At 50.3% G+C, this 115,343-nt stretch carries 96 protein-coding genes, 11 tRNA genes and 1 rRNA gene (1 of these 108 running past the window's edge); 13 read left to right on the top strand and 95 right to left on the bottom strand.

Annotation, left to right across the window (positions count from 1 at the left end; genetic code table 11):
- On the top strand, positions 1 to 487 hold the end of the coding sequence (locus ACLB09_RS23260) for a carbohydrate binding domain-containing protein (protein WP_410772215.1). The gene continues 4,280 nt to the left of window position 1, outside the view; the window shows 487 of its 4,767 coding nt (coding positions 4,281–4,767); the start codon falls outside the window, past its left edge; the stop codon is at positions 485 to 487.
- Positions 488 to 688: 201 nt separating this feature from the next.
- Here the strand turns inward: ACLB09_RS23260 and ACLB09_RS23255 are convergent, their stop codons facing one another.
- From ACLB09_RS23255 to ACLB09_RS23235, 5 genes are read right to left on the bottom strand one after another with little or no spacing between them, the layout of a single operon-like run.
- Positions 689 to 2,458, bottom strand: coding sequence for a glycoside hydrolase family 2 protein (locus ACLB09_RS23255; protein WP_410772214.1), 1,770 nt, complete (start codon positions 2,456 to 2,458; stop codon positions 689 to 691).
- A complete protein-coding gene (locus tag ACLB09_RS23250) occupies positions 2,455 to 4,236 on the bottom strand; it encodes a glycoside hydrolase family 2 protein (RefSeq protein WP_410772213.1) in 1,782 nt (593 codons plus the stop codon). Before ACLB09_RS23250 ends, ACLB09_RS23255 begins: the two co-directional genes overlap by 4 nt.
- Before the next feature lie 26 nt (positions 4,237 to 4,262).
- A complete protein-coding gene (locus ACLB09_RS23245; RefSeq protein WP_410772212.1) occupies positions 4,263 to 5,693 on the bottom strand; it encodes an ABC transporter substrate-binding protein in 1,431 nt (476 codons plus the stop codon).
- 53 nt (positions 5,694 to 5,746) lie between these two features.
- Complete coding sequence (locus tag ACLB09_RS23240; protein WP_410772211.1) at positions 5,747 to 6,580, bottom strand: carbohydrate ABC transporter permease; 834 nt, start codon at positions 6,578 to 6,580, stop codon at positions 5,747 to 5,749.
- A gap of 15 nt (positions 6,581 to 6,595) precedes the next feature.
- On the bottom strand, positions 6,596 to 7,498 hold the full coding sequence (locus tag ACLB09_RS23235) for a carbohydrate ABC transporter permease (protein WP_410772210.1): 903 nt from the start codon (positions 7,496 to 7,498) through the stop codon (positions 6,596 to 6,598).
- Between the two features lie 349 nt (positions 7,499 to 7,847).
- On the opposite strand from ACLB09_RS23235, the gene ACLB09_RS23230 reads away from it, so the two are divergent.
- Complete coding sequence (locus tag ACLB09_RS23230; protein ID WP_410772209.1) at positions 7,848 to 8,888, top strand: GntR family transcriptional regulator; 1,041 nt, start codon at positions 7,848 to 7,850, stop codon at positions 8,886 to 8,888.
- A gap of 101 nt (positions 8,889 to 8,989) precedes the next feature.
- Here the strand turns inward: ACLB09_RS23230 and ACLB09_RS23225 are convergent, their stop codons facing one another.
- The 11 genes from ACLB09_RS23225 to ACLB09_RS23175 form a co-directional block, all read right to left on the bottom strand.
- The gene (locus ACLB09_RS23225) at positions 8,990 to 9,991 is read right to left on the bottom strand and encodes an aldose 1-epimerase (protein WP_410772208.1); all 1,002 of its coding nucleotides are present in this window, start codon (positions 9,989 to 9,991) and stop codon (positions 8,990 to 8,992) included.
- Between the two features lie 56 nt (positions 9,992 to 10,047).
- Positions 10,048 to 10,914: an MBL fold metallo-hydrolase gene (locus ACLB09_RS23220; RefSeq protein ID WP_410772207.1), complete on the bottom strand. Its 867-nt coding sequence runs from the start codon at positions 10,912 to 10,914 to the stop codon at positions 10,048 to 10,050.
- Positions 10,915 to 10,951: 37 nt separating this feature from the next.
- The gene (locus ACLB09_RS23215; RefSeq protein WP_410772206.1) at positions 10,952 to 13,405 is read right to left on the bottom strand and encodes a family 43 glycosylhydrolase; all 2,454 of its coding nucleotides are present in this window, start codon (positions 13,403 to 13,405) and stop codon (positions 10,952 to 10,954) included.
- 69 nt (positions 13,406 to 13,474) lie between these two features.
- A complete protein-coding gene (locus ACLB09_RS23210) occupies positions 13,475 to 15,235 on the bottom strand; it encodes a glycoside hydrolase family 2 protein (RefSeq protein ID WP_410772205.1) in 1,761 nt (586 codons plus the stop codon).
- Between the two features lie 27 nt (positions 15,236 to 15,262).
- Positions 15,263 to 16,294 (bottom strand): acyltransferase family protein, encoded by a 1,032-nt coding sequence (locus ACLB09_RS23205; RefSeq protein ID WP_410772204.1) that lies wholly within the window; start codon positions 16,292 to 16,294, stop codon positions 15,263 to 15,265.
- 18 nt (positions 16,295 to 16,312) lie between these two features.
- Positions 16,313 to 17,119 (bottom strand): carbohydrate ABC transporter permease, encoded by an 807-nt coding sequence (locus tag ACLB09_RS23200; RefSeq protein ID WP_410772203.1) that lies wholly within the window; start codon positions 17,117 to 17,119, stop codon positions 16,313 to 16,315.
- A gap of 2 nt (positions 17,120 to 17,121) precedes the next feature.
- Positions 17,122 to 18,009 (bottom strand): carbohydrate ABC transporter permease, encoded by an 888-nt coding sequence (locus tag ACLB09_RS23195; protein ID WP_410772202.1) that lies wholly within the window; start codon positions 18,007 to 18,009, stop codon positions 17,122 to 17,124.
- Positions 18,010 to 18,087: 78 nt separating this feature from the next.
- Complete coding sequence (locus ACLB09_RS23190; RefSeq protein ID WP_410772201.1) at positions 18,088 to 19,437, bottom strand: ABC transporter substrate-binding protein; 1,350 nt, start codon at positions 19,435 to 19,437, stop codon at positions 18,088 to 18,090.
- A 286-nt stretch (positions 19,438 to 19,723) separates the two neighbouring features.
- The gene (locus ACLB09_RS23185; RefSeq protein ID WP_410772200.1) at positions 19,724 to 20,662 is read right to left on the bottom strand and encodes an ArsR/SmtB family transcription factor; all 939 of its coding nucleotides are present in this window, start codon (positions 20,660 to 20,662) and stop codon (positions 19,724 to 19,726) included.
- Between the two features lie 219 nt (positions 20,663 to 20,881).
- Positions 20,882 to 21,847, bottom strand: coding sequence for a glycoside hydrolase family 43 protein (locus ACLB09_RS23180; protein WP_410772199.1), 966 nt, complete (start codon positions 21,845 to 21,847; stop codon positions 20,882 to 20,884).
- 42 nt (positions 21,848 to 21,889) lie between these two features.
- Positions 21,890 to 24,643 (bottom strand): glycoside hydrolase family 2 protein, encoded by a 2,754-nt coding sequence (locus ACLB09_RS23175; protein ID WP_410772198.1) that lies wholly within the window; start codon positions 24,641 to 24,643, stop codon positions 21,890 to 21,892.
- A gap of 146 nt (positions 24,644 to 24,789) precedes the next feature.
- Here ACLB09_RS23175 and ACLB09_RS23170 point away from each other — a divergent pair, with 146 nt between their 5' ends.
- The gene (locus ACLB09_RS23170) at positions 24,790 to 25,725 is read left to right on the top strand and encodes an ArsR/SmtB family transcription factor (RefSeq protein WP_410772197.1); all 936 of its coding nucleotides are present in this window, start codon (positions 24,790 to 24,792) and stop codon (positions 25,723 to 25,725) included.
- A 96-nt stretch (positions 25,726 to 25,821) separates the two neighbouring features.
- Positions 25,822 to 26,259, top strand: coding sequence for a DUF2500 domain-containing protein (locus tag ACLB09_RS23165; RefSeq protein ID WP_410772196.1), 438 nt, complete (start codon positions 25,822 to 25,824; stop codon positions 26,257 to 26,259).
- 112 nt (positions 26,260 to 26,371) lie between these two features.
- Here ACLB09_RS23165 and ACLB09_RS23160 read toward each other — a convergent pair whose 3' ends face one another.
- A complete protein-coding gene (locus tag ACLB09_RS23160) occupies positions 26,372 to 27,274 on the bottom strand; it encodes an SDR family oxidoreductase (protein WP_410772309.1) in 903 nt (300 codons plus the stop codon).
- A gap of 121 nt (positions 27,275 to 27,395) precedes the next feature.
- Between ACLB09_RS23160 and ACLB09_RS23155 the strand changes: the two genes are divergently transcribed.
- A complete protein-coding gene (locus ACLB09_RS23155) occupies positions 27,396 to 28,373 on the top strand; it encodes a helix-turn-helix transcriptional regulator (protein WP_410772195.1) in 978 nt (325 codons plus the stop codon).
- 28 nt (positions 28,374 to 28,401) lie between these two features.
- Here the strand turns inward: ACLB09_RS23155 and ACLB09_RS23150 are convergent, their stop codons facing one another.
- The 20 genes from ACLB09_RS23150 to ACLB09_RS23055 all read right to left on the bottom strand — a co-directional run bounded on the left by ACLB09_RS23150 (position 28,402) and on the right by ACLB09_RS23055 (position 44,806).
- Positions 28,402 to 29,028, bottom strand: a complete 627-nt coding sequence (locus ACLB09_RS23150; RefSeq protein ID WP_410772194.1) for a TVP38/TMEM64 family protein — start codon at positions 29,026 to 29,028, stop codon at positions 28,402 to 28,404.
- 117 nt (positions 29,029 to 29,145) lie between these two features.
- A complete protein-coding gene (locus ACLB09_RS23145) occupies positions 29,146 to 29,751 on the bottom strand; it encodes a response regulator (RefSeq protein ID WP_410772193.1) in 606 nt (201 codons plus the stop codon).
- Between the two features lie 14 nt (positions 29,752 to 29,765).
- Positions 29,766 to 30,896: a sensor histidine kinase gene (locus ACLB09_RS23140; RefSeq protein ID WP_410772192.1), complete on the bottom strand. Its 1,131-nt coding sequence runs from the start codon at positions 30,894 to 30,896 to the stop codon at positions 29,766 to 29,768.
- An 88-nt stretch (positions 30,897 to 30,984) separates the two neighbouring features.
- On the bottom strand, positions 30,985 to 32,028 hold the full coding sequence (gene desA, locus ACLB09_RS23135; RefSeq protein WP_410772191.1) for a Delta(5) desaturase DesA: 1,044 nt from the start codon (positions 32,026 to 32,028) through the stop codon (positions 30,985 to 30,987).
- A gap of 162 nt (positions 32,029 to 32,190) precedes the next feature.
- Positions 32,191 to 33,162, bottom strand: a complete 972-nt coding sequence (locus ACLB09_RS23130; protein ID WP_410772308.1) for a ring-cleaving dioxygenase — start codon at positions 33,160 to 33,162, stop codon at positions 32,191 to 32,193.
- 26 nt (positions 33,163 to 33,188) lie between these two features.
- On the bottom strand, positions 33,189 to 33,647 hold the full coding sequence (locus ACLB09_RS23125; protein WP_410772190.1) for a MarR family winged helix-turn-helix transcriptional regulator: 459 nt from the start codon (positions 33,645 to 33,647) through the stop codon (positions 33,189 to 33,191).
- 164 nt (positions 33,648 to 33,811) lie between these two features.
- Positions 33,812 to 34,054, bottom strand: a complete 243-nt coding sequence (locus tag ACLB09_RS23120) for a hypothetical protein (RefSeq protein ID WP_410772189.1) — start codon at positions 34,052 to 34,054, stop codon at positions 33,812 to 33,814.
- The gene (locus ACLB09_RS23115) at positions 34,044 to 34,484 is read right to left on the bottom strand and encodes a hypothetical protein (RefSeq protein WP_410772188.1); all 441 of its coding nucleotides are present in this window, start codon (positions 34,482 to 34,484) and stop codon (positions 34,044 to 34,046) included. The genes ACLB09_RS23120 and ACLB09_RS23115 overlap by 11 nt, the downstream gene beginning before the upstream one ends.
- Positions 34,477 to 35,856, bottom strand: coding sequence for a hypothetical protein (locus tag ACLB09_RS23110; RefSeq protein ID WP_410772187.1), 1,380 nt, complete (start codon positions 35,854 to 35,856; stop codon positions 34,477 to 34,479). The genes ACLB09_RS23115 and ACLB09_RS23110 overlap by 8 nt, the downstream gene beginning before the upstream one ends.
- 1 nt (position 35,857) lies before the next feature.
- Positions 35,858 to 36,484, bottom strand: coding sequence for a putative phage tail protein (locus ACLB09_RS23105; RefSeq protein ID WP_410772186.1), 627 nt, complete (start codon positions 36,482 to 36,484; stop codon positions 35,858 to 35,860).
- Positions 36,477 to 37,535, bottom strand: coding sequence for a baseplate J/gp47 family protein (locus tag ACLB09_RS23100; protein ID WP_410772185.1), 1,059 nt, complete (start codon positions 37,533 to 37,535; stop codon positions 36,477 to 36,479). Before ACLB09_RS23100 ends, ACLB09_RS23105 begins: the two co-directional genes overlap by 8 nt.
- A gap of 1 nt (position 37,536) precedes the next feature.
- Positions 37,537 to 37,950, bottom strand: a complete 414-nt coding sequence (locus ACLB09_RS23095; protein WP_410772184.1) for a DUF2634 domain-containing protein — start codon at positions 37,948 to 37,950, stop codon at positions 37,537 to 37,539.
- On the bottom strand, positions 37,950 to 38,405 hold the full coding sequence (locus ACLB09_RS23090; protein WP_410772183.1) for a DUF2577 family protein: 456 nt from the start codon (positions 38,403 to 38,405) through the stop codon (positions 37,950 to 37,952). The genes ACLB09_RS23095 and ACLB09_RS23090 overlap by 1 nt, the downstream gene beginning before the upstream one ends.
- The gene (locus ACLB09_RS23085; protein WP_410772182.1) at positions 38,405 to 39,418 is read right to left on the bottom strand and encodes an XkdQ/YqbQ family protein; all 1,014 of its coding nucleotides are present in this window, start codon (positions 39,416 to 39,418) and stop codon (positions 38,405 to 38,407) included. The genes ACLB09_RS23090 and ACLB09_RS23085 overlap by 1 nt, the downstream gene beginning before the upstream one ends.
- A complete protein-coding gene (locus ACLB09_RS23080; RefSeq protein ID WP_410772181.1) occupies positions 39,415 to 40,074 on the bottom strand; it encodes a LysM peptidoglycan-binding domain-containing protein in 660 nt (219 codons plus the stop codon). The genes ACLB09_RS23085 and ACLB09_RS23080 overlap by 4 nt, the downstream gene beginning before the upstream one ends.
- Positions 40,074 to 41,990: a phage tail tape measure protein gene (locus ACLB09_RS23075; protein WP_410772180.1), complete on the bottom strand. Its 1,917-nt coding sequence runs from the start codon at positions 41,988 to 41,990 to the stop codon at positions 40,074 to 40,076. The genes ACLB09_RS23080 and ACLB09_RS23075 overlap by 1 nt, the downstream gene beginning before the upstream one ends.
- A 299-nt stretch (positions 41,991 to 42,289) precedes the next feature.
- Positions 42,290 to 42,688 carry a phage tail assembly chaperone gene (locus ACLB09_RS23070; RefSeq protein ID WP_410772179.1) on the bottom strand — a complete coding sequence of 133 codons (399 nt, stop codon included), beginning with the start codon at positions 42,686 to 42,688 and terminating at the stop codon, positions 42,290 to 42,292.
- Between the two features lie 118 nt (positions 42,689 to 42,806).
- Positions 42,807 to 43,241 carry a phage tail tube protein gene (locus ACLB09_RS23065; protein ID WP_114498406.1) on the bottom strand — a complete coding sequence of 145 codons (435 nt, stop codon included), beginning with the start codon at positions 43,239 to 43,241 and terminating at the stop codon, positions 42,807 to 42,809.
- Positions 43,242 to 43,283: 42 nt separating this feature from the next.
- Positions 43,284 to 44,339: a phage tail sheath subtilisin-like domain-containing protein gene (locus tag ACLB09_RS23060; protein WP_410772178.1), complete on the bottom strand. Its 1,056-nt coding sequence runs from the start codon at positions 44,337 to 44,339 to the stop codon at positions 43,284 to 43,286.
- Positions 44,339 to 44,806 (bottom strand): hypothetical protein, encoded by a 468-nt coding sequence (locus ACLB09_RS23055; RefSeq protein WP_410772177.1) that lies wholly within the window; start codon positions 44,804 to 44,806, stop codon positions 44,339 to 44,341. The genes ACLB09_RS23060 and ACLB09_RS23055 overlap by 1 nt, the downstream gene beginning before the upstream one ends.
- Positions 44,807 to 45,071: 265 nt before the next feature.
- Here ACLB09_RS23055 and ACLB09_RS23050 point away from each other — a divergent pair, with 265 nt between their 5' ends.
- Entirely contained in the window at positions 45,072 to 45,659 is a 588-nt protein-coding gene (locus tag ACLB09_RS23050; RefSeq protein WP_410772176.1) for a response regulator, read from the top strand.
- A gap of 6 nt (positions 45,660 to 45,665) precedes the next feature.
- On the opposite strand, the gene ACLB09_RS23045 is transcribed toward ACLB09_RS23050, so the two are convergent.
- The 10 genes from ACLB09_RS23045 to ACLB09_RS23000 form a co-directional block, all read right to left on the bottom strand.
- Positions 45,666 to 47,138 (bottom strand): sensor histidine kinase, encoded by a 1,473-nt coding sequence (locus tag ACLB09_RS23045; protein ID WP_410772175.1) that lies wholly within the window; start codon positions 47,136 to 47,138, stop codon positions 45,666 to 45,668.
- Between the two features lie 91 nt (positions 47,139 to 47,229).
- Entirely contained in the window at positions 47,230 to 48,537 is a 1,308-nt protein-coding gene (locus tag ACLB09_RS23040; protein ID WP_410772174.1) for an MFS transporter, read from the bottom strand.
- 86 nt (positions 48,538 to 48,623) lie between these two features.
- Positions 48,624 to 49,778 (bottom strand): winged helix-turn-helix domain-containing protein, encoded by a 1,155-nt coding sequence (locus ACLB09_RS23035; RefSeq protein ID WP_410772173.1) that lies wholly within the window; start codon positions 49,776 to 49,778, stop codon positions 48,624 to 48,626.
- A gap of 395 nt (positions 49,779 to 50,173) precedes the next feature.
- Positions 50,174 to 51,406, bottom strand: a complete 1,233-nt coding sequence (locus ACLB09_RS23030; RefSeq protein ID WP_410772172.1) for an MFS transporter — start codon at positions 51,404 to 51,406, stop codon at positions 50,174 to 50,176.
- Positions 51,407 to 51,549: 143 nt separating this feature from the next.
- On the bottom strand, positions 51,550 to 52,143 hold the full coding sequence (locus tag ACLB09_RS23025; RefSeq protein ID WP_410772171.1) for a TetR/AcrR family transcriptional regulator: 594 nt from the start codon (positions 52,141 to 52,143) through the stop codon (positions 51,550 to 51,552).
- A gap of 165 nt (positions 52,144 to 52,308) precedes the next feature.
- Positions 52,309 to 53,043 carry a ThuA domain-containing protein gene (locus ACLB09_RS23020; RefSeq protein ID WP_410772170.1) on the bottom strand — a complete coding sequence of 245 codons (735 nt, stop codon included), beginning with the start codon at positions 53,041 to 53,043 and terminating at the stop codon, positions 52,309 to 52,311.
- A gap of 320 nt (positions 53,044 to 53,363) precedes the next feature.
- Positions 53,364 to 54,329 carry a LacI family DNA-binding transcriptional regulator gene (locus ACLB09_RS23015; protein WP_410772169.1) on the bottom strand — a complete coding sequence of 322 codons (966 nt, stop codon included), beginning with the start codon at positions 54,327 to 54,329 and terminating at the stop codon, positions 53,364 to 53,366.
- Positions 54,330 to 54,522: 193 nt separating this feature from the next.
- A complete protein-coding gene (locus ACLB09_RS23010; RefSeq protein WP_410772168.1) occupies positions 54,523 to 55,878 on the bottom strand; it encodes an alpha/beta hydrolase in 1,356 nt (451 codons plus the stop codon).
- Positions 55,856 to 57,199, bottom strand: coding sequence for an alpha/beta hydrolase (locus tag ACLB09_RS23005; protein ID WP_410772167.1), 1,344 nt, complete (start codon positions 57,197 to 57,199; stop codon positions 55,856 to 55,858). Before ACLB09_RS23005 ends, ACLB09_RS23010 begins: the two co-directional genes overlap by 23 nt.
- Positions 57,200 to 57,397: 198 nt before the next feature.
- Entirely contained in the window at positions 57,398 to 59,122 is a 1,725-nt protein-coding gene (locus tag ACLB09_RS23000) for an ABC transporter ATP-binding protein (RefSeq protein WP_410772166.1), read from the bottom strand.
- A 210-nt stretch (positions 59,123 to 59,332) separates the two neighbouring features.
- On the opposite strand from ACLB09_RS23000, the gene ACLB09_RS22995 reads away from it, so the two are divergent.
- Positions 59,333 to 59,725 (top strand): CopG family transcriptional regulator, encoded by a 393-nt coding sequence (locus ACLB09_RS22995; RefSeq protein ID WP_410772165.1) that lies wholly within the window; start codon positions 59,333 to 59,335, stop codon positions 59,723 to 59,725.
- Positions 59,726 to 60,155: 430 nt separating this feature from the next.
- Here the strand turns inward: ACLB09_RS22995 and ACLB09_RS22990 are convergent, their stop codons facing one another.
- The 14 genes from ACLB09_RS22990 to ACLB09_RS22925 all read right to left on the bottom strand — a co-directional run bounded on the left by ACLB09_RS22990 (position 60,156) and on the right by ACLB09_RS22925 (position 76,528).
- Entirely contained in the window at positions 60,156 to 61,916 is a 1,761-nt protein-coding gene (locus tag ACLB09_RS22990; RefSeq protein ID WP_410772164.1) for a glycoside hydrolase family 13 protein, read from the bottom strand.
- Between the two features lie 273 nt (positions 61,917 to 62,189).
- A complete protein-coding gene (locus tag ACLB09_RS22985; RefSeq protein WP_410772163.1) occupies positions 62,190 to 64,349 on the bottom strand; it encodes an ATP-dependent helicase in 2,160 nt (719 codons plus the stop codon).
- Positions 64,350 to 64,414: 65 nt separating this feature from the next.
- On the bottom strand, positions 64,415 to 64,744 hold the full coding sequence (locus tag ACLB09_RS22980) for a YnfA family protein (protein WP_410772162.1): 330 nt from the start codon (positions 64,742 to 64,744) through the stop codon (positions 64,415 to 64,417).
- A 129-nt stretch (positions 64,745 to 64,873) separates the two neighbouring features.
- Entirely contained in the window at positions 64,874 to 65,047 is a 174-nt protein-coding gene (locus ACLB09_RS22975; RefSeq protein ID WP_410772161.1) for a hypothetical protein, read from the bottom strand.
- Between the two features lie 79 nt (positions 65,048 to 65,126).
- Positions 65,127 to 65,948: a class I SAM-dependent methyltransferase gene (locus ACLB09_RS22970; RefSeq protein ID WP_410772160.1), complete on the bottom strand. Its 822-nt coding sequence runs from the start codon at positions 65,946 to 65,948 to the stop codon at positions 65,127 to 65,129.
- A 16-nt stretch (positions 65,949 to 65,964) separates the two neighbouring features.
- Complete coding sequence (panE, locus tag ACLB09_RS22965; RefSeq protein WP_410772159.1) at positions 65,965 to 66,888, bottom strand: 2-dehydropantoate 2-reductase; 924 nt, start codon at positions 66,886 to 66,888, stop codon at positions 65,965 to 65,967.
- 204 nt (positions 66,889 to 67,092) lie between these two features.
- Positions 67,093 to 69,006, bottom strand: coding sequence for a threonine--tRNA ligase (gene thrS, locus ACLB09_RS22960; protein WP_410772158.1), 1,914 nt, complete (start codon positions 69,004 to 69,006; stop codon positions 67,093 to 67,095).
- Positions 69,007 to 69,552: 546 nt separating this feature from the next.
- Positions 69,553 to 70,503, bottom strand: a complete 951-nt coding sequence (locus ACLB09_RS22955; RefSeq protein ID WP_410772157.1) for an alpha/beta hydrolase — start codon at positions 70,501 to 70,503, stop codon at positions 69,553 to 69,555.
- Positions 70,504 to 70,869: 366 nt separating this feature from the next.
- Positions 70,870 to 71,787: a ribose ABC transporter substrate-binding protein RbsB gene (gene rbsB / locus ACLB09_RS22950; RefSeq protein ID WP_410772156.1), complete on the bottom strand. Its 918-nt coding sequence runs from the start codon at positions 71,785 to 71,787 to the stop codon at positions 70,870 to 70,872.
- Positions 71,788 to 71,800: 13 nt separating this feature from the next.
- Positions 71,801 to 72,769, bottom strand: coding sequence for a ribose ABC transporter permease RbsC (rbsC, locus tag ACLB09_RS22945; protein WP_410772155.1), 969 nt, complete (start codon positions 72,767 to 72,769; stop codon positions 71,801 to 71,803).
- A 1-nt stretch (position 72,770) separates the two neighbouring features.
- The gene (locus ACLB09_RS22940; protein WP_410772154.1) at positions 72,771 to 74,252 is read right to left on the bottom strand and encodes a sugar ABC transporter ATP-binding protein; all 1,482 of its coding nucleotides are present in this window, start codon (positions 74,250 to 74,252) and stop codon (positions 72,771 to 72,773) included.
- A gap of 18 nt (positions 74,253 to 74,270) precedes the next feature.
- Entirely contained in the window at positions 74,271 to 74,666 is a 396-nt protein-coding gene (gene rbsD / locus ACLB09_RS22935) for a D-ribose pyranase (protein WP_410772153.1), read from the bottom strand.
- Position 74,667: 1 nt separating this feature from the next.
- Positions 74,668 to 75,546 (bottom strand): ribokinase, encoded by an 879-nt coding sequence (rbsK, locus tag ACLB09_RS22930; protein WP_410772152.1) that lies wholly within the window; start codon positions 75,544 to 75,546, stop codon positions 74,668 to 74,670.
- Positions 75,539 to 76,528 carry a LacI family DNA-binding transcriptional regulator gene (locus ACLB09_RS22925; RefSeq protein WP_410772151.1) on the bottom strand — a complete coding sequence of 330 codons (990 nt, stop codon included), beginning with the start codon at positions 76,526 to 76,528 and terminating at the stop codon, positions 75,539 to 75,541. The genes rbsK and ACLB09_RS22925 overlap by 8 nt, the downstream gene beginning before the upstream one ends.
- A gap of 182 nt (positions 76,529 to 76,710) precedes the next feature.
- Between ACLB09_RS22925 and ACLB09_RS22920 the strand changes: the two genes are divergently transcribed.
- A complete protein-coding gene (locus ACLB09_RS22920; RefSeq protein ID WP_410772150.1) occupies positions 76,711 to 77,121 on the top strand; it encodes a bacteriohemerythrin in 411 nt (136 codons plus the stop codon).
- A 67-nt stretch (positions 77,122 to 77,188) separates the two neighbouring features.
- On the opposite strand, the gene ACLB09_RS22915 is transcribed toward ACLB09_RS22920, so the two are convergent.
- Positions 77,189 to 77,467: a DUF6171 family protein gene (locus ACLB09_RS22915; protein ID WP_410772149.1), complete on the bottom strand. Its 279-nt coding sequence runs from the start codon at positions 77,465 to 77,467 to the stop codon at positions 77,189 to 77,191.
- A gap of 8 nt (positions 77,468 to 77,475) precedes the next feature.
- Positions 77,476 to 78,972, bottom strand: coding sequence for an alpha-N-arabinofuranosidase (locus tag ACLB09_RS22910; protein ID WP_410772148.1), 1,497 nt, complete (start codon positions 78,970 to 78,972; stop codon positions 77,476 to 77,478).
- A gap of 188 nt (positions 78,973 to 79,160) precedes the next feature.
- On the opposite strand from ACLB09_RS22910, the gene ACLB09_RS22905 reads away from it, so the two are divergent.
- Positions 79,161 to 80,084 (top strand): ArsR/SmtB family transcription factor, encoded by a 924-nt coding sequence (locus tag ACLB09_RS22905; RefSeq protein WP_410772147.1) that lies wholly within the window; start codon positions 79,161 to 79,163, stop codon positions 80,082 to 80,084.
- 37 nt (positions 80,085 to 80,121) lie between these two features.
- Here ACLB09_RS22905 and ACLB09_RS22900 read toward each other — a convergent pair whose 3' ends face one another.
- A complete protein-coding gene (locus tag ACLB09_RS22900; RefSeq protein ID WP_410772146.1) occupies positions 80,122 to 80,946 on the bottom strand; it encodes an AraC family ligand binding domain-containing protein in 825 nt (274 codons plus the stop codon).
- Between the two features lie 120 nt (positions 80,947 to 81,066).
- Between ACLB09_RS22900 and lacZ the strand changes: the two genes are divergently transcribed.
- Positions 81,067 to 84,174 carry a beta-galactosidase, LacZ type gene (lacZ, locus tag ACLB09_RS22895; protein ID WP_410772145.1) on the top strand — a complete coding sequence of 1,036 codons (3,108 nt, stop codon included), beginning with the start codon at positions 81,067 to 81,069 and terminating at the stop codon, positions 84,172 to 84,174.
- A gap of 75 nt (positions 84,175 to 84,249) precedes the next feature.
- Here the strand turns inward: lacZ and ACLB09_RS22890 are convergent, their stop codons facing one another.
- From ACLB09_RS22890 to ACLB09_RS22880, 3 genes are all read right to left on the bottom strand, one after another.
- Positions 84,250 to 86,262: a methyl-accepting chemotaxis protein gene (locus tag ACLB09_RS22890; protein WP_410772144.1), complete on the bottom strand. Its 2,013-nt coding sequence runs from the start codon at positions 86,260 to 86,262 to the stop codon at positions 84,250 to 84,252.
- Positions 86,263 to 86,421: 159 nt separating this feature from the next.
- Entirely contained in the window at positions 86,422 to 86,937 is a 516-nt protein-coding gene (locus ACLB09_RS22885; protein ID WP_410772143.1) for an STM3941 family protein, read from the bottom strand.
- Between the two features lie 106 nt (positions 86,938 to 87,043).
- Positions 87,044 to 87,421, bottom strand: a complete 378-nt coding sequence (locus tag ACLB09_RS22880) for an MmcQ/YjbR family DNA-binding protein (RefSeq protein WP_410772142.1) — start codon at positions 87,419 to 87,421, stop codon at positions 87,044 to 87,046.
- Between the two features lie 159 nt (positions 87,422 to 87,580).
- On the opposite strand from ACLB09_RS22880, the gene ACLB09_RS22875 reads away from it, so the two are divergent.
- A complete protein-coding gene (locus ACLB09_RS22875; protein ID WP_410772141.1) occupies positions 87,581 to 89,647 on the top strand; it encodes a WD40/YVTN/BNR-like repeat-containing protein in 2,067 nt (688 codons plus the stop codon).
- A 94-nt stretch (positions 89,648 to 89,741) separates the two neighbouring features.
- On the opposite strand, the gene ACLB09_RS22870 is transcribed toward ACLB09_RS22875, so the two are convergent.
- The gene (locus tag ACLB09_RS22870) at positions 89,742 to 93,710 is read right to left on the bottom strand and encodes a fibronectin type III domain-containing protein (RefSeq protein WP_410772140.1); all 3,969 of its coding nucleotides are present in this window, start codon (positions 93,708 to 93,710) and stop codon (positions 89,742 to 89,744) included.
- A gap of 494 nt (positions 93,711 to 94,204) precedes the next feature.
- Positions 94,205 to 94,699 carry a glutathione peroxidase gene (locus ACLB09_RS22865; RefSeq protein WP_410772139.1) on the bottom strand — a complete coding sequence of 165 codons (495 nt, stop codon included), beginning with the start codon at positions 94,697 to 94,699 and terminating at the stop codon, positions 94,205 to 94,207.
- 113 nt (positions 94,700 to 94,812) lie between these two features.
- On the opposite strand from ACLB09_RS22865, the gene ACLB09_RS22860 reads away from it, so the two are divergent.
- On the top strand, positions 94,813 to 95,262 hold the full coding sequence (locus ACLB09_RS22860) for a MarR family winged helix-turn-helix transcriptional regulator (protein WP_410772138.1): 450 nt from the start codon (positions 94,813 to 94,815) through the stop codon (positions 95,260 to 95,262).
- A gap of 95 nt (positions 95,263 to 95,357) precedes the next feature.
- On the opposite strand, the gene ACLB09_RS22855 is transcribed toward ACLB09_RS22860, so the two are convergent.
- The 4 genes from ACLB09_RS22855 to ACLB09_RS22840 all read right to left on the bottom strand — a co-directional run bounded on the left by ACLB09_RS22855 (position 95,358) and on the right by ACLB09_RS22840 (position 99,695).
- The gene (locus ACLB09_RS22855) at positions 95,358 to 96,161 is read right to left on the bottom strand and encodes a nucleotidyltransferase (protein ID WP_410772137.1); all 804 of its coding nucleotides are present in this window, start codon (positions 96,159 to 96,161) and stop codon (positions 95,358 to 95,360) included.
- 226 nt (positions 96,162 to 96,387) lie between these two features.
- Positions 96,388 to 97,242 carry a carbohydrate ABC transporter permease gene (locus ACLB09_RS22850; protein WP_410772136.1) on the bottom strand — a complete coding sequence of 285 codons (855 nt, stop codon included), beginning with the start codon at positions 97,240 to 97,242 and terminating at the stop codon, positions 96,388 to 96,390.
- A complete protein-coding gene (locus tag ACLB09_RS22845; RefSeq protein WP_410772135.1) occupies positions 97,235 to 98,218 on the bottom strand; it encodes a carbohydrate ABC transporter permease in 984 nt (327 codons plus the stop codon). The genes ACLB09_RS22850 and ACLB09_RS22845 overlap by 8 nt, the downstream gene beginning before the upstream one ends.
- A 61-nt stretch (positions 98,219 to 98,279) precedes the next feature.
- Complete coding sequence (locus ACLB09_RS22840) at positions 98,280 to 99,695, bottom strand: ABC transporter substrate-binding protein (RefSeq protein WP_410772134.1); 1,416 nt, start codon at positions 99,693 to 99,695, stop codon at positions 98,280 to 98,282.
- Between the two features lie 525 nt (positions 99,696 to 100,220).
- On the opposite strand from ACLB09_RS22840, the gene ACLB09_RS22835 reads away from it, so the two are divergent.
- On the top strand, positions 100,221 to 101,261 hold the full coding sequence (locus ACLB09_RS22835) for an NAD(P)-dependent alcohol dehydrogenase (protein ID WP_410772133.1): 1,041 nt from the start codon (positions 100,221 to 100,223) through the stop codon (positions 101,259 to 101,261).
- Positions 101,262 to 101,334: 73 nt separating this feature from the next.
- Here ACLB09_RS22835 and ACLB09_RS22830 read toward each other — a convergent pair whose 3' ends face one another.
- From ACLB09_RS22830 to rrf, 22 genes are all read right to left on the bottom strand, one after another.
- Positions 101,335 to 101,907, bottom strand: coding sequence for a sugar O-acetyltransferase (locus ACLB09_RS22830; protein ID WP_410772132.1), 573 nt, complete (start codon positions 101,905 to 101,907; stop codon positions 101,335 to 101,337).
- 359 nt (positions 101,908 to 102,266) lie between these two features.
- The gene (locus ACLB09_RS22825; protein WP_410772131.1) at positions 102,267 to 102,710 is read right to left on the bottom strand and encodes a GNAT family N-acetyltransferase; all 444 of its coding nucleotides are present in this window, start codon (positions 102,708 to 102,710) and stop codon (positions 102,267 to 102,269) included.
- Between the two features lie 311 nt (positions 102,711 to 103,021).
- Positions 103,022 to 104,854 carry a glutamine--fructose-6-phosphate transaminase (isomerizing) gene (gene glmS / locus ACLB09_RS22820; RefSeq protein ID WP_410772130.1) on the bottom strand — a complete coding sequence of 611 codons (1,833 nt, stop codon included), beginning with the start codon at positions 104,852 to 104,854 and terminating at the stop codon, positions 103,022 to 103,024.
- Between the two features lie 199 nt (positions 104,855 to 105,053).
- Positions 105,054 to 105,320, bottom strand: coding sequence for a hypothetical protein (locus tag ACLB09_RS22815; RefSeq protein WP_410772129.1), 267 nt, complete (start codon positions 105,318 to 105,320; stop codon positions 105,054 to 105,056).
- Between the two features lie 276 nt (positions 105,321 to 105,596).
- A complete protein-coding gene (gene glmM, locus ACLB09_RS22810) occupies positions 105,597 to 106,937 on the bottom strand; it encodes a phosphoglucosamine mutase (RefSeq protein WP_410772128.1) in 1,341 nt (446 codons plus the stop codon).
- A gap of 108 nt (positions 106,938 to 107,045) precedes the next feature.
- Positions 107,046 to 108,449: a CdaR family protein gene (locus ACLB09_RS22805; protein WP_410772127.1), complete on the bottom strand. Its 1,404-nt coding sequence runs from the start codon at positions 108,447 to 108,449 to the stop codon at positions 107,046 to 107,048.
- Positions 108,442 to 109,272, bottom strand: a complete 831-nt coding sequence (gene cdaA / locus ACLB09_RS22800; RefSeq protein WP_410772126.1) for a diadenylate cyclase CdaA — start codon at positions 109,270 to 109,272, stop codon at positions 108,442 to 108,444. The genes ACLB09_RS22805 and cdaA overlap by 8 nt, the downstream gene beginning before the upstream one ends.
- A 248-nt stretch (positions 109,273 to 109,520) precedes the next feature.
- On the bottom strand, positions 109,521 to 110,135 hold the full coding sequence (locus tag ACLB09_RS22795; RefSeq protein ID WP_410772125.1) for a zf-HC2 domain-containing protein: 615 nt from the start codon (positions 110,133 to 110,135) through the stop codon (positions 109,521 to 109,523).
- Between the two features lie 129 nt (positions 110,136 to 110,264).
- A complete protein-coding gene (sigW, locus tag ACLB09_RS22790; RefSeq protein ID WP_410772306.1) occupies positions 110,265 to 110,858 on the bottom strand; it encodes an RNA polymerase sigma factor SigW in 594 nt (197 codons plus the stop codon).
- 228 nt (positions 110,859 to 111,086) lie between these two features.
- Positions 111,087 to 113,882, bottom strand: coding sequence for a phosphoenolpyruvate carboxylase (gene ppc / locus ACLB09_RS22785; protein ID WP_410772305.1), 2,796 nt, complete (start codon positions 113,880 to 113,882; stop codon positions 111,087 to 111,089).
- A 328-nt stretch (positions 113,883 to 114,210) separates the two neighbouring features.
- Positions 114,211 to 114,284: transfer RNA gene (locus ACLB09_RS22780), tRNA-Gly, on the bottom strand.
- Between the two features lie 9 nt (positions 114,285 to 114,293).
- Positions 114,294 to 114,370, bottom strand: a tRNA-Pro gene (locus ACLB09_RS22775).
- A 34-nt stretch (positions 114,371 to 114,404) separates the two neighbouring features.
- A tRNA-Arg gene (locus ACLB09_RS22770) sits at positions 114,405 to 114,481 on the bottom strand.
- Between the two features lie 6 nt (positions 114,482 to 114,487).
- A tRNA-Gly gene (locus ACLB09_RS22765) sits at positions 114,488 to 114,562 on the bottom strand.
- Positions 114,563 to 114,567: 5 nt separating this feature from the next.
- Positions 114,568 to 114,651, bottom strand: a tRNA-Leu gene (locus tag ACLB09_RS22760).
- 13 nt (positions 114,652 to 114,664) lie between these two features.
- Positions 114,665 to 114,737, bottom strand: a tRNA-Lys gene (locus ACLB09_RS22755).
- Positions 114,738 to 114,746: 9 nt separating this feature from the next.
- Positions 114,747 to 114,821 (bottom strand) — tRNA-Gln (locus ACLB09_RS22750).
- 12 nt (positions 114,822 to 114,833) lie between these two features.
- Positions 114,834 to 114,909: transfer RNA gene (locus tag ACLB09_RS22745), tRNA-Val, on the bottom strand.
- Positions 114,910 to 114,930: 21 nt separating this feature from the next.
- Positions 114,931 to 115,005 (bottom strand) — tRNA-Glu (locus ACLB09_RS22740).
- 14 nt (positions 115,006 to 115,019) lie between these two features.
- Positions 115,020 to 115,095, bottom strand: a tRNA-Thr gene (locus ACLB09_RS22735).
- A 3-nt stretch (positions 115,096 to 115,098) separates the two neighbouring features.
- Positions 115,099 to 115,174, bottom strand: a tRNA-Asn gene (locus ACLB09_RS22730).
- A 7-nt stretch (positions 115,175 to 115,181) separates the two neighbouring features.
- A 5S ribosomal RNA gene (gene rrf, locus ACLB09_RS22725) occupies positions 115,182 to 115,298 on the bottom strand.
- Between the last annotated feature and the right edge of the window lie 45 nt (positions 115,299 to 115,343).

Here is a 115,343-nt window from a genome sequence, read left to right as displayed (position 1 = left end):
GCCGGAAACTCCGGTTTCTCATGAATTCGTAAACGGAGGATTTGAGGATGGCTTGAACGGTTGGCTGATCCATCAGCAGGGCGTTTATGAGCCTTTTGCAGGTAACGCTGCTATTTCCATAATGGATGGCAAAGCAAAAGCGGAAATTACGGAGGTAGGCTGGTTCTGGTGGCATATTCAACTGCATCAAGACAACATTGCATTGAAGCAAGGCACCTACAAGCTGTCCCTGGATTTAAGCTCGGAGCAGGCCCGCAATATTTATATTCAGCTCAAAGACTCTGACGATGACCCAATTCAAACATTTTCGGTGGATGAAAATACAAAGACCTATGAAGCCATCATCGAAATCCCAAGTGACGGGCTATACCAACTTATCATTGGTCTCGGCAGAGATGATGAAGCTGGAGATCCGATCTTGAATACCCCTTACATTGTCTGGATTGATAACATTTCGTTGGAGCCGTACACGAACCCCATCGACTGAAGCTAGAGATGCAGTTGCTGAATCGTAATAAAGAATCACATAAACGCAAACGCACTTGTCCCTTTTGGGGCGAGTGCGTTTATACGTCACATCTAAGTATAGGACAGTGCCGCCTAATTGACGCACAAAGATTTGATACACGGTAGTACATCCCCAAAAAAAACACATCCGGTCCATTTGTTCCGGATGTGCTTTTTACATTTAGAAATCAGTCTGTCCTTCATTAATCCTCTTGATGATGTCCAGCGGCACCTTCGGTTCCCGGTTCCAGGTCAGCAGGCCGCAGATTTCCGTTTCCGTGTCGGTCAACTGCGTATAGCAGTACCCTTGCACCAGCTTGGATACAAGGAACGGATTTATGACGTCCACCAGCTGCTGCACAAACTGATCCCCATTCTCCGCCTTGGGTTCTACAACGGGAGCGGCAGGTTCAGAGTGGTAGTTCACGCCTCCGAACTCGGTACACAGCACCGGCTCTCCTCCGTAGGAAAATCCGGGATTGTATATAAACTTACGGCCTTCGAGCCCCGGCATATCCGTCAGGATATTTTCAATATTGGAGTAACGTTTATGCAGAACTTCCGGGTCTTTGCCATAGTCGTGCACGGTGCATAAATCCGACTTGCAGTGCTCCCAGCCGTCGTTGGAAATCACCAGTCTGGTCGAGTCCACCGATTTGGTAAAATGGTACAGGGATTGGGCATGATGCTGCTGCTTCTCGTTGTAGTAAATATCGGCGACGCCCCAGCTCTCGTTTAAAGGTACCCAGACGACGATGGAAGGATGATTATAATCCCGCTCGATGACTTCCTTCCACTCATCCATCATCCGATGGGCGTACTGTTCGCTATAAACGTAAGCGGCCGCCATTTCGCCCCAAACTAAAGCCCCCAGTTTATCGCACCAATACAGATATCGCGGATCAGCCACCATCATATGCTTCCGCAGGCCGTTAAAGCCCATCGCCTTGCACAGTTCCACATCCCTGCGTATGGCTTCATCACTCGGCCCGGTGAGCAAGCTTTGCGGGAAATATCCCTGATCCAGCACAAGCTTCATCTGATAAGGGCGATTATTGAGACACAGCTTTCCATTATCGACGGAAATTTTCCGCATTCCGAAATAGCTTTCGATCCGGTCGACAACGACTCCATCCGCTTTCAACTCAAAGGTCACGTCATACAGATTGGGCTTCTCGGGCGACCACCAGCGGCCCATTCCATGATCGTTAAAATCCCGCAAGTTTACGCGCCAGGACTCCACGCCCGCAAAAATTCCTCTGCACTCTTCCGCAATTTTCTCACCGTTGAAATCGATTGAAGTCACCAGTTCAAGCTTGGCCCGCTCGTTCCAGCCTTCCACGAAAGACTGGATCTCGATTTCGTTGGTATCCAGATGCGGGGTGAAACGCACCTTCTCCAGGTGAACTTCTTCAATAAACTCCACCCAGACGGATTGCCAGATGCCCGTCATGTTCGTAAACCACATGACCTCGCCTTTTTCTTTCCAGTATTGCTTGCCTCTCGGGATCGTCAGATCCGTCAAGTAATCTTGCGCCATCACGGTAATCACGTTTTGGTGGCTGTCGATCAGCTCGGTAATATCCAGTGAAAAGGAAGAAAATCCGCCGCGATGGTTACCGGCCCGCTGGCCGTTTACCCAAACCCGGCATTCGTAATCGACCGCCCCAAAATGCAGAATTACGCGTTTTCCGGCGTACGCTTCGGGAATGTCGAACATTCTTTGATACCAGACCCGATCATGATTGCTTTTATCTTCTACTCCGCTTAATTCGCTCTGGTAACTGAACGGAACCGTAATTTCAAGCGGGAGCTTGCCGGTGCTTTGAAACCACTTTTCTTTTAAACCAAGATTATGGTCATCGAACGCAAAGGACCACGTCCCGTTCAAGCTCTGCCACGAATCCCTTACGAATTGGGGGCGGGGATAATCCGGTCTCACGGTTGTCATACGTCCTCGTCCTCCTCCCATTCAAACTTGCCTTCATTCATCGCCCGAATCGTCTCCAGCGGAATCTTTGGTTCGCGGTTAAAATCCAGCAACCCGTTGATTTCCTGTTCCACATCGGTTAATTGAGTATAGCAGTATCCCTGGATTAGCGACGAATCCTGCATGGCTTTGATTACGGCATGTACCCGCTTCTTGAAGTCCTCCTCATCGCTGGCCCCCGAGTAGCCCCAACCGCTCGTTTCGCCTTTCTGGAAAGAGATTCCTCCAAACTCCGTCATCAGGACCGGCTGACCCTCGTATTGATAGCCTTTGACATAGACGTCCCGGTTTTGCGGAGCATCCAGCGCTGAATCAATGTGACTGTATTTCTCCACCAGCTTGTCGTAATCCCATTGATAATCATGAATCGTGCATAGATCCGATTGAACATGCTCCCAGCCGTCATTGGAAATGACCAGCCGGGTCGTATCCAGCGATTTCGTCAAGTGGTACATGGCCATTGCGTGCTGCCGCTGCTGATCGTCCACCTTGATATTCGGAATGCCCCAGCTTTCGTTTAAAGGAACCCATACGATAATCGAAGGACTGTTAAAATCACGGTTTACCGCTTCGATCCATTCCAAAGTAAATTTCTGCACGTACGCCTCGCTAAAGGCAAACGCATTTGCAGCTTCACCCCAAACCACAAGTCCCAGTTTGTCGCACCAGTATAAGAAACGAGGATCTTCAATCTTCTGATGCTTTCTCACACCGTTAAAGCCCATCAGCTTGGTTAGCTCTACATCCCTTTTCAATACGTCATCCGTAGGTGCGGTAAGAATGCCTCCCGGAAAATATCCCTGGTCCAGCACCGCCTTCATATAGAACGGCCGGTTATTCAGGCACAGCTTTCCGCTGTCCACCGAAACTTTACGCATTCCAAAATAACTGCGTACTGCATCGGTCTCAATTCCGTCGACGTAAATCCGGTATTCCACATCATATAAATTCGGTTGTTCGGGGCTCCACCAACGTCCCATGCCATGATCGTTAAAATCATGCAGCTCGATTCGGCGTTTTTGTTTGGCGGCGATAATTTTGCACTCTTCATCCGCAACGACTTCGCCTTCAAACGAAATGCGGGTCCTAACCTTGATATCCGCTTCTTCGGTCCAGCCGGCGATCGCATATTGAATGCCGATCTCATTGCAATCGATATCCGGATAGTAAAACACGCCGCTCAAATGAACCGGTTCCACCGCTTCGATCCATACCGACTGCCAGATCCCTGTCGTCGAGGTGTAAAAGATCAATTCTGATTTTTCTTTCCAGAATTGCTTGCCGCGCGGTAAAGTGACGTCTTTGCTGTAATCTCTCGCCTGCAGCGTAATTTCGTTGGAACCATCCTGACGAAGAAGGCTTGTAATATCCGCCGAAAAAGGAGTATGCCCTCCTTCGTGGACAACCGCCAGTTGCCCGTTTACCCAAACCCGTGCGGAATAATCAACGGCTCCAAAATGCAGGATGATCCGCTTCCCTTTCATTTCCCAGGGAATTTCGACTTTCCTTTTATACCAGACGGTATCATGAAACTCCGGTGTTCCTATTCCGCTTAGTTCGCTTTGGTAACAGAACGGAACTTGAATCCGCTGTGCCAAAGTTTTTTCCCCATACCATTGTTCGTCAAGTCCAATTTGTTCATCGTCGAATTGAAATTCCCATTCGCCATTGAGGCTCACCCATGGTGATCGTTCAAATTGGGGACGGGGGTAATCCCCCCGCGAAGATATGCTGCTCATGGTGTTCTCTCTCCTCACTCACTCATTCAAAGACTCAAACCGACGGCTTTGATTTCTTTTATAAAGTTTTGCTCCATGTCATCGAGCGCGGCTTGCGGATCCAGTTCTCCTCTCAATACGCCCTGGATCGCGTTCTCCATAATATCGTTCAGCTTGGCCGAGACGAACGGAACGTCCGGATCAACCAAAATTTGAGCTGCCGACAAGGATTCGAGCAACGCCGGATACATTGGATTGGATGCCAGTACTTCAGGACGGTTGTAGTTGGAAGTCCGGGTAGGATCCATCGTGTTGTTGATTTTCAACAATTCCCCATCTTTGGACGTTACGTATTCAAGGAATTTGTAAGTGGCTTCCGGGTTTTTCGCCGTGTTCGTCATCGCAATCGCCCAGCCGCCCATCGTAGGGGCTCCGCCCGGGGTCACGCCAAATCCCACCTTGCCTTTAACCTTCGACTGATCGCCTTCAATCGTGCTATACAATCCAGGCCATTGCTCCATCATGGCAACCTCGCCGCTTGCGAACAAAGCGTTCGCTTCATCCCAGCCCAATTGCAGCCATTCGTCCGGCGCGAATTTCTTCAGCTCAAGCATGGTTTGCATCGCTTTCAGCCCCGCTTCATTATTGAAGGCAGGCTTAAAGTTTTCATCCACATCCTTCCCGCCGAAAGCGGCCAAACGATTCTGCCAAATCAAGCGGCTGTTCGTTTTGGAGGCCATGGAGCTGTAACCGTATTTGGTCGGAGAATCGGGATTGGTTTTTTTCGTGAAAAACTCGGCTACCGACAGGAAATCCTCCACCGTGGTTGGAACCGCCAAATCTTTTCCCGTTCTATCCTTATATTGCTTCTGAATTTCCGGATCTTCGAACAAATCCTTGCGGTAGAAAAACAATTGCGAGTCCGGTTTGTAAGGGAAGGCTACCATTCTTCCTTTATAGAGACCGTAGCTCTTCCATAAACTCGGAATAAAATCATCGAGATCCAGATTCGGGCTGGCGACGGAATTGATGAACGGCTGCAGGTCCTGGATAAGACCGCCTTCCGCATAGCCGTGAACGTTCGCGACCGGCATCAGCACCGCATCGAAATGGTGGCCGGTATTCAAATCCAATTGGATTTTCTCAATATCGTTTCCGGCAGGGAAGCTTTGAATTTCAACGGTTGCCCCCGAGGCCTCTTCGAAATATTTCGCGGCATTTTTCAAGGCGTCCGCAAAATCGCCGGTCCGCGTGGCCACCACGATCTTCTGCCCTTTATACTGGCCGCCGAGCGTTCCGCCGCCGTTCAAGTCGGTCAATTTGATCCCGAGGACATCCGGAGCCTCCACTTTCACTTCCTTGAATTCGCCTTGCGGCTCGGCAGGTTTGCCGGATTCCGCATTTTTGGAGCCGCATGCGCTAAGCACGAAGGTTAGCGTCAAAACACATAAGAGCATGATGTTGAATTTTTTCTTCATGATATATACCTCCGAAATTCATTAATTGGAAAGGGTCGATCCGACCCGGTTTATTAGCCCTTTACCGCGCCTGCCGTTATGCCCGCCTGCACGTATTTTTGAGTCGTCAGCGCGAGAATAAGCGCCGGGATGAAGGCGATCGTTCCGGCCGCGGCCAGCGTTCCGAACGGCGTATCCTTTTGCAGTTGAATCATGCCGCTAATCCCGAGCGGAAGCGTTTTGTTTTGATCGGTAAAGATCAGAACGAGCGACAGGCTGAATTCGTTGTACGCGGCCAGGAATACGAGGATAGCCGCCACGACGATCCCGGGAACGATAAGCGGCAACGCGATTCTCCAGTAGGTCCCGAACTCGCTGCAGCCGTCGATCTTGGCCGCTTCGAACATCTCGGTCGGCAATTCGTCAAAGAATCCCATAAACAGCCAGATCGCCAGCGGAAGCGCCGCGGTGATGTACACGATGATGAGCCCGAACAAGGTGTCCAGGATTCCCAGTTTCTGAAAAATAATATAGTACGGAATGATGAATACCAGCCCGGGGACCATTCGAATCACAATAATGGCGTACTGCCAAAAGGCGCGGCCCCGGAACTTAAAGCGCGAAAATCCGTATCCGGCAAAGGTTGCGACGATAATGGCGCACAAAGTGGTGGTGACGGCCACGATCAGGCTGTTGATAAAATACGTACCGATCTGGTGCTTCGTAAAAACCTCGACATAATTCTGCAGATTCCAGTTGGAAGGAAAGAACTCGGGCGGTACCTTCATGATTTGTCCTGGCGTTTTGAACGATGTCGTAACGGCCCAATAAATCGGGAACAAAAATACGATGACGAACAAAGCAAGCAGCAAGTAGAGCGCGAATTTTTCGGCATTATGTTTTTTCATCTGTTCTCCCCCTTGCTACTGCCGATCATTTCGGATTAATTTCAGGAATATTAGCGTAACCACAATAATGATGACGAAGAAAATCATCGCTCCCGCCGAACCGGCGCCCACATTCATGTACCGGAAAGCGGTCTTGTAGATCATCGTTCCCATCGTCTCTGTCGAGTCCCCGGGGCCGCCATCGGTCAAAATCATGATGGAATCGAATATTTTCAATGCATCCATGACTCTTAAGGAAACAACCAGCGCGATGAAATTCCGGATCAGGGGAAGGGTTATCTTGAAAAAGACTTTAAAGCGATTGGCCCCGTCCATGAACGCACTTTCATAAATATCCCGCGGTACAGTCTGCAAAGCGGCGATCAAGATTAACATGCAGAAGGGCGTCGCCCCCCAGACGTCGATAATGATGACCGCGATTTTTGCCGGCAGCGTTTCCCCCGTCCAGGCAACCGCCTGCAGCCCCAACGTTTCCATAAGGTAATTAATAGGCCCGTAGATGGCACCAAACATGATTTTCCACATGGTGGTGGAAACGACGGGAGCCAGCATCATAGGCAAAATAAACAAGCTCTTGAAAATCTTTGTCCGTTTGCTTACTTTCTCATTGTTTAGCATAAGCGCCAGGATCATCCCCAGCGTCACATTCAGCAATACGGTAAAAAAGGTAAACACCAGCGTCCAACCGATGGATTTCATAAAAGGACCGTTAGTCAACATATATTTGTAGTTGTCCAGCCCGGTCATTTTGATCATCGTATTGGGCAAAGATAAGTTATAATTCAACAGACTTATATAAAGGGAGTAAAACAACGGCACAATGGCCAGTAACGTGATGAGTATGACGGCAGGTCCTATAAATATATAGGGTAATGCTCTGTCAGATAGTCTTTTGACAACCACCGTGTCTCGCTTCATGAAAAATCCACCTTCATTCCTCTTTGGATAACGCTTTCACTTTCCGCAATCATGTTGTCTCGTCAGTTTTGCTATCGATGAATTTCCACTCCTCCTTTCATTCAAAATGTTTTAAGACCCACTTCATTTAGTTGAATTATATTAGATATACTAATATACTTTTGTCGAATTATATATACTAAATAAAGTATAAAGTTTCTATGACATCCCTATAGTTGACTTATTTAATCCTACTTATTCTTCTATATATCAATATACCAACGTCACCAATTAGCTGGTAGACTTTACATGACACAAACTATATAATTTAGTTAGTATAAAAAATATATTTCGGGTGTGATCATTCCATATGAAAGAGCAGCCTTTGTATAAGCAAATCCAGGAAAAAATTAAGGAACAAATCAAACTGGGCATACTTCGGCCCGGGGATCGGGTGGGTTCCGAAAAAGAGCTGTCGAAGCTATATTGCGTCAGTCAAATTACAACCAAAAACGCTCTTATCGGCCTTGCGGAAGAAGGATGGATTGAGCGCATTCAGGGAAAGGGTTCCTTTGTAACCGATCTCTCGACTCAATTGCGCCCCGCTATGGCTAAACCTGTTCTGATCGGGGTTGTCTTTCCGAGCATGAAAACCATGATTGACCAGCAATTGCTAAACTATATCGAGCAATATGCCTACGAGGAAGGCTTTCAAATTCTGTTGCGCATTACAAGGGAATCCGCGGAAAGGGAAACGCAGTCCATCAGGGAATTAATGGAGTTAGGCATTCAAGGCTTAATCGTATTTCCGACGGAAGCGGAAAACTACAATGAATCTATTATCCAACTGTCGTTCGACAAGTTTCCGGTGGTGCTGGTTGACCGTTTCTTTAAAAATATCCGGGTCGCCCACGTAGTTTCCGATAATATAGCGGGTACTTATGATGCCATACATTATTTATTGAAAAAGGGGCATCGCCATATCGCCTATATCTCTCCCGAAATCACGAATTCGGTTACGGAGGACCGGGCAACCGGCTATGAGAAAGCTTTTATGGAACACCAATTGCCTATAGACAAAAATTTGTGGTGCATGCTGAGGTTAAATACGATCCAGGAAAACGGGGCCGAAGAGGAAATTGCAGCCTTTCTTAAAGACAAGGATAATGTTACCGCCATTTTTACGGTCAACGTTAAACTGGCCCATATCGTCCATGCTTACTTAAGAAATCATAATCTATTAGGGAAGATTGAACTCGTAACTTTCGACCGTCCCGATTTGCCCGAAGTGCCCTATGTCGCCCAAGACATCGAAGCCATTAGCAGAAGAAGCATTGAAATCTTGAAGGAGCAATTCGCCGGAGAGTATGCGCCTCATCAACATCTGGAACGCGTAACCCTATGTTTGTAAGCTGATGAATAGCTCGCCCCTTATATATTTCCTTCATTAAGCAAAAAAACCGTCAGAGAGCTCCAGTAGCTCTCTGACGGTTTTTTTTGAATCGTAACGCTTTATCCCCGCACGTACCAGCGGCTGCTTTCCTCCCAAATTTCGCCCGGTTCCAGACCGAAGAGTCCGATATCGTCCGCGGGCAAATCCACATGAGGAGCGTTTACCAGGTTGATCTGCGGCTCGGGGCAGAAAAATCCTTCCTGTGCCCCATTGTTCCAAATCATCCACTGCTTGTAGGACGTCCCCGCATCATAGACGAGCGTAATCCGCCGGCTCAGATCGGTCAGCTCCATCCGGTTCCGGCCGTTTTGGGCCGCGGCGGTGTAATGATTGTCCATGCTTTCAAAGAAAGGATAGACGCCTTCGCCTTGCATCAGCAACTCCTGGTCGGTCAACGGCTGAAACTTGCCGGTAGGGAGCATGCGCTCATTCAGCTCCCAGCGCTCTCCCACCGTCAGCTTCAAGCGGTAATCCTTCCCCTGGCTCCCGGACGCGAACGGGGCATTGACCGAGGTGTGGAAGGCCAACAAGCACGGCATCTTCTCTCTGCCTTCATTCACCACCATAACCTGCTGGGAAAGACCGTGCGCACTCAGGCCATACCGAAGCCGAACCTTATATTTATACGGAAAATAGCGATACGATTCATGCCGTTCGTCTACAGAAACGGCGACGGATACGAAACTCTCCGTGTCGGTATGTCCGAATTCCTCCACCTGCCAGGGAATGTTGTACAGGAACCCGTGCAGATGGTTGCCGGTCGCACTTTCATTGACGGGGAACTCATGAAGCTTGCCATCCCACGGAAAGCGCCCGTCCTCATACCGGTTCGGCGGAAACAGCACGGGAATTCCGTGAATCATCGGCCGGTTCTTGAAGGACTCCATTTCCTCCGGAGCAGGCTCATGCAAAAACTTCAATTCGCGTTCCGCATCCCTAAACGCGATCAAATTCCCGCCGATAGCGGGAAGCAGAGCCGCTTCATAACGGCCCGCTTTCAGCCAAATCGCTTTTTCGCCCTGAAACTCGCCTTCATATGCTTCCAACTTTAATGTATTCATCGATTTCGTCTCCTCTTGCTCTCTCTTGTTCTCTCATGTTTTGTCTAACGCCCGCCTTAAGGCCGGTTCATGAACGCCTGCCCGGAAACGTACACGAACCGTTCTCCCCGGGCCATGACATGGACTTTCTGCTCCGGGAAATGCTCGTACATATAATCCACGAAGTAACCCGGCTTCTCCGCATTGCCCGCAAACACGTCATAATGCAGCGGAATCGCGGTCTCCGCGCCGATGCTAACGGCAAGCTCGGCGGCTTCCCGGTAATTCATATTGCCGACGATGCCGCGCTCCCGGCGGAAGAAATCCCGGCCGTTGATGGGCAGCATCGCCACATCGGGCTTGAACGCCCGGAGGCGTTCTATCAATCCGGGATAAACGACCGTATCCCCGGCATGGTATAACGTCACGCCGTTTAACTTAAGCACATAACCCACGCTGCGGTAGTGTCCCTCCGCATCTTGCTCCAATTGTTCATGGGCTGAGGGAATCACCGATATTTGCAGCTTGGAGAACAGCTCGGTTTCCCGGCTATCATCCGCCGTCAGGATTAGCGCCTCCTTCACTCCCATCGCGATCAACGGCTCCTTGCAGCAGGCCGGGGCCATGATCGGCGCCCTGCCGTTTTGCTCATGAAAGGCCGGCAAGGTTCCGGCGTCCATGTGATCTTCATGCTCATGCGTTATCAGACAGAGATCCGCCCCTACGATATCTTCCGGAACGATCGGCGCCGGATAGGAACGCACCGGTCCGTTTTTGTCCAAATAATCCGACACATAAGGGTCGATATAGACGGTTACTCCGTCCCCTTTGATAATGACGCTCTCCTGACCGAGAAACCAAATTGCCAAAGTTCCGTAAGGTACTTCGGTTTGATTCACTTCGTTGATAAGGGCGGCCCCTCTTCTTCTTTCATGTTCTTTCATCTGTATCCTCCCAGTTTCCGACAAAGTTTCTCCGCCTTTAATGTAACGGTTCCACTCCGATCCGGTCAATGCGGACCGCGACATCCGCGCTCTGCAGTCCGATTCGTCCCTGAAGGAACGGTGTAGCGCTGCGATCGGTATAAGACAGAACGGGATCGCTTGAATCCCCGGTATAAACCTCGATGGTCGCACCTTGCGCGATCACCTTTAGATGCAGCTTGCCATCGGCTCCGGGAGCGTTATTTCCCCAAGGCACGCTTTTTAGCGAGGTGGTGCCGTAGTTGATTTTATCGAGATGCAAGCCTTCGGCATCGGCATAAATGTAATACCCGCGGACGAAATCGGACCGGTTCTGGTTCTGATCCAGCCCATTGGCCGGCTCCGAAGCCCGAATGAGCAACCCGGCGCGGCCTGCATTCTCCATCCGCCGCAGATCGACCTGAACGCTGTAATCGGACCAGCCGGGTTCGCCGGTCAAAGATTTGGCGGGCGATACCGAAGAGGCGCGAAGTTCTCCTTCTTTCACGGACCACATGCCTTCAAACCGGGTCCAGCCAAAATCATTGCCGTCGTCAAAGAAATCTTCCCATTTCTCGACGGACTGGTAACGCCCAACCCGGAACCAATCCAGATCGAGGGTTCCCTCTGTAATCTCCAGCTTCCACCGTTGCCGCCCCGCCGGCAAATCCATTCCCGGTGCGGATACGGTCTGCCACTCTTCCGCCTTCTCCCGGGCCGCCGAGAACGCCGCAATCTCCTCTCCGTCCTGGCCAACCAGCCTGAATGCCGCGTTCGCCGATAAAGGCCGGATCCGGAAGTGGATCGAATAGGACCCGGATTCATCGCTGTTTACCAAATAGTTCGCCCAGTCCCCCGCTTGGAGTCCGGACAGGACATACCCGCCGTCCGCTTGCTTGGCAACCCGATGAGCCTTGCCTTCCTTACCTTCCTCAAAATGGACCGCCTGCACTTGACCCGGCAGGGGCTGATAGGCGCGTCCATCGCTGCTGCCGTTCACTTCGTTGCTGAAAGCAATGTAGCCGAATCTCCCATCCAGTCCTGCTGCGGCATAACCGACGGCGCCTCCGCTTGTCGCCGACGATCCTGCGAATTTCTGCATCTCGTCAATATAAACCCGCAGTTCGGCATCTCCGGAGTTTCCGGCACGATCATGCTCGATCCGGATTTTATGCCACTGGCTGTAATCGAAATCCGAAGGCAGTTCGGCTTCGGCAAGAACACGCTCTTTTCCGCCGGACCGTTCGGTCAATTCCATCACTCCCGCCCCGGGAAGCAGCCATACCGTCCCGTAGTTTTGTTCATCCCGATACGAGAACACGGCCCCAACCCGGGACTCCGCTTTCGCTTCGCTCTCCGAGCGGACATGGAACTCCGCCGTATACCCCGGCTCCGTCTCGGACTTCGTCCGCAGCATAGCTATGCCGGCAGCATTCGCCGCCCGCACGCCGGCGCCCTTTCCGGCATCGACCGACCAGTCTCCTTTCCCGGATTTAAGCCAGGACTTGCCTAGCTTATCCCGCTCGAACCGGTCGGCAAAAGCGGGCAAAGCCGGAGCAGGCTGCGGCGTGTCCGTGGGACCGGCCACGGCGAATCGGTCCCCGTTCCAGAAGAGCCGGTCCATGTTCATATGGCGCAGCGGCCCCACAATCCCCGGGCCCTCAAGATTATGATAAATCATGTACAAGGAATCGAGATCCGGGCCGGTGACGAGCGAATTATGTCCCAGGCCGACCGTTTTCCCTTCCGTCCGGATCAGGACCGGATTTCCTTCAAACGGCTTGAACGGCCCCAAGGGCGATTCGCTGACCGCCGCATCGATCCGGTAACCGTTGCTGAAGACATGATTCCCGGTATAGGTCATGTAGTACAAGCCGTTTCTTTTGAATACCGTCGGCCCTTCGGTCCAGCCGTCCATATAAGCTCCGGTGGGCGAGCCGGGAGCCGTTACGGACAGCGGGGAATCCATCGGAGCGGCATCAATGCCGCCGGTTCCGGCGTAATAGAAGTACCAGGTCCCGTCGTCGTCCACAAAGGTCGAGGCATCGATCGTTCTGCCGAAATTGTCCGTCGCCACCCGGAAAGGTCCGACAGGCGAGTCGCTTTCGAGCACGTAATGTCCGTTTCCGGCCGGCGAAGTATACATATAAAATTTGCCGTTCCAGTACCGGACCTCGGGCGCATACGCGCCCTTTGTCAGGGGATCCTCCGTACATAATCCCCGGTACGTCCAATCCTCCAGATCCGGCGAACTCCACACCTTGACTCCCGCATCGGTATCCCGCGTACTTACGTACAAGTAATAATACCCGTTGAACGAAAAAATAAAGGGATCTCCAAGCCCGTACTCTTCCCATTCATCCGGTAATGACACGGGATTGCTCCAGGTCCGGACGGGTTCTTTTTCCACGGGCGAACAAGCCCCCGCTACCAACAGCAGCAACATGATCGCCAGCCACTTTCCAAAGCGCACGGCATATCTCTCCTTCCTCTCAAGAAAAAACGGCAGAGTCGTCGGGTAACGGAATCTGCCGTTTTGTAATTATCTGCGGGTTCCCTCCACGATCGCGCGGATCGTCTCCAGGGGAAGCTTAGGCTTCCGGTCATAGGTCAACAATCCGTTGATCTCCTGCTCCACATCGCTGAATTGCGTGTAGCAGAATCCTTGAATGACCGGCGATTGCAGCATCGGCTCCACGACATTGCTCAGCCGCTCCACAAAATCCTCCTCATTGGCCGCCCCGGAATATCCCCATCCCTCCCACTCGTTCTTCTTGAAGGAAATACCTCCAAACTCCGTGGCGAGGATCGGCTGGCCCGCATAAGGGAAGCCGGGAACCAGAATCCACCGGTTGCCGGGCTGGGCGCTCAGCGCCGCATCCTTGGTCGCATAGCGCTCCGTCAACACCTCGCGGCGCCATTCATAATCATGAACGGTCACCAAATCCGTGCTGACCATCTCCCAGCCGTCATTCGAAATGACGGGGCGCGTCGGATCGAGCGATTTGGTCAGATGATAAACCGACAAGGCGTGCTGCTGTTGCTGCTTGTCGACCAGGATATTGGGCACGCCCCAGCTCTCATTGAGCGGCACCCAGGCAACGATGCACGGATGGTTGTAATCCCGCTCCACGGCCTGGATCCACTCCTGCGTCATCCGTGCCACATAGGGCTCGGAGAACTGGTACGCGTTCGCCATTTCTCCCCAAACCAGCAGGCCCAATCGATCCGCCCAATACAAATAACGGGGGTCTTCGATTTTTTGATGCTTACGCGCGCCGTTGAAGCCCATTTCCTTCGTCAGTTCCACGTCCCTGCGCAGATCTTCGTCGCTCGGAGCGGTCAATATGCCCTCCGGGAAATACCCTTGGTCCAGCACCATTCTCATGAAATAGGAACGGTTATTCAGCAACAGCTTCCCGTCCTCCACGGAAATTTTCCGCATGCCGAAATAGCTTTTCACACTATCAGCCACCACACCGTCCACGCTCAAGGTCAATTCCAAATCGTACAAATTCGGCTTTTCCGGCGTCCACCAGCGTCCCAAGCCGTGGTCGTTGAAATCCTCGAGATGAATATGACGGCCGGCCGAATCATGTCTCAACGAGAAAGTATCCTCCGCTACGAACTCACCGTTAAAAGTAACGGCCGCCTTAATGCTGACCGGAACTCCCGGGCGATAGCCGGACAAAAAAACGTCCAGCCCTATGTCGTTCTTGTCTATATCGGGAGTCAGGCGGATTCGCCGGATATACGTTTCGGGAACCGGTTCTAGCCATACGCTCTGCCAGATGCCGGTAGTGCGCGTATAGAAAATCCCCGCGGATTTTTCTTCCCAGTACTGTTTGCCCCGCGGCAGCGTCACATCCCGGCTGTAATCGGTCGCCTTCACGACGACGGTATTGTCGCCTTCGGCAAGGAGATCCGTAATGTCGGCATGAAACGGGGTATGCCCCCCCTCATGCAACGCTGCCAGTTTTCCGTTCACCCACACCTTCGCCTCATAATCGACGGCGCCGAAATGAAGCAGCAGCCTGCCTTTTCTATGCGCGTCGGGTACGGAGAACACTTTCCGGTACCAGACCGTATCATGAAATCCCGTATCGCCTATCCCGCTTAACCGGCTTTGGTGACAGAACGGTACGATAATCTTGCTCGCGAAATCATGGTTCTCGTACCAAGCTTCCCGCTCGCCCGCTCCGTTATCGTCGTAATCGAAATCCCATTCTCCGTTCAGGCTCATCCATGCATCCCGGACAAATTGCGGCCGGGGATATTCATTGCGTACTAGTTGATCAGCCATTGTTTCTACTCCTTCTTTATCCAGTAGTCACATCTTAGTGTCATTGCTCAAAGCCGCGCGGCGCGCAGGTTTCGTAATAATCCATATGCTGAACCCAATGACGGCAAGCAGCCCCAGCTCCATCCAAAACGCGTCAAGCAATCCCAGCAGCAACAACGGCTGATTGGACTTCAGCGCAAAGATCAGCACGTTGCTCATCAACAGAAACCAAAGCACATTCCGTCCCAGGGCCTCCAGCGGAAGAAACGGCAGAGGATATTTTTCCATCCACCGGGACAGAAGATAATATCCGTACAACAACAAAGCCGGACCCGCGACCCACCAAACCGACGGCGGAAAACGTTCGGGCAGCGACGCGTCGGCCCCCGAAAGCCACTTCCAGGCAAAGGCTCCCGTGGCGATTGCCGCTCCCGCCAGCACCCGCCAATCAAAGCCGGTACGATAGCGGGCAAACAGCATACCGAGCAGATAATACGGGAAGTATTGCACTACCGGGAATGAAGCGAAATCCCGGGTCCCCACCAACGGAGCCCAAGGAACCGCGTGAATGGCCCCGTAGGGCATGAAAGTCGTGAGCAGCAAGAGTCCCGCCGCCGTGAGTCCGGCCCATTTTCGCCTGCCCAACCACTTTAACGGGACAAACAATAACAAACCAAGCAGAATCAAATAAGTAAACGAAGCCAGAAATTCAGACCAGCCCGGCATATCGTTCAGCAGCAATATCGGTTTGATCGTTGTCCATTCCAACGGTCGTTGATCGATAAACAACCGATAGGCCGTCCCGGAAATATAAAAGGCAAGCAAGGTTTTGAACGCCGTAGCGAGCATGCGGTGCCAGACCTCGGCGAACGGCTTGCTGTAGTACGCCAACTGGCACACATACCCGAAGCTGAACACAAATCCCGAGAACGTGATCAAGTTGATGGGGTCAATCCACTTTTGCCCTTGCGGGAAAATCACCGGGTCGCTGAAAAATTGCAGGCAATGGCAATACACCATCCCGAGCACCAGCAAGCCCTTAAATATATCAATCGCTCTTTCGCGTTGACGCACAGCCACCAGCGCTGCTCCCTTCGCTTATCCTTTAATCCCCGACAGGCTGACTCCCTTGATGATCTGGCGTTCGAAAATCAGGAACAGAAGCATGATCGGCAGCGAAGCTACGGTATTGATAACCATCGGCTTCACGTAATCTTCCGTGTACTGATTCATTAAGGTAGGAATCCCCATCGGCAGCGTGAACAGGTTGTCGTCGGTCACGGACAGGAACGGCCAGAGGAAATTGTTCCACGAGCCGATAAATGTCAGAATGGCAATTGAAACAAGCGCGGGACGGGTAAGCGGAAGCATAATACTCACGAAAATCCGCCAGATTCCGCCACCGTCGATCTGCACGCTTTCAAGCAGGTCGTTCGGAATTCCGTCAAAGAAGCTTTTGAGCACGATAATCGCAAAAGGCGAAGCCAGAACCGGGAAAATCAGCCCCATGTAAGAGTTCAAAATCCCCAAATCTTTGGCGACCTGGTACAGAGGAATAAGGATCGCTTCACCCGGAATCAGCAGGCCGGCCAATATGAAGAAAAACATGAACATTCTATACCTGAACGGAACCTTGGACATCGCAAACCCGGCCATCGCAGCGATCACAAGCGTCAGCAGAGTCACGCATACGGCAATAAGGAAGCTGTTCCAGGACCACTGGATCAGTTTGGTGCCGGTGATGATTTCATGATAGACCGCGAAGGAATAAGGCGGCGTAAACCAGTCCACGACGGACGTGATTTTCATGCCTTCCTTTTTCACGGAAACCACGAGCATCCAGACGAGCGGAAAAGCAAACAACAAGGCCATGAACATGGAAAAAATCCGATAAAACCATTTCATCACTAGTTCGCCTCCTTCCGGTTATTGACCCAGTATTGTATCCCGGACAGAACTAAAAGAATGGCGAACAGCATATAGGACATGGCTGACGCGTACCCCAGATCGTTTTTGCGGAAGCCCGTTTGCCAAATCAGCTGGATAACGGGACGCGTCTGATCCAGAGGTCCTCCGCCGGTCATGACATAGATTTGCATGAACACTTTAAATGAAGCTATGATTTGCAGCATCGTTATCGTTTTCGTAATCGGGCTAAGCAACGGCAGCGTGATTCTCCAGAATATCTGGGCATCGGTCGCTCCGTCCAAACGCGCCGCTTCATAGACTTCGTCCGGCACATCCTGCATCGCCGATAAATACAAAATAAAGTTAAAGCCGACCGTCCACCATAGCGTTAATAACGAGATGGCGATCCACGCCAAATTCGTTTCCGACAGCCAAAAGATTTCCGAACCTTCCGGAAGCAGCTTTACCAAATGGAGCAAAGAGTTTACAAGCCCGGTATAAGGCTGAAATACAAACAATCCCAGAAAAGAGGCCACCGCCACGGAGAGAATGCTCGGAATAAAGAACACGCTCCGGTAAAACCTTTGCAGCCTGGAATTGCGGTTGGCGATGAGCGCCAGAATAATGGCCAGAACGATCATTAACGGCGTTGTGATGATTACAAAAATCGTGGAATGCCAGATGGATGCCCAAAACTCGTGGTCTTGAAACATTCGCTCATAATTGCCGAGTCCAACGTACTTCATCTTCTTGATAAGCGTCCATTTATAGAAGCTCATCTCTACGCCCTTGATCATCGGCCAGATGGTAAACATGAAATAAACGACCAAGAAGGGGAGCAGGAACAGGAGCGCCTGCACGTCTGCTCTCAATTTGTTCATTTTCATAAGCACCATACCTCCCCATATGACCGGCAGACTTTACGACCCATGCCGCAAAGTCTGCCGAATTCATTTCCCGATCCGTTATTCGCTGAGTACCTTTTGCACTTCGGCCGACATTTTGGCAATTCCGTCAGCCGGGGTCATTTTGTTCGCCCATATCTCGTTCAAGTATTTAAACATGGCCAAATCGCGAATTTGCCAGTTCTTTGTCGAAGGCTTGCTGAATTTAACGGTGGAAGCCACGGATACGTAATCACTGCGGTACGGCAAATCTTTAAACTCCTGTTTTTCAAATACGGACGGCTTGGAAGGAATGTGACCGGCCTTGGCCCAAACCTGACCGTTGTCCGCAAGCCAGTTGGCGAAAGTAATTGCCGCTTTCCGCTTGGCCGGATCTTCTTTCTTTGTGACCGGAAGAATTACCGTATGCGAGTCGCCCCAGGTAGCTTCCTGGTCAAACACCTTCGGAATCGGCATCGCTCCGAATTCAAGATCCTTCGTGGATTCCCAGGTTCCTGTTGCCCAAACGCCGGTCATCATGATCGCCGCTGTGCCGCTTTGGAAATTTTTATAGAAATCGGGGTCGTTCAATTTAATCACTTTATGTTTATGAAATAAGTCCTGGATATACTGGGCGGCTTGAACCGCTTTGTCCGTGTCGACCTGCGCCGAGCCCAAATCGTCGGATACCACGTCATTGCCGCCCAACTGGGAGTAGAGCGCCCACCATAGACGGAAAGGGTCATCATTGGTGTTCGAAAGAGCGAACGGCGTTACTTTCTGCGGCAATTTCTCTTTAAGCGTAGTCAGGAAAGTAATGAACCCGTCGGCCGACTGCTCCAGAATAGGCTTGCCTTCATCATCGAGCAGTCCGGCTTCCTTAAGCAGTTTCTTGTTGTAGTACATAATGAATGGATGCGTATCGATCGGCACCGCGTAGTGCGCTCCGTCCACGACGGAAGCATCCAGAATATTCTGATTAAAGGTGGACCAGTCCACGTCGGCCTCGGTAGCCACATCGTCCAATTCGGACACAACCCCTTGGTCGATCAAGTCGGGCAGGCGGGAGATGTGCGAGATGCCGATGTCCGGACCGTTGCCGTTACCGACCGCGGTAATCAGCTTCGTGTAATACTCTCCCCATTCCAGCTTCGTATTCTTGACTTGAATGTTCGGATGCTCCTTGTTAAAAGCGTCGATCATCGCCTGCATATTATCGCCGTCCCCGCCCGAGAAAAGCGTCCAGAACGACAGCGTAACTTTCTCTCCGTCATTTGAAGCGCTTCCATTTCCTTGATCGGCGGTTCCCTCATTCGTAGTTGCCGTTCCATCGTTGTTTCCCGATTTTCCGTTGTTGCTGCCGCCACATGCGCTTAGCACCAAGGACAACGAGAGCATTAAGGCGAGCACAATCCCAAAACTTTTTTTCATGTTGACCTCCCCTTTAACTTTTGATGAGGTACAAAACATCATTATTGTTTTATTACATATTTTTTGTACCTTTGAAGCTAATATAATGCCCGTTTTTTAAAATGTCAACGGTTTCAAACTATTTTATTGTAATATTTTATGGTATAGGTCTTTTGTTACAATTTTATTGTAATAATCAACTTGTCTCTTTAGTCCGGCATATAATAATGGGACAAACCTTGCCCCTGCCTTCCTTGGGCGTTGCAAAATAAAAAACCATCATTTCTTGGGGAAATGATGGTTCCTTCTATTCCGTTTCTTCCTGGGTATAAGCTACCCGCATGACAATATCCTGTTCGTAATCCCCGAATTGTTTGCCGAAGAGATTAACGCCGCCCTTATGTACCGCTTCCGAATCGACCCCGATACGTAACCGCAGGCTGGGGCGCTGATTCAGGTGCAGGTCTTTTATCGTAACTTCGGACACTTTTTGCATATCGAGAGTCGTCCGTTCATGATCGATGCGCCATGTTTTCAGCAAACCGTATTGCGTCGTCCAATCCAGCCACCACGAAGGATTCAGCACTCCCCGCCGGTCGCCGAAATCACCGGGACTGGTCCACATTCCGATCTCGACTCCGTTCACCCATACCGAAATGTCCGAAGGCCAGTCATTGTCGTAATTCGGTGCTTCGGAGCACATTTCCATGGAAAGTTCGATCGATTGGATGCTCGCATTCAAGGGAATCTCCAGGGGAAGCAAGTATTCCACATAACCTTTGCGAAACCAGATAATTTGTGCGCCTACATGCTTCGGGTGATAAAAACTGGCCGGTTCGTCCTCCCTTACCAGCATTCCTTCGTGAGTAGCCATGCCGCATGTCGGGTGGACTTCGCAATCGCTGTAATGTCCGATCGGCATCTCGACCTCGTAAAACTTCATCCCGTCTTTGGTGGAACGTACGGTGGAATTTAAAGAAATAAGAATATCGTCATAATTGCGGCTGCACACCTTCATCGCCCCGCGTACCGCCGGAAGCAACTCCGTATTGATGAGTTTGGCCGCTTCGAGTACTTTAACGTTGTTGGCGACAGTGGAAACCGGAAGCTGCAGCGCCTCGGCAAGTTCAATAACGTTCATGCTCCTCGTATTCAGCAGGCGAAGAATATCGACCCGGGAGCGGGTAGATAGGGCATGAGCCACTTGAACCAATCTATCGGCTTCATGGATACCGACTTCCAACATAAGAATCCTCCTACAGCTTTTTACAAGAATTTTACATAAGCAATCTCTAATGTACTTTACTACACTAAGCTGTATTAAAGCAATAATATTAATTATATTGAAAGATTCGCTATTCGTATGCTTTTTTTACTACTGAAAAGCAAAAAACCGGCATATCTTCATGCCGGTTTTTGAGTATTTATGCCTATTCGATAACGATCCAACCGTTCCTCCTGATCCTTACTCTCCCGACGGAGGAGGAATGATCATATCCGTTGCCGACGGAATGCCGAAATCCGGCATCCCGTCTTCTTTCCAGTCAAACTTTTGGATCCGCGTGCTTCGCGGACTTCCCGCCGAACGATCCTGTTCGGCCTCCGAGTAGGAATAAGCATGGTAAACCAGCCAGTCCTCCGAATCATCCGCCGAAATTGTAAAACTGTTGTGCCCGGGTGCATAAACCCCGTACTCCGGGTTCTTGGCGAAGACCGGACCGTTATGCTTGATCCATGCCCGGGGATTCAAGAGATCCTCGGATTCCGAAATCATCGTCATTCCCAGACAGTAATCGTCGGACCAGGTCGCGCTTGCCGAAAAAACGAGATAGATTCTTCCGTTTCTCCGCAAAAAGGACGGTCCTTCGTTAATGGCCATGCCGCCATGTTTCTCCCAGGGTTCCGTCGGTGCCGTAATAAGCGCTTCAGGTCCCGTTAATGTCCAGGGATTGAGCATGCGGGCGGCATAAATGCCTGATCCGTAATCGGGAAAATGACCGTAGCCGGAATAAAAGAAATACAACTCCCCCCGGTGCGGCAATACCGTTCCATCCAAGCCGGGGTGCCACGTATTGACCGCTCCTTTAAATGTCCACTCGCCGTTCATGGGGTCATCGCCCACTAGCCTAAGCACGCATACCCTCCGGGTATCGTCTCCCCCGCCGTCGTTCGCCGTATAGTAGATATACCAACGATCTTCGATAGAATGAAGCTCCGGCGCCCATAGGTGATAAGAATAAGGTCCGGGAGTATCGGGCATCCAGATGGTTTTGGGGGGAGCGCTCCCCAGTTCCATCATGGTTTTGCTATGCCGAATCGCAATTCGGTCCCCCATCGTAACCAACATATAATAGCTGCCGTCTTTCCCTTTTAAGATCCAAGGATCGGCACCGTTCTCCAAGATCGGATTGCTGAGTGTATTCCCCGTCATGGTATGGTTTCCTCCCTTACGCCTGCACTATAAAGCCAGTCCTCAGCCGTTGTAACGGATTAACAGATCCAGCGGATACCTTCCGGCATTGCGGCCGTACAAGGCCACGCCGCCTTCCTCTGCCTGCAGTTCCAAGCGGAAAGTACGGCTGCGGTTCAGCCTGGCCGTCAATGGTACCGGAACGCTCATTTTGCAAAGATAACCGTACGAGCCGGCTTCATCCAGTTTGTTCGCGACCGGCTGGTAATGCCAAGACAATACGCCGCGGCTGTCCGCCGGATCGTCCGGCAAAACGAACGAGCCGATTCTTTCTCCGTCGACCAGCACGTTTAGGCGGGAAGGATGCTTTTCCTCATCAGTCATGTAATAGGTGTTAGGGTTATATTCTACCTTCGCGTCGGCGCCATGCATCGCGCCGATTCCCATATCGGTATCTATCGAGCCTTCGATATTCCGGGCCAAAAGCCGCTTCGCACCGGCTTCGAATAGAATTTCAATATCGTGAATGGCGGTCTTCTCCGTTACGCCCGGCAGCGTTACGTCATAGCTAAAGCTACCCTTCTCCGCACCGCTTACTTTCGCGCCTTGAAGCGAGGCCCACTGATGTTCAAACGTCTGCTCCGCGTAAGAGCCTACCGGGATTTGAATCGTCCCGCATTCCGCTGCCTTTCCGTCATCGTTGCCGCTTCTTACATCAAAAGTAGTGAAGTTCCGCGTAACCGCCTTCCCCGCTTCGTTCTCCAGGGTTACCGCCAGCACGGCTACCGCATCCCGATTCGGCATCGTAAGGGTCAGCGAAGAAAGCGGCGCAACGCCGTAGCCTTCCCAATCCAGCTGCATGACCCCGCTATCTTCCACTGTGCGAACGCCCAGTTGATCATGCCACAGCTCCCATTTCACCCACAATTTCTGTTCATGATACCGGTCACTGAAGCTGGACCGCAGCAAGGGAACAACGACCTGATCGCGGGCGGAAACAGTCTGGCATGGAGGGACATCCAGCACGATGAAATCCGGGGAATGCAGATCGGCAATACTCATGCCGGGTACGAAAGCTTCGTATCCGAAATCTTTGCCCTTTCCATCCAGGCGGTAATAACCGTTGAACTCGTTTGTCACGTCGCGGAACTCCGTGAACACGAACCCGCACAGCTTGTCGTGCTTGCGGAACTCGTTCATCATGTAGCGGTAATGCCAGGCGAGGTCGCTGTCACCCGCACCGTTTTCGATGCCCCACACATTGCCGCATTCGCTGTTCATCAGAGGAGCATCGGATTGTACGTTACCGCCGATGCAGTTGAAGGGCGAGCCCGGGTACGTTTTGCTGACGATATCCTCCAAATGGGATCGGACCTGTTCGTATCCATTGATATAAAAATGCCATGTATTGATGTCGGACTCGACGTGGTCATAATTGCAAGGCGAGTTGTCTTCGACGATCCGGGTCAGATCAAGCCGTTTCGCCCAACGGTATTTTTCCCGCACCCATTCCTGGGTTTCCGGCAAATAGTTGCTCTGCCGCTGTATATCCCCCGTAACTCCCGCTTCCTTGGGATCTGTCTTGAGCCCCCACGTCTCATTAAACATCACCCAGGAGAAAATCGACGGATGATTGTAATCCCGCTCGATGACCTCCAGCGCTTCCTGCTCGTAAGCGAGGCGGGCCCGTTCATCCGGGTTGCCCCAGAAGCAAGGCATATCCTCCATGACGAGAATGCCCAGTTTATCCGCCCAGTACAGCTTGCGCGGCTCTTCCGGTTTGATATGGATGCGGACAAAATTGAGTCCCAGGCGCTTCATCAGGTAAATCTCATCATGCATTTCCTCATCGGACGGATAGGTAAAATAACCGGTCTTGTGATACGACTGGTCCAGCGTTCCGTTCAAATAAACCGGCTTGCCGTTCAGCGTAATCCAGCGGTAACCCCGGTCGCCGAAAGCGGCCGTCCCGATCTCCCGGATGCCGAAATAGGTGTTGACCCGATCCATGCCGAAGGAACCGCCCAGCTTTAATGCCCCCTCATACAAATGCGGGGTTTCCGGACTCCATAACCGGGGCTCGTTCACGATAAACGAGGTATTCACTTCATTTTCGCCGGCAAGAAGCTCCACGGATACGACATGCTTAATGGAAGCGCCTACAAATTCAGCCGTAAGCTCGGCCTTTCCGGCTTGTTCCGCCTTGATGGTTGCCGTAACCTCAATCCGGCCGTCAATATAGGTTCTGAACTTGGCGTCTTTAAAATAAGTTTGCGGTCGGGCTTCCAGCCAAACCGGCTGCCAGATGCCGCGGATTTCGCCATACCCCTGCTTTCCGCGCGCTTGGTAATTATGGTCCTGATCTTCCGCTCTGACGACGATCGTGTTGTTGCCTTCCATTTGCCAGACGTCCGTTACATCAAACTCAAACGAGCCGTAACCGCCTTGATGACTTCCTACGTGACAGCCGTTAATCCAGACTTCGCATAAATAATCCACCGCTCCAAAACGTATAAACAACTTCGAGCCGGAAGCCGCCGGATGCCACGCCACCGTTCGCCGGTACCATCCGATCCCCTTGATGTCCTTACCGATGCCGGACAGCGGGCTGGCCCATGAAAACGGGACCTGGATGTCCGAGTCGAACGGAACTTCACCGTTTACGCTCCAGTCGTTTTGGATGCCTTCATTTTCAGGGTCGAAGCGGAATGACCATGAACCGTTTAAATTCCACCACTCCTCTCGTTGCCAGTGCGGATGGGGGAATTCCGGACGGGGCACTCCCAACGTTTCCTGATTTAACATAGTGATGTTCATGCGATACACACCCTTTCAAGCAGATTATGTGCCCATATTAACACCTATATAGTATTTTTACAATGTTTATTATAGTTTTACAATATTAATTCCGCATTGTACAATAATCTCAATATGATCTCTGTAGAAGAAAAGGAATTTTGACGATGAGCGAACCGTTGCAAGAAATTATCCGCTACCCGGCTTCAAGAATCCTTGACGTAGCCAAGGCGTTGTCGGGAGACCTTCGCGTCCGCATATTGGAGGCGCTTGGGGAGAAGCCGATGAGCGTCAGCCAACTGGCCGAAACGCTGGGCGTAGCCCAACCGACCATCTCCATCAACGTTCAGACGCTCGAGCAGGCCGAACTGCTCGTCTCCACCCAGGGAGCCAACCGGGAAAAAATCTGCTCCGTGACCTGCCGCTCCATCCAGTTGGAGCTTCCGTCCAAACCCGGGGACGGCCTTCATCCCGTGGAGAGTATTCACATGCCGATCGGGATGTTCTCGCATTGCTCCGTGAAGCCCTCCTGCGGCATGGCCGGCAAGGACGGGGCCTTGATCGGATCGCAGGATGATCCCCGGGTATTCTATATGCCGGAACGGATCGACGCCGCGCTTCTCTGGTTTGCCGAGGCCGGTTATATCGAATATTATTTCGCCAACCCCCTGCCTCCCGGCGTCGAGCTCGATGAATTGCGCATTCGTGCCGAGCTGTGTTCCGAAGCGCCTTCCTTCCGCGCGGACTGGGCTTCCGACATTACGGTCACGGTAAACGGCCTGAATGCCGGCACCTGGACTTGTCCGTCCGATTTCGGGGACCGGAAAGGCAAGCTGACTCCCGAACGTTGGAAAAGCGGCACGGAGTACGGCATGCTGACGGAATGGCGCATCAGCAATCAGGGAAGTTCCGTCAACGGTGTCTCTGCCACCGATACCTCAATCGGTATGCTTCATTTGGCGTATAACCAACCCATTTCCATCCGGTTCGAAGTAAAGGAGGATGCAGCCAACAAGCGGGGGCTTAATCTGTTCGGGAGCCAATTCGGGGACCATCCGCAGGATATCGTTCTGGAGTTCATACGACGTGACGAAAAATCATAAATGAAACAAAATTGCCTGCATCCGCGTAAAACATAGAGACAGGACGCTAGTTCGGAACACGGTTGTCCTGAATGCACATAGAAGGAGGCACCGGGAATGAACTTCGGACCTGATCCCTTCCCGTTTGGGGGAGGCGGAACTACAGCTTCTGGCTTTAATTTTATGTTTACGCTTGTCCCCATTCTAATTGTCATTATCTTTGCCGCTGTAATCATCAGCCTGATCGTGAGGGGCGTTCGCTATACCAAAAATGCCAGCTCGCCGCGGGATTCCCGCTATGCGCGGATCGTATCCAAACGGATGGACGTGAGGAGTCACTCGCACAATATGAATGACTCCATGCATAACTCCTCTCGCACCTACTACTACATCACGCTGGAGTTCGATAACGGGCAGCGCCAGGAATATCTCGACGTAAAAAACCTGTATGGACTTGTCGTTGAAGGAGACGTCGGGTACGCTGCAATTCAAGGGGATTGGATCGTAGCTTTTGAGCGGAATGCGGGCCAAGGGCAAAGCGAGAGCCGGTTTTAGGGAATCCGAAGATCACTGGGGTATCGGACTGAAACTATGGAGGATCACTCTATTCAACAAAAGACCCTGACGGTTCTTGACCAGTCAGGGTCTTTCGGTATCTCATACTGTGTCAGTTAATCGGCAAACCCTGCTTTTCCGCATAATTTCCCCAATGGGGCCGGCGGCCGTCCACGTCGCTGAAGCCGTATTCGTCGGACAAATCCCAGCTTGTCAGCGCGCGGCCGGATTTTTCGTGGACATTAGGATCACCGGCAAGGGCGGCTACGGCTTGGCCGACAAAGTAAGGAGTTTCCGATTCAATATAATGTGGTTCCTGGGCAACCGCGTCACGCCAGTTGTCCTCTCCCACTCCAAAATGATCCAGCATCTGTTCGGACCGCAGAAATCCCGGCGTGACCGCCAGTGCGGTAATATTGTGGGAGCGCAGTTCCTCCGCCATGGCCGCCGCCAGGTGAATCGGCGCAATTTTGGCGAGACTGTAATACAAATTCCCCCGGTAGTTATAGGTGGAGCCGTCGGTAATTTCAATGATCAGTCCCCCTCCCCGTTTGATCATCAGCGGAGCCCCGTAATAGCTTGTGATCAGATGGGTTTTCACCGCCCGCTCCTGCATCAGCAGCGCATCGCCTAAAGGCTGTTCCCAAAAAGGAGTCCCCCAATGCGTCAATTGCTCTCCGCCCCAAATATCATTGACGAGAAGGTCCAAGCGTCCCTGTTGTTCCTCCGCAATCCGGTCGAACAGCGCTTTGACCTCCTCTTCCTGCGTATGGTCACAGCGGACCGGAATGCCGATTCCGCCGCGAGCGGTAACCATCTCCGCCGTATCGTCGATCGTTTCGGACCGGTTGATGTCCGAGGCGCCACCCCGGACGCTGCGTCCCGTGCAATAAACGGTGGCCCCCGCCGCCCCCAGCATGACGGCGATTCCTCGGCCCGCTCCCCGCGTGGCACCGGCTACCACGGCTATTTTTCCACTCAATGGCTTCAAGTTCGCCTTGTTTTCCATAATCATCAACCTCCCGATATTCTACTTTCAAAGACATTCCCAGTTTATCAGTCAAATATGACATCCACTGTCTTATATAAATGCTACAATTCAAAGCAGGAAGAAAAAAAAGGAAGGATGGATGAACATGAGGGCGGATCGGCTGTTATCCATTTTGCTGCTGCTGCAAAACGGCGGCAAATTAAACTCGCGCCAGCTTGCTGAAAAACTGGAGGTCTCGGAGAGGACGATCGTGAGGGATATGGACGCTTTGAGCTCCGCCGGAATTCCGGTATATGCGGAACGCGGTCCCCTTGGCGGATGGATGCTAGCGGAGAATTATCGGACAAGTCTGACCGGGATGAATCAGGATGAAATCCTGTCTTTGCTCATGACCAGTCACAGTCATTTGCTGGGGGATTTAGGGATTCCGAGGCGGAACTTTGAAGCGGCTTACCAGAAACTGATCGCTTCCTCCCCTGCGCCTGTCCGGCAGGATGCCGAGATGATCAGGGAACGCATTCACATCGACGGGGCCGGCTGGCATGTTTCGGACGAAAGCTTTCCGCTGCTTAACGTCGTGCAGGAGGCGGTTTGGGGACAGCGCAAGCTGGAGATGTCCTACCGCAAATCGGATAGCGACACAGAGTACAGCGGGAATAACGCCAGACGGAGGGTTCACCCGTTAGGGCTGGTGGCCAAACGGAACGTCTGGTACCTGGTGGCGGAGGAAAACGGCGAGTTCAAGACCTTCCGCATCTCCCGGATCACGGAAGCCGCTGTGCGGGAAGAATCCTTTCAGCGTCCTAACGACTTCTCACTGAGCGGGTACTGGGAGCAATCGACCGCGGATTTCAAATCCGCCTTGCCGCGCTACCCGGCAACGATCTCCATCTCGGCGCAGCGGCTGGCCCGGCTAAAGCGGGAGCGCTACGCCAAGGTGCTTCGCGCCGAGCCCGAGGACGGCCAAGCCGGCTGGATGTCCGTGGATATCGAGTTTAATACGCTGGAATCGGCGTGCGAAATCCTGCTCGCCTGCGGCCGGGAAGCCGAAGCGCTGAACCCGCCGGAGCTGCGGGAGTTGATAGGCGCCGAAGCGGCGGCAATATCGGCGCTTTACCGGTGACAGCCGGCAAGCGCCGGCAACGCCTGCCTTATTCCGCCGGCCCGGCCGCAGGAGCGGCAACCGCCGTAAAATAAGCCTGCAGCTTCCGGTTCAGCCACAGCGACGCTGCAATAAACAGGGCGACGCCAAGAAACTTGGCCGGCTGGTCTACGAAATCGGACAGATGGGTCCCGATGTAGGACACGCAAAAGACCATGACCGCCTTGCCCAAAGCCACCGCCGTCGCGAAAGTACTTACCTGCATCCGCGTCAATCCCGCGGCCATATTGATGACAACAAAAGGCCCGACCGGGAGCATACTGAGCAGGAAAACAAAGCTGAACCCGTTCTTCCGGGCCCATACCATCGCTTTTTGCACCTTCGGTTTCTCGGCCCAACGCCGGATGAGGGAGGCGCCTGCCGCTTTGCGGATGAGCAGAAAAGTCAGCAGACTTCCCGCAACGAGACCGATCCAGGAATATAGAAATCCCTGCCACATGCCATAGATCGCAGCATTAGCTCCGACGATAACAATCGTAGGCAGCGGCGGAACGAATGATTTCATAAACGTGAGCAAAATTCCGGGCAGCGGCCCAAGCGACCTGAACCTGTCCAGAAACAGCTGAATATTTTGTTCCGTAAAATAATCCATGATACTGAGCTCTGCATCAAGCATTTGTTCACCTCTTTTAATCGGGGTCACTATATTATACTATGAGCGAACCGGAAACCTTAAAGTAATATTCGACAATCCTATTATGAATGAGGATGACCCCCGACCCCGTGACTTCGATTACTTATTCCATCCCTTTTCCTTAAATCGCGCAATGGCTTCGATCCGGTTCCCTACCTTCAGCTTTTCTAAGATCGTTGAAATATAGTTGCGTACGGTTCCCTGGGAGAGGTATAGTTCCTCCGCAACCTCCTTTGTCTTCTTCCCCTCGGCAACAAGCCCCAGCACCTCGATTTCGCGGTTCGTCAACGGATTCTCGCTATCATCCTCATAGACAAAATCCACAAGTTCCGGGGCATAAATACGGCGGCCTTCCATAATAATGCGGATCGAAGCTATTAATTCCTCAATGGGACTGTCCTTCAGTAAATAACCGCGGACCCCCGCTTTACGCGCACGTTCAAAATAACCGGGACGCGCAAACGTGGTTAAGATAATGATTTTGCAGTCGTTATCCAGAAGCGCCTCCGCGGCGTCCAAACCGGTCTGGATCGGCATCTCGATATCCATAATGCAAATATCCGGCTGCAATTCAATCACCAGCTTAACGGCTTCCTCGCCGTTTCTGGCAATGCCGACTACTTCAAAATCTTCCTCCATGTTTAACAAGGATTGCATGGCACCGAGCAGCATCCCCTGATCTTCCGCTATCACAATACGAATCATATTGTCTTCCCCCCTTATTGGTTTGTAATCGTAACCGGGACAGAAATAATCATGGTCGTACCTTTGTCGGTCTTCATATGAAAGGAACCGTTTATAAAATCAATCCGTTCCTGGATTCCTTTCAAGCCGTTCCCGCCTTCAAATCGTTTGGCATTCGGAAAACCGATTCCGTTATCATGAATCGTCAGCTTAAACATTTCATCACTTTGATAGAAACTGATGCGACAAATCGTTGCCTGGCTATGCTTCACGATATTGGTTACCGCTTCTTTCAAGCACATACTTACGATATTTTCCGCAAAAACCGGCATATGAATCTCACTTGTATCCCCGTTCAAACGAAATTTAATCTGCGCTGCCTTTAAAATCTGTTCGACACGAACCAATTCATCCGCCAGATGTATCGCGCGTATATCGGCCACCAACTCACGAACTTCTTTTAGCGCAATGCTCGCCGTTTGGCGAATATCCCTGATTTCTTGGATGGCCTGTTGTGGATTTTTTTCTACTAAGCGTGTCGCCAAATCACTTTTCAATCCGATCATGGATAGCTTCTGACCCAGCGTGTCATGCAAATCGCGCGCAATACGTTGGCGTTCCTCATGCACCGTCAGCTCGGAAATGCGCTCGTTTGCCGTTACGAGCTCCCCCTCCAGATTCTCGCGTTTCGACTTGGAATATAGAGCAAAGGGCACTAACACTACCCCTAGAGCAGTAACGATAATGAAAGGCGTTTGGGATATAAACAAATCCTGAAAGAAAAAATACCCCACTTCGATGGTGACTATCGTAAACAGAATATTCAAACCATACATGACATAAAAGCCAACGGCCTTCTTAAAATTAAAACCGATCAAAATCGCCGTAAAGAGGACAAAATAAGCATAACCAAACGACAGTGTCATTAGGATATTCAGCACCATTTGGAGGCCGATCCACATGTACTTCAGGCCCGTCCGTGCACTGAAAGAGAAAAAGTAGCTTAAAAAATACAGGATAATCAATAACACCGCTACGCTAATGAGCCACAATGAAAACGAATGGATAATATGGATAATAAAGTAGAAGGGCATAATGCAGACGATGATCCACAGATAGATACTTAACATCGGACTTTTAGGAATGATACTGTACCACTTTTGCATAACAGCCTCGCTTCTTATGTTCGCTTTATCAATCATTATAACTCAAAAAGGGCACCTCTTACCTATGTAGAGGCACCCTTCCAATAAGCTAGCTATATTTTTTAGTCAATACCACTTTATTGCGCGTCACTTCTAACTTTGCAGCCTCTTTAAACGTTACGAATTTATGCCGCTCAGGGTCATAGAGCTTATAACGAATCGACTCTAAACTCGTCTTTAGCGTGATCGTGGTTGCCTGTTGTAATGGCGGAATCGATTCATGAGCATCCTCCAGCTTATAGTTCGGTACGCGAGGCGCCAAATGGTGAACATGGTGGAAGCCAATATTCCCCGTTACCCATTGCAGCAATTTTGGCAGCTTATAGTAAGAACTGCCTTCAACAGCCGCTTTGACATAATCCCACTTCGAATTATGTTCAAAATAAGAATCCTCGTACGTGTGCTGAATATAGAATAACCAAATCCCCATCGACCCTGCGATCAATAACGTTAGACCATGCACAAGTAAGAATGCAGGCCAGCCAAATGCCAGAATAAGAGCTGTACAGACCGCCAACAACATGATATTTGAAAAATAAGTATTCAACCGCTCTTTGGTACGTACCCCACTACGGTTAAATCGATTTAAGACAAGCACCATGTACAGAGGGCCTAATCCAAACATCACTATAGGATTGCGGTATAAACGGTACCCTAGACGACCAAGCTTCGATTTAGCCAAATACTCATCCACAGTCAGCATATCGATATCGCCGATCCCGCGCTTATCTAAGTTCGAGCTTGTTGCGTGATGAAGCGTATGCTCGCGTTTCCACTTTTCGTAGGGGAAGGAAGTCAGGATCCCCGTAATGTTTCCGACAATATCATTGGCTCTTTTGCTCTTGAAGAATGACCCGTGTGTACAATCATGGAAAATAATGAACGTACGCACAACGAAGCCTGAGGCAATAACGCTACATAATACGGTGTACCATGGTGAATACGGCAATACCGCATAGCCGGCTCCCCAAATGAGGAATAACGGGAGAATGGTATTGATGATTTGTTTAATACTGATTCGCGTATCAGATTTGGCAAACGGTGCAACATCATTATGCAACTGCTTCGTCTTGTTTGCATCTGTGTTAATCAATATGAATTCCCACTTTCTCTGAGCTTCTATATTCATCATATAGAAGCTCAGAAATCAGGGGTACTCTCAAACATCATTATTTTCATATGACACTTGTCATATAGTTAGCGTTACGGGGAGTTCAATAGCTAATCTTTTCCATTCCTCCGCCCGGATTTCCTTTTATTGCACGGTGTCGAGCGGCTTCAAGTAAGCTTCGATCTGCGCGCGTTTAGGCTCCAGGAAAGGCGGGAGCGCCAGCGACTCGCCGAGATGGGCGGGGTCTTCGTCCGTGGCAAATCCCGGTCCGTCCGTCGCAACCTCGAACAGGATTCCTTTCGGCTCGCGGAAATAGAGCGACCGGAAATAGAAGCGGTCCACGAAGCCCGAATTCGGGAAGCGGGCACCCCGTATGCGCTCGATCCAGGCCCGCAGTTCCTCCTCGTCCTCCACGCGGAACGCCACGTGATGCACCCCGCCGCGCCCCAGCCGTTCCGGCGACAGGTCGGTTCTTTCCTCAACATGAATCTCGGCACCGCTGCCGCCTTCACCCGTCTCGAATACGATAATGTCGGGTTGTCCTTCCACGAAAGAAGGATACTGCCCTTTCCGGCGGAAACCCATCAGCTCCGTCAGTACCGAGATCGTAAGTTCTGGCTGGGCAACCGTCAGTTGGACCGGCCCTAATCCCAGGATGGCGAATTCGGCCGGAACCGGACTTCGGTCCCACGGCTTGCCGCCGGGAACGCCGGTATTGTTTTCATCCGATACGAGAACCAACCGCTGTCCTTCATAATCCTTGAAAGCCAGTGTGGCCCGCCCCGCCCGCTGTTTCACTTCTTCATGTTCGACCTCAAATTCGGTTAAACGCTGCGACCAGTATTCCAAAGCCCGGTCGCTCGGCACGCGAAGCGAAAGCGCGGAGATACTGTTATTCCCATCGACATTCCGCCCCGCGTTCGGAATTTCGAAGAAGGTCAGTTCGGTTCCCGGATTGCCTACCTCGTCTCCGTAAAACAAATGATACACGGAGATATCATCCTGATTGACCGTCTTTTTGATCAGCCGGAGGCCCAATATTTTCGTGTAGAATTTAAAATTTTCCGAAGCCGTCTTGGTAAGTGCCGATACATGATGAATGCCTTTAAATTCCATACTCATAGCGAAATCCCTCCGTGATATTATTGGTTTTTTTGTATTTTTCGAAGCAGCCCGAGAAGCTGATGCTTCTCCTCCCGGCTGAGCCCGGCAAACTGCGAAGCCTGATATTGCTCCTGTACGGGAACTGCTTCATGATAGAGTTCCCATCCCTGTTCCGTCAGCGACAGCCATTTTTTCTTCCATTCCTGCTCCCGCTTAATCCAGCCCAGCTCCTCCATCTTCGTCAGCAGTTGGGTGATGTTCCCTTTCGACACCAGCAGCTTGTCGGCCAGATCTTGCTGCGTTAGCCGCCGGTGGCTGCCGATCTGAACCAGCGCATCGAATTGGGCTACCGACAGATTCCATTGCTTCAGATGCTGGTTGGAAGACCGAAGGCTGCGGTTATAAATCCGTGATATTCGGAACCATATCAGTAAGCCAAGCTTTCCCTCGTGTTTTTCCTCAAAGCGGCTAAGACCGCGAGTTTCGTTGTTGTTCATTTCAATTCCCCTATAAGGTGGATTTTTATCAGTTTAGTTATAAACTGATAATTTGTCAATCCCTTTGAATGCATCATCTTCTCCAATATAAAAGTAAAGGCTCCCGCTCTTGTTCAAAGGAACAAGTTGAGAGCCTGTAATTGAGCTTATAGATTCGTTGCTGATTAACGACGCGGCATTGATTTAAGCAATTGTCCCAGCCTGCTTTCGAGCAAATCATGACGTTCATGCAGATCTAAAAGCATGTCATAAAGCATTTCATTCGTTACATCCGAAGCTTTGAATCCTTCCAGACTCTGTTCTTTCCTGTCGTTATGTCGTGCCCGTAATTCCTCCGATTTGATCCGGAGCGGATCCGCCGGGATATGAAAATGCACGGCTTTCGGGAGCGGTTTTTTACTTGCCATCAGTTACCACCACCTTTAACTCGGCATTGCGATCCAACCCCAAAGTTCTCAGCCGGAATTCTCCCGGTTCCTCACTACTGATCGTAAAAGCAGCTTGGCCCTTGGAAACGCTGATCGACTGCTGAAGGTCGTTCATTTCCAGTTGTACTTCTTCGCTGAAATCCTCCTGAATTTCCCCCCGCCAATCCGTTACTGTAAGCTCGACAGTTAGTATCTCAGCCCCGTCCGACACGATGCTGTCTTTGTTCGCTTTTAAATTCGATACCGTTCCCGTGAAAGTTCCGTCCATATAGCGCATCCGCAAAAGTAAAGGAATGTTGAAGTGCGCCTCTTCAATAGGGATCATATTGTCGGCTTCAGTTGGTTCGGAAAGATCACTCAATCCTATAACTCTGCCTTCCTCGTTTAATTGTGCATAATAATTAGACATATTCGATGACCTCCCAAGCGATCATTCTACTGTCAGAGGCGTTTCCTATCGTAATTTCTATCTCGTTATTACTAACGAATCGTCCTTTAAGAGAACCGTCGTAAATGTATCCGTCATAATTCGGATCTATTGGAATGACGCTCAAATACGCCTTATCGGTTTGTACAGGTGAAATTGGCAAGTTCATCTTGGTCGAAGTGAATTTATCGAAACTGGCGGGGAATTCCGTTAACCCGCGTTGTACCTTTTTACCGATTCCCTTACCCATTAATTCCCCTACCGTTTCAATTCCCAAGGTCTCCTCATTAGACTGCTTTAAGGCTTGGGCAAACGCTCGCTTCTCTACGAGTGGATTAATTAACGGACTAAAGTAAAGTTTTCCGCTGGAACGAATCATCAGAATCAACCTATCGGGATATTCATAGGGAGTAAGCGGCGCCAAAAAATCTTTTCTCTTCCCTGCGGCCGGGTACATTCCTCCATCCTGATTTGAAGAAAAATACTTGAAATCAATATAAAGATAATCCCCGTTTGCTAACGGATATTTTTTATTCGCATCCCCGTATATACATATAGATGCATTAGTAACCGGATTGATAATAAACCAATGTCCGGTTAGCGCTACAGAGTCCCCAAAATCATATAAGGGATAGTCCGTAACTCCAATCATTCCTTGCAGCCTGGCGGTTAACCCCCAGGTTCTGCGATCTTCTAAAGGATCATTTTCGTTTCCGACTGTATCTTGACTATAAACTGCCAGCTTAGTAATTTTTAAGCTGAATTTTTCCCATGTCGGTTTATTTATGGTAATACGGACATGACTGTATTGATCGCTATCCGTAACAGGTAGGAACAGGTTGTCGTAAGGGTCAAAATCACGCTCTGCAACGACTTTCCAGTCTGCCATGTTATAACCAATTTCCACTTTTATATTTACCGGGTTTGGTCCATCAATCAAGTCAAAAGATATCGCATCAATTTTATAGAGTCCCTTCAGCTCTAACGTCATTTGGGCTGGATAATTATGGGCTTCCGCAAGATACCAACAGTGTTTATCATCCTGGGATTGATTATTTTTTGTATAATAAGATACTGTCGGCAGTCCCATAACTACTCCACTTGTCACCGAAACTGGTTTGTAAAGGGCAACATTCTCGCTTAATTTACCGTTTCTAAAATGATGCCGTTCAATAGCTCCGCTCGCTATTCCTTCTTTACCAATTTGCGGAGCGTCTCCCGGCTTCCCCGTGTGCCGGTGACCGTTGCTGTTGTCAAACAGCTTATCAATGGTTTCGATATTCGCATTTTGCGCTTCTCTCCTGACTGGATCCAAGGGCTCGAAAGCTGTTAGCCCGCTAGGCAGTTTCCGCATCTTAATCTCTCCTCTCTTTACGCTTGTTAGGTTTCCATATTTCCAATTCATCCCAAGTCATGTTCAGCGCCTCAAGCTCATCCCAGGTCAAATCTGCCGCATCCAGTTCATCCCAAATCAAATATGTGTAATGAAACGCCAGTTCAAGATGAGCCGGGATAATTTCACGCAAAGCGGTGCGCATATCCGGTTCATTCGCGGGCTTTCCCCGTGTGTCGATAAATGTAATGACAACCTGGTATTTGGAGAAAATCTCCTCTACTTTGATCTCTCCGTTCTCGAACGAATCCGCCACATTCTTGATGACCTCAAGCGTTACTGTGCCCGCTCCTCGCAGCTTCGACTTTATGACCGAGCGTCTTTGATCATAAGGCTTACTCTCATCAACCGGAATTCCGCAGAGATTTTCCCAACGAGCAAGTCCCCAGCTTGCATGTTCAATAAAAAACTGCCGAAGAACATCCAAAATTAGATGGTTAAACCCGATTATTTCGTTCGTTTCCTGACGAATCAAATTTCCGGCGATCCCAGGCTTATCGTCATTATCGTGAAGCGCATAGTAGTGGGGTAAATAATCAAGCATATCTCTTGAGATATCCCGTTTCAACTCAAATAAATCATTAGACAACGAAATCCACCGCCCCGACGATCGCTACCTGATCTTCTTCTATGGCATAGTTTCCTTTTACCTCGTTAATCGTCAAATCCTGAAAATCGTCCACTTTATCAATATCCAGCAGCAGACCAAATATACGATTGTAAGAAACGGTTTTCGTTTTAAAGGCGATATCCGCTAAAAACTGTTCCAGATTATTTTCGAATAACGTTTTGACCGCTGCCAAATCCGCCCCCGGGACCAAGCTTAAGCGAGCCGATACGTTGATTTTCACTTCCTCCGCTCCGCTAACCGTAACCTCCGCTCCCACCGGGCGGCGTTCGTTTACCGCATTCATAACTTTTCTGATAATTTCATCATTAGGCTTCCTTTTATCTTCCGCCAAGATTGACAGTTTTACAGTGCCCCCACCCTTCCATGTAGGAAAGATCTTAACGTCGCCCACTCCCGCAACCTCAAGAGCCCACTGGCGATAATGCCAGGCATTTCCGCTCGTCGCCGGTCTTCGGACCCGGTCAAAATATCTGCCCAAGAGCGATTCGTCGGACTCCGTTTCGGCTCCATTAATAAATTCTTCAGGATTGGTCACGGACACAACACCTGTCAAATTTCCCAGCATCAGCTTGATTCGGCCGGTATCGACATTTCCTCGTACGCCGCCAACCGTCGCTTCAGCCTTTACTTTAGCGGTCCCTTGCTTTATAACGCCTTCTTCGGTAGTTACAAAAACAACCGCTTCCTCTTCGTCGGTGGAAACGAAGGTCCGCTGGGGAATAACGGTATTTTCTTCTCCCGTAAAAACTACTTCCCCTGTTGCCTTCTCGCTTGGGCGGCGGATGACCCCAAACTCTGCCGCTCTTAAATCCAAAAACTCGGACGGCTGCTCCGGGCTGGCAAAGCCGAATTTCAGCACATTCCCCAATGCTATATAAGCATGAGCCAATTCGATCGCAGCGGGCGATAACAGATCATAAGTTATAGAACCCTGCCGCGTATCGATACCTTCCGGGGAGGCGTTTCGCATCCGATCCAGAATCGCTTCCTTTGTCTGACTCTCAAACATTTTAAATGCTCACCTCCTGCTCAAAAGCTCCTTCGGCAGTTATTACCGTAAATGTGACAAACAGCTTATCGCTTTCCCTTTCGATCTGTAATGGCTCGACAGCCTGGATTCGATCATCCTCCTTAAGCGCTTCGGTTATCACTCGGGTGATTTCGCTGTTCAGCAATTGAGGAGAAATGTCCTGTCCCAGTAAAGTTTCAATTTCACAGCCATATTGGCTGTTATAAATTAGATAGCGATAGCGAGCCGTTAATATGGTCTTCTGGATGAATTGCTTGATCGCTTCCTGGCCGTCAATGATTTTCTCCGTGACCTGGCCTGATTCAAAATCCAGCATATAAGTTTGTGAAGGGAACGGGGCGGGCTCCAGTTCCACAAATCGCTCTTCACTGCTATGAAGCGGTGACAATGCCATTAATATCTCACCACCCGATCCAAAATAATATAGGTTTGCCCCTGGTTGATGCCCGCGACGACGATGCGGTCGTCTTTTTTGAGTTCGTCTGTGAACTCCAGCTCGGCTCCTTGAACCGTTTGGTCGGCGGAGGCAAGCTTGACAGATGAAAAACTCAATTCATGGGTTTGCGCATTGCCGTCCTGGAGCAAAGTAAATCCGATTGTAGGAGATGATGAACTTACTTCCGTTTTCCCTACACTCTTCAGATTCACAATCCGAGTATGCTTCGCCAGCGACTGAACCACGATCAAATCATCCTTCTCCAGCTCCACGTTCATATGATCCACCTTGATTTTCAACCGAGGTGGTGCAGACGTGACCGTGGCCAATTCAAAGGTAATTTCGGTATTGTATCCGATGGTCCGGATCAACTGAACCAACTGACTTGCACCAGAGCCCTCTATGCGTTCCATCACTTGGCCCCTTTCTCTTCCTTATATTCCATCTTTGGAATGTCATCGGTTGCCGACAACGTTAGGGACATGGTGTGACTCCCGTTTTCAAACCGGTGTTCATCGGCCGAAATATAATAACCGCCGATAATCCCCGTCACCGATTCCTTAACATATACGCAAGAGCCGGAAACCACTTCCGGAATACCAAGACATTCAATTCGGGCCTGATCGTCAATAGTCGCCAAATCCTTCAACAATTGCTTGGCCCGCTGCTCTATTTGAGATTTGGTCATATCCTTTTCAGGCTTCTCCAAATGCTGCATAACTCCAAATCGCTTAATGAGCTCCCCGTTCTTCGCGCTCGCTGAGATCTCTTTTTTCTCCACATCTCCTCCTATTACTTTGATCTGGGTACGAGTTTCCTCAATGGATTGCGAGTAGTTGGCATCAAGCAAATTCACCCCGTTTTCCAGGACCCATTTCCCTTCCTGCTCTTTCCTGGATAGCAACTGTAATTTGCCTTTCTTCGAGGTGATCAAAAAATGTTGTCCGTTTTGTTTCTGGGTTTCGGTGAGGGCGGTCACCATCATCTCAAAGAGCGTTTTTTCACGAAAAACCAGCTTCGGAATAACATAACCCGTATCGTGAATTTCTCCCGTCGGAATAGAAAACTCATTACACAGCCGTTTGATGATGACCGAAGCGGATTGTCCGCGAAAAATTTTCGTATCCTTGCTTTTGGTCAGGTAAATATTCTCATCGTAAGCCGTTAATGTCATTTGCCCCTTTGTGTTGATTTGATCCGCAAACAAAACGCCGCGAAACAACTCCTGCTTCCCATTCAAGATCAGCCGCAGCTCTGCGCCCTTCTCAAGCGTCATGAATAATTCCCGAAGATCTCCCGTATTGGATATCTCCACGACGAGTTTCCGGGCCGCCTGCTTGATATCGCCGGACCAATTAACCGACTTGACGATCGGATCCAAATAGACGTTTTGCTTCTGATCCTTGTAAGTGACGCTCCAGTTCATGACGGAATCACCAGCTTCTGTCCGGGATAGAGTTTATCCGGGTTTTTGCCGATTATCTTTTCATTAGCCGTATAGACTTCCTTCCACCGATCTCCGTTTCCTAACGTTCGCTGAGCGATTTTCCATAACGTATCTCGTGGAACCACGGTATAAAATGCCGGGGGAATCTTGGTATCTGGACGATGTTCCCCCGTGATGACCATGGCCTTTCCCGAGCCGGAGGTTTCCACCTGGCGGAACTTTACTTCCTTATATTCCTTGAATTCCATTTCAAAAAATACATCGCCAGGATTCCCGGCACGCTCGCTGTATTGAAAAGACCGTAGGGTCACCGGACACTCAATTGGCGTACCGGTAACCACCAGACGAAGAGGTTTGCGCAATTTCCGCCAGTTTTCAATCTTCGCCACAATGTCCCAAGGTTTGAGGAAGCCTTCATACTCACAATACCCTGGGTGATAGTCCCGCGGAAAAAAAGACCCGAAGGAAAACTCACGCAGCACCGCCTCACCAATCACCGTATACTCACCAAGCTGGGTGACCTGAACATCTTCGTAGCCATATGAACTTTTTATCGAGATCTGTTCGGGATTGACGGGCAACCGCAACCAATCCTTTTCATCCATGGTCTTCAGCCAAAATTGTAAAGACACCATTACGCCATCAATCCTCCCGCCGCTTTGATCTCGCGGGCCAGCGCTCGGGCAATCGTATCAATGTCCGATTCCTGACGTACGTTAAATGTGTTCCCCGAAATCGAAATCGATGCGCCCCCGCCTCCGGAATACTCCCTGTTCTCACTCGCCGTCATCACGCGTTCGCCCTTATGCAGCCGGGCCATCATCCCGTCATAAGGGACGTAGTCGAGGCCGTGGTAGTGGCTGGATGGCGGGCCGCTGTTCGAAGTTTCGGTATTTAGGTTTACGGAGGCCTGACCGCCATCCCCAAAGAAGCTGTCCCAAAGGGCTTGGGCTTGGTTGATTTTACCGAATACATACTCCAGTGAACTGCTAATCGCGCTTTTAATACTCTCTGCGGCCGTATTAAAAGCCGTCATAATCCCCTCTGTGATAACATGGATAATATTCTTGATGTCCTCCATATGATACTTAATAAGGTAGGCAATCGCACCGAACGCGGCTCCTACTGCCAAGCATGCAAGAATAAGAGGCGCAAATGGTACCGCAAGGGCTATCGCAGCAAGGGCATTAGCCCATAAAGCCGCTGCCGAAGCAACTAAAGCAGGTGCAAATACAGCCAGCAACACAGTGCTTACCCCCAAAAGAACGGCACCCATAATATCCGCATACTCCATAAAAAACTCAAGTGCCCCAACCATCGCTGCCATAAATGGGAGTAGAAGATCTCCAAGTGGAGCGAGTGCTATGGTCAGCCGATTTTGTAAAGCTCCGAAGCGATCCCCAAAAGTTTCAAGAGTCTGTCCCTGACTTAACATTCCATCCTTGCACTGATTCATGGAGGCAAGAATACCATTAAACTCTACCTTCCCTCCCTTTAATGCCGTTACTAGATCTTCACTGACTTTTTTCCCGAAGATTCCTGTTGCATATTGCATTGCTTCTGTAGCTGTCTTGGCATCCCGGATTTTTGTGGCAATTTCAGCGAACCCGCCAGCGGGAAGCTTTTTAGGATCCTTAAGCACGTCTCCAATCGGGTTCAATCCGTCTTTTTGCCACTTTGCCATGAGGGCCATCGACTGATTAAAACCGACCCCCATATCTTTTAGAGGTTCGCCAAACTGTCCCATCTGCTTCATTAATTCGATCATGTCCACTTTTCCTGCCCGGCTTGCGGCGAAAAATTGCTCTAGCATCACCTCGCCTTGCTTGGCCGTGTACCCCCATGCAGACATGGCTGAAGTTGCCGATTCAGCTGCTTGGGCGCTATCGCCACCGGTTAATCTTGAAGCATCCAAGAGCATCTTGGTTAAACCCTCCAGATCTTTTCCGGTTAGCGAAGTCTCCCGGCTCAATATCCCCATAGCTTTGCCGACTTCACTTAGGCTTTGAGGCACCTGTCCCCCTACTGTCTGAAAAGACTGGGCAAGTTTGACCAGTTCCTGTCTGGAAGCCCCGGAGGTTGATCTAAGTACACCATAAGCATCGCTGTAGGATTGGGCCGCCTCTATAATTTTGTCTTTAGCCGTAGTGAGCAAATCCATGGCGCCGCCACCGCCACCGCTTTCTTGAGCTGCGTTTTGTGCACCTGCAGACTCCTGATTTTTATTACCAAATGAAATCGGATCGGTTGCCAATTTCCCCAAAGGCTCTCTCAACTTGGTTATATAACCGTAAAGTTTAGATGTGCCCTTCCACTTTGCAAACTTGTCGCCAATCACCTTGAGCGCACTGCCGGCACTTTGTTTGGCCGAACTCCAAGCCTTCTTAAACCCGCCGCTGACCGTTGAAAGTGCAGAACCGGCCATAGTCTCCAGCTTGGATAAGCCGGTCATCATACTGCCCAAACTGCCTGCTTTCCACATCTGTTCGCTTGCCTTCGCCATACTGCTTAAATCATGGATGGCTTTGGTGCGAGTCTGAAGTTCGCTCATCGCTTTATTGTATCTCTTCAAGTTGTTTATGCTTTTACTCGTAACATAGTCATTTGCATTGTTTTTATTGTGAAAGTTGCTCAGCGTCCTCACCTCCTGACTAAAACGAATCTACGGCCTCGTTCTGCGGGCAGCCCGCTCTTGCTCCTTACGCATCTTTTCTTCTTCTTCCAGTTGCAGCATCATCGAAGCGTACATGAATCGCTTCACGTTCTCGTCTTTGTTGTACATCTCGTCCGGTGAAATATGATGACGCTGAAAAATGAGATGCAGCAGAAAGGCCTCACCGCCCGCTTTGATCAGTTTTTTATTTCGTCTTCATCGCTGTCGAAACCGCTGATTTCCAAGATTTCCGCAGACAGCTTCGCAATTTCGCCCGCGAGCAGCAAGCCCAGGATCGCTTCCGTCGGCGTTCCGTATTTTTCGATCAACTCCTTAGCCGACCAATCCGGGATTAGGCAGGCTTTTTGAATAACGAGCGCCCCGAATTGCTCTTCGTCCATCACCTTTTCCCGTTTTTGGCCTTTGCCTACATAATGCGTGCACTGCTCCTGAATTTTGTTGATCGTCTTTCCGTCCAAGGCCTGGATTTGGAAATCAACCCCCAGCCGTTTCATCGGAATGTCCTTCGTCGGTTTGCTGTCCGCGCTTAAAAGCGCCTGTAGTACGCTGCTTTGTCTGTTATCCGTAATCGCCATCGTGATCGGTCTCCTTTTTTTTGGTTATTCGTGTCTCCCCATGATGAGAAATGGCGAAGAACCCGGACGGGAAAATCAGGTACAAGCCGGGTTCCTGCCGATTCCGGACTTCTATGATTTATTCGGCCACGAGCTTATCCATGAGCTCATAACCGGTGAAATTGAACGGAAGCTCCTCCTCCACGATGGAGCCGACCTCGAAGTGCATAAGCGGAATTTTATCGAATGTGACGCCTTTCAGCCGCACCCGATACGCTCCATACGATTCCGGATCCTCCAGCTTCAGAATCAGCTCCGTGGCGAACGTCCCCTTGCTGTCGTCGGCGATCTGACCGATCAGTTCGACGAACTCGGAGGTCACCTTGTAGCCGGTGATCGTGCCCGATCCGCTGAGCCCGGTCACTTTATGCGCGGTCCAGCGCGTGCCGGAACGTTTGATTTCCTCCTTGGTGATCTCCACGTTCGCCTCCGCCGACTTGATGTTGGTCAGCCATCTTCCATCGTAATACACGTATCCGTAAGTCCCATTAATTACACGGGTTGAATCCAGCACATAAACCCCTCCTAATTAAATAAAAGTAACAAAAATCCAAAATTAAACTTTGACCGTAAGCAAAATCCGTTCCATGCTGTCGATCTCCGTGAAGCCGATCAGCAGGTAAACCGTGTCCCTTTCGGACTTCCGGTCCGGGTCGAGAGCAACGACGATATCCGTCAGCACATTGTTCAGCTCCAGACGCTCCAGATAGGCTTTGACGGCAGAAATCAGTGCGGCCTGCCCGTCGGCGTTATTGTCGAGCTTCCCTATGTAAGCTTCGCCTGCCGCTTTGGGAATATCGGTCGCGATGGCTTGACGCGCCCGCATGGCCCGGATTTTTTTCTTGCTCGTTACAAGCCCCTGCTCCACTTTCACTTTCTCTCCGTCATGCACCAGCACCAGCGAACCTTTCTGCAGCGACTCGTTGACTTCGCTATTCTTGAGCCGCTTGGTAACGTCATTAGCTCGCACAGGTGCATAAGTGATGGACTTATTGATTCCGGTTCCGGCAATCAGCCCGGCGATGTAAGGCGCGTACCGGGATGAACTGTATACGTTTCCGCCGATATCCGCGCCGGAAATCAAATTGACGACATAATCGTCGGCCAGATCGACGGAACGTTGATTGCCGATGGCCGGATCCAGGTCATCATCAGCAGAACCGCCGAACACGGCAACGAAATGCTTGCCTTCATCCTCGCGGTTGTCTTTGCACCAAATCTGAGTCGCCTTCTGTTCTTCCGCCGGAATATGATCCGGAAAAACAAACACATTGAACTGCCGCGAACTGAATACGTCCCGGATAGACGTATACGTAGCCGACGTAACAGCACCGCCTGCTTCAGCCGGAACCGTATACACAAGCACTTCCTTCGCACCGCCTTGAAGAACCAGACGAATCGGATCGACCGCGGCGGCACCGAACAGCTCTACCGCTTCCGCTTCCTTCTCGATCGTGTAAAACTTGCCCGCTTCCGCTCCTCCGTATTGGAATAACGGCAGGCCTACCGTCCCCCGCGTACCGCCCTTGATTTGCGCCGCGGCCGCCTCCACAAAATTAATATACAGACCCGGACGTACCGGTAAACTGATCGGATCCCATGTTCCACCCATTATTTCATGCCACCTTTCAAATTAATTGTCGTCAAGCGCATTTCTACCTTGCCTATTTTTTCGTGATTCCCGAATGTTACGGATTCTCTCGCACGAACCAGAATCGTGCCGCTGCACTTCTGCAGCCCGCCGTCCAGTTTCTCCGGGGCATCGATGGTGAACGACTCCGCCCGGACAGGTACCAAGGGTGCGTCCCCGGCATTCGCGCCTTCGTTCATGATGCTGCGGCTAAGCGCCTCCAGAGTAAGAACCGCCGTTTCCGCATCCTGGGCATAGCAAATTATCGTATACTGCCGTTCGACCAGCGTGTGGCTTCGCGTCTCGCTCCGCCGGGTCTCCTGTTTCACGGTGACCGCAAACTCTCCCGCCGCCGGCATAGCCGGCTCCTGGAAGCGGTGAACGGCGGCTTCCGGGTACTTTGCGGCGATCACTTCCGCGAGCCCGCCAACTTCTTCGGCCAAAGACATATCGCATCGCTCTCCTTTCGGCCGGTGTTTCGGATAAAGCAACCTTTCAAGTTAAGCTTTGAATTTAATCACTCGCCTTCCGTCTCATTGTTCAGCCCATTCACTGGCAGGCTGCATTTCGGATTATAGGCCGGGCGTGAAACGGCGAATAGGATGAACTTTCTTCACCTGGGGGTGAAAGAGGTTCATCCTACCTTTTTGTCGCAGTCGCTGATATACTAGTTTTAATTGTAAACATCTGTAAGATGCGGAGGGGTTTATATTCATGGAGCGAATTCGGGTCATGCTGGTGGAGGACGATTCCTTTTGGCGGGAACATATTAGTGGAGATTTGGCAGACGAGCCTGACATCATGGTGGCCGGGGTCGCCGCAACCAAGGAGGAAGCCATTGAGCTGGCTTCGCGCCAGGATCTGGACATAATTCTGATGGATATTAACCTGACGGGCAACAATCTGGACGGGCTGGACGCCGCCGAACAAATTTTGCACCAGGAACGAAACCGTTCCGTAAAAATTATCATGCTGACTTCCATCACCGAAGCCGAAGTGATTATGAAGTCCTTCCGGCTAGGCGCCATGAATTACATAAACAAGTCGAGTTACCGGGATATCCTGCATGCGATCCGCGAGGCCAATAGCGGCCGGGCTTCCATTCATCCCGATGCCGCCCGGGCGATGCGGAGCGAAGTTCAACTGATGGAACTGTCGCCGACAGAACGCGAGGTGTTCGAGCTGCGCCGGAGCGGGCTGAGCAAACGGGAAATATCCGAGCGTCTGCACAAGTCGACCAACACGATTAAAACCCAACTGCGCAGCATCAAGAACAAACTCACCCATTTCAAGATGGATTAAGACTTTTTACGAAGGATTCAGGTGATCCAGCCGGCGGTGCTCTCTGGGAAACTTGAGGCTTTGCGCCGGGGACTCCGGTTTGAACTTGTATTTGGGGAAATGAAGCATGATCGTCGTCCCTTTGCCGGGTTCGCTCTCGGCCACGGAAAGCCTGCCTCCGTGTTTGGACATCACGCTGCTGCAATAGGAGAGTCCGAGCCCGTAATTGAGCGCGTTTTTCTTGGTGGTAAAGAACGGTTCGAAGATTTTCGCCAGGTGTTCCGGGGGAATGCCCGCACCATTGTCTCTGACCTCGATCCTGAATTCCTTGCGGGTAGCCGAAGTGTGCAGTTCTACCGCTCCGCCGCCGGGCGGCATCGCATCAATGGCATTGCGGATCAGATTCGAGAGCGTCTCTCGGATATGCACCGCATCGCAGGTTAATATTCCTTCGGCTCCATAGGAAACGGACAGGCTGACCGCGCCATTCTCCGTAAGCGTTCCGCTGGAGGTCAAAGCTTCGTCCAGCAGCTTACGGACCTCATGCTGGTTCTCATCCAGCACCACATCCTCCGCTTTTTCCTTGATCCGGTTTACCATATGAAGCAAATGCGCTGTCAGCCCATGGACTTGACCGATCGTTTGAACGGCCTTTTCCGACTGCCCCGCCGAGAGCAGAGTCCTGCTTTTCTCGGCCAGATAGTCGATTTTTTGAATCTCGTTCTTGATGGAATGATTCAGAATGGACACGCCCATCGTAAGGGTGCGAATGGAGTAATCGATCCTTTCCCGCTCGATCCGCAGCTTGATGCCGAGAAATCCGTAACGGACCGTAAAGAAGAGAACAACGGCGACGGTAGCAAGGATCACGATGAAGTTGGCCTGCCACATTCCATTGCTTCGCAGATCAAAAGACCACCAACCAAGCTCCAAATAGTCGAAGCCTACGTAATCGGACATAAAAGCCCAGATCATCACGAGCGGAAACAACAGCGTTCGCCGTTGGCTGCGCCTTCTTAATTCATTTTTTTCGCGGAAGTAAGCCAGCAAATAAAAAAGGCAGCCGACCGCGACGAACATTCCGTCCCACCAGCGGAAGCGGCCGATTTCAAAGATGTTCCAGGGACCGCTCCGCAAATGGGTTCCCAGCAGCAGCACCATCCCCGAAAAGAGCAACCCCGTCAAACCCCATTTCCAACGGGAAGACATTTTCTCGTTGAGCCATAATCCGCCCATGCTAAACACATAAGGCAATACAAAGAAATAGATGTTCATCCCGATCACCGTTGAAAGGTACAGTAACCGGCTAATAAACGGGGGCAGCCACGCGGCGTCAGCAAACACGGGCATAATCGACAGATGCATGCTGAACGCGTAACTGGCCGAACCTCCAAGCAAGATCGTTAATCCGATCCAAATGTTGGACCTTGTTCTGTGCAGTAAAATAAACAGCCCCAGGGACCAAAGCGACAGGAACATCAGAATATAAATAATCCGCACTTCACTTACTCCTTCAAATCGCAGATTTAGCTTTATTTTCTAATTATTCCCTGTAACTTTCATAAATTCCTGCTTGGAATTGGTAAAAAGATCATGAATTCCCGAGTTGACTCTGGTTTAGGGTACCGGGTTCGGATCCGGAGGAGCCTGATGCTGTTACTTCCGTTTGAGGCCACAGCAGACGGCGCAATAATCCCCCGAGCAGGCCAATAAAGATCATTGCCACGCCAATTGACATGAAGGCCGTTCCGACGGAAACCGCACCGATTAACAGGCCCCCAACCAGGGGTGCAGTCAGCATCACGATGCTGTTCATCGTATTCTGAATGCCGAACACGCGTCCGACGACCTCCGGCGAGGTTTCCTTTTGCAATATATAATTCTGGGTCAGAATATACATCCCGTTGCCGACTCCGATCAACAATCCAAACCCCAGCAGCCAAAGAAGACGGCTCCCCGGAGGGCATAAGCCCAGCAATGCGACGCCAAGGCCGATCAATCCGCAGCCCCCGCCGAGCCCCCAGCCATAATTAATCTTGCCTAGCCGGTTCAACAAAATAATCACGCCTACGGCGCCAGCCCCGATCGCGGCAACCACCTGGCCGGTCAACGCTTCATTGTCGGGTGAAATAGACTTAAACAGGGTCGGGAACTGATAATCCACCATCAAAATCGCCGCCAACCCTATGAAACCGAAGATCACGGTATGAAACACTACTTTACGGTGCCAAAGAAATGCCCAGCCTTCTTTCCATTCGCTCCAGAAACTTTGTTTCGGAGTCTGTCCTTTTTCGGTCTGCTCCTCTTGTACCGCGGAATTTCGAGGTACGCGCCATAATCCCAGCAGCAACAGGGCGGACAACAGTCTCGCTCCCATATTGATCACGATACAGGCCTGCGGAGATAACGCGGCAAGCGTTACCGCGCCCAGCAAGGGCCCGGCCACCTTCGAACCTTGACCTACCAAGCCGTTATAGGAGGTCGCCTGCAGCAACAAATCCGCAGGAACAACCCGGCGGGTCAGCGCCTGCTGGGCCGGCACATGAAATACGCCGGCCATGGCCCGCAAGGCCAGCAGCGGCAGCAGCCACGCAAAATTCGGAGCGAACAACACGCCGACCGTCAAGAGTACGGTCAGCAGATCGCAGAACATCATCAGCTTGGCCTGTTGTACCCGGTCTGCCAGCGTACCCGCAAAGGAGCTGAACAAAACGGACGGCAGCGCCATGCATACCGGAATAAGCGCGATCAAAAACGGGTCGATGCCCCAGCGGTAAACGACCAATACCTGGATCGCCAGCGCGTCGAACCAGTCGCCGAACGAGGCGAGCGCGTAGGCGGAAAACATGCTCCGGTAGTTGCGGATCGACCACAACCCGGAGCGGGACGACGATGCCATTTACCAATCCCTCCATCCTTCATCAATCGGTATCTTGTTTCACCTAGCAGATTAACCGCCGAATGTCAGAGGATTATCAGATGAGATTATGAAATCGGGCCTAGAAGTTCCACAATGGATCGTTCCATGGCAGGGCGAAGCGTATACAGATGAAATTCCTTCTCGACGGACTCAAATAAGTAGGCATACTTACGCACCAATGGAGACTCCGGACAGCGGCGCCGCAAAAACAGATTTATCTGGTTGATCGCGCCTAGATAAAGCGGCATATGCTGAGACATGCCCAGCACTTCCAGCCCCTCATCCAGGCACTTTTCAGCTTCCCGTTCCCGGCCGTCCGAAACAAGCCGCAGCCCCTTAAACACGCTATGCCTGCCTATCTCTCTAATGTAAGGCTCTTTTTCAAGCAAACGCTCCAGTCTGGCCGAGGTCTGGTCGGCCTCGTTCCAGTTTCCGGCAACCAGGTGGACGTACATTTCCATCAGCGCGACGGGCATGACGAAGCCGGTCAAACCGTCATGCTCCACCACACGGCGGGTACGTTCAAAACGTTCGATAGCCTTCTCGGGCTGTCCCGCGTCGGCATATACCTCCAAAATATTCAGGATTTCCATTTCCCTGTGCTGTTCGGGGGTCATCAAGCCCTTTTTTAGCGCCGCCTCACAATAACTGAGCACTCGGGCGGAATCGGGCGAGGTAGATCCGAGAAGAAGGAGCAATCCGTATAACCGTTCCCCCGGGCTGAGCTCGCCGGTCTCCAAAAACCATGTGATGTCGGCTTGAATAAACCGGATATACCTCCGGTAATAAGCATCGATTTCAAATCCCAGAACCTCATGCTGAGCCGCCAGTGCCATGATCGACTTTCCCTGACCGAGCAAATGGTACTTTTCAAATAGCCCCCGCACGGCGGTCTGAATCTCTTCGTCGTGCATGGATGGATTGTCCACACCTTTAGGCTCGGCGATGACGAGGCTGTAACCGTACCCCCGAATCGTGTTGATTTGGATATGCTCCCAGCGATGGAGCTTTTTTCTTAGCCGGTAAATATGATCGTCCACCGTGCGCTCTACCGGATATTCCAGCACCCACACCCGGTCCAGCAATTGCTCGCGCGAAAACGCTTGGCCCCGATGTTCATACAGAAACTGCAGCAAGGCGAATTCCTTGGCCAGCAATTCCACGGCCTCCGTCCCTTCGGTCACCGTGTAGCCTGCCGGATCAAAAATAAGTTGAGCCATGATGTTTCTCCCTTTCCAAAATCATGAAGCAGATTCAGTTGTTATCCATTTTAATACATAACAAAACAATTAGTTATACCGATGTTTACATGAAATGCCGAAAATGCCCGCTTATCTACAAAAATGAAACGAGCCTGGGCCTTACCCGTATCTGCTATGCCGGAATAGCGGCCTTTTTGATCGCTATTTTGCGCTTTTTGGTTAGTTTGCAAGAAATAGTGAACTTCCGGGCCTTTATTTATGAGGAACCGGCCATTGAGCGGTCATTTGACCGATTTGTAGAGAAATAGCGCCCCAAAAGGACGCTATTTTCTATTGCCTCACCTATTGGAGAGAATAAGGTCCTGAAAGGGCGCTATTTGTATGCTTAGGATCTATTTCCGTCGCAGGCGAACTTATTTCATGGACATATTCACCTTGTTATCGGCTTCCATGGGCGTTGACATCCCCCGATCCTTGCCGGCTTTAAGAGAAAGCACGAAGCAAAGAAGGAGAACAAGAGCAGCTGCCACATATGGAAAATTGACATCGAAATCAAACAGAAAACCCGCGACAATCGGTCCGGCGATATTGCCCAAGCTGGTATATGCCGAGTTCAACCCCGCAACATACCCCTGCTGTTCCCCGGCCATCTTGGACAACTGCGTGCCCACCGCCGGACGCAAAATATCGATCGACAAAAATACAATAAATGTAACCGCGACGATCAACCAGTAGCTGGACACAAACAGAGTCAGGGTAACGAACAATCCGGCCAGAAGCAGGCAAAGCGATATCACGCGCTTCTCCCCGAAGCGGTTCAAAATCCAGCCGAATACCGTGACCTGCACGACAGCACCGGAAATGGAGCCGAATGTAATGATAAAAGCGATGTCCTTGGGGGTAAATCCGAATTTATGATCCACGAACAGGCCGAATACCGTCTCGTAATTGGCTAGCCCGAAAGCCAGCACGAACACGATAATTAAATTGAAAAAGTAGACTTCCCGTCCCGAATTCAATAATTGGGTTATCAGGCTCTGCTTCGGTCCGGCATCGGAACGGGCTTCCGCCCGCTGCTCGGCCGTCAACGATTCAGGCAAAATAAACAGCGTGATGACAGCCGCAACCGCACCGGCTACCGCCGCCGAATAGAACGGGACACGAATGCCGAATTCCGCGATATATCCCCCGATCCCCGGTCCGATAATAAAGCCGGTGGTAATCGCGGCATTGATGAATCCCATTCCTTTGGCTCTTTCCTCATTCGATGTTACGTCCGCAGCATAAGCCATGACAGCCGGCATGATCAGCGCAGCACCGATTCCTCCCAGCATTCTAGCCGCAAACAGCAGCACGGGTGCACTAACGGCTCCGAACAGCCATTCGGAAAGTGCAAAAACAATCATCCCCGCAACGATGATTTTCTTCCGGCCCAAGGTGTCGGACAACCTGCCCGCAAAGGGGGAGAATAACAGTTGGGTCAGGGAAAACGCCGCAACGAGCATCCCTACCATGCTCCCGCTAATATGAAGCTCCGTCATATAAGTGGGCATAATCGGCACAACGAGACCTATTCCCGTGAAAACGAGAAATATGTTCAACATGAGCAGGAGCATGGCTCCCCTGTTTCTTAAAATAAGCGACATAAAAATTCCTCCTGGATTCTGCAAATGGATCAGCCTGACGTAATGGAGGTTGATCATCCTTTTCTTTGATTTATACTGAACGTTCGTTTTGTATTGCATCAAAACAACGGTTTTTTCTTCGAAATCTTAGCAGAAACTGCTATTTACCTGTCCGCAATCCCGTATAAGAACACCTTCATCGCGTGCTTATACAACTTGAGCGCCGCTTCAGGGTCTTTCTTTCGCGCCATCTGGCTCAGACCGATCAATAAACTTTCAAGAATGACAGCCTGTTCCCCCGCACTTTCCAACCGGAATTCTCCAGAATCTATGCCTTGCTGAATCAAGCGTTGGTTCCACTGAAGATGTCTTTCGACCATTTCGGCCATCCGCTCTTCGATTTCGCTCGTTTTCTCTTCACTCTTGAAAAATTCATCCGCAGCCTTGGTAAGAGGGTGATTCAGATCATCATGCACGAGCAATTCAGCAAAACCGTACAGCTTCTCCGTCGTCGTTTTGTATTGCGGTTCCTTTTCCTGCCACTTCTCTTCCCACTCCCGGTCCCATTCGTCAATCAAGTAGAGAAAGAGACCCTCTTTGCTTTTAAAATGATAATAGAGGTTTCCCTTGCTGCTCCCCGTTGCGGCGACTATGTCTTCGATGGAAGTGGCTTTGTAGCCCTTTTGGGCAAACAGATTTCTGGCTGCGTCGACAACCCGCTTTTTGGTCTGTTCGCTTTGCAGTTGCTTTTTATTCACTTCAGCTCCACTCCATTCGCTAAAAATAAGACCACCGATGTATACTGAACATTCGTTCTGTATCTTAACAAAAAGTACAGCCGCACGCAAGTGCCGCTGTACTTCCATTTTTACTATATTGACGCTTTTGTTCGGCATTTCACCCGTTTAATCTTGATTATTTGCTTAATTTTGACGCACACTCTCCAAAGGTGCCACGCGTCCATACGACACTTTGGCCCCTTCCGATTTTGCCGCCCAATGTACCCCGTTTGCGATGACCTGCAACACTTCAGGCTGGTGATAAATCGGGAATGTTTCATGGCCCGGTCTGAAATAGAACACTTTCCCCTGCCCTCTCCGGTAGCAGCATCCGCTGCGGAACACTTCGCCGCCTTCAAACCAGGAGATGAAAATGAGCTCATCCGGCGCAGGAATTTCAAAACGTTCCCCGTACATTTCTTCCTTCGGGATTTCGATATATTCCCCCAGTCCCTTTGCGATCGGATGACCCGGCTCGATGACCCAGATTCTCTCCTTTTCGCCGTCATCGCGCCATTTCAACGACCCGGTATTCGTGCCCATCAAAGCAGAGAAAATTTTGGAGGCGTGACCGGAGTGAAGGACGATCAGTCCCATCCCGTCCAGCACCTTTTGGCGCACCTTCTCTACGATCTCATCGCTGACTTCGTCATGGGCCAAGTGCCCCCACCAGAGCAATACATCGGTCTGATTCAGCACCTCATCCGTGAGTCCGTGTTCCGGATCATCGAGCACTGCGGTTCTTACCTCCAAACCTTCCTCCGCATTCAAATGGTTGGCAATCGCCATATGAATGCCTTCCGGATAAATGGCTTTAACCTGTTCATTATGTCTTTCGTGCCGGAATTCATTCCACACGGTGACTTTAATTTTGGACATGATAAAAATCCTCCCTTTTCATAGAAGCCTTTCATATCGGCGCATCATTCCCCCAGCTCGCTGAGATGGACGGTATACATGTATAATATCGCCCATTTTCCATTGCTGCATTAGCTATTTTGCATATCTTGTCAGCGGAATTTCCTCCGCACCACAGCATTGCCGTGCCCTGCATTGTATCTTCTGTACCCAAGCCTTCCCGCTAAAACGATCAATACGGCGGAAATGATAGATGTTCAGCCATCCATCTCAATTCCCGTCACTCGCCAACCATTCAGCGTCTGCCCCTCTTAGTCCCGACGCCCATTCATTCTGTCGGCTCACAGCAGCGGAATATGGACATACTGATCAAATTCGGCTTTGCTATATTGATTTTTACGATCCTTTGAACGCGAATCAATATAAAATTGGATGATCTGAAAGGCAATATCAACCTGATTCCTGTCTATTTCCATTCTCAGCGTGCTTATGTCCGCCGGCAGTAGCTCCGGGAGGCCGCTCGTGCAAAAAACAGTCAATTGAAGCGCTATTCCCTGCGCAGCATTCACAACATGCATGCCGACAAATTCATTGATTACGGCACCGCTGTTCCCTTCCTGCTTCGCCAAAAAGCCGGGCAAATCAGAAGCGTTGTCTGCGCTCAGGATGAAGATAGAATCGGAATCCAGATTCGCGGCTTCCATAATTTCCTTCATCAGAGTATCGTTATTGAAAGACTCCATAACAAGGAAATAGTGTCCCGAGTTTCTTCCCGTCCGCTCCTTCCAAAGAGCAAATGCCTTTCGGTAATCGAATACGACCTTGTGAAAAAGCGGGTCTTCGATATAACTGTCGAGCAGCACTAGCGGCACTCCGATATTGAAATGAACAGATATATCCCGGAAGACCTCCTTCTTGACATCGACCAGAATAACCCCGTCCACCTCCCGCTGCTGCACAATATCGAGTTTCGGCTGTTCCGCGTCCATCCCTAATACAATCAGATGATAACCTTCCCGCTTGCAGATGGCTTCCGTTCGTTCGGTCAGCATTCCGTAGTAAAGCTGTCTCCAATAGCCGTCCTGCTTGCTGCGGTTAAAGAGCAGGGCCAGCATGCCCGATTTCCCTTTGACCAGCGAACGCGCCGTCAAGCTCGGAATGTAGTTCAGCTTGTTTGCTGCATCAAGCACTCTGCAGCGCGTTTCGTCCGTTATCGTCTGATTATTCACTTTGTTAAGAATATAGCTGACCGTTGCCACCGAAACGTTAGCTTCGCGGGCAACATCCTTCATCGTCGCTTTTTTCACAGTCGCACCTCATTGGATTTCATCTCTTTCGTTGATTAACCTTTGGACGTTTCTGATGTCAATCCCACGACCAGATACGTTCTGGTAGGATGATACCATATCCCATGATCCAACCTCTACTATCCCTTGTTCCTTGGAACGAAAAATCTGCTTCGGAAAGATGAATTCAACCCAAGCGCTAACGACCTCCGATTCATAGGGATCCATTCTGTTTCTCCCACGCCTCTACCCGGTACTCCAGTTTCGTATCCTCATTCAATCTCTGGATGCGATAAGGAATAAATTCTCCATTCGGCCCTGCTTCATGTACTCCGCTGTCAGTCACAACTTTGTAGCGGACAGCCATATCACGAGGGAGATGGAACACGCCTCCGAAAAGCTGTTCAGAAATTCGTGGAACAGCCAATTTCCCGATTAGGATCGCTTCCTTCGCCGGTGTCTCAACCGGCACACGTATGCGGATGGACACCTTCACCATTTCGGACAGATGCTCAACGACCGAAGTCTCAGCCTGAGCATTCACCACCTTGCCTCTGTAAGTGATTTGCGCGTTTCCCTTTCTGAAAGGCCTTACGACGCCATCCTTATTCACTTCAAGAAGTGATGGATCACTCGTCTCGAAGACGCCATTCAAATCGGTCATTCTAAAGCCGCTGTCGAAGGAAACGACCGGGTTCAGCCAAGAAGACATGCCCGTCAGCCCGAATTCAGTTCTCCCATACAGCTTGGCGGCAACCGGCTTGCCCGGATTACCGAAAAAGTACAGCAGCGGCATATGGACCCGATCCGCCCAATCCTTCTCCGTATGCGCTGCTCCCGGCACCTCATAAAACATCAGGTTGTCGCTGGGAACATAACCTTGATCCATCAGTTCTCCAATGACACCTCTTACATGCCGGACCAGAATATTCGCTTCGACCTCCCCGACATCAACCCACAAGTTCATATTATTAATACCGGTATAACGATTGTAAAAGCGGGTTTCTTCAAGCGTGTTCGGATTCAATCGAATGAAATAAGGCGACAGGATGCCTAATTTCGAGAAGATATGACCATTGCGAAAGCCAATATGATAAGTGGCAAGTCCGCCCATTGACGAGCCCATCAGCGCCGTATGCTCCCGTCCCGGCAATGTACGAAGCGACCGATCGATATATGGCTTAAGCTCTTCAATCAAAAAACGCTCATACGCTTCCCCTTTGCACACTATATCCGGGGCATCCGGAATACATCCGTCTTCAACAGCAAAGGCGTACTCATTTATCCGTTCTTCGCCGCGGTTGTCGATGCCGACTATGATGATTTCTTCCATAAGTCCTTCAGCGATTAACCGGTCCGCTGTCCGATGAATATTCCAGGAGTTATTGGAAAACGGATTCGGATGGAATATTCCCTGACCGTCATGCATGTAAAGAACCGGATAACGCCGGCCCGGCTCTTCATAATAACCTGGCGGCAGGTAAATACGCATCCCCCGTTTCTGCTCCATCGCTGCGGAGACGAAGGAGGGAATATGCAGCAATCGCTCATTCCAAGTATTCGGATCCATCCAGCTCCCACTCCTCTACAATGAAATGAAAGCTGGCGGATTCCGAAGTGTTGAACCTCCTGCTTGTTTCCCTTTTCTCATGAAATCCGAATCCCCGGGATATTTTGATATCAAAGGCCAAGTCCCGCGGCAAAAGAAAATGCCCTTGATAAAATCCGTCCCGTTTCTTCGGTATTTCCAACCCTGCATGTATTTGGGCATCGGCAGGCGTGGACGCAGGAACGGATACGCAAATTCCGATCTCCACCAAGTCCGACAATTCCGGGAATACCTCGATTTTGGCCGAGGAGCTTACACCTTCATACCGGACAAATACTTCAGCCGTTCCTACGGCGAGAGGAACCAAAGCTCCATCCTCTTCTATCCCCAATACTTTAGGATGATCGACTGCATATTCGGCTGCGAGCAGGCTCATCTGGAAGCCTGTACTATACGTTACCTTCGGATAAAGATGAGTCCTCTGTCCGCTTAAGCCGATTCTCCTTCTGCCTTCAATATTCACGCTTTGGGGACGACCGATATGACCGAACAGATAAAGCAGCGGGCTAGCCAGTCGTTTCGCCCAATCCGCCTGGGAATGCCCTGCATCGGCATCCAGCAGAAACATCAGATCGTCCCCGGGCTTGAAGCCTTGCCCAATGAGCTCATCGGCAAATTCCCGAACATGCCGCGGCATAATCGTGCCTTCCATCCCGCCGATATCCAGCCACACCCGAACAGATGGCTTGCCCGAAAATAGACGGTAAATTTTCATCTCGCTGATCGGGTCTTGATTACCCGTTTCGCCCCCTTGTTCTTTAACGACCGCATGCACGAAGAAAGGAGACAATATCGCGACCTGACCGAATATGTCCGGTCTCCGGAAAGCGATATGATAAGAGATGAGAGCTCCTGCTGACGAGCCGATCAATGCCGTATGCTCCCGATCCGGCATAGTGCGGAACAGGCCGTCGATCATCGGCTTTAGCTCCTCGATTACGAATTGCTCGTATACCTCCCCCTTGCATTTAGCATGAAATGCTTCCCCTACTCCTGGATTATCGTGAAAATATTCAGATACTCGCTGATCGGATATAGAGGATATGGCGACGATAATAATTTCCTTCATATGACCCTCACGACTTAGCCGCTCCGCTGTATGGTGCATCTCCCACGAGCCGCCCTTCTCATCGGCGGCGAACATATGCTGTCCATCATGGGCGTACAGGACGGGATAACGCTGCAAAGCCGCCTCGTCATATGAAGGGGGCAAATAAACATAAATATCTCGAGAGTTGTCCAGATACCTTGAATAAACATTAGATAATTTGACGATTTTCATTTCCTCAACCACCCTGCCTCTCCAATAATCATATTAACTTAAACGTTTAATGCATGTCGCTTATACGTTTAAGTTAATCGTTAAATGGATTCTACTCCCTAGCCGTTATTTTTGTCAAACAGGACAATTTCGGCGGGTTGGTTTGCAGAAAAGCGGCGTTTATTTTTGGAAAGGAAATTCGGTTATTCGTAGGCCGAATTACACGGCAAGACCGTGGTGCAGCTTTTCATATAATCCTCCCGAAGCTATAAGCTCCTCATGGGTTCCCTGATCGATAACCCTGCCTTGGTCCATTACATAGATATGATCCGCCTGGCGGATGGTGGACAAACGATGGGCGATCACGATCACGGTACGTTCGGATTTCAGGCGTGACAAAGCCTCCTGCACCAATCGTTCGGATTCGTTGTCAAGCGAGGAAGTAGCCTCATCCAGCAGAAGGACCGGCGCATTTCTTAGCAAAGCCCTGGCAATGGCTATCCGCTGCCGCTGTCCCACGGATAGATTGGAGCCCCCCTCTCCCACTTCCGTCTCTAAACCCTCCGGCAACTGGCGTATAAAATCTATCGCATTGGCATCACGTACCGCCTTAATAACCTCTTCCTCCGTCGCATCCCTTTTGCCATCCATGATATTGTCCCGGATCGTTCCCGAATATAGGCAGTTCTCTTGAGGTACCACGGAAAAATAGTTGCGCAGCTCGTTTAATTCCATGTCCCGCGCCCCTTTCCCGTTCATGAATATCTCCCCTTGCTGCGGCCGGGAAAGGCCGAGCAGCAGACCGAACAAGGTGCTTTTCCCCCCACCGCTCGGCCCTACTATGGCTATCGTCTTACCAACTCCCACGGTCATCGATATTTCGTGCAATACCGGGCGGTCCATGTCATAACCGAAGGTGATTTGACGAAGCTCCATGCTTTGGAAACCTGGCTTGGAGTCAAGAGGCTCGGGGATGGAGCGATACTCGGCTTGCTCATCCATGACCTTAAAAATCCGGTCCGCCGCGCCGATGGCCTGCTGAAGATCCCCCCAAAGCGACGCCAATCCAGTAAACGGCCAGGTCAGATGGTTCATCAATTGAATAAAGGCAATCAGCCCGCCTACTGCCATATCACCCCGGGATACAAAATATCCTCCGATAATAAAAGTAACTATAAATGCCGAAATGCCGATCCCGGTTGCCGCCCCGGTGACGGTCGCAACCATTTTCCCGCCCTGAATTTCAATTTGGCTCACCGTATCGCTTTTCGTTCGAAAACGTTGAAGCAGCTGTTTCTCCAGTCCAAATGATTTAAATACAAAGCTGGAACCGATAATTTCTTGAATCCGGGAAGTCATTTCAGCAATCCCGTTTTGCAGCTCATTTGAGTTTCGGCGAAGCATTTTGCCGAACAATCCGCCGATCAGCATAGTCACCGGCCCGATAAAGATGCAAATCAGCGCTAATTTCCAATTCAGCGTCAGCAAATAAAAGAAGGACAGCAGCGCAAGCAGGGGGTTACGAATCAGCGTAATCAGCGTCTCGCTGCAAGCTTGGCCGATGGCCTGATTGTCGCTGGTCAACCGGGACAACAACTCGCCTGAATGATTTTTGCGGTAATACTCTGCGGGAAGACACAGCAGTTTTTCCAGCGTGCCAAGCCGGATATCGTTGCGGATTTTCGAGGATACGCGGGTTTTAAAATAAATGTCCACATAGCTGTTAATGACTGTAAATACTAAAATTGCAGCACCGGTCCCGATAAGAAAAGGCCATGCCGAGGGATTCGCTCCCACCGCGGCATTCGTAATCTGATTCAAGTACCAGGCGATGGCCAAATCAAGACCTACTCCTACGATCATCGTGACCCCCAAGATCAGGTAAGTTGATTTATACCGACCCGCATAGCCAAGCAAACGCCAAAATGTAGATTTCGTTTCCATTTCCGTCCATCCTCCTTCAATAAATCACATCAACCATCCCAATAACATCCATAAACCATCTAAAAACCATCCATATACCATCTGTATGGAATCCAACTTACCATATTACTCCATATTGCGCAATACCGTTTTATTCAGCCAAAATAGGCCTTGAGTTGACAGAGTGAAAAGAATTCATGCATATTAGTTGTAATGATTGGGGGAAGATGCATGGCAGATTTGGAGAAAATCACGATCAATTTAGGGCCTGTCGATCTGGGACAAATCGATTTGCTGGTCGATCAGGGCTTCTATTCAAACCGGACGGATTTTATTCGCATCGCTATTCGTAACCAAATCGATTCGCATAGTCACGAGATCAACCAGTATAAGCAGGAGAAGTTTTTCGTTTTCGGGGTAGCGCAATTTAGCCGCAGCGAGCTGGAGGATCTGAAAAGTGTCGGAAAACGGCTGAACGTAAAGCTGGTGGGGGCGCTTATCATCTCCAACGATGTCACGCTGGATTTGGCCAAGGAGACCTTCGAGAATGTCAAAGTGTTCGGCATGATCCGGGGACCGGAACCGGTAAAAAACTGGCTGCGCGAGTTGCAGCAGGAGAAGTGATGTTTAGCCGATTGCTTCGACCGCAGCCCGATCGAAAATCGAAGACCGGACAGCCTCGTTAACCTTAAGAGGCACGGCAGCCTCGTTGGAAATCTCCAACGAAGAGCCCGCCGTAGCGCATACTGCTGCAGTTGGTATGGATATTTCCAATGAATATCGGGTGTGTAAAACAAAAGGGCCCATGCGGGCCCTTTTTGCTTGGATATTTCCAATATAACCTTTAGATAGCGCTCTTTATCAACAGCTCGATTGGGTTAGTCCAAGGGAAATCCCCAGATGCTGCTTCTATCCTCAACCAACCGAGTCAAACCGGCCATTTTAGGAGCTCGTTTTACACGTTATCCACAAAGTTATCCAGATATTATTAATAGTTATCCAGTTATTCGATACTTGTACACAACGTGGTCTGTGAATAATGTGAATAAACTGTTTATTTGTTGATAGTTATTATACGGAATTGTTTCGGTTCCAGCAGACAAGCCGCAATTCCTGATTCCGATGCGATATCCTGCCCCGTCCACAGGTCGGATAATTTCTTGCCTTGCCAATCGGATGGCACCGGAAATGCCACCGGTTCTGCTCCGTTATTCAGAGCTACCACGATTTCCTGGTCGCCTTGGCTTCTCGAGAAAACGAACAGACCGGAGGCATCCTCGCTCTTCAGCACCTGAAGCCGGGAATTTGCGGTCAAGGCCGGATGGCTCTTGCGGATGGCAATCAGCCGTTTGACGGAGTCGAGCAAATCCTGATCCTGCTTCTCAGGATCCCACTCCATGCAGCGGCGGTAATAGGCGAAGTCGTCCCCGTCGCCCGTCAACCCGACTTCGTCACCGTAATAAATGCACGGGCTGCCGGGATACGTAAACAGCAGCAGGAACGCCAGCTTCAGCTTCGAGGTGTCATCCCCGCACTGGGTCAAAACCCGTGCCGTATCATGGCTGCCGAGCAGGTTAAACATCACTTCGCTGACATTTTCGGGATACAACTGGAGATGGCTCGTCAGCAAATTGCCGAACCGCGTGGCGCCGATCTTGCCTTTGGCAATAAAATCGATAACCGCCTCGGTAAACGGATAGTTCATCACCGAGTCGAACTGATCGCCCTGCAGCCAAGGCATGGCATCATTCCAAATTTCCGCGATAATATAGACATCGTCTTTCGCCGCTCTCACGGTGTTGCGGAATTCGCGCCAGAATTTATGATCCACCTCGTTCGCCACATCCAGCCGCCAGCCGTCGATGTCGAACTCCTCGATCCAGTATTTCGCTACGCCGAGAAGATACTCTTTCACCTCAGGATTGCTCGTTTTCAATTTAGGCATGATATCCGTAAAAGCAAACGACTCATACGCCGGAAGATCCCCTTCTTCCTCCCCGAAGCTGATCATGTGGAACCAGTCCGCGTACCGGGAGGACGCTCCGTTCTTCAGCACATCCTGAAACGGCGCAAAGCCGTACCCGGAATGATTAAACACCGCGTCGAGCATGACCCGGATTCCGCGTTCATGGCAAGCTTTAACCAGCTGCCGGAACGTTTCCTTATCGCCGAACTGCGGATCGATTTTCATATAATCGATCGTGTCGTATTTGTGATTGGTCGGCGCCTCGAAGATCGGGGTCATGTAAATGCCCGAAATCCCCAGCTCCGCCAAATAGTCCAGATGCTGAATGATCCCCTCGAAATCGCCGCCGAAGAAACTGTCGGGCTTCGGAACATCCCCCCATACTCCGTTCGTATTGGTTTTCCGTTCCGGATTCCCGTTGGCAAATCGTTCCGGGAAAATTTGATACCATACCGTATCCTTCACCCAAGCCGGCGCGTCGAACACGTCGATGGCATTGAGGTACGGAAAGCGAAAAAACCGGTTGTCCTCCAGGTCCTGCGTGAATCCCATTTCGCCCAGAACCCAAGTTTCGCTGCCGTCGGTCACTTCGAATTGATAAACAAACCGTTTATTTTCCGGCGAAATCGCGATAAACCAGTAGTCGAACAGCTCATCGGACGTCATTTTGGCCATTGGCAATTTGTCCGACAGCATATGCCCTTCGGCCCAACGGTACGGATCTCCGTGAATCAGCTCCACGCCGGTCAGGTCGTCCTTTTTGGATCTCAGCCGGATATGCAGCGTATTGGCGTCGTAAGCATAGGCGTAACTGTTTTTGGGGCGGTGATAAATGGCTTCCTTAATCATTTCTTTCTTCCTCCTTCGATTAATAAAAATAAAAAAGAGCACATCCCCAAGTCCTTCCCGGGGTTGTGCTCGTCATTCGCTCGAATGAAAAGTCAGGCATTGCCCTTCTGTTGATGTGCTCCATTTACTGGTAGTATAGATCGGCTTATACCGGGTGTCAATCCTTATTTCCGACCGATTAATACAGGTGAAACAGCAGGCTCTGGGCGATAAAATGCACCGGCACGGCCAGCAGTTCCATTCCGGTCATTCATTCCCCTGTATATTTCCCTCTTAAACCCGCTCCAGTAATCCCATTTCAACGCAGGTCTGTACGGAAAGCGTCTTTACCCCTTGCTCGAACGCGATATCGATCAGATCGCCATGCCGGCTGCGGACTTCACCCTGCCCGAAAACCCGATGCCGGACTTGGTCCCCCGCCAGAAAGGCGGCTGCTACGCCCGCGCGATCCCCACCCTCCGGCGCCGGCTGTACGATGGACCGGATATGGGAGACAAAGCGAGATTCGGCGACTTTTTCACCGTCCCGGTCCTGATAAGTCAGCAGCTCCAGATGTGACTTGGCCCGGGTCATCCCGACGTAGAACAGGCGGACCGCTTCCTCCATCAGCGCCTCGTCGCCCGCGGCGTTTTTCTTGATATCCTCGGAAGAGGGGATGATGCCGTCGACCAGATCGATCATATACACTTTATCGAATTCCAACCCTTTCGCGCTATGAAAAGTAGATAACGTGACGGCATTGCCGTCTTTTCTTCTTTTCGAAGTTCTCAGGGCCGATTCCAGCACCTTCAACCGGTTTGCGAACTCTTCCATCGTCTCCAGCGTATCCGCGATTTCTTCCAGCGTGTTCAAAATCCCGATCAAAAACTCCTTACGGAACCCGAGCCATTCACACATTTTATCCAGGGATTTCTCATAACCGAGCCGCTCGCGGATGACGCGGATCGCCTGCAGCGGCGGCATGCCGCTCATTTCGCGGAAGATGTCCCGGTTAGCCTGGATCAGCCCCCGCTGATAGTCCTGCAGCTTCACATGGTTCAGCAGATTGTCGAAGACGGACTCGTTATTTTGGATTTCCTTAAGGGCCGCCATCTGCTGCTTGCTGATATACCCGGCCATCTTCAAATGAATTTTATCCAGAATATCCGGTCGCTTGTCGGTAAAGGTCATCCGCATAAAATTCAGTATATCTTCCACCACCCAGTGGGAGAAAAAGCGGTTATCGGTATCCTTCATATAGAACGGAATTCCCGCCCGGTCCAGCGCGTTCATCAGCGCGACGGAGGAAGAGTTGTTGCGGTAAAGAACTGCGACTTCGGAGAGCTTGTCCGATTTCTGGATTTCCTGGACCACATGCCTGGTCTGCGATTTGTAGTCGGCAAAGGTCCTCATTCCGATCGGCTGCCCCGCTTCGCTCCGCTCCGTAAACATATTCTTGTTATACCGGTTCTTGTTCCGCCGAATGAACTCATTAGCCGTATTCACGATTTCGGGGGTAGAACGGTAATTTTGCTCCATAAACAGGATCGCCGCACCGGGGAAAGCCTCCCGGAAATTCAACAAATAAGAGGGCTCCGCCCCCCGCCAGCTATAAATGGACTGATCATCGTCCGCCACTACGCAAAGATTGCCGTGTTGCCGGGCCAACTTTTCTATCATCGCATGCTGAACGAGTGACGTATCCTGACTTTCATCAGTTAATATATAATCGTATTTCCCTTGATATTTTTCCAGGAGGACGGTATCCCGCTCCAAAATCTCGTTGCCCAAGGTCAGCATATCGTCAAAATCGATCAACAGGCTAGGGTGCCCCGATTGCTTGAAGGATTCATACTCGCTCAGGATGACCTCGGCGTTTGGAACTCCGGCTTTTACGGTTCCCCATTTTTCCGGGGGGAGCATTTTATTTTTGACATAACTGATATAGGTCGTCAGCTCGTCCATTTGATCGTCCGTCATATTTTCCCCGGTCACCGATTTGAAAATCTGGCGCAAAATAGCCTTCTTATGCAGCGGGGTATGCTCGGGCCCTTCTTGTTCTCCCCGCTCCTGATCGCCGCTTCCCTCAATCATTTGATAGTGGACCCCGGTTTTGCGGAAATGCTCCCGGACCACTTCATAAGCCAGACTATGAATCGTGGAAAATTGCACCGGAGGCAGCTCGGGAAAAAAGCGCCGATACCGTTCCTTCATATCGTTCGCGGAGGCGCGGCTGAATGTGACCGCCTTGATCCGGGAAGGCTGTACGCCTCGTTCGGTGATCAAATAACCGATCCGCATAATCATCGTCGTCGTTTTCCCCGAGCCCGGAGATGCAAGAAGCAGGACGGCCCCCTCGGTATGGAGCACCGCCTGCTTCTGAATATCGTTCAATGCTACGCCAAGCTGGCTATGTTTCCGTTCAAAAAATGAAGTCATGCTGTTTACGCTCATGCTAGATGTACCCTCTCGATTCTTACGGTAGTCATCTACTAATCATACGCTCCTCCGAAATAAATTCAAGACGAACGCGGCCACCACAACATGACGGAAACCCCGATGAGACAAATTGCCGCTCCGATCCAGTCGAACAAATCCGGCGCTTTTTTATCCACGGCCCATCCCCATAACACCGCCAAAATAATAAACACCCCGCCGTAAGCCGCATATACCCTGCCGAAGGAAGGGAATTTCTGCAAGGTCGGTATAATGCCGTATAACACGAGAATCAGAGCGCCGACAATTCCGTAACCGTAATTCTTTCCTTCTCTCAACCATAACCAGATCAAATAACCGCCGCCGATTTCGGCAATGCCGGCAAGTACAAACAGAATGATGGATTGAATCATGACCTCACCTTTTTCCTGAAATGAAAGATTCTTATATAGTAAAATTATACTTTCAGTTCGTGCCGCCATCAAAGAAAAAGCCGATAAGCCCCGGAACTGTCGGGTACTTATCGGCCAAGATTTATTATTCTACACAATCTCTGCATTTTTCAAGGCATGTTCCCAGCTTGGAAAATAAAACAAAGCGCTGCGCATCAATTGAGGATCGGATTGCTTCACTTGCTTTTTGCTGACAGAGACACCGTTTTTTTGCAGCTCTTTAATTCTGCTGATTACTTGATCAGCGTCGAGTGTAATGTCCACAGGATCACCCCCTCAATTCCTAGGTTTTCCATTTCGGGGGTCATCTATGCACCACGAATCACAATCTGTTTTATCCGCTCTATTTGATTCCCAAACGCATTCTGTAGCTAAACAGAATCTCTTTGCTTTCCCCATTGAAATATTCCCGGGCTTGATTACGGAAAGACTCGATTTCCGGATTCAGTTCCGTCATCCCCAACTTAAACGCCGTCTGAAGTCCCCCTTGGCTTAAAGCCAGCCCTACATAACGATCGGCATCGCAGGACTCCTTATTGTGGAACACGATTTCCCTGGAGTAGCGAAAAAGCCTGCTCTGCTCCAACACACTCAGGTGTTCATTTTTGTTGCGTTTAACCGCCTGCTTCTCTTGATCAGTACTTTGTTCGATTAGTGCATCCGCTTTGCCGGTCAGTTGCATATACGCCTTTTCCAACTCCCAGCTTAATACAGGCGGCCAATCGCAGTCATAAGCGGCAAAAATTCCGCCCCTTCTGAGAACGCGATGTGCCTCCTTCAAGGTGCTCACCGGCTCCATCCAATGAAAAGACTGGGAACAAGTGATGATATCGACCGAGCCATCGGAAACGGCCAATTGGTTGGAACAGCCGGAGACGAACGAGACATGGTCCGTGCCGGAAATCGCTCTTTTCTTCTCCTCCGCCCTGCTTCTCATGTCGTCATTGGGCTCCACGCCGATGATCTGTTCCGCCCGATCCTTCCAGATCAAGGTGGATAGGCCGGTTCCGCACCCCAGATCCAGCACCAGTTCGGGTTTTTTTTCCAAGTAAGCCGTTAAAATATCCGCGACGAGCTCCGGCGCCTGCGGACGATGTTGATCATACAGCTCCGCAAAGCCCGAAAACCGCTCAATATTGCTCTGTAAATTCCCTTCCGGTATCATGTTTGCGACCTCCTCCTCAAATTTTCGGCCCGTTCACCCCGTAGACTTGGAGATTCTGATAAATAGCTCTGATCAATGGGGTTTCCAGGGAATGCTCTTTCGCCATTTGCAGCAAATAACCGTGCAGATGCTCTCCTTCTACAGCGAATCCTTTTTCCATATCCCGCTGCATCGAGGATTTCATGTCATACGATAAGTTCCACATCGTTTCCATATGCTTGCTTACAATGTCTTGAGCCAGCGGAGCACCGTGCGAGATCATAACGGCTTCGGTTTCCGAGAATACATCGCGAATAAAGTTCTCACCGCCTTCGCTTTCGCGAATCGGACCGACCGGGGCCCGCATCAGCGTAGTGACCCCTGCAATGGTTGAGATGAATAAATACTTATGCCAGATATCCCGTTCTATATGAGCGCTGCAGATAAAGGATGTTTTCGTTCCGCTTAAGGCCGATTCGATCCCGGCGATTCTTTCCGTATCCGTCCCCTCAAACTCGCCGAATTTGACGTAGTGATCCTTGCTGGTTTGAAGGACATGTCCCTCCGGATTCAAGGTCGCTTCAATAAAGCATAATCCCCCAATCACCCGGTCCGCCCCGAATTCCTTCTTTAAAAGCGGCAGATGTGCAACTCCGTTTAGAAGCGGCAGGATCACCGTTTGCTCTCCGACAAAAGGCTTTAAATCTTGCACTGCGCTTTGCAGGTGATAGGATTTGGTTGAAAATAACACCAAGTCATAAGGACTCGCAGGATCGCTAGCCGTGATCGTTTGGGGCCGGAGCGTTACATCGCCGTTCACGCTGCGTATAACCAAACCGTCCTTGTCCAACTGTGCTTTGCGGCCGCTGCGTACGAGGAACGTTACGTCGGCCCCCTTTTCCGCCAACCTGCCCCCAAAATAACCGCCGACACCGCCGGCTCCAAGCACTAATATACGCATGTCGTTTCCTCCGATTTAATTAAGATATCTTTTGAAACGGATGTAGCAAGTACGTAAAATGTTCCTACGATCGCTGTTGGTTCCAGATTTCTTGATCTTATAGAATCCGATTCGGAAGAAATCCGTAACCAAAGGCGACCGCTCCGCTTCTTCGGAATCATTTTACTCCCTTGCCTACTTCGTATTCTTAATTTTTGGTAGAAATTAGTTTCTAGCGTGTATCTCCTCCCGGATCTGCCGGATGAGCTCCGGAATGCCGCTGGAGCCGAGATCCCCTTCGCCGCGCTTCCTTACCGATACGCTGGACGCCGTTTTTTCGCTTTCGCCGACGACGAGCGTGTAGGGCACTTTTTCAAGCTGGGCTTCGCGGATTTTATAGCCGAGCTTTTCGTTTCTGTCATCGACTTCAACGCGGATTCCGGCCTCCGCCAGCGATTTCTTCACCTGATAAGCGTAATCGGCATAATGGTCCGAAACCGGCAGCAGCTTCGCCTGAACCGGGGCAAGCCATACCGGGAAAGCCCCTGCGTAATGCTCGGTCAGCATCCCGATGAACCGGTCGATCGAACCGTAAACCGCCCGGTGAATCACGACGGGACGATGTTTTTGATTGTCCTCGCCGATATAAGAGAGGTCGAATTTCTCGGGCATCTGGAAATCCAGTTGGATCGTCCCGCACTGCCAGCTGCGCTTGAGCGCATCCGTGATATGAAAGTCGATCTTGGGGCCATAGAACGCCCCGTCTCCTTCATTGATGCGGTACTGTATGCCGTGCCGATCCAATATACTTTGCAGTGATTTCTCCGCCCCATCCCATATTTCCTCGGACCCCATGTAATCTTCCGGACGGGTCGATAATTCGATTTTGTATTCGAAACCGAAGATTTGATAAACATGATCAATCAGCGCGATGACCCGGCTGATCTCATCCCCGATCTGCTCCGGCAAAACGAAAAGATGGGCGTCGTCCTGGCAAAACGTGCGGACCCGCATCATCCCGTTCAAGGCTCCGGAGTATTCGTGGCGGTGCACCTGGCCGAATTCCGAAATCCGGATCGGCAAATCACGGTAAGAGCGCAGGCTATTTTTATAAACAAGCATGTGTCCGGGGCAGTTCATCGGTTTTAGCGCAAATTTGGTCTCGTCCACGTTCGTGAAATACATGTTGTCTTTGTAGTGATCCCAATGCCCGGAATTTTCCCAAATCCGGTTGTTCATCATCAACGGGGTGCGAACCTCGTCATAATCCCGCTGTCTTTGAAGCTCGCGTACGAAATCCTCCAGCTCCGTGCGGATCGTCATCCCCTTGGGCAGATAGAAAGGCATGCCCGGAGCTTCTTCGGAAAACATGAACAACTCCAGTTCTTTTCCCAGCTTGCGGTGATCGCGCTTCTTCGCTTCCTCAAGAAACCGCAGGTGCTCATCAAGCTGTGCCTGCTTGGGAAATGCCGTTCCATATATCCGCTGCAACATTTTGTTGTTGGAATTGCCGCGCCAGTAAGCTCCAGCCACATTAAGCAGCTTGAACGCCTTGATCCGGCCTGTCGACGGGAGATGCGGCCCCCGGCATAAGTCGAAAAATTCACCCTGGTCATAGATGGTGATCTCGGATTCTTCCGGTAAGTCGCGAATGAGTTCCAGTTTGAGCGGGTCTTCGAGTTCCTCAAAAATCCGTATTGCTTCTTCACGGCTGACGACCCGGCGGACAATGTTCAGATTTTCCTGCACGATCTTCTTCATTTCGGCTTCGATGGCAGCAAGATCGTCCGTAGACAACGGCTTTTCGATGTCGATGTCATAGTAAAACCCGTCTTCGATCACCGGTCCGATACCCAGCTTAACGGCCTTCTCTCCGTAGATTCGCTTTATCGCCTGGGCGGTTAAATGAGCCGTACTGTGCCGGTATATTTCCAGCCCTTCGCTGCTATCGAGCGTAATCACTTCGACGAGGCAGTTCTGGAAGATCGGGTAATTAAGATCCACTAGTTTTCCGTCGACCTTTCCGGCGACCGCGTTCTTTCTGAGTCCGGTGCTTATGGACTCCGCAATTTGAGCTATCGTGGTTCCTTGCTGCACCCTCCTGATTGTTCCATCCGGTAAACTTACATTGATCTCCATGATTTTAGCCTCCATTTCTTCAGTGATTGAACGCAGATCATAGCTACCGCAAAGGGCCATGACTTGTCGGTTAGATACTTTACTTTGCGGAAACCTTTCCTGTAAACATTTCAGGACGCAAAAAAAACGCATCTCTCCGCCAAGGGACGAGTGCGTTCTGCTCGTGGTTCCACCCTAATTCGACCTTCAGCTCATTGCCCGGCAATCTGCCAAGAGATGAGGATGAATGGTCCTCGTTAGTAAGATTTCAAAAAGTCGATGACTTTTTGAATTACCTCAATAGAATCCGGTATCGGGGATCAGACGGTGACGAATACTGCCGTAAAAGTAAATTTTGCGGGTTCAACGCCACGGCTGCAAAGGGGTAATTTCACTACCGTAACAGGAGCAGCTTTCAGCCTGAGCTACTCTCTCTGGACAGTTCGTGTAGGAAATCATGTCTTCGGTCAAAGCCTGGTATTTGCTTATTGGCTACAACAATATTACAAATTCGATCCAAAAGTCAAGGGCGGATTCATAACCGTCATAAATATTCTTGAAAAAAGATTACTTCACGTAAGCCCCGATAAAGTCCTTCACCACTTGGTCATATTTCTCCGGATCGACGGAACGGGCCAAGCCATGTCCCGCTCCGGGCGCGATATACAGCTGTTTCTCCGTTGGGCCGTTATCGTAAAGCTCATGCACCATTTCGCTAGGGACGAATAAATCCGCGTCGCCATGAATGAACAGGGTCGGCGTAACCGATTTTTTCACCTGTTCCAGGGCAGAAGCTTCGCCGAAGAAATACCCCGCACGGAGTTTGGTCAACAAGCTTGTTGTCTGGACAAGCGGAAAAGAAGGCAGATGGTACATGCGTTTCAACTGATAAGTCAGCTGCTCTTTAGCAGATGTGTATCCGCAGTCATCTACAATAGCTTTTACATTAGCAGGCAGCTTCTCGCCGCTCGTCATCAGGACGGTTGCCCCGCCCATGGACACGCCGTGAAGCACGATTTGCGATTGATCGCCCGAATGTTCGATGATTTTATCAATCCACTTGACGTAATCTTTGCGCTCCGGCCAGCCGAACCCGATATAGTTGCCTTCGCTGGTTCCATGCCCGCGAGCATCCGGCAGAAGCACGTTATACCCCAGCTTGTCCGCATACATTTGGGCCAAGTTGCCCATATCCGTAGCCTTTCCGCTGTAACCGTGCGCAACGATGACCGTTTTATCGGTCTTCGATTCGGCCGCCAAATAATAAGCATGCAGCTTCAGCCCGTCATCCGAGACCATGCTCCAATCCTCAAAAGACTGCTCCTCCCACCACGCCTCGCTATTCGTAAACGTCATCTCATCGACATTTGCGCTGACCTCCAGATCCGGATTGCCATTTAAAAAGCTCTTGTCTGCGCGCGTAACCGCGACGTTATAGAAATAAAAACTCGCGGATGTAACGACTATAAGCAGCAGCACAGCAATGGTTGCAACCACGATCAACACCTTCTTCTTCATGAAAAATATCCTCATGTTGCTTTCTCTAATCCTTTTCAGCCGATCTTCCATCATTCCGTATCGAACTAACCTAAAGTAAGTATATGATCCCATTATAATGCCTTCGACGAATGAATCTCGGATTAGATTTGGCAAAAAGCCGAAAAAACAGAATGAACATACAACAGGCGCCGATCCCCTTCCTCGCGGTGAAAACTAATTTTTCCGGTTAGTTCAACGCTCAATTCCCGCCTCCCGATTGTTAATATATTTCTATAACTATATTCGAAAAGGAAACATTAAACATATAGATCATAGCAAAAAACTCCCGGACAGGCTTGACGATGATTGCCTTGTCCGGGAGTGTTCAATTTCGGGAAAGCTCGACTATTCTTTGGTCACCAGCTTCAGCGGTGCAGGAATGTTTTTCTCTACGGTCTTGCCCTGCAGCACATCAAACGCAGCTTGTACCGCCAGTTGCCCGATCAATTCCGGCTGTTGCGCCACCGTGGCGGTCAGCTTGCCCGCCTGGATCGACTTCAGCGCATCCTCATTGCCGTCGAAACCGATGACCGGAATGTTTTTGCCGGAGCTTTGAATCGCTTCGATGGCGCCCAGCGCCATTTCGTCATTGTGGGCAAATACAGCCTGTACATCGGGATTCGCCTGGAGCAGATTCTCCATCACGTTCAGGCCTTTGATCCGGTCGAAGTCTGCGGTTTGCTTGGCGACTACCTTTAAATTCTGGTCCGCAACTTCATGGAAGCCTTTTCCGCGTTCCCGGGTGGCCGAAGCTCCGGCAACGCCTTCCAGTTCGACGACCTTCGCGCCTTTGCCCAGCAGCTGCTCGATATATTCCGCCGCCATTTTGCCGCCTTTTGCGTTATCCGAAGCAACCAGCGCTTTGACCTCGCCCTGGTCCGCGGAACGGTCCAGCGTAATCACGGGGATTCCCAGCGTATTCGCCGATTGAACCACCGTCGAGATCGCCGCCGAATCGGTCGGATTGATAAGCAGCACGTCCACGCCCTTTTGCATCAGGTCGTCTACGTCATTGCTTTGTTTCGCCGAATCGTTCTGCGCGTCAACGATGATCGTTTCCATGTTGTGCTTCTTGGCTTCAGCGACCACGCCGTCTTTCAGCGATACGAAAAACGGATTGTTTAACGTCGAGATGGACAGCCCGATTTTGATATCGTTCAAATCCCCGCCCGTTTTGGGCTTGGCCCAGCCAGGGGGCTCCAGGGAACATCCCGTTGTCAAAACAAGCAGCAGAGCCGACAATAATAAAGTTATTTTTTTCATATGATTATCCCCCTTATGCCGATTTCTTCCGGTCGATGAGCACGGCGATCAGGATTACGATCCCTTTGACCACCATTTGGTAGAAAGAAGAAACGCCGAGCAAGTTGAGACCGTTGTTCAAGGTACCGATGATCAGCGCACCGATCAGCGTCCCCACGATGCGGCCCCGGCCGCCGGAGAGGCTTGTACCGCCAAGGACGACCGCAGCGATCGCGTCCAGCTCGTAAGACGTGCCTGCCGTCGGCTGCGCCGAGTTCAGACGGGAGGTCAGAATCGAGCCGGCCAGAGCGGACAGCAGGCCTGCCAGCGAGTAAATCATGATTTTTACGCGGTTTACTTTAATGCCTGACACGATCGATGCTTTTTCGTTTCCCCCAATGGCATAGGTTTTGCGTCCGAAGGAGGTCTTGTGCAAAATCACCCACAGAATCGCGAACGTCAGGATCATCGTGATCGCCGGCACCGGAATGCCGAACTGGTAGCCGCGGCCGAAGAGCTGGAACGTCATGCTGTCGCCGAGACCGGTAATCGGATTGCCTTCCGTATAAACCAGCGTCAGTCCTCTGAAAATCGTCATCGTAGCCAATGTGGCGATAAACGGCGCCATTTTCCCTTGCGTGATCAGGAGGCCGTTGATCGTCCCCATCACGCCGCCGAGCAAACAGCCGATAATGATGGCAAAAATCGGGTCAAAGCCGGAAACCATCATATTGGCAACGAAGGCACTGGACAGCGCCAAGATCGAACCGACGGACAAGTCGATGCCGCCCGTCAAAATAACAAAGGTCATGCCGAACGCAATCAATGCGTTGATCGATACCTGCCGCAGCAGATTCAAAATATTAAGCGGTTCCAGGAAACTCGGATTCAGAACCGATACGATGATAATCAGGATGATCAAACCGAGTAACGGGCCTAGTTTTTGCGTAATTTGCGAAAGTTGAAAGCCCTTGCCTGTCTTTGTGTCGTTCATGGTTGTCATGTTACTGTCCCCCTGTCGCGAGCTTCATGATTTTTTCCTGCGTCGCTTCTTCTTTGCTTAATTCGCCCGTAATTACGCCTTCGTGAACAACGACGATTCGGTCGCTCATCCCAAGCACTTCCGGCAGTTCGGAGGATACCATGATGATGGCAACGCCGTGATCGGTCAGTTCATTCATGAGCTGATAAATTTCACGTTTGGCTCCGACATCCACGCCCCGGGTAGGTTCGTCCAAAATGAGCAGCTTGGGACCGATCCCTACCCATTTGGCGATAACCACCTTCTGCTGATTACCGCCTGACAGATTGCCGGCTGCGGTTTCGGAGGAATGCGTTTTGATTTGCAGCCGTTTGATGAGCGCATCGACAAAAGCATGTTCTGCCTTGGACGAAATCAGCCCTTTGGAGGTAAAGCTGCTGAGGCTGGGCAGTACCATATTGTCGCGGACCGAAAAGTCCAGAACCAGCCCTTCATCCTTGCGGTCCTCCGTGATGAAGCCGATGCCGAGCTTCACCGCATCGGCCGGTCTTCGGATCACGGCCTTTTTGCCGAACACGGTAATCTCGCCGCTGTCCAGCGGGTCCAGTCCGAACAAGGCCCGCATCATTTCCGTGCGTCCGGAGCCCATAAGCCCGGAGAATCCTACGATCTCGCCGGAGCGGACTTGGAAGTTTGCATCCCGGAACCATCCCTTGCGCGAAGCATGCTTTACCTCAAGCACGACTTCCCCCGGTCTCGGATCTCTGGCGGGATAGCGCTCCGTCAATTCCCGGCCGACCATTTTCTTGACGACCTCGTCAAAGTTGGTTTCCGGAATGTCCTTCGTATCCACGGTACGTCCGTCCCGCATGACGGTGATCCGATCGCAAATGGCGAAGATCTCTTCCATCCGGTGCGAAATATACACGATGGACACGCCTTCTTTTTTCAGCGAGGCAATTACTTCGAACAGCTTCTGGATCTCCCGTTCCGTTAGTGCGGATGTAGGTTCATCCATAATGATTACTTTTGTGTCCGTCAGCAGTGCCTTGGCAATCTCGATCATCTGCTGCTGGCCTACCGAACATTGACCGGCCTCGACATTTAGCGGGATGTCAACGGACAGCTTCTTGAACTGCTCGTTTGCAAGCGCCTTCATTTCTTTCGCTTTCAGAAGCCCCCAGCGGGACGACATTTCCCTGCCGATAAACAGATTCTCAAGCACGGTCATATCCGGCCATACGTTAAGTTCCTGATGTATAAAAGCGATGCCCTGGCGCTCCGCCTCCTTGGGATTGGCGAAATAGGTTTCCTTGCCGTCGATCAGAACGGTTCCTTCATCCCTGGCATGCAGCCCGGTAAGAATGTTCATTAACGTTGATTTGCCGGCCCCATTTTCTCCCATCAGGGCGTGCACCTCGCCGGCGCCAAGATCAAAATCGACGCCGGACAGCACCTGGTTGCTGCCGAAGGCCTTGTGGATTCCCTTCATTTGAATCTGCATAACGGCTCCTCCTTTTGATCAAAAATAGACGCCCGCCTGTAAAATGACGTTTGCAAACGGCTTGGCTTCGCCCGTGCGAATCACGGCTTTGGCTTTCCGGGTCAGCTGTTTGAACTCTTCATGAGGACATTGCTTAACCGGAGTCTCGCCGAATGTGCGCCCGATATATTCAAACGCTTGCGGATTGTCCGCATTCATCTCTTCTGCAATAACTACCTGCTCAATCTCCATATCCGCCGCGATGGCGTTAACCGTATCTTCGAAGCTTGGCGTACCCAGCGTTAGCGCTAAATCGATTTTCGGAACGCCTTCCGGAATGGGCAGGCCGAGATCCGCGACAACGATGAGATCGGTATGGCCAAGATCGGCCAGCACCTTGGTAATATGACTGTTCAGTATTCCCTGCTTCTTCATCTCACATCTGCTCCTCTACTTCTTGACGCCGCGGCATGCCGCCTTGCGCCCCGAATTTCGTCACCGACAAGGAAGCGGCGCGGTTGGCAAACCGGACGCTGTCGAAGACCGGCTTTCCTTCGGCCAAGGCAACGGCGAACGCGGCGTTGAACGTGTCTCCTGCGCCTGTCGTGTCCACGACGTCCACCTTATAGGATGGAACGAGCACTTCTTGTTCACCGTCAAAATAACGGACACCCTTGCTGCCTTCCGTGATGAACAGCTTGTTCGGATATTTGCGCAGCGCTTCGGATATACTCAAGTCTGAAAACAAAATCTTCGCCTCATGCTCGTTTGGCGTAATGTAAGCCGCATTCTCGATAATCTCTTCTGCCAATGGACGAGCCGGAGCGGGGTTCAACAGCAAGGGAACTCCGAATTGGTTGCAGACCCTGCTGACATGTGTCACGGTTTCTTCGGGGATTTCCTGTTGAATCATCACCATGTCCGCCCCCTGAAAAGCGTCCTTGGACCGTTCGATATATTCCGGCGTGACTTCATTATTCGCCGCTTTAATGACGACGATACTGTTATCGCCCTCGGCCAGTACGATGTGGGCCGTGCCGCTTTCCATATGTGTAACCGGTTCCACATAGTCGGTGGAAACACCGTTGTCTTTAAAATTGTCCAAAATCTGCTGGGCGAAATGGTCGTCCCCCACGCGTCCGATCATCATAACCTCGGCGCCCAGCCGCGCCGCGGCCACCGCCTGATTGGCTCCTTTGCCTCCGGGGACGGTCTTGAAGCTGTCTCCGAGAACCGTTTCACCGGCTCCCGGCCGCTTGGAGGATGTCACAACAAGATCGATTGATGAGCTTCCTACCACTATAATTTTAGCCATGTTGCCCCACCTTTCGGGTCGTATCCCGCTCCGTGAACGTAACGGGCATCTGAATCGTAGTTTGATCTGTCTTTTCATTTTCTATTAACTGGATCAGCAATCGGGCCGCTGCTCTTCCCATATCGTAGGCCGGCTGACGAATCGTCGTAAGCGACGGGGTCAGCAGGCTGCTGAGCGGAATATCGTCAAATCCGATGATCTGCACGTCATCCGGCACCTTTTTGCCTAACCGCAGGGCTTCATGCAGCACCGCCGTCGCCACGATATCGTTGCTGGCGATCACCCCGTCGGTGCCGGGATACTGCTCGAACAGCTCTTTGGCCCAGCTTCCCGCCTCCGTAAAAGAAAAGGACGAGGTATGGATCACATTATAAGCAAGTCCCTGATCCTTCAGCATGTCAATAGCGCCTTGATAACGATCCTGCGCCGGCCGGATATGTTCCGGTCCCCGCATGACCGTTATCTTGCGGCTTCCGCGGGCAATGATCTCCCGGGCAGCCATTTTGCCTCCCTCCCGTCCGTCCGAATACACCGACGGGCGGTTGTCCGCCGTCCGGTCGAGAAACACGACCGGAATGTTCAGCTTCCGGTACGTATCGGTATCCGGGTGGTTGGTCGAAGCGATCAGGCCGACGACGTTATTTTGCACAAAGGTCTGGATATATTCTTGTTCCTTCTTTAACTTCTCGTCACTGTTGCCGAAAATGATCCTAAAATCGTTCTCTTGCATTTCATCCTCCGCTCCCCGAGCAAGTTCGGGAAAGAAGGGGTTGGTGATATCCGGCAACACCAGGCCGATTAGCCTTGATTTACGTTTATACAAAGATCTTGCGACCTCATTTGGCGTATAGTGGAGCTCGGTGATAGCGGTTTCAACTTTCTTGCGCGTATCTTCATGCACATAGCCAATCTCATTGAGCACTCGCGAAACCGTCGCTACCGAAACGCCCGCCTGCTTTGCCACATCCCTGATGGTCGCCATCTTTGTTTCTCCTTTCAGTATGGAACCGGTTACACATATAAAATATCACACCGATTTCACTTTGACAAGCCCCTGATTATCCCAAATGCGCGAAACTGTGATCTTATTAATTGTGCCTGCCAGTTTGGAAGAGTGAGAATGTGTTGATAGTATTTTGAACTTTGTTGAGAGTGGTGATGTTCATGATTCCATGGAAAGAAAGCTACGACATCGGAGTCGAAAAAATCGATTGCCAGCACCGGCAGTTGCTTGTAAAACTGAATGAATTTTTTGACGCATGCTCCAATCGGCAAGGACTTCAGAGAATTGAAGAAACGCTGAAGTTTCTAAAAGAGTACACCATCGAACATTTTGGCAGTGAGGAAGAATTGATGGAGGATATTCACTTCCCTGAGCTCGCCGACCATCGGAAGGAACATGCGGAGTTTGTCAGAACCGTGCTGGAACTCGAAGAAAGCGTTAAGACGCAGGGTGCCTCTGTGTTAACAACGATTAAACTGAATCGGACATTAACCGACTGGCTCATCACCCATATCAGCAAATGCGACAAGTTGATTGCAGAACATATCGGCAAATCCAAAGCCGGGGCTTAATTGTATATGAAAAAAATAAAGGTATCGCCTGAATAAAATCGGGCGATACCTTTTATTTCATTCCGCGTCATTCGATGGCGCCTGCCGCACTCCACAAACCGCCGCCCGGCAGCGGGCAAGACCGCTCCTTCAGCCAGGCGATGACCGGGATGATACAGCCGCAGGCCGCGCAGGTGACCCCGTCGGTCAGCTTCGGACAGGAACGGCAGAGTTCCAGCCGGTCCTGATACTGGGCTTCGCTAACCCGGCGCTCCGGAGCGAACATCGTGGTTTTAAGCAATCGTTCCATCTGGGCTTCAGTGACCTTGTAATCGTCGCGGCAAGCTTTGCAGGATGTGTCCGTCATGGCGAGCCTTAAGCTTTTACCGCCAGCTCCAGCGTTGTCACCGACATAGCCGGCAAAGTCACGGACAGGGTACCTTCTTCCAGCAAGAAGTCGGTGAACACTCTCGGCGCGACGGCTTCCGGCTGCTCGAACTTGTTGTGGGCGTCAATTTTGTCGCCAGAAAGCGTGCTCCCCGTAATGCTCAGTCCGCCTGTAGCCAAACCACGGAGGTCCAGCTTCACCTGACTTGCCGAGTCAGGCTGCAGGTTACAGAAGCTAATATGGATAGCCCCTTCCGCATCGCGAGATGCCGTAGCCGTCACCGACGGAATCTCCTCGTCGCCTAACTTGTAGCCGCCGCTTTCAATAGAGAGATCCAACAATTCGGCATCCTGATGGACCTTATACATATCAAACACATGATAGGTCGGCGTCAGAATCATCTTTTCTCCCTCCGTCAAAATGACGGCCTGAAGAACGTTAACGGTTTGAGCGATGTTCGCCATCCGAACCCGGCTGCTGTGCTTATGGAAAATGTGGAACGTCAATCCCGCCACCAACGCATCGCGGATCGAGTTTTGCTGATACAGGAAGCCCGGATTCGTTCCCGGCTCAACGTTGTACCAAGTTCCCCATTCATCCACAATGAGTCCGACCCGGCCTTCCGGATCATATTTATCCATGATCGTACTGTGGCGAGTGATCAACTCGTCCATGTATAACGCCTTTTTCAGTGTCGCAAACCAGGCCGCTTCGTCAAATCCCGTCGCTTCCCCTTTATCGGCCCAGTTGCCGGTAGGAAGGGTATAGTAATGGAGCGTAATGGAATCCATAAACCGTCCGGCTTCGCGCATCAGCACTTCCATCCAGTTGAAATCATCCGAATTCGGACCGCAGGCGATCCGGTGAATTTTATTGCCGTCGTAATTCCGGACATAGGTTTGATATTGGCGATACAAATCCGCGTAATATTCAGGACGCATGTTGCCGCCGCAGCCCCAGTTTTCGTTCCCCACGCCAAAATAGGTCACTTTCCAAGGTTCCTGATTTCCGTTTTGGCCGCGAAGATCCGACATCGGGGACACCCCGCCGAACGTTAAGTACTCAACCCACTCGGACATTTCCTGTACCGTACCGCTGCCTACGTTACCGTTGATGTAAGGCTCGCACTCCAATTGGGCGCACAGCTCCATGAATTCGTGGGTCCCGAAATGATTATTCTCGACCACGCCGCCCCAATGGGTGTTAATCATCCGCTTGCGTCCTTCTTTCGGCCCGATGCCGTCCTTCCAGTGATATTCGTCCGCGAAGCATCCGCCCGGCCAGCGAAGAACCGGGATTTTGATTTGCTTAAGCGCTTCCACGACATCGTTTCGAATTCCGTTCGTATTAGGAATCGGTGAATCCTCGCCAACCCAAATGCCTTCGTAAATGCATCTTCCCAAATGCTCTGAAAAATGTCCGTAAATGTTTCGGTTGATTGTCCCTTGTTCGCGATCGGCATTCAGCACACCAAGTAATGTCATTATCGGTTCACTCCTTAGTTAATATATTTATTAATCAATTCATATATTTACAAACATTATAGGCAATAATTAGAGTAATAGTCAATTTATTTTTCGTATTAAACCCTTAAATCACATATCCGCTTGCCAAAGGACTCAAACATAGTTAATATAATTATTAATTAAATTGACAATAAGGTGGAAGCTTAATGAACCTTGATCTTACGGAAACATCTCTTCCCGTATACGAAGCGTTGGCTAGTCCCGTGCGCCTGCACGTCCTCCGTCTGCTGGCCGGTCGCCCCATGAATATTAAAGATCTGGCAAGCGCGACCGGATTATCCAGCGCGATCATGACGATGCATGTCCGCAAGCTTTCAGAGGCCGGTTTGATTGCAACGCGGATGATGCCGGGAAAAAGCGGCTTGCAAAAGATCTGCTCTCTCGCCGTAACCGGCGCGGAAATTCAATTTCTGACGGACGAACCCTCCGGGCGTAAGAGCCACCGGGTCGAAATCCCGGTCGGACACTATTCCGATTTCCACATCGAACCGACCTGCGGCCTGGCTACCACGGACAAGATCATCGGCAGCTTCGACGACCCGCGTTATTTCTGGGACCCGGAGCGCATCGACGCCGCCGTTCTGTGGTTCGGGAAAGGATTCATTGAATACAAGGCCCCGAACTATCTTCTGTCCAGCGAGCAGCCGACGGAGCTGGTATTAACTATGGAAATTGCTTCGGAAGCCCCGGCCGTCAATAATAACTACCCGTCCGACATCACGTTTACCTTCAACGGCATCTTTGTCGGTACCTGGACCAGTCCGGGAGACTACGGCGACCGGCAGGGCAAATTCACGCCGGACTGGTGGTCTCCTTACACGAACCAGTACGGGCTCTTGAAACGATTACGCATTACGGACGAAGGCACTTTTATGGACGGGCTCAAACTGTCGGACATAAAATTGCAAGACATTGACTTGAAGCGCAAGGAATGGACTTTCCGGTTATCCGTCGAAGACGACGCCCTGCATATTGGGGGATTAACGCTGTTTGGAAAAGGATTTGGAAACTACAACGATCATCTGTCGCTGGAGCTGTTTTATACGGAAACCGCTTCGCCGCGATCATAATTGCGGTTTAGGGGGTGTTCGGGGCCTTGACGCATGTTCACGGATTCAGCCCGTGCAGCTTCTTGAAGTCCTCCGGACTCATGCCGGTATGCCGCTTAAACACCGCGCAAAAATAACTGGAATTCTCATAACCGACCTGGTGGGCAATCTCGTAGATCTTTTTGTTCCGTTCGCTGAACATCAGCTTTTTACTTTGGCTGACCCGCTCCTGATTCACATAATAGAGCGGCCTCATCTTCATTGTTTTCTGAAACAGCCTGCATAAATATTGAGGCGAAACCGAGGCGACTTCGGCCAGCTCGGCAAGCGGCAAAGGCCGATGCAAATGCTGAGCGATATACCGGAGCACCGGCTTCATCCGTTCCAACTCCTCATTTCGGCCCGTCGGCTCGATGAGGAGTTTCTTTAGATCCAGGAGCAGGGAGTAGAGTTGCTTTGAGCATTCAACTTCGAAATCCGCCGCATCCTTCCCTTCCATCGAAAGCATCTGCTCCAGCCCCTTCATGAGAGCCTCTGAACGCAGCTTGACTACCCCGGACCTTTCGATCCCCGCGTAGGAAAGCAATTGGCTTGCCTCCCTCCCGTGAAACGACACCCAGGCAATTTCCCATTGAGCGCTTACGGGCGTGTAGTGATGGGGGATGCCCGGAAACAGGAAGAATATGTCGCCGGGGCCCACCAGGTATTCTTCTTCCCCCAGTACCAGTCTGCCCTGGCCGCCGAGAACCTGGTGCAGTTGATAATCGGGAAATCCCGAGGGCCGGATGGTGTCCGATTGATGCTGCCAATACCCGACCGTCGTCATAAAGACCGGCAGGCCGGTAGCCTCCTCCGTCTGGGAAAATAGGAATGCATCCTTCACCCGTAACCCCTCCTTAGTTTCATATTTTGATATAGCATGCTAATATTCTTTATTTTATATAGCATCGCCCAATCGTATAATGACAATATTATATCATCGAATAAGAAAGGTGTTTTAACTATGCGCAAAAAACTGGTTTATACGCCTCCCTCTAACGGGTATCCCGAATGGAACAACAATCCGGACATTTTCCAGCTTGGCCGCCTCCCGGCCCATGCTTCGATGATGCCCTTTCCATCCATATCGGAAGCTCTTGCCGGCGATCCTGCTTCGTCCCCTTTCTACCATTCCTTGAACGGAGTTTGGAAGTTTGCCTTCGCGGAAACGCCGGATCAGCGGATCGCGTCCTTCTATGAAAACGACTATGATTCCAGCGGCTGGGGAGATATGCCCGTTCCTTCCCACTGGCAACTGCAGGGGTACGATGTTCCCCAATATACGAACGTTCGTTATCCCTGGTCGGAATCGGAGCCTGAACTGAAGCCGCCGTTTGCGCCTACGGTCTACAATCCTGTCGGTTCTTATCTCCGGACGTTTACCGTTCCCGAAGCTTGGGCCGGCCGGCCGGTCGTGCTCAGCTTTCAAGGCGTGGAGTCCGCCTTTTATGTGTGGGTCAACGGAGAGCTGGTCGGGTACAGCGAAGACACGTTTACGCCGGCCGAATTCGACATTACCCCCTATTTGATGGAGGGGGAGAACAAGCTGGCTGTTGAAGTGTACCGCTGGTGCGATGCGAGCTGGCTGGAAGACCAGGACTTCTGGCGGCTTAGCGGCATATTCCGGGACGTCTATCTGTACTCGCCCTCCCCGGTTCATATATTCGATTTCTTCGTCCGCAGCGAACTGGATGCCGATTATCGGGATGCGGAACTGCTAGTGGACGTTAGAATAGACGACGTAGGTGGTGTCGAATCGGGAGAATACACGGTTGAGGCCCAGCTGTTTGATGCAAGCGAACAAGCCGTTTTGACAAATCCGCTGTCCTTCGACTTGTCCATCCAGAGCGGAGAATCCCGTACGGAACAACTCTCGGCTACGATTCGCAATCCGCTGAAATGGAGCGCGGAAACGCCCCATCTGTACACGCTGCTCCTGTCTCTAAAGGACAAGAGCGGCCGAGTATTCGAAGCCGTCAGTTGCAAAACCGGGTTCCGGAAATTCGAGTTGAAGGACGGCCTGATGAAAATCAACGGCAAGCGAATCCTGTTCAAGGGCGTGAACCGGCACGAATTTTCGCCCGATACAGGCCGCGCCATCGGCAGAGCGGATATGATTCGGGATATCGAGCTGATGAAGGCGCATAACGTCAACGCCGTCCGGACCTCCCATTATCCCAATCAACCTCTTTGGTATGAGCTTTGTAACGAATACGGCCTGTATGTGATCGATGAAACCAATTTGGAGACGCACGGCACTTGGCAATACGGGCAAAAGGAGTTGAACGAATTCAATGTGCCGGGCAGCCGGCCCGAATGGCGCGAAAACGTCCTCGACCGCTGCAACTCCATGCTCCAGCGGGACAAAAACCATCCGTCCATTATCATTTGGTCGCTCGGAAATGAGGCGTTCGGCGGCAATAACTTTATCGCCATGCACGATTTCCTGAAACAAGCCGATCCCACCCGGCTCGTCCATTATGAAGGCATCTTCCATTACAGAAAGTCGGAAGCCGCGAGCGACATAGAATCCACTATGTACGTGAAGCCGGCGGATGTTGAACATTACGCGCAGAACGATCCGCAGAAGCCGTACATCCTTTGCGAGTACAGCCATGCGATGGGCAATTCCTGCGGCGGACTCCATCTGTATTGGGAGCTGTTTCACCGGTATGAAATCCTCCAAGGGGCATTCATCTGGGATTGGGTCGATCAAGCGATCCGGACGACGACGCCGGGCGGCATCGAATATCTGGCTTATGGGGGAGATTTCGGAGAGTCGCCGCATGACGGGACTTTCTGCGGCAACGGACTGGTCTTCGCCGACCGGAGTGTTACGCCGAAACTGCTGGAAGTGAAAAAATGCTACCAGGACGTGAAAATGGAAGCCGCCGATTTGCAGAACCGGCTCCTTAGAATCACCAACCATTTCCTGTTCACGGATTTAAGTCAATATCCATTGAATTGGGAAGTTGCGCAAGACGGCGTGGCCGTGCAAAGCGGCGTCCTGGAGATTTCGGTTCCGCCGGGAGAGTCGGCCGAAATCATGATCCCATTTGACGCCCCGGCTAACTTTGCCAAGGAATCCGTGCTTACGGTATCCTTCAAAACGAAGCGGAATCAGAAGTGGGCTGAATCCGGCCACGAAGTTGCCTGGGAACAATTTATTTTGTCGCCTCGCCTACTTCCTCTGCGCGCGGATTCCCAAGAGGCTGCGATTCAAGCGAAGGAAACGGCGGAGGAACTGCTCATTACCTGCCGGGAGGTTTCGGTACGCTTTAACCGGACCACCGGAGATCTTGCCTCTTATTCCAGTGCCGGTAAGGAACATCTGCTGGCCCCGGCAAGGCCGAATTTCTGGAGAGCCGTCACCGACAACGACCGCGGCAACAAGCTGCCCGAGCGGTGCGCTTTCTGGAGAACGGCCCACGTCACCCGCCGGTTAATCCGGTTTGACTATCGCATGGAAGGTACGGATTGCGTTGTTACAGCCGATTACATGTGGGAGGATCAGCCTTCATGTACGCTATCCCTCGCCTACCGGATTCATCCGGATGCTTCGATCGATATCGAGCAAACTCTCGTTCCGGGCGCAGGCTTACCCGAACTTCCGGAGTTCGGACTTTTGCTCGAGCTGAACGAAGATTTGGACACGGCCAGCTGGTACGGCCGGGGGCCGCATGACAGCTATGCCGACCGCAAAACGGGCGCCCGGCTTGGACTCTACGCGGGTGCCGTCGGAGACCAATACGTCCCTTATCTGAGACCGCAAGAATGCGGCAATAAATGCGATGTCCGTTTTGCTCAAGTCTCTCAGGGGACGGAAGGACCCGGCCTTCGTTTCGAAGCGAGGGCACCGTTCGAGTGGAATGCACTCCCTTGGACACCGGAGGAACTCGAAGCCCACGACCATGTTTACAAGCTGCCCGCAAGCCATAAAACCGTGGTGCGGGTGAACTACAAACAGATGGGCGTAGGTGGCGACGACAGCTGGGGAGCACCGACGCATGAAGCCTATACGCTGCCTGCCAATCGTCCTTACCGTTTTAACTTTACGCTGCGTCCGAGCTGACGGAGCCTGCCGAATGAACAAAGCCGGAGCGCCGCAATATTGCGGGCGCTCCGGCTTCTTTTGATGGATCAGCGTTTATATCTTGAATTTCGTGATCATTTCCTGTAATTCCGCAGCCATTCGGCTTAACGAACGGGAGGAGGATGAAATCTCTTCCATCGCTTGGTGCTGCTCCTCTGCCCCATCGCCGATTCCCTTCAGCTCTGTCAGCGACTCCCGTGAAATAGCGACCATCTCATCCATGGAAGCCGAGACCTGCTCGGCACTGGCCGAGAGCTCCTCGGTCGCCGCAGACACTTCTTCAATCTGGGAAGTGACGCCTTGCACCGCCTCCTGAACCTTGTCGAATACGTCTTTTACCTTAACAATTTGTACTACGCTTCTTTCGACGTCCGCAATACCTTCCACAACGGCCTTTCCGCTGTCTGAGGCCGCGCCTTGAAGATCAAATAGAATGGCGGTAACATTACTTGCTGCCACGGTCGTCTGCTCGGCCAGCTTCTTCACCTCCCCGGCGACTACGGCGAATCCTCGCCCATGCTCGCCTGCCCGCGCAGCCTCAATCGCTGCATTCAACGACAATATGTTCGTTTGTGCGGCAATGGCGGAAATATAGCCGACGATTTCGTTGATTTCTTGCGATTTGGTCTCCAATGCCTGCATCATGACAACCGATTTGCTCACGCTTTCTTTCACGTTGCTGACGACCATAACCGCCTCATCCACCACTTGCTCGCCGATGGCAACTTCACTGTACATATCCTGTACCCGTTGATTCACCGCTCCTGCCGATTCGGCGATTCGCTGAATGCCGATCGCCATTTCCTCGATCGCGACAGCCGATTGTTCGGAGCTCTCCGTCTGCGTCGTCGCGCCCTTAATCATCCCATCTACTGATTTGGCGGTATTTTGGGAGGTTTGCACGGAGTTCTCTGCAATGGCAGACAGTTCCTCGGACGAGGCAGCTGTATGCTGAACCGAATCGGTGATCCGGGCGATCATATGCGAGAAGGAATCCAGCATCCCGTTCGTATTCCGTTTCAATTGCTGCAGCTCATCCTGGCCTTTCCCTGTTTCCAACCTTCCGGTCAGATCTCCGGCGGCCACCCTCTGCATCAACTTCGTCATCTTTATGATCACCCTCATAATGAAGAAGGAGATCAACAGCGCGATCACAGCTAGCGCCACCGTACAGATCAAGATAAAGAGATCGGCTTTCTTCTGACTTTTCTCCGCCCCGCTCATCAGGTCATGCTTATCGCCGGAGACGATGACCTTCCAGCCCGTCAGTTCCACCTTGGCAAAAGAAGCGATCTTGGCTGTGCCATCCTCCTCGACATAGTCGACGGTTCCTGAATCTTTTGCCAATACCTGCTCCTCATAAGTTTTGATCTTCGCAGCATTGGCGTAGTCCCTGAAATCCTTGCCAATCTTCTCCGCTGTTGGGTGGGACATGTATACCCCAGAGGTAGATAGCAGGTAGGAATAGCTGGTCTCGCTCATCAGATTATGGTTCAATTCCTTCTGGATATTACCCGGCAACAGAATTGCCTGGATCAATCCCCGGAATTCTCCGCTGTTATCCGTGATGGGGATATCAATGATGATGCTTTGTTCGCCGCTTGTCGTATCCATTACTAAGTCAGAGATGCCAAGTGTCTTCTCTTGCTTAATCCGTTGAAAGTTAGGGAATCCCGATAAATCCAGCTGCGCTCCTTCCTGGTCAAATGACTGTCCTTCTGCTGTTGCATACGAAAACGACATTACATCCGGATTCAAAACTTTCATCCCTTTGAGCAGCGTCAGGATCTGTTCCTGATTCCCGGAGAGCAGCACCGGTTGGTACTCCTTGACTGCATTTTCAAAAGCGCCTATCTTCCCCTGCAACATAGTATTCAGGGTGTCCGCATTGGCTTCGGCAGTCAAAACCTGCTGCTGCTTCACTTTATCCTTTACCACATCGGTAAAACTGAGGCCGAGTAACATGGAAACGGCATACAAAGGAATAATGGACAGCACTAGCAACAATACGGGTAATTTCAAATGCAATGTGTCGAACTTACGCCAACTCCCGGTGAACAACTTCATGATGATTTCCCCTTTTTTTCTCACGATATATAAACTATGATATTTTATCGACACAAATCGACATTATGATTAGAACTCTAGACTGGGTAAACCAGGTTTTTCGAAATATAAAAACGCGGGAATAGATCCCGCGTTGCATCTACATAAGCAGTATTTAACTCATTGATATTGTTCCCATCTCAGCAGCATAGCTTTATAAATCTCCGCAATCGGAACCGTCATGCCTGGACGCGAAATGTTGACAGGAGCCCCTGTCAGCTTCTGGTTGACCGAAATCAACCAGCGCTTGATGCCATTCTGGCTGTCCAGAAAAGCTTGAGGATTCCGTAAGCGGATCCCGATCGTCGGTTGGTTAGCTACATTCAAGATGGTGACCGCCTCAACTTCCGTCCATAGGATCCGGCCGCCTGCTATATAGGAAGAACGGTCGAGCAATCCTCCGTCATCGATTTCCAGCACTGGCGAGGAATCAAACAGGCTTTTCAATATGAACAGAAAACAGATTCCAAAGAACAATACGCTGATTGCGCCAATCCCTCCGATTATCCAGCTCTCCTCTTCCGTCAAGGCCAGCCGGAACATCCATATTCCAGCGGCGATAAACCCTGATGCGATCAAGAGAAGCAGCCATGTTTTCCCCTTAGACGCATAAATCTCAATTTTCCCATGATTCATTGATCGCAGCATCCTCTCGAAGCAGTATTGCCTTACGGGTGACTTTCACCGAGAAATACTATAGTTCAATTCCACTCTTAAGATGGGGGGTAGGGAGTAGCAGGAATCACCTGCTTCCCCCTATTTTCAGCAGAATCGCCTCTCGTGCCGCTCTCGTCAGACTGCCGAGCACCAGTTCATAGGAATGATCAATCATCGCCTGCATATCGTCCATCGGAAGGCTACCGTCGGCGACCACGGTATTCCAGTGCGTTTTGTTCAAATGATATCCGGGCTGAACGCATTCATGCTGTTCTCTCAGGTTGGCCGCGATGACCGGGTCGCATTTTAAAGAAATGCTCACCGTCGCGTCTTGTTCCCCGGGCACGGTAATTAGCGCAAACATTTTGCCACCCACCTTCATAACGAGCGGCTCCGGCCCGAACGGGTAATCCTCAACCGCCCCTTTTTTGGACAAACAATAAGAAACCAGTTTCTTGTACACCGGGTTCTCCTCCTTGACTGTTGTAATCGCATAATCTGGTGTAAATATACCATGATCGCCGGAATCCTCAAAGGTTCCTCCCGCACGAACAAGGAATTTCGACAAAAATCCAGAAATAATACAAGATGGATTCAAGAATACATAAGCACGGAGGAAAAAATGAAACGAATAGTTGCAAGTATTTTAATTATGTTGATAGCATCCCTGTCCGCATCCGCCTGGCCGTCATCTTCCTATGCCGCGGCCGCTCCCCAGGGAAAAACCCCGCCCGTTCGCTGGGAGAAAAGTTCGCTGGGCTCGGAAAAACAGATCAAAGCCACTGCCTATGACGGAAAGGGATTGTATGTCGCCGTCGGCGATGAACTGGTGAAAACGTCGGCTGATGGCGTACATTGGGAGAAGCACCCGTTAGGCGTGCAATTGACCGCGAAATACACTTCCGGCATTCATGCCGTGGCCTATGGTAAAGATGCTTTTATTGCGGTAGGTTCAGAGGGGAATATTATTCGGTCACGAGACGGCGTGAAGTGGGAGCGGATCGATTCGGGTCTGGGCCAAGCCTCTTATGTTGGAGACAAAGCGCTCTACAGCATACTTTGGGACGGAGAGCAGTATGTGGCGGTAGGAGCGAACGGACTTATGATCACCTCAAAAGACGGATCTCGCTGGACGGTCATCCCGTATGAGAAAATCACCGGTCAACAAGCAGATGAACCGTGGCATTTTTATACGATCAAATACCTGAATCATAAATATTTCATTCTTGGAGGCTCCATCTGGAAGTCCGGCGTCATTATCGAATCGGATAACGGGAAGGACTGGAACGTCGTTGAGAGAAATAATGAGGATATCCTGCAATCCATCGCTTATAACGGAAACACCTACGTCGCATCCGGCGGTAGCGGAATTATTGTCTATTCCAAGGATGGATCCAATTGGACCCGAGTGAAGGAACGGCTTCCTATCATCTGGGGATTTGAAGTGGTATGGAACGGAAACGACTTTTTTCTGTCTGCGGAAGGATCTTTAGTACGGAAAGACAACTCGATCCTTCGCACCTTTACATCGCCCGACGGTCAAACCTGGAAGGAACTCGATCAATTTCAGTTCCAATATCAAGGCGTGAAGAACGAAAATTATGCTCATCTCCTTACGGGGCTATTATATGACGGGAAACAACTGCTTGCGGTAAATGAAAAAAATGAAATCGCGGTTTCGGCCGATCTTAAGCACTGGTCCTCTTCCGACTATAACGCACAGTATCGGAAAGTAAACGCCAGCGGGATTCAATTTACCGGAGGCAAATATTTTATTACGCCGTACACCAGTTCAGAGGGGCTTCTGGTCTCTGAAAACGGCGAACAGTGGACCAATGTGCAACAAAGCCTGCAGAAGCTGGCCGGAAATGAAGAGGTCGTCATTCAACATGTCACCTGGACCGGTGCACAATTTGTTGCCGTCGGAAACATTTGGAACCACGGTTGGAAGGAAACCTCCTTCGTTTCGCCGGATGGATATTCCTGGACCATGAACCCGCTAACGATTCAAGGATTATCCCCCGCAGAATACGAATGGCTTTCGTTTGAAAATATCGAAGTTCTGGACAACAAGTTAGTGATGCTTGGCAATTACTATACCGTAAAAGACGGGCAAGCTCATGAAAATGTCGGATTCGTCGCCACATCGGACAACGGAGCGGTTTGGTCCATGCAGAAATCTTTTCCCGGTATCCATTTCTTTGACCTTGCCTTTGGAAACGGGACATACCTCATTACGGGAGCCAAATCCGAAAAAACTTCTTTCGGCAGCACGATGAAAGGTACCCAACTGTATACTTCAAGCAATCTCATCGATTGGAACCTGGCTTACAACAGTGATGTCGGAACTTTGGACCAGATTCATTGGAACGGAAAACAATTCGCGGCTTCCGGATTCATATATGAAAATGGAAGCAGCAAAACGAGATTCCTGCTCTCGGCGGATGCAAAGAAGTGGAAAGCCTATTCGTTCCCTTTTCCGGAGATTCCTTATCCCAACGAGATTGCATGGAACGGCTCCTACTACATCGGAGTTTGCAACTACGGGAAAATGATTTACTCGGCAGACGGAACGAAATGGAGCCAAATCGATTTCATGAATTACACCGAGGATTTGCAAACCGTAATCTGGGACGGAAGCAGGTTTATTACGGGCGGCCCGGATGCCGTATTTTTCGGCACGCCTTAGCCTATGACACGGCAGTAAATAATGAAATAAAAGCATGTCGAGAATTTGACCCGGTCATTTTCTCGACATGCTTTTTTATGGAATGCTATAACCTCTAGAAATTCACTTGGAAGTTGGTGATGTCCAGGGTGCCTGCGGTTACGGTTTCTCCGGTACCGGCATAAACCTTGAATTCGACGGCCCGGATATCGGCCGGATTCGAAATCGCCGCGTTATTTACCCAGTCCGTGACTTTCGATTTCCAAATCGGCGAATTCAATGCATACTCCACATCAACGGATTCGCCCGCTTCAATGATCCGTTCCACGGAAGGATCGGTGGCGGTCTGACCTCCCGTTTCTTCCCATAGCCAGCCGCTCCCGATTCGCAGCACCAACGATACGCGAATCGGCTGTGTTCCGGTATTCGTCAAGGTACTCGAAACGCTTGCGTATTGGGACCAGTCGGCGCCTATTCCAAGGCCGGGCTTCGTCTCCGTGGCAACCCCCGCCGAAACGGCATCACTTATCGTAGAAGCATAATTCACAAAGATCGTCTCCCCATCCAATCCGCTCGATATATTCCCTGTGAAAGCCGAGTCCACAAAGTTCCATGGATAGTAACTTGCGGTTTTGGGACGGTTCATATCGGCAATCGTTGAAGCATAAGCATCTGCCGGCAAATCAAAGCTGACGGAGTGCAACTGGAGACTTCCCTCAAGACTCCCTCCTCCTCCTTGCACTCTTAAAATAATGCGGTTTACCTCATCATCGGTGAGGTCCGTTAAAGGGATCGTCGCCATCAGGGTCGTCTTTGCAGGGATTTTGAAATACTGGCCCAGTTCAACCCATGTCCATGCACCGTCTTTAACGATCGGCTGCATTTGGATTTCAACGGGATTGGGGTTGGTTACAATGAGATTCATGTGCGTATAAGCGCTCCAATCGGCTACCGGGCTGTGATCCAGCTGAAAACTCGGGTAATTTTCTTTCTGAAGGTTAAACGTCATGTTTAACCCGCCGTTCGCAAGCGGAGACAGCTTCGCTTCCGTTGGCGTCGTCGGCCGGTCATCCCCGTTGATCCCGATGTACCAGGAAGCGTAATCGTCGATAATTCCCGGATCGATGTCTCCAATTTGGCCCGGATCGCCGGTGGTCACACTAACGGCATTGCTGGCGGCCGAAATATTCCCCGCGTCGTCAAAGGCCTTCACCGTAAAAGTATACGCCGTGTTCGCGGCCAGGCCGGATGCCATGAAGCTGGTTCCGATGCTAGTGCCCATAAACACTTCATTCTTGTATACATTGTAGCCTGCTATTCCGATATTGTCCGTAGACGCCGTCCAGGAGAGACTGGCCGTCGTAACCGCAGGGACAACGGTTAGGCCAGACGGCGCCGAAGGAGCCGTCTGATCATTGCTGGCCATGGTTTTTACGGTTGCAGCATTGCTGGCCTCGGATAAATTACCCGCTGCATCGACGGCTTTTACCGTAAAAGTATGAGTCGTATCCGCTTTTAGACCCGTCACCGTATAATTTGTGGTCGTACTGATATTCACCAATACGCCGTCTTGGTATACGTTATATCCGGTTACTCCCACATTGTCCGAGGATGCTGTCCAGGTGAGGGCAGCGGTGGAATATGTCGGTGATGTACCCGTCAGATTCGCGGGTGCTGTAGGTGCTTGGTTATCGGACGGGCCGTTGTTAAAAACCGAACTGATGATCGAGGTCGCTTTAATTCCCTTCGGACCCTGGATAATGGCATTTCCTTGCTCGGTATAGCGAGTGCCCGCCCAATCGGTCGACATATCCAGATATTCGAGCCCTGGTCCGTTTCCTTTCCATGACCATCCGAGATAACCGACTCCCTTATCCTGGCTGTAGCTCATGATCGTAGCTTCATCTACATCCCCATTCGTATGTTTGATGCCGAATTCACCAATGACGAGTGCCAGATTTTTATTTAATACATTATCGATGTTGCTCTTCACCGTCGCGGCATTCCCCCCGGCATATTCGTACATATGAATCGAGAACATCGTGTTTTTCAGCGGGTCGGAATTGAAAACTTGTTGGCCGTAATCGAAAATCGATTGCGGGTATTGTCCCCATCCCGCTCCGTCGACCATGATCGTGTTTTTGATTCCGGCCTGGCGGAGTTTCGGAATGACGGAAGTATAGCCCTTCGCCCAATCCTCCCCGTTCCATGTACCGTACCATTCATTGGCGATATTCAAGATGACTGTTTTCTCCTTGCCGATCAGCGCGCTTTTCATTTCAATCCAGTAATTCGCGATATTGTCCAATACCGCTTTGCTGTCCGAGCCGGTCCCATCATGGACCTCAAGTACGACGATCAGCTTATTTTGTTCGCATAGGGTGATGATGTCCTGGATGGAGGACAGGCTGTCTTTGGACCACTGCTGTCCGTCGGAAAGCACGATTCTTACGGTGTTGGCTCCCGTTTTGGCTATGGCAGGTATGGCAACGGAAAGCTGGTCTTTATACCACGTATGTGCATGGTTAACCCCCCTCATAACAAAGGGATTCCCGTTAGCATCGTAAAGCGTGGTACCGTTAATATAAAATCCGGTGTTGATTGAAGCTGAATTCGTCGTGATGCTTAATGCCGGGCTTGCGGCAGATTCATTGCCTGCGGCATCCTTGGCTTTAACGGTAAAGCTGTACGTTGTGTTTGCCGTTAGGCCGGTAACTGTAAAGTTGGGAGTTATACTGGACCCTGCAAGCGCTGTTCCCCTGTAGATGTCGTATCCTGTGACGCCAATATTATCTGTTGATTCCGCCCATGCGAGGTTGACTGTCGTATCGGTCTTCGAGGGGCTTGAAAGATTCGAAGGTGCACTAGGTGCTGTGGTATCCGGGGTAGTTGTAATTTGCGTAAACTTCCACTTTTGTTGAGGATTGCCGTTGTCCGTCCATTGGTGCACATTGGCGCCATGATCCGGGGAACCTCCGGCTACATCCAATGCTTTGCCGCTGGATTTTACGATTAACTTGTAATACCCGTTGCCAACGTCGCTAATTTTCCATTGTTGATTTGATTGGCCGTTATCGGTCCATTGTTGAACATTCGCCCCGTCATTCGTATATGATCCGACGACATCCAGGGCCTTGCCGCTGGATTGCGCCAACAGCTTGTAATATCCGTCTCCAACCTCGATGACTTTCCAATGCTGGTTGGTCCTCCCGTTGTCGTTCCCCTGCTGTACATTGGCTCCGTCCGCCGAGGATTCTCCGGCTACCTCCAGATTTTTACCGCTATGTTGGGCCGTGAGCTTGTAAATCGCGCCGGAATTTAGATTCGTACCTCCCGGAAGGGTTGTCACGCTCAATGCGTTGCTTGCAGCTGATACATTCCCTGAGGCGTCCTTGGCTTTTACGGTAAAACTGTACGCGGTACCCGCAGTCAAGCCCGCCACGATATAGCTTGTCGTTATTATGCTTGAGCCTACGACGGTCGAATCTCTGTAAATGTCATAACCGGTTACCCCTGCATTGTCAGTGGACGCAGTCCAGGTAAGGCTTACGGTTGTATCCGTCACCGAGGAGACGGCCAGGTTTGCAGGTGCCGAAGGTGAGGTCGTATCCGATGTTCCGCCGGCAGCATATACTTCAAAATTCCAAAGGGAGTAGCCGTATTGCGTACCTCTTTGCGTACCGTACATTCTTACATACCTTGCGGATTTGGTTTCAAAGGAAATACTGTCTATCCCTCCGTTGCCCGACGAAGTGGAATATACCGTCTCCCAATGGTTATTATCCAACGAAGTTTGAATTTGATACGATTTGGCATAAGCCGTCTCCCAATCCAGCATAACGCCGTTAACATTGCTGATCTCGCCAAGATCAACGCTGATCCACTGCGGATCGGAATATTGGGATGACCACCTGGTCGACGAATTTCCGTCAAACGCCATGGCCGGAATTTTGCCCGAATCCTCGGTAGAGCTTGCGGTTGCGGATTTGTTCAATGCTATGTTAGTCGTTGCCTTAACACTCATCGACGGCATCATACTGAGCATCATACCAAACAGGATTACGCAGGCTGCAATCTTTTTCATTACTAACCTCCCATATTATAAATTCAAAATATCCAAACTTGCTTAGCTCTTTGAACACCTTACGACGGAATTTGCCGGATTCATTGTTATCTTATCGCCTTATAAAATCCCCTCCTCATCTCACTCTTTGAAAGCGCTGTCTTGATTCTTCATTTAAAATACTTCGTAAGATGTTCAAACTTATATAAACGCTCACAAAACTTGCTTTTGAAAGCATTCATTGTTTCTCTATAATTTTCATGTTTATACAAATAAAGCGGTTCCAAAAAATATTAAATGCTAACGGAAAAATATGATATCATACTCTCCATGTGAAATTGTTGCTTTAGGATATTCATAATTTATTATTTGTTATCATGATTGTCAATGTACTCAAATAACAAAATAATAAAATTATTAATAATAAATTTTCAGCAACCTTTTCAGTCCAATGAAAAAAGCCCGCACCTAAGGGCGGGCCTTCGTATTCAGCTAACACTCGGGCTGGGACGCCGTTATACGTGCGACGGCTCGGCGAGTAATTGCCGGATATCGTCTTTGATCTTGTCCGGCGTTTCGTTTGGACCGAAGCGCTTCACGACGTTGCCTTCCCGGTCGATCAGAAATTTCGTGAAGTTCCATTTGATCGACTTCGACCCCAGCACGCCGCGCGCCTTATCGCTCAAATGCTTGAACAGCGGGTGCGCCTCGTCCCCCTTCACGTCCACCTTCGCAAACAGCGGGAACGATACGCCGAAGTTCAGCTCGCATGCTTGAGCGATCTCCTCGTCATGCTCCTCCTCCTGGTTCGCGAACTGGCCGCAAGGAAATCCGAGCACCGCGAATCCCTGCGCCCCGTACTCGTCATGCAGCTGCTGCAAGCCCTTGAACTGCGGCGCAAATCCGCACTTCGTCGCGGTGTTGACGATCAGCAGCACGTTCCCCGCATACTCGGCCAGACTTTGCTTTTCTCCACGAATCGTCTTTACCTCATAATCGTAGACAGACATTGTGATCTCCTCCGTTTGGTTTTTCTAAATTAGATTTTATACAATTTAATTTGATACGTCAAATCTGCACGTGATATAATGGATCAAATTATTCATGTAAGGAGTTTTTGCCCGTGACACCCGAAGACGAACTGCTCAAGTTGGAGAATCAGCTATGTTTCGCATTCTATGCCTGTTCCCGCGAGATGACGAAGCTGTACCGCCCGATTCTGTCCGGTCTTGGGCTTACCTATACGCAATATATTACCCTGCTTGCATTATGGGAAAAAGACGGCATCGGCGTCAAAGAGCTCGGCGCCCGCCTGTATCTCGATTCCGGCACGCTTACGCCACTGCTGAAGAAGCTGGAATCGATGGGCCTCTTAACCCGTATCCGCAGCAAAGCCGACGAACGCAACGTCATCATTGAATTGACCGACGAAGGCCGCGCGCTCAAATCCCGGGCTGCCGAGGTACCGGCCAAGCTGTATGCCGGCGCCGGGCTCCGGCAGGAGGAGCTCGAATCGCTGCGTACGCAGCTCCAGTCCCTGCTGCGCAAGGTGGATGAAGCGGTGCAGGCGTAAGGCGAGATGAAGACTTGTATTTCCCCTTGACTCACCGGAAATGTAATCGGCATAAAATAAGAAGAGCCGTTCGCAGGAACGGCTCTTCTTTGTTGTTATTTCTTTAGATATTGGCGAAGTTTACTCATTATCTTCATGTCTACCTCAAAATCATAGTCATGCTTTAATTTTGCTATTAATTTTTCCACCATCGTCAATGCATGGGCATAGGCACGCTCTAACTCATCTTTTTGCAACCTAGAGGTTATTAAAACAAATTCTTTGTAATCTTCTGCCCCAAGATCATTCTCTAAATTCTTAGTGAAATTCAGCCACCGTTCTACCTTCCGTTCCTTGACCCTTAATAAATGCAAAATATGCTTTTGCACCTGGGACAGAACTTCCAAAGAACGCGCCGCTTCCCCTCTTCTCAACACGTTTATGCCCATCAACCAAGCGTTCACAAAATTATTAAAGGCAAAATCCACATTCTCGTTAGTCATTCGCTCCGGTCCATTCCCGCCCAAATAATCCAGACATGGTTTCAGCATTTCCGTAGTGTCGTAAATAAACATCGATTCCGTGTCGGGAAAAACACCGGTAGGCTTAAACGTTTTTATGACTTCGATTTGGGATTCAGGCAAAAAATGAAACTCTCCTCGAATCAAGTTGGAAAAAATAACAACTTCCGTACCGTACTCATTATGAAACATCAAATCATAAGCAGCTATTTCTGCGATCCATTGTCTTGATTGAAAAGTTTCAAATTGGTCGTCCTTTATAAATATATAAAACTCGACATCCGAGTATGGATCTCCCTCCCCTTTTGTGAAGGAACCATACATCATGCATGAAGTTACATTGGAGTCTCGTTCGCAATTCGTTTTAACCGACTGGATAATTTGCTTCTGTAAAAACACTCAAAAAACCCCTTTATCTAACATTATTGATTAGATTCAGGGTACTTATCAACAACCGGACAACAAGAGCAACACATGGCAATGCTCCTTTCATTAATCTGTAAAGCATGATAACAAAAACAACTTCCGAATACAATCCATCTTGAATTTCACTTTCCCCTCCAAACAAAAGAAAAGCCGAGCAAATTCAGAAGAACCTCTGAATCTGCTCGACCAGCTTGAATAATTATTCTTTGACGCCTCCCAGCGCTACCCCCGCGATAATATACCGGGATAAGAGGAAGTACACCACAAACAGCGGTAAAGCCGTCAAGGCAAGACCCATATAGATCGAGCCAAACTCCGTTTTGTAAATATCGCCGCGCAGCAAGCTGACCATGATCGGCATCGTGTATTTTTCCTTCTGCGTCAGCAAAATCAGCGGCATGAACAGATTGTTCCAGTTGGCCACAAAAGCAAAGATGGCTTGCGTCGCCACGGCCGGTATCATGAGCGGCAATACAATCCGGTTGAATGTTTTGAATTCACCGGACCCGTCCACACGCGCCGCTTCCACGATCTCTATCGACAGGGTCGCAAGCAGGTATTGCCGCATGAAGAACACCACCGCCGGCGCTGCAATGGCAGGCAGAATCAGCGGGAGAAAGCTATTTGTCCAATGTAATTTATACATGAACTGATAGAAGCCGATGGCGCTTGCCTGGGAAGGAATCATCATCACGCACAGAATGAAGGTAAAGAATGGCTTGCGCAGCTTCCAGTCGTAGGTCACAAGCCCATAAGCCGCCAGGGATGAGAAATAGACCGTTAAGACCGTTGCCGAAGCAGAGATAATAAATGAATTCAAGAACCCTTGAATCGGATCAAAGCTCTTTTCGAGCAGCACTTGCAGATTGCTCATAAAGTGTGTCGAAGGAAGCAGCGAGAGACCGCTTTGGATTTCCGCCGTAGAGCGCGTGGCGTTCACAAACATGATCCAAAACGGTAGGATGCTAAGGAGCGCCAACAGGATACAGACGATATAGATAATCGTTCGGCTTACCTTTAGACCGACGGCTCCGTTTTTCGGATTTTTATCCATGATGCGTCACCCCTCCCTCTCGACTGCTGTTTGCAGACTTTCTACGCTTCTTTTCCGCTTTTTTCAATTTTCCCGCATCGCGGTCGCGCATCAGGTAGAACAGTAATCCGGACAATATCCCTGCAATCACGAACATAATCATGCTCGCCGCTGCAGCGCGATTGTACAAATAGCTGCCCTTGAACGCTTGCCCGTAGATAAACATGGACGTAGTAAGCGTGGAGTCGTCCGGCCCGCCCATAAGGAACAACTGCGGAATATCGAACATGGTCAAACCGCCGATCATCGATGTAATCAGCGTGAATAGCAAAATCGTACGGAGACTCGGCAGCGTGATGCGGAAGAAGGTTTGAAAACCGTTTGCGCCATCGATCGCCGCAGACTCGAAAAGAGCGGGATTTATCCCCATCACGCCTGCAACGAGGATGATCATCGTGTTACCGTACCACATCCAGAACTGGATGAACGCCACAATGCCTCGCGCGGTCGTCTTATCCTGAAGAAAGAAAATCGGAGCATCGGACCATCCCAGCATTTGAATCAAGCTGTTGATGGGACCCATTGGATAGGCAAATAAAGTACTGAAAAGAATTGCGATCGTACTCGCAGTGATAATATTCGGCATATAGAGCAAAACTTTGAACGCACCTTGCCCTTTGATATTGAGGCGCTTGTTCGTGAACCATGCCGTGAGCAAGAGCGCGAGAATGATTTGGGGAATGAAGTTGACGATCCAGAGCAATCCCGTGTTAATAAGAGACTTCCTGAACGAGACGTTATCAAAAAGGAGATCCTTGAAGTTTTTAAAAGGATCATCCAGAATATGAATCGGTTTCGGTATTAATCCCTGCATATCGGTGAATCCGATAGCTGCGGTATATAAAATGGGATACAACGAAAAAATCAGAAATGCCAGGACGAACGGCAAGGTAAAAATATAGCCGAATTTCGAGTAGTTCACACCTTTGCGGCGCATGCTCTCACCTCTTTAATGGATATGAAGGGGCGGGATAACTCCCCGCCCCTAAGACCGCTTCTTATTCACTATCGATGTTAAGTTGGTCTTTGACCTGCTGCTTGAAGGTGGCGAGCGCTTCATCGCGTGATTTGTTACCCGCGGTGTATTCGCGTACTTGGTCGCGCCATAGCAAGTTAATCGATTCGTCGTATTGAGTCAAGTTCTTACCGGAAGCATTTGCGTTGGCCGGAACGAACACGTCGAACATGTTCTGCCCGCCGAGCAGCGGAATTTCTCCGTTGGACTTCGACATCACGACGGAGGATGCAACGCTGTCCTTCGTGCCTTGCTCGCCTTCCTTCATCGTGCCGTTCGCCCAGAAATACTGGAGGCCGGTTTCGGAGGAATCGAGCGTCACCCAATTGATAAAGTCCGCAACAGCCTGTTTCTTGGCGTCGTCCTTAACCACGTCTTTGTGGGCCAGCAGCCAGGTGCCTCCCCAGAAGAAACCTGTCGGCGGCTCAGTAACGGCCCAGTCGCCATTCGTGTCTTTCACTTGATCGCTCATCGTATAGTTAATGAGCCAGGCAGGACCGAAGAAGCCGAAGATCGGTTGTGCACCCGTGCCGGACATATCAGCGAACCATGACTCCTGCCAGTCACGCGTATCGTTATGATACCCGTTATCTTTCAGCTTCTTGGCAAGATCGAGGAACTCTTCACGCTTTGGATCAATATGCAGCTTTCCATCAACAATCCAGCCTTTATCGGAACTGTTCTCGATCGCGTGCCACATATCGCCGTCGCCGGAAATAATGCCGTACCCTTTGGCTTTCAGTTTCTCGGCTGCACCGAAAAACTTATCCCAGCCAGGTCCTATTTCATTTTTGATCGTTGCCGGATCGTCGGTTCCAAACACATCCTTGGCAAGCGAGCGGCGGTAGATAAAGGCGCCGCCGGTTGCTTGATAGCCGAGGGCTTTCAGCTCGCCGTCCTTGCTGCCGATGTCAACCGAATATTGGGCAATGCCTGCATCCTTCACCTTTTGATCATCCAGGCCCAGGTCTGCATAGTTAGCCGCATAGCTGGATGCGTCGCCTTGCGTGTACTTGAGTACGAACGCGGCTTCGGCTGCGTAAATATCCGGGGCATCTTTGCCGCCAGCCGCCAAGGCTTGGTCAAGAGCAGGCTGATAAGCGCCGTCAGTGGTTGCGATTACTGTTGTCTTAAACTCTACATTCGCCTCGGGATGGACTTCCAAATACTTTTTGGTCATGTTCGGAATCTCATCCGTAAAGCTCCAGAGATTGATGGTGACTTTCTCGCCGCTGCCCTTTGCCGGAGCCTCGGCCGTGTTAGTGGATGGGGCCGGATCATTGCTTGGAGCGGAAGAATTCGAATTGGAGTTACTTCCGCACGCCGATAGAACAGAAGTCATCAGAATCATAGTAGAAACCCCTGCTAAAACACGTTTCATGCCTTTCATGCGTTTCATAGTTTGCCTCCCCCTGTTTATTAAATCCTCGGTTTTTGTAACCGCATACATATTGTAATGCCTTTGGTCCAAGCGAATAAGGGAACGTTCATTGGGAAAAATTCCACTATTTTTGGATTGCTGCCTCTGCAACGCTATATCATGATATTCGCTCTAAATAAATGACTAAGGCCTCACCCCTTAAAAACCGAAGGGCAAGGCCATAGATATCGATGATTTGCTTTATTAAGCCGCTAGATCACTTTTAACTCTTCAAATCAGATAGGATGAACTATAATTTAGAGATCTGATGATGGTTAATTTTAATGTGCTATGTCCTTTATGCTTCTTCACAAACCGCAATCCTCGACTTCATCACCTATTCGCTTTTATGAATATCTTCCGTTCCGGCATCCAGCGCGGTTTTGAAATAAAAACATTTATGATCGATGACATGCATTGGGTTTATTTCACAGCTTGACTTAAAGTCAACTATAAGGTTTAACATGGATCTGCAAAGAGAAACAAGTATGGGAGGTTTTTTTGATGATAACTGCTAAAGCACGAGCTGTCGACGGTCCGGATAAACCGTTTCGGACTGCCGAAATTAAACGACGGGATCTTGATTTGCATGATGTCCTGATTGAAATTAAATATGCCGGCATATGCCATTCGGACATTCACACCGCGCACGGCGAATGGGGACCCGTAAACTACCCTCTCGTCCCCGGGCACGAGATTGCGGGAATTGTCACGTCTGTAGGACCTCATGTTACAAAATATAAGGTCGGTGACCGGGTAGGGGTAGGATGTATGGTCGACTCCTGCGGCGAATGTGAGAATTGCCGAAAAGGAGAAGAACAATACTGCCTGAAAGGAAATGTCCCAACCTACGCCGGTGTCGATAAATACGGCGAACCTACGCAAGGCGGTTATTCTACACATATTGTCGTGACCGAGGACTTTGTCGTCAGAATTCCGGATAACATTGAGCTTGACGCCGCTGCTCCATTGCTTTGCGCAGGGATTACGACTTATTCGCCGCTAAACCACTGGGGAGCCGGTCCCGGTAAAAAAGTGGCTGTTGTCGGCATGGGCGGTCTTGGCCATATGGCGGTCCAAATCGCGCATGCCATGGGTGCCGAGGTCACCGTTCTATCCCAATCCTTGAAGAAAAAAGACGATGGTTTGCAATTGGGCGCAGACAGCTACTATGCCACAAGCGATCCGAAAACATTCGAAATACTTGCCGGAAACTTTGACTTAATTATTAACACGGTAAGTGCCAGCATTGATATGGATGCTTATTTCTCATTACTGACTCTTGACGGAACTTTGGTGAATGTCGGCGCCCCCGGGGAGCCGCTATCCCTAAATGTAATGTCCTTAATCGGACATCGCCGTTCATTTGCAGGATCCATGATCGGAGGCATCCGTGAGACGCAGGAAATGTTGGATTTCTGTGCAAAACACAATATTGCCCCTAAGATCGAAGTGATATCGGCCGATCAGATCGACGAAGCTTACAAACGCGTATTGGCTTCTGACGTGAAATATAGATTCGTGATCGATATTAGCACAATGTAAACTTATGTATATTTTGAAGGTGTCTCAAAAGCATAGCTTTGGGACACCTTCTTTTATTTCGCTGAATACTTCGTTATTCCGTGATTTTTTTTATCACTTTTGCCGGTACTCCCGCGACAACCGTATTTTCCGGAACATCCTTGGTAACAACCGCACCTGCCGCAACAACAGAGTTGGAGCCGATTGTCACTCCAGGCAGTATGGTTGCGTTTGATCCAATCCACACATTTTCCCCAATGATGACCGGAGAGGAGTAAGTGGTATTTCTTGTTTCTAAGGATAAGCCGTGATTAAGTGTAGCAATCGTGACATTCATACCGATCGCTGTACCATCACCAATCGTAATTCCGCCTCTATCTTGAAAAGAACAGCCTGTGTTAAAAAACACGTTTTTCCCTATCGTAATATTCTTGCCAAAGTCCGTGTAAAACGGCGGAAAGCACATAAATGACGAATCCACTTCGTTGCCGGTCAGTTCGCTAAAAATCTCTACGATCTCTTCTTTCGAATGATAGGCTGTATTTAATTTCATCGTGATCCTTTGGGCTTCAAAACTACATTGAACTAAAAGCCCATGTAATTCTCTATCCTCTCCGGAAATCGGATTACCGCTCTTGCAAAAGTCTAAAAACTCTTTCATGTCCATTTTTAAAACCACCTATCTTCATAAAGATTACAACCTTTTGTTTAGCTGGAAGGCTGATCATTCCGCTTAACAGAACGGTTTCAGTTGTGTTATTCACATCATAAGCTACTGTATCTTCATTTTCGTTCGACTGCAAACCAATAGCTTTTGATTCAGTCGATTCGGTTTTGATGATCCTTTTACGTCTTACACCTCATTTAAATTGCAAAAAAAGTCCCGATATCATCGGGACTTTTTGAAAATCACAAATGTTCGAAGAAAATAAAGTATTAGACTGGGATTGTTGATCTGACATGATTTTTGGTTGCAGTATCGTCAGCTTTTGAGAAATAAGTATAATGCTGTTTTTCCATTTGGTGCTAATCAAAAGACTTAATAAAATTTTTCTGATCCTTCGTAAATTGGTAGCCTCTTTTGTGGTAGAGTCTATGTGCTTGCTCACGACTCGGATGGGACAACAACTTTATGCCGGAATAACCCTCTTCCCGCGCCCAGTGCTCTAAATAATCCATTAGCTTGCTACCGATACCTTGATTTCTGTAGCGTTCTTTTACTACAAAGCCTAAAACATTGATCAAAGGATCGGCAAAAAGCAACTCATGGCGACTTCCATGGATATAACCAACAATCTCGTTATTGAGTTCGAATACAAAAATCTTATCTTTTGTCTCTCTTGTAATAATTCCAATTTTTTCTTTGACTTTTTCTTCGGTAAAACTTGAAAGATTGGGGTTAAAATCTCGATTCAACAAGTAAATGTCTTGATAGTCGGTTATATGGATTTCTCTTACTAAGTATTCCATAATCTACTCCCTACTCTTACTTTCTCTTTAATTCATCAGCTAGGATTCGGCAAACATAAATTGGTGGCTGGAATTTGCCATTCCTCTCTAAAGAAAAATTCCACAATGCTATTGTGTTATCCTGCTCGTTAGTTGATAGTACTTTGTTTAAGCTCAAAAAAATGAGCCGTCCTAATGTTTTAGGCGACTCATTTTCTCCATTGCATAACTCATATTGTAATAAGAATCAATATTATTGTTTGTGCACCATTATTAATGTCTATACACCAACTTTATGCATTGTACACAAACAGTTGCCCAATTAACTCCCCTTACTCCACCGTCACACTCTTCGCCAAGTTCCGCGGCTTGTCGACGTCGTTGCCGCGGGCCAGGGAAGCGTAGTAGGACAGAAGCTGCAGAGGTACGACGGACAGTGCCGGCGTAAGCAGCGGCAGCGTCTTAGGAATTGCGAAGGCCTGGTCGACGGATTTCAGCAATCCTGCAACGTGCTCTTCATGCGTGATCGCCATTACGTCTGCGCCGCGGGCTTTCACTTCCTTGATGTTGCTGACGGTCTTCTCGAGTACGGCTTCCTGGGTCGCCAAAGCGATAACCGGAATGCCATCTTCAATCAGCGCCAAGGTGCCGTGTTTCAATTCACCCGCCGCATAAGCTTCGGAGTGAATGTAAGAAATTTCTTTCAGCTTGAGCGATCCTTCCATGGCTACGGCATAGTCGAGGCCGCGTCCGATGAAGAACAAGTGCTCATGCTTGGAGATTTGCTCGGCATAAGCCTTAATCGCATCGGCGTTTTGCAGCATGCTTTCCACTTGCTCAGGCAATGCCTGCATTGCGGCAAGAACATGCGCCACTTCCTCTTCCGTTTGCGTGCCGCGAACTTGGGCCAGGTGCAGGCCAAGCAGATAGAACGCAATCAACTGCGACGTGTACGCTTTTGTCGAAGCTACGGCGATTTCCGGGCCTGCGAGCGTAGCGATCACGTCGTCCGCATCACGGGCGATCGAGCTGCCGACTACGTTCGTAACGGCCAGGACATGGGCGCCATTGGCGTGAGCTTCACGCAGGGCAGCCAAGGTGTCAGCCGTTTCGCCGGACTGGCTGACGACGATTACGAGCGTCTCAGGCGTAATGAGCGGCGAACGGTAACGGTACTCGGATGCAACATCGAATGCTACCGGTACGCGAATCAGCTTTTCAATGGCTGCTCCGCCTACCAGACCGGCATGATATGCCGTTCCGCAAGCGACGATGTGAATGTTATTGATCGAACGGATTTTTTCCTCGGTCAGATTCAGGTTAGGGAACAGCACCTTGCGGCCGCTCTCGTCGATCCGGCCCCGCATCGTATCGCGGTAAGCCTTCGGTTGCTCATGGATTTCCTTAAGCATGAAGTGATCAAACCCGCCTTTTTCCGCGGTCACTGCATCCCAATCGACAGAAATCATTTCCCGAGAAATAAAATTCCCCTCAATGGTCATCAATTCGACAGCGTCTTCGGTCAATACGGCCATTTCACCGTCATTCAGAATGTACACGTTACGCGTGTAATTCAAAATTGCCGGGATATCGGAACCGATGAAGTTCTCACCTTCACCGAGCCCGATGATCAGCGGGCTTGCTTGACGTACGGCAACCAGCTTATTCGGCTCATACTCCGTCAATACGCCAAGTGCAAAAGCACCGCGCATATAGGTGATCGCTTTTTGAACGGCTTTCACGATATCGCCTTCGTACTCACGGGCTACCAGGTGGGAAATAACCTCCGTATCCGTTTCCGAGACGAACTCGCAGCCTTGGCCGATCAGCTCTTCTTTCAAATCCAGATAATTCTCGACGATCCCGTTATGCACGACCGAAAATTTCTGGCTGTGGTCGGTATGCGGATGAGAATTGACATCCGACGGTTTACCGTGCGTTGCCCAGCGGGTATGGCCGATGCCGGCCGTTCCCACCAAAGGGGCTCCTTCCAGTTTGGACTCCAGATTAGCCAAGCGGCCGATCGATTTGGCAATTTGCAACCCGTCCGGCGTAAATACCGCAATACCTGCCGAATCATAGCCACGATACTCCAGCTTCTTAAGTCCTTCCAACAAAACCGTCTGCGTGTCTCTCTTCCCGATATATCCAACAATACCACACATATTTATATATCCTCCGTTTCATTCTCTCCGAATTTTGATTTGCAGGAGGAAAGAAGCGGACGATGCCAGCGCGGTCCAAAGAGACAGAACTATTCAATTTTAGCGGTTGTTCAAAAAGTATCCCTTAATGGGCATCAAGCTTTCCGAACTCACCTTTTATTTGAAAAATCAGAAAAGTTACAAGTAACCATACCTATTTTCATGAATGTCCATAAATCTCCCGTACCATCGCGCTCTTCCGCGTCTCCTGCGCACACTCATGAAATATACTTCCATCGAAAAATTCCGTACAAAACAACATCGGTCCGTAAGGTTTGTGGGAACGGTCGCCCATTCCTTTTGTCCTTGCGGTTACGGTGCGATGCGGCACCGGGAGGCCCCCGCCGAACAACTCGAACACCTCCACCTCGTCAGCTTGCATTTGCCGTACCACGATCCTGCCGGGGTTATCCAAGCAAGACAACATTGTGTGTGTCTGCTTGTTCCCTGCCCGATCGCTTCAACGCGCGAAATGAAGCTCTGGCGCTTATACTGCTTAAACCTTACAACCCTCGCTTTCTTTTCTTGAATATGCTTATTATATGCACCCCAGTGACATTTGGCAATAATCAAGTTGTCCCGATTATCCCTCTGCCCCAAAGAAGCTTACCCAATTGGAAAGCCGCTGAAACCGGATTTTCCCAGTGCCAGCGGCTCATTTTTGAGTCCTATGAAAAAAGTCACTTATTTATGACCTCGTTCATTATACCAGTTCTTTCTCCACCACAGAGGCGATATGCGCTACAAGCTGCTCCAGCTCTTCCTTCTCCGGTCCTTCCGCCATGACGCGAATCAGGGACTCGGTACCGGATGGACGCACCAGCACCCGCCCGTTGTCGCTCAATTGGCGCTCTACGGACGTAATGGCTTCCTCAATGGCTGGATTGCCGACAAACTTGCTCTTATCCTGCACACGGACATTCACCAGCACCTGCGGGTACTGCTTCATTACCTTTTTCATCTCGCTCAGCGGTTGGCCTGCACCCTTCATGGTGTCCACCAGTTGAATCGCCGTCAGAATGCCGTCGCCTGTCGTATTGTAATCCAGGAAAATTACGTGCCCGGATTGCTCCCCGCCCAGGTTGTATCCGCCGCGGATCATTTCCGCCATGACGTAACGGTCTCCTACCGCCGTCTGCTGCGTGTTCAGCGCCAGTTTCTTGGTCGCCTTATAGAAGCCGAAGTTACTCATGACGGTCGAAACGACCGTGCTGTCTTTCAGCTTGCCTGCACGGTTCATCGCGTCGCCGCAAATACAAAGAATGTAGTCGCCGTCGACTTCTTCCCCTTTTTCATCAATGGCGATCAGGCGGTCGGCGTCCCCGTCAAATGCGAGTCCCAAATCCGCCCCGAGACGTATGACTTCTTCTTTCAGCTTCTCCGGATGCGTAGATCCGCAATGATCGTTGATATTCAGACCGTTCGGTTCCGCCCCGATGGTATAGACTTCGGCGCCCAACTCCCTGAACAGCATCGGAGCCAGTTCGTATGCAGCCCCATTGGCGCAATCCAAAACTACTTTCAGCCCCTCAAAAGAATGACTGATCGTCGTTTTCAAATGAGCGAGATATTTAAATTTCGATTCGATGTCGATCATGACGCTGCCGAGTCCGCCGCCTACAGGGCGCGGAAGCTCGTCTACTTCTTTATCCATCAGTTCCTCGATCAGCAGTTCCGTTTCATCCGAAAGCTTAAAGCCGTCGCTGCCAAAAAACTTGATCCCGTTATCCTCAACCGGATTGTGGGATGCCGATATCATAACGCCAGCATCGGCGTTTAGGATCCGCGTCAAATAGGCTACGGCCGGCGTAGAAACCACACCAAGGCGGATCACGTCCGCTCCGATCGAAAGCATCCCCGCAACGAGCGCCGATTCAAGCATAACGCCCGAAATACGCGTGTCCATCCCGATAACTACCTTTGGCTTCGGAACCTGTCCCGCAAGCACATAACCCCCGCAGCGGCCAATCTGATAAGCCATCTCTGCCGTTAATTCTTTATTTGCAATACCTCTTACTCCGTCGGTTCCAAAATACTTCCCCATGATTTCACTCCTTCAACATGTTGTGAAGCCCCCGCCGCATAGTAGTTATACGGCGAAAGGCTCCAAATCTTCCACATAAAGTATCGTTCTTTCGTTGTATGTTGTACCTCAGCCTCCGTTATCCGGAGGGGTCCCATTGCCGCTGCCGCTGCTGCCACTGCCACTACCGTTTCCATTGCCTTCATTGGCGCCGCTTTGGTTTGTACCTTCCCCTGGAGGCGAACTATTCTCCGTGTCCTGCGTTCCCGGTGAGTTCTCATCAGGAACCGTAGTCGCAGGCTTCCCTTTTTCCGTCAGCTCGATCTGCACCTCAAGACTCTGACCGGCTTCGGACAACTCGACATATTCAGGCAGCTTTACAACAACTGGGACCGTATGCGCCCCCTGCTCCAACCCGGATAAATCGGCAGTTACCGTAATATCTTCAGCTTTCAGCTTATCCAGTACCTCTTTGGCTCCAAATACGCTTAGCGAAATCTTGGCGTCTTCCGGGTGAATGAACTTTTCCGTTAAAGCCTCATTCACGTTAATCAGGGTTATCGGAACGTTGTCGATTAGCTTTTGTCCGGCAGGTTCAATTTTGACGGTGACTTGAACAGAGCTCGGCTCGATTTTCTCAAAACCTTCGGGAGGAGTCAAGCCCACCGTGTACCTGGTCTCATTTGTACCATTAAACTGACTCAAATCGACCGTTACCGGATAGGAAGATATACCCTCAAGCGAATCTTTTGACCCATAGATAGCAACACCTTCCACATTCGTGCTAATGCTGGAAAGTACATATCCGTTCGGGAGCTTCCCGCTTTTGCGTACCTCTAAAGGCACATTTTTGTACAATTTATTGATCGGCACATCCACCTCGACCGAATCCGGCGAGATCTCCGCATTTGTCATTTCCTGCCCATGTTTATCATATGCAGTAAGCTTCACGGTTTTGCCTTTCGCGGTTTCGTTCAGGCCGGTCACATCCACGGTGCCTTGAACTTTTTGAAGTTCCTCGATTTCGCTTTGCGGCAAAGTTACGTCAACCGTGCTCTCTCCGATCACGATCGGACTTCCAAGCTGCATCCCGTCCGCCGGGTTGCCCTTAGTCACAATCGTTACGGGAATTTGTTTCGTTTCCTTTGCTTCTATCGTTACTTTAATTATCGATGGATCCATGGAAATCAGCTGAACGCCTGGCGGCAGTTCATGAGTCAAAGGTAGCGTAATGGTTCCCGGTCCTATATTTTTTAAGTCCAGCTTCACTTTATAATCGGAAAAATTCGTGGTCAAATCCGTCCGTTTTCCCTTGACTTCCAGCCTGACCGTGTCCGGTTCCAGATCATACAACACATATTTGTCGCTATCGAATCCGGTTACCTGGATTTTCGTATCGATCGTTTTCGAGTTTACCACGGTCGTTGGAGCGACGGGCGCACCGCTATCAATATGAACCATCGCCCATAAAATAATGCTGAAAACAAGGGCGATCACCTTGGCAAAATTGTTCTGGTTCAGCCACTTATCCATTATTGGCGCCCTCCTTCTTCTTCCAGAAAGGCTTTCGTTTTTCCTTCTGGTTCGAATTCGGGCCAAGCTCTTCATACAATTTGGAAATGAGCGATTCTTCATTAATGTCGCGCACGACTTGTCCGTCTATGGCCAGCGAAATTTGTCCCGTTTCCTCGGACACGACGATGGATATCGCATCCCCGACTTCACTGATCCCTATCGCAGCACGGTGTCTTGTCCCCAGCTCTTTACTGATGAACGGATTTTCCGATAACGGCAAATAACAGGCTGCTGCCGATATTCTATGCCCCTGAATAATGACAGCCCCGTCATGCAGCGGTGTATTCGGAATGAAAATGTTGATGAGCAGCTGTGAAGAGATCATCGATTGCATCTTGATTCCCGACTCCGTATATTCATTAAGTCCTGTATTCCGCTCAAAAACAATTAATGCACCTATTTTCCTACGGGATAAAAAATTAACGGCCTTAATAATCTCGCCGATTTCCTTGCCGAATTCTTCCTCATCCGCACTGTTGCGTCCGAACAATTTGCCGCGTCCGAGCTGTTCCAGCGCCCTTCTTAATTCCGGCTGGAAGATGATGAAGATCGCAAGCACCCCAAAGGTGAACATCTGATTCATAAGCCATTTCAAGGTATACAAATCAAACCAGGTACTTACCGCCCAGATCACGACCAGGACGAGAATCCCCTTCAACAGTTGGATTGCTCTCGTTCCCCGTACCAGCAAAATGAGGTGATATATAATATAAGTGACAATCAGGATATCAATGAGATCCTTAATGTAATCCTGCCATGTCAAATTTACAAAATAGTTCATGGTGCAACCCCCAACAAGCCCCTGCCAACGAAGCCGCCGACGAAGGAACGGTTATGTACATCTCTTTATACGCTTTCTTTATATCTTCCCCTTATCCTCTAGGTTATAACGTTCCAAAGGCAGATGCAAGCGTACAATATATTTAGAAGCTTTCGTAACTGCAAGCAAATTTTTCCTTATGAAGCAAAAGAAAAAGGCGCCGTGGTTCCCCGCAAAGGGAGGCGCCGCTTGCTGTACAAGTGGATCCATCAGTAGGCGACTTCCATAAACACATTGGTGATCCTGTACCACACCCAGTCCAGCGCTTGATCGATACTTTTGATCTCGCCAGCGATATGAGCCGTTGAAGCTTGGTAGTACGATCCGTCGATCACCGTTAAGTTTCCCTGAACATCGCCATATATTTCAGCCTTGCCGTTCTCTACAGTAAGGTTACCGGCAATGGTAGATCCATTGGGCACGGTAACGGTATTGCCGTTGATGATGACCTGATCCAGATCCGCCGTCTTGACTACGAGCTGGTCGTCGCTTTCCCACAGGGAAACCGCACTAAATAGCATAACGAGCAAAAACATGGCTGCAGCCGTAAGAGCCGGATGCTTCCGAATCCAGCCGATCCATGCCTGCTGTTTACGCGGCGTCGGAATTTTGCTCATAATCCGGTCAACGAGCTCATCCGGTGCCTTGATCGAACCATGCTTGATGGTCGCAAACAGCATCATTTCCGTTTGTTCCAATTCCTTAAACCTTTCATTGCAAGCGGAGCAGCCTTCGAGATGCAACTTCAGCTCCACGGCCTGCCCACGCGTCACATCTTCGTCCAGGTAATCATGCATCAATGAGGAGGCTTGTTTGCAATCCATATCAGCCAATCCTTTCAGTATCAATCTATGGATAACCAATACACCGTATTGGCATAGTCGTCCTACCTTACATTACGTCTGACTCAACAAAGCGTTTCATAAATATTGCAAAATTCCGGTTCCCAAAAATCAAAACACTTTGTGCTCCAGTTTTTTGCGCAGAAATTCGCGTCCCCGATGCACCCTCGTTTTCACGGTGGTCACCGGCATGTCCAGCACATCGCCAATCTCCTGCAGCGAAAGGTCCTGCAAGTACCTCAGAACAATCACCGACTTATATTTGGCGGGCAGGCCCTCGATCGCCTGATGAATGGTCTGCTGGGTTTCCGACAACAGGTACTCCGTTTCCGGCGTTCTATCGTCCCCGGGAATCAGCGTATACCCGTCCATTCCTTCCTGATCGTTCATTTCCGCATCAAGATAATAACTCGGTTTCCGCTTACGCAGCCGATCAATGCACAAATTCGTAGCGATCCGGTAAATCCATGTGGAGAATTTCTGCTTCTCGTCATAACGATGAAAATTTTTATAGACACGCAAAAAAGTCTCCTGGACGATATCCTCGGCCTCATGCCGATTGGACAACATCCGGTATGCCAGATGAAATATTTTATCCTTATATACATCAACGAGTTCGGCAAATGCGCCCTGATCACCTTTGCGGGCTAATTTCACCAGTCTCGCTTCGAAATGGTCCACCACTATAATTTCCCCCAGATCCATAGACGGGCTTATTCGGGACTCCAGTTTGTCCGGGCTTACGCTTACCGAGCCCATTTTCGGTGATTGCTGCTGCCCTCACTTCATTCAAATGTTAATTCAACTCCATGTAAAATGCAATACTATTCCTATTTATCCTATCCCCCGGCTGACCATTGGCTTCCTCAAAAAAACAAGCCGGATCGCTCTCCAGATCTGGAGAGGACCGGCTTGGGTTTAAAAATCAGGGTATCAGCCCGTATTCCGGAGCCCCGCGGCAATGCCGTTGATGGTAAGCAGCACTTCACGTAACAGTTCGGAATCGTCCTGTCCCCGTTCGCGAACGGCCCGAAGCTCAGTCAACAGCTGGACTTGCAAGTAGCTAAGCGGATCCACGTAAGGATTGCGGAGTCGGATGGATTCCTGCACAGCCGGCGAATCGTCGAGAATTTCCGGAACGCCCGTGATTTTGAGGATCATATCTTTCGTCAAATTGAACTCCTGCTCAATTTGTCCAAAGATCCGCTCCTTGGCATCGTCATCGCCGCACATCTTAGCATATTCCTTCGCGATAACCAGGTCCGCCTTAATAATGGCAAACTGTAACGTGTCCATCAACGATCTGAAAAACGTCGAGTTCTTGTACATCTCTTGGAGAACCTTAAGATTTTCCTCGTTGTTTTGATAGAACGTATATAATCCTGTGCCTGCAGCGTACCAGGCCGGGAACAGATAGCGGCTTTGCGTCCAGGCAAACACCCACGGAATGGCCCGCAAATCTTCAAAGCGGTCGCTATTTTTACGCTTGGACGGTCTGGAACCGATATTCAGTTCGCCGACTTCCACAAGCGGTGTCGATTCTCTAAAAAACTTCAGGAAGTCCGGCTCGCGGAAGACCAAATCCTGATACTTCTCGAGTGAGGTCTCGGAAATGCCGGCAGCGATGGCATCCCATTTTTCCTCTTGCGGATTGGATTCCTGATGCATTTTAGCTTGGATCGCCGAAGTAATCAGCGCAGAAGTCGCGGTTTCCAAACTACGGTAGGCAATTCCCTTCAAGGAGTAACGGGAAGAAATCACTTCCCCCTGCTCGGTAATCTTGATGCCTCCGCCGATCGTTTCCGGCGGCTGTACCAGAATGCTGCGATTCAGCGGCATGCCTCCGCGTCCGAGCGCTCCGCCCCGTCCATGGAAAAATTTCAGCTTCACGCCGAACTCTTTGGCCGCAGCCGTAATCTGTTTCAGAGCTACCCGGAGCTCCCAGTTTGCGGTAACCACACCGCCGTCTTTATTGCTATCGGAGTAACCGAGCATGATTTCTTGCAAATCGTTCATAGCCGTTACGGATTGACGGTAAATCGGCATATTGAACAAACGACGCATAATGCCCGGAGCTTCGTGCAGATCATCGATCGTCTCGAAGAGCGGAACAGATTGCAAGGTACATACGACGGTACCGTCAGCTTCCTTACGGAACAAGCCCACTTCTTTGGCAAACACCATAACCTCCAGAATATCGCTCGCCGCCTCGGTCATGCTGATCAAATAGCTGGTAATGCACTGGGTGCCAAATTCCTTCTGGGCCTGGAACACCGTACGATACACGTTCAAGCATTCCGTTGTGCTTTCACTATACTCCTGATAAGGCGAAGTCAAAGGACGAGGATCGTTGAGCAAACGCTCCAGAAGTGCAACTTTTTCTTCTTCCTCCATCGCGGCATAGTTGCTTACAATATTCATATGGGCCAAAACTTCCGTCATGGCGTTCTCATGTTCTTTACTGTGCTGGCGTATATCTAACGTAGCGGTATGGAACCCGAACAATTCAACCTGCCGGATAAATTTCTTGAGATGGGTATCCGCGACATAATCCGCATAATGATGACGCAAGCTACGGTCGATGATTTTCAAATCCTCGATCAGATCTTTCACGTCGGCATAACGTTCGGAAGTATCTTTCTTAGAGTCATCCAGTACATTGTGGAGTCTCTCCGTCATATAAGTCAGCTTGATGCGATAAGGTTCCTTCTCATTGCGCCAGTGCGGCGTTTTATTTAAAGTTACCTGCAGCCGGTCCTTTTGAATAGAAGCGATCAATTCATCCGTGACGTCGACGATGCTTGTGCTGAAACTGAGATACTTAAACAACTCGGAGAGCAGAGCCTGGTATTCGCGGATAGCCAGCTTACGCTGCATTTTAAGCGTCTCCCAGGTCACATTGGAGGTGACGGACGGATTTCCGTCCCGATCGCCGCCGATCCAGGAGCCGAAGCGCAGATAGGTCGGCACATGCCACAGATGCTCCGGATAGTATTTGCTAAGCGAACGTTCCAGTTCCTGATAAACCTCCGGCAGTACGTGGAACAGCGTCTCATGAAAATAATACATCCCGTTTCTCACTTCATCCAGAACCGTAGGTTTGCGATCCCGGAGCTCGTCAGTTTGCCAGAGCGTAATGACCTCATTCAGCAACTTCTCCCTTAACTGCTCCCGTTCACGGAAGGTTAAAGTCGGATTATCAAGCTGCATTACGTCATCGGCAATCCGTTTATGAATGTCGAGAATAGCGCGGCGCATTGCTTCTGTAGGGTGAGCCGTCATAACAAGTTCCAGCGACATGCCTTCCAGAATCTCCTGAGCTTCACTGAAAGTAAAACCCCGTTCCTTCAGATCCCTAACCGAAGCTTCAATCGTACCGGATTGCACGGCTTCCCCTGCGGAGCGCTCATAATCCCTTTTGCGGCGGATCCGATGATTCTGTTCGGCAATATTGACCAATTGAAAGTAAATAGCGAATGCCCGGATGACTTGGTGTCGAATTTCCGGCTCCAGGGAATTGATCATTCCCTTGAACTCCTCATGCAGTTCCGGCAAGAACACAGCCCGTAACGACTTACTGGCTTCACGAATCTTCTCGACAATATCCAAGAGCTCATTACCGCCTTGATGGACAAGGACCTCTCCTAGAATATTGCCCAAAAAACGTATATCTCGCCGAAGAAGGTTGTTCGAGTTGGTTTTGCCGGCAGCTACAGTTAATTCCGTCATATTTCTCCCCCATTTCATCCCTATTCCTTCTCTAAAAGCCTTCCTACCATAATACAATAAACTTCCCTGAAAATCTTCACTTTATTTGTAAGGAATTTAAAGGGAACGGCAGTAAACATAAAACAATTAGAGCAACTTCCCGATTGGGAAATGCCCTTAGGCAAGACGTTAAACATCTCACTAACTACATCAATAGTAATAACAAATTTGTTACCCGGTATGATAGCTCTTTAACTACCGTAACACGGTGAAGCAGTAAAATGCAAGGTTAAAAAAAACCTGATTATAACAAAAAACATCATCTCGCTGATGATGTTGCTGTTATGTATGGAGCGGGTGATGGGAATCGAACCCACGCTACCAGCTTGGAAGGCTGGAGTTCTACCATTGAACTACACCCGCACCTTATAATGGTCGGGACGACACGATTTGAACATGCGACCCCCTGGTCCCAAACCAGGTGCTCTACCAAGCTGAGCTACGTCCCGAAATAAGATGGTGAAACCATTATGAAGTTAAAAATGGCGCGCCCTAAGAGATTCGAACTCCTGACCTTTTGATTCGTAGTCAAACGCTCTATCCAGCTGAGCTAAGGGCGCAAATTATGGAGCGGACGACGGGAATCGAACCCGCGACCCTCGCCTTGGCAAGGCGATGCTCTACCGCTGAGCCACGTCCGCAAAGGTGGTGCGCGTGGAGGGACTTGAACCCCCACGTCAAAGACGCTAGATCCTAAGTCTAGTGCGTCTGCCAATTCCGCCACACGCGCACACTGTGAAAAGTGAGCCATGAAGGACTCGAACCTTCGACACCCTGATTAAAAGTCAGGTGCTCTACCAACTGAGCTAATGGCTCTCAATAAAATGGCTGGGGATATAGGATTCGAACCTATGGATGACGGAGTCAAAGTCCGTTGCCTTACCGCTTGGCTAATCCCCAATAAGGTAATCATGGTGGAGGCTGAGGGGATCGAACCCCCGACCCTCTGCTTGTAAGGCAGATGCTCTCCCAGCTGAGCTAAGCCTCCATATGTAGTTCGTATTGAAAGTGGTGACCCGTAGGGGATTCGAACCCCTGTTACCTCCGTGAAAGGGAGGTGTCTTAACCCCTTGACCAACGGGCCATCCAGTAAGAAAATGGAGCTCTCAACCGGGATCGAACCGGTGACCTCATCCTTACCATGGATGCACTCTACCTACTGAGCTATGAGAGCAAGTGGCTCCCCGAACAGGACTCGAACCTGTGACAACTCGATTAACAGTCGAGTGCTCTACCAACTGAGCTATCAGGGAATATTATGCTTGGCGGCGTCCTACTCTCCCAGGACCCTTCGGTCCAAGTACCATCGGCGCTGGAGGGCTTAACGGTCGTGTTCGGGATGGGTACGCGTGGAACCCCTCCGCCATCGCCACCAAACGGTTCAAGCGTCTTAATCGCTTGAAAACTGGATACGAAACGTAA

Source organism: Fontibacillus forbon, from assembly GCF_046559655.1.
Lineage (GTDB): Bacteria > Bacillota > Bacilli > Paenibacillales > Paenibacillaceae > Fontibacillus.
This window is presented reverse-complemented; position numbering and strand designations above follow the sequence as displayed.

Excerpts from the sequence above, each read along its gene's own strand:
- ACLB09_RS23070 (WP_410772179.1), bottom strand. The coding sequence starts at position 42,688 with ATGGCGATTACGGATAACAGACAAAGCAGCGTACTACAGGCGCTTTTA.
- ACLB09_RS23110 (WP_410772187.1), bottom strand. The coding sequence starts at position 35,856 with ATGCGGAAACTGCCTAGCGGGCTAACAGCTTTCGAGCCCTTGGATCCA.
- ACLB09_RS22985 (WP_410772163.1), bottom strand. The coding sequence starts at position 64,349 with ATGAGCGTAAACAGCATGACTTCATTTTTTGAACGGAAACATAGCCAG.
- ACLB09_RS23225 (WP_410772208.1), bottom strand. The coding sequence starts at position 9,991 with ATGAATACATTAAAGTTGGAAGCATATGAAGGCGAGTTTCAGGGCGAA.
- lacZ (WP_410772145.1), top strand. The coding sequence starts at position 81,067 with ATGCGCAAAAAACTGGTTTATACGCCTCCCTCTAACGGGTATCCCGAA.
- ACLB09_RS23095 (WP_410772184.1), bottom strand. The coding sequence starts at position 37,950 with ATGGCATTGTCACCGCTTCATAGCAGTGAAGAGCGATTTGTGGAACTG.
- ACLB09_RS22940 (WP_410772154.1), bottom strand. The coding sequence starts at position 74,252 with ATGCAGATTCAAATGAAGGGAATCCACAAGGCCTTCGGCAGCAACCAG.
- ACLB09_RS23130 (WP_410772308.1), bottom strand. The coding sequence starts at position 33,162 with ATGGAATTTAAAGGCATTCATCATGTATCGGCACTTACCAAGACGGCT.
- ACLB09_RS23140 (WP_410772192.1), bottom strand. The coding sequence starts at position 30,896 with ATGCAAAAGTGGTACAGTATCATTCCTAAAAGTCCGATGTTAAGTATC.
- ACLB09_RS22905 (WP_410772147.1), top strand. The coding sequence starts at position 79,161 with ATGAACCTTGATCTTACGGAAACATCTCTTCCCGTATACGAAGCGTTG.
- ACLB09_RS23040 (WP_410772174.1), bottom strand. The coding sequence starts at position 48,537 with ATGGCATCGTCGTCCCGCTCCGGGTTGTGGTCGATCCGCAACTACCGG.
- ACLB09_RS22845 (WP_410772135.1), bottom strand. The coding sequence starts at position 98,218 with ATGCGCCGCAAAGGTGTGAACTACTCGAAATTCGGCTATATTTTTACC.
- ACLB09_RS23115 (WP_410772188.1), bottom strand. The coding sequence starts at position 34,484 with ATGTCTAATTATTATGCACAATTAAACGAGGAAGGCAGAGTTATAGGA.
- ACLB09_RS23020 (WP_410772170.1), bottom strand. The coding sequence starts at position 53,043 with ATGTCCAAAATTAAAGTCACCGTGTGGAATGAATTCCGGCACGAAAGA.
- ACLB09_RS22980 (WP_410772162.1), bottom strand. The coding sequence starts at position 64,744 with ATGATTCAATCCATCATTCTGTTTGTACTTGCCGGCATTGCCGAAATC.
- ACLB09_RS23060 (WP_410772178.1), bottom strand. The coding sequence starts at position 44,339 with ATGGGTGGAACATGGGATCCGATCAGTTTACCGGTACGTCCGGGTCTG.
- ACLB09_RS22915 (WP_410772149.1), bottom strand. The coding sequence starts at position 77,467 with ATGACGGACACATCCTGCAAAGCTTGCCGCGACGATTACAAGGTCACT.
- ACLB09_RS23170 (WP_410772197.1), top strand. The coding sequence starts at position 24,790 with ATGAGCGAACCGTTGCAAGAAATTATCCGCTACCCGGCTTCAAGAATC.
- ACLB09_RS23035 (WP_410772173.1), bottom strand. The coding sequence starts at position 49,778 with ATGGCTCAACTTATTTTTGATCCGGCAGGCTACACGGTGACCGAAGGG.
- ACLB09_RS22870 (WP_410772140.1), bottom strand. The coding sequence starts at position 93,710 with ATGAAAAAGATTGCAGCCTGCGTAATCCTGTTTGGTATGATGCTCAGT.
- ACLB09_RS23230 (WP_410772209.1), top strand. The coding sequence starts at position 7,848 with ATGAAAGAGCAGCCTTTGTATAAGCAAATCCAGGAAAAAATTAAGGAA.
- ACLB09_RS23075 (WP_410772180.1), bottom strand. The coding sequence starts at position 41,990 with ATGAGCGAACTTCAGACTCGCACCAAAGCCATCCATGATTTAAGCAGT.
- ACLB09_RS23220 (WP_410772207.1), bottom strand. The coding sequence starts at position 10,914 with ATGAAAGAACATGAAAGAAGAAGAGGGGCCGCCCTTATCAACGAAGTG.
- sigW (WP_410772306.1), bottom strand. The coding sequence starts at position 110,858 with ATGGATCTGGGGGAAATTATAGTGGTGGACCATTTCGAAGCGAGACTG.
- ACLB09_RS23245 (WP_410772212.1), bottom strand. The coding sequence starts at position 5,693 with ATGAAGAAAAAATTCAACATCATGCTCTTATGTGTTTTGACGCTAACC.
- ACLB09_RS22920 (WP_410772150.1), top strand. The coding sequence starts at position 76,711 with ATGATTCCATGGAAAGAAAGCTACGACATCGGAGTCGAAAAAATCGAT.
- ACLB09_RS23000 (WP_410772166.1), bottom strand. The coding sequence starts at position 59,122 with ATGGAAACGAAATCTACATTTTGGCGTTTGCTTGGCTATGCGGGTCGG.
- ACLB09_RS23160 (WP_410772309.1), bottom strand. The coding sequence starts at position 27,274 with ATGATTATGGAAAACAAGGCGAACTTGAAGCCATTGAGTGGAAAAATA.
- ACLB09_RS22865 (WP_410772139.1), bottom strand. The coding sequence starts at position 94,699 with ATGTCTGTCTACGATTATGAGGTAAAGACGATTCGTGGAGAAAAGCAA.
- ACLB09_RS23050 (WP_410772176.1), top strand. The coding sequence starts at position 45,072 with ATGGAGCGAATTCGGGTCATGCTGGTGGAGGACGATTCCTTTTGGCGG.
- ACLB09_RS23055 (WP_410772177.1), bottom strand. The coding sequence starts at position 44,806 with ATGTCTTTGGCCGAAGAAGTTGGCGGGCTCGCGGAAGTGATCGCCGCA.
- rbsC (WP_410772155.1), bottom strand. The coding sequence starts at position 72,769 with ATGACAACCATGAACGACACAAAGACAGGCAAGGGCTTTCAACTTTCG.
- ACLB09_RS23210 (WP_410772205.1), bottom strand. The coding sequence starts at position 15,235 with ATGGCTGATCAACTAGTACGCAATGAATATCCCCGGCCGCAATTTGTC.
- rbsD (WP_410772153.1), bottom strand. The coding sequence starts at position 74,666 with ATGAAGAAGCAGGGAATACTGAACAGTCATATTACCAAGGTGCTGGCC.
- ACLB09_RS22970 (WP_410772160.1), bottom strand. The coding sequence starts at position 65,948 with ATGATACCGGAAGGGAATTTACAGAGCAATATTGAGCGGTTTTCGGGC.
- ACLB09_RS22805 (WP_410772127.1), bottom strand. The coding sequence starts at position 108,449 with ATGGATAAGTGGCTGAACCAGAACAATTTTGCCAAGGTGATCGCCCTT.
- ACLB09_RS23190 (WP_410772201.1), bottom strand. The coding sequence starts at position 19,437 with ATGAAAAAAAGTTTTGGGATTGTGCTCGCCTTAATGCTCTCGTTGTCC.
- ACLB09_RS23235 (WP_410772210.1), bottom strand. The coding sequence starts at position 7,498 with ATGAAGCGAGACACGGTGGTTGTCAAAAGACTATCTGACAGAGCATTA.
- ACLB09_RS23155 (WP_410772195.1), top strand. The coding sequence starts at position 27,396 with ATGAGGGCGGATCGGCTGTTATCCATTTTGCTGCTGCTGCAAAACGGC.
- ACLB09_RS23010 (WP_410772168.1), bottom strand. The coding sequence starts at position 55,878 with ATGGATCCGAATACTTGGAATGAGCGATTGCTGCATATTCCCTCCTTC.
- ACLB09_RS22910 (WP_410772148.1), bottom strand. The coding sequence starts at position 78,972 with ATGACATTACTTGGTGTGCTGAATGCCGATCGCGAACAAGGGACAATC.
- ACLB09_RS23255 (WP_410772214.1), bottom strand. The coding sequence starts at position 2,458 with ATGACAACCGTGAGACCGGATTATCCCCGCCCCCAATTCGTAAGGGAT.
- ACLB09_RS22925 (WP_410772151.1), bottom strand. The coding sequence starts at position 76,528 with ATGGCGACCATCAGGGATGTGGCAAAGCAGGCGGGCGTTTCGGTAGCG.
- ACLB09_RS22875 (WP_410772141.1), top strand. The coding sequence starts at position 87,581 with ATGAAACGAATAGTTGCAAGTATTTTAATTATGTTGATAGCATCCCTG.
- ACLB09_RS22825 (WP_410772131.1), bottom strand. The coding sequence starts at position 102,710 with ATGGAATACTTAGTAAGAGAAATCCATATAACCGACTATCAAGACATT.
- ACLB09_RS23200 (WP_410772203.1), bottom strand. The coding sequence starts at position 17,119 with ATGAAATGGTTTTATCGGATTTTTTCCATGTTCATGGCCTTGTTGTTT.
- ACLB09_RS22990 (WP_410772164.1), bottom strand. The coding sequence starts at position 61,916 with ATGATTAAGGAAGCCATTTATCACCGCCCCAAAAACAGTTACGCCTAT.
- rbsK (WP_410772152.1), bottom strand. The coding sequence starts at position 75,546 with ATGGCTAAAATTATAGTGGTAGGAAGCTCATCAATCGATCTTGTTGTG.
- ACLB09_RS22830 (WP_410772132.1), bottom strand. The coding sequence starts at position 101,907 with ATGGACATGAAAGAGTTTTTAGACTTTTGCAAGAGCGGTAATCCGATT.
- ACLB09_RS22815 (WP_410772129.1), bottom strand. The coding sequence starts at position 105,320 with ATGTTGTCTTGCTTGGATAACCCCGGCAGGATCGTGGTACGGCAAATG.
- panE (WP_410772159.1), bottom strand. The coding sequence starts at position 66,888 with ATGCGTATATTAGTGCTTGGAGCCGGCGGTGTCGGCGGTTATTTTGGG.
- ACLB09_RS23180 (WP_410772199.1), bottom strand. The coding sequence starts at position 21,847 with ATGACGGGGAATACACTCAGCAATCCGATCTTGGAGAACGGTGCCGAT.
- ACLB09_RS23240 (WP_410772211.1), bottom strand. The coding sequence starts at position 6,580 with ATGAAAAAACATAATGCCGAAAAATTCGCGCTCTACTTGCTGCTTGCT.
- ACLB09_RS22795 (WP_410772125.1), bottom strand. The coding sequence starts at position 110,135 with ATGGATTGCAAACAAGCCTCCTCATTGATGCATGATTACCTGGACGAA.
- ACLB09_RS22840 (WP_410772134.1), bottom strand. The coding sequence starts at position 99,695 with ATGAAACGCATGAAAGGCATGAAACGTGTTTTAGCAGGGGTTTCTACT.
- ACLB09_RS23250 (WP_410772213.1), bottom strand. The coding sequence starts at position 4,236 with ATGAGCAGCATATCTTCGCGGGGGGATTACCCCCGTCCCCAATTTGAA.
- rbsB (WP_410772156.1), bottom strand. The coding sequence starts at position 71,787 with ATGAAAAAAATAACTTTATTATTGTCGGCTCTGCTGCTTGTTTTGACA.
- ACLB09_RS23100 (WP_410772185.1), bottom strand. The coding sequence starts at position 37,535 with ATGTTTGAGAGTCAGACAAAGGAAGCGATTCTGGATCGGATGCGAAAC.
- ACLB09_RS23030 (WP_410772172.1), bottom strand. The coding sequence starts at position 51,406 with ATGTCGCTTATTTTAAGAAACAGGGGAGCCATGCTCCTGCTCATGTTG.
- ACLB09_RS22995 (WP_410772165.1), top strand. The coding sequence starts at position 59,333 with ATGGCAGATTTGGAGAAAATCACGATCAATTTAGGGCCTGTCGATCTG.
- ACLB09_RS23195 (WP_410772202.1), bottom strand. The coding sequence starts at position 18,009 with ATGAAAATGAACAAATTGAGAGCAGACGTGCAGGCGCTCCTGTTCCTG.
- ACLB09_RS23145 (WP_410772193.1), bottom strand. The coding sequence starts at position 29,751 with ATGATTCGTATTGTGATAGCGGAAGATCAGGGGATGCTGCTCGGTGCC.
- ACLB09_RS23165 (WP_410772196.1), top strand. The coding sequence starts at position 25,822 with ATGAACTTCGGACCTGATCCCTTCCCGTTTGGGGGAGGCGGAACTACA.
- ACLB09_RS23080 (WP_410772181.1), bottom strand. The coding sequence starts at position 40,074 with ATGGTGTCTTTACAATTTTGGCTGAAGACCATGGATGAAAAGGATTGG.
- glmM (WP_410772128.1), bottom strand. The coding sequence starts at position 106,937 with ATGGGGAAGTATTTTGGAACCGACGGAGTAAGAGGTATTGCAAATAAA.
- ACLB09_RS22955 (WP_410772157.1), bottom strand. The coding sequence starts at position 70,503 with ATGAAGAAGAAGGTGTTGATCGTGGTTGCAACCATTGCTGTGCTGCTG.
- ACLB09_RS23125 (WP_410772190.1), bottom strand. The coding sequence starts at position 33,647 with ATGAACAACAACGAAACTCGCGGTCTTAGCCGCTTTGAGGAAAAACAC.
- ACLB09_RS22890 (WP_410772144.1), bottom strand. The coding sequence starts at position 86,262 with ATGAAGTTGTTCACCGGGAGTTGGCGTAAGTTCGACACATTGCATTTG.
- ACLB09_RS23175 (WP_410772198.1), bottom strand. The coding sequence starts at position 24,643 with ATGAACATCACTATGTTAAATCAGGAAACGTTGGGAGTGCCCCGTCCG.
- ACLB09_RS23120 (WP_410772189.1), bottom strand. The coding sequence starts at position 34,054 with ATGGCAAGTAAAAAACCGCTCCCGAAAGCCGTGCATTTTCATATCCCG.
- ACLB09_RS23090 (WP_410772183.1), bottom strand. The coding sequence starts at position 38,405 with ATGGAACGCATAGAGGGCTCTGGTGCAAGTCAGTTGGTTCAGTTGATC.
- ACLB09_RS22850 (WP_410772136.1), bottom strand. The coding sequence starts at position 97,242 with ATGGATAAAAATCCGAAAAACGGAGCCGTCGGTCTAAAGGTAAGCCGA.
- ACLB09_RS23150 (WP_410772194.1), bottom strand. The coding sequence starts at position 29,028 with ATGCTTGATGCAGAGCTCAGTATCATGGATTATTTTACGGAACAAAAT.
- ppc (WP_410772305.1), bottom strand. The coding sequence starts at position 113,882 with ATGACGGAATTAACTGTAGCTGCCGGCAAAACCAACTCGAACAACCTT.
- ACLB09_RS23085 (WP_410772182.1), bottom strand. The coding sequence starts at position 39,418 with ATGAACTGGAGCGTCACTTACAAGGATCAGAAGCAAAACGTCTATTTG.
- ACLB09_RS23185 (WP_410772200.1), bottom strand. The coding sequence starts at position 20,662 with ATGTTGGAAGTCGGTATCCATGAAGCCGATAGATTGGTTCAAGTGGCT.
- ACLB09_RS23005 (WP_410772167.1), bottom strand. The coding sequence starts at position 57,199 with ATGAAAATCGTCAAATTATCTAATGTTTATTCAAGGTATCTGGACAAC.
- ACLB09_RS22885 (WP_410772143.1), bottom strand. The coding sequence starts at position 86,937 with ATGAATCATGGGAAAATTGAGATTTATGCGTCTAAGGGGAAAACATGG.
- thrS (WP_410772158.1), bottom strand. The coding sequence starts at position 69,006 with ATGGAGATCAATGTAAGTTTACCGGATGGAACAATCAGGAGGGTGCAG.
- cdaA (WP_410772126.1), bottom strand. The coding sequence starts at position 109,272 with ATGAACTATTTTGTAAATTTGACATGGCAGGATTACATTAAGGATCTC.
- glmS (WP_410772130.1), bottom strand. The coding sequence starts at position 104,854 with ATGTGTGGTATTGTTGGATATATCGGGAAGAGAGACACGCAGACGGTT.
- ACLB09_RS22835 (WP_410772133.1), top strand. The coding sequence starts at position 100,221 with ATGATAACTGCTAAAGCACGAGCTGTCGACGGTCCGGATAAACCGTTT.